This is a genomic window from Mesobacillus maritimus (assembly GCF_044803185.1).
GTDB lineage: Bacteria > Bacillota > Bacilli > Bacillales > Cytobacillaceae > Mesobacillus_B > Mesobacillus_B maritimus_B.
Genome location: NZ_CP085225.1, coordinates 1,038,087 through 1,153,429 on the forward strand (window position 1 = coordinate 1,038,087; position 115,343 = coordinate 1,153,429).

Annotated in this window: 101 protein-coding genes (2 of these 101 cut by a window edge); 92 read left to right on the plus strand and 9 right to left on the minus strand. The window is 40.4% G+C overall.

Features of this window, described 5'->3' with window-relative positions:
* From sucC to LG336_RS05460, 70 genes are all read left to right on the plus strand, one after another.
* Window positions 1-224: the 3' portion of an ADP-forming succinate--CoA ligase subunit beta gene (gene sucC / locus LG336_RS05115; protein WP_404331486.1), read on the plus strand. 937 nt of this gene lie to the left of the window's left edge; only the last 224 of its 1,161 coding nucleotides appear in the window; its start codon lies beyond the left edge, outside the window; it ends in the stop codon at window positions 222-224.
* Window positions 225-247: 23 nt separating this feature from the next.
* The gene (gene sucD / locus LG336_RS05120; protein ID WP_404331487.1) at window positions 248-1,150 is read left to right on the plus strand and encodes a succinate--CoA ligase subunit alpha; all 903 of its coding nucleotides are present in this window, start codon (window positions 248-250) and stop codon (window positions 1,148-1,150) included.
* A 123-nt stretch (window positions 1,151-1,273) separates the two neighbouring features.
* Entirely contained in the window at window positions 1,274-2,131 is an 858-nt protein-coding gene (dprA, locus tag LG336_RS05125; protein WP_404331489.1) for a DNA-processing protein DprA, read from the plus strand.
* Window positions 2,132-2,460: 329 nt separating this feature from the next.
* On the plus strand, window positions 2,461-4,536 hold the full coding sequence (topA, locus tag LG336_RS05130) for a type I DNA topoisomerase (RefSeq protein WP_404331490.1): 2,076 nt from the start codon (window positions 2,461-2,463) through the stop codon (window positions 4,534-4,536).
* Between the two features lie 450 nt (window positions 4,537-4,986).
* The gene (gene trmFO, locus LG336_RS05135; protein ID WP_404331491.1) at window positions 4,987-6,294 is read left to right on the plus strand and encodes an FADH(2)-oxidizing methylenetetrahydrofolate--tRNA-(uracil(54)-C(5))-methyltransferase TrmFO; all 1,308 of its coding nucleotides are present in this window, start codon (window positions 4,987-4,989) and stop codon (window positions 6,292-6,294) included.
* 63 nt (window positions 6,295-6,357) lie between these two features.
* Window positions 6,358-7,260, plus strand: a complete 903-nt coding sequence (xerC, locus tag LG336_RS05140) for a tyrosine recombinase XerC (RefSeq protein WP_404331492.1) — start codon at window positions 6,358-6,360, stop codon at window positions 7,258-7,260.
* A 23-nt stretch (window positions 7,261-7,283) separates the two neighbouring features.
* Entirely contained in the window at window positions 7,284-7,826 is a 543-nt protein-coding gene (gene hslV / locus LG336_RS05145) for an ATP-dependent protease subunit HslV (RefSeq protein ID WP_404331493.1), read from the plus strand.
* Window positions 7,827-7,843: 17 nt separating this feature from the next.
* Window positions 7,844-9,253 carry an HslU--HslV peptidase ATPase subunit gene (gene hslU / locus LG336_RS05150; protein ID WP_404331494.1) on the plus strand — a complete coding sequence of 470 codons (1,410 nt, stop codon included), beginning with the start codon at window positions 7,844-7,846 and terminating at the stop codon, window positions 9,251-9,253.
* Window positions 9,254-9,367: 114 nt separating this feature from the next.
* A complete protein-coding gene (gene codY, locus LG336_RS05155) occupies window positions 9,368-10,147 on the plus strand; it encodes a GTP-sensing pleiotropic transcriptional regulator CodY (RefSeq protein WP_404331495.1) in 780 nt (259 codons plus the stop codon).
* 306 nt (window positions 10,148-10,453) lie between these two features.
* The gene (gene rpsB, locus LG336_RS05160; RefSeq protein ID WP_404331496.1) at window positions 10,454-11,164 is read left to right on the plus strand and encodes a 30S ribosomal protein S2; all 711 of its coding nucleotides are present in this window, start codon (window positions 10,454-10,456) and stop codon (window positions 11,162-11,164) included.
* 160 nt (window positions 11,165-11,324) lie between these two features.
* Window positions 11,325-12,209 (plus strand): translation elongation factor Ts, encoded by an 885-nt coding sequence (gene tsf / locus LG336_RS05165; RefSeq protein WP_404331497.1) that lies wholly within the window; start codon window positions 11,325-11,327, stop codon window positions 12,207-12,209.
* A 500-nt stretch (window positions 12,210-12,709) separates the two neighbouring features.
* On the plus strand, window positions 12,710-13,432 hold the full coding sequence (pyrH, locus tag LG336_RS05170; RefSeq protein WP_404331498.1) for a UMP kinase: 723 nt from the start codon (window positions 12,710-12,712) through the stop codon (window positions 13,430-13,432).
* A 2-nt stretch (window positions 13,433-13,434) separates the two neighbouring features.
* Window positions 13,435-13,992, plus strand: coding sequence for a ribosome recycling factor (gene frr, locus LG336_RS05175; protein WP_404331499.1), 558 nt, complete (start codon window positions 13,435-13,437; stop codon window positions 13,990-13,992).
* 241 nt (window positions 13,993-14,233) lie between these two features.
* The gene (locus tag LG336_RS05180) at window positions 14,234-15,010 is read left to right on the plus strand and encodes an isoprenyl transferase (RefSeq protein ID WP_404331500.1); all 777 of its coding nucleotides are present in this window, start codon (window positions 14,234-14,236) and stop codon (window positions 15,008-15,010) included.
* 16 nt (window positions 15,011-15,026) lie between these two features.
* Window positions 15,027-15,821, plus strand: coding sequence for a phosphatidate cytidylyltransferase (locus LG336_RS05185; RefSeq protein WP_404331501.1), 795 nt, complete (start codon window positions 15,027-15,029; stop codon window positions 15,819-15,821).
* Between the two features lie 102 nt (window positions 15,822-15,923).
* Entirely contained in the window at window positions 15,924-17,066 is a 1,143-nt protein-coding gene (dxr, locus tag LG336_RS05190) for a 1-deoxy-D-xylulose-5-phosphate reductoisomerase (protein WP_404331502.1), read from the plus strand.
* Window positions 17,067-17,083: 17 nt separating this feature from the next.
* Window positions 17,084-18,358, plus strand: coding sequence for an RIP metalloprotease RseP (gene rseP, locus LG336_RS05195; RefSeq protein ID WP_404331503.1), 1,275 nt, complete (start codon window positions 17,084-17,086; stop codon window positions 18,356-18,358).
* A 348-nt stretch (window positions 18,359-18,706) separates the two neighbouring features.
* Window positions 18,707-20,410, plus strand: coding sequence for a proline--tRNA ligase (locus LG336_RS05200; protein WP_404331504.1), 1,704 nt, complete (start codon window positions 18,707-18,709; stop codon window positions 20,408-20,410).
* A gap of 480 nt (window positions 20,411-20,890) precedes the next feature.
* Entirely contained in the window at window positions 20,891-25,219 is a 4,329-nt protein-coding gene (locus LG336_RS05205) for a PolC-type DNA polymerase III (RefSeq protein WP_404331505.1), read from the plus strand.
* Between the two features lie 319 nt (window positions 25,220-25,538).
* On the plus strand, window positions 25,539-26,006 hold the full coding sequence (rimP, locus tag LG336_RS05210; protein ID WP_404331506.1) for a ribosome maturation factor RimP: 468 nt from the start codon (window positions 25,539-25,541) through the stop codon (window positions 26,004-26,006).
* 77 nt (window positions 26,007-26,083) lie between these two features.
* Window positions 26,084-27,196 carry a transcription termination factor NusA gene (gene nusA, locus LG336_RS05215; protein WP_404331507.1) on the plus strand — a complete coding sequence of 371 codons (1,113 nt, stop codon included), beginning with the start codon at window positions 26,084-26,086 and terminating at the stop codon, window positions 27,194-27,196.
* Between the two features lie 18 nt (window positions 27,197-27,214).
* A complete protein-coding gene (gene rnpM / locus LG336_RS05220) occupies window positions 27,215-27,496 on the plus strand; it encodes an RNase P modulator RnpM (protein WP_404331508.1) in 282 nt (93 codons plus the stop codon).
* Window positions 27,496-27,795 carry a YlxQ family RNA-binding protein gene (locus LG336_RS05225; RefSeq protein ID WP_404331509.1) on the plus strand — a complete coding sequence of 100 codons (300 nt, stop codon included), beginning with the start codon at window positions 27,496-27,498 and terminating at the stop codon, window positions 27,793-27,795. Before rnpM ends, LG336_RS05225 begins: the two co-directional genes overlap by 1 nt.
* 19 nt (window positions 27,796-27,814) lie before the next feature.
* Window positions 27,815-30,178 (plus strand): translation initiation factor IF-2, encoded by a 2,364-nt coding sequence (gene infB, locus LG336_RS05230; RefSeq protein ID WP_404331510.1) that lies wholly within the window; start codon window positions 27,815-27,817, stop codon window positions 30,176-30,178.
* Window positions 30,178-30,459, plus strand: coding sequence for a DUF503 domain-containing protein (locus LG336_RS05235; protein WP_404331511.1), 282 nt, complete (start codon window positions 30,178-30,180; stop codon window positions 30,457-30,459). The genes infB and LG336_RS05235 overlap by 1 nt, the downstream gene beginning before the upstream one ends.
* 20 nt (window positions 30,460-30,479) lie before the next feature.
* Window positions 30,480-30,845 carry a 30S ribosome-binding factor RbfA gene (rbfA, locus tag LG336_RS05240; protein WP_404331512.1) on the plus strand — a complete coding sequence of 122 codons (366 nt, stop codon included), beginning with the start codon at window positions 30,480-30,482 and terminating at the stop codon, window positions 30,843-30,845.
* Window positions 30,846-30,939: 94 nt separating this feature from the next.
* Window positions 30,940-31,860, plus strand: a complete 921-nt coding sequence (gene truB / locus LG336_RS05245) for a tRNA pseudouridine(55) synthase TruB (protein WP_404331513.1) — start codon at window positions 30,940-30,942, stop codon at window positions 31,858-31,860.
* Between the two features lie 34 nt (window positions 31,861-31,894).
* Window positions 31,895-32,845 (plus strand): bifunctional riboflavin kinase/FAD synthetase, encoded by a 951-nt coding sequence (gene ribF / locus LG336_RS05250; protein WP_404331514.1) that lies wholly within the window; start codon window positions 31,895-31,897, stop codon window positions 32,843-32,845.
* A 126-nt stretch (window positions 32,846-32,971) separates the two neighbouring features.
* Complete coding sequence (gene rpsO / locus LG336_RS05255) at window positions 32,972-33,241, plus strand: 30S ribosomal protein S15 (protein ID WP_090742057.1); 270 nt, start codon at window positions 32,972-32,974, stop codon at window positions 33,239-33,241.
* 284 nt (window positions 33,242-33,525) lie between these two features.
* Window positions 33,526-35,643 (plus strand): polyribonucleotide nucleotidyltransferase, encoded by a 2,118-nt coding sequence (pnp, locus tag LG336_RS05260; protein ID WP_404331515.1) that lies wholly within the window; start codon window positions 33,526-33,528, stop codon window positions 35,641-35,643.
* A gap of 154 nt (window positions 35,644-35,797) precedes the next feature.
* The gene (locus LG336_RS05265; RefSeq protein WP_404331516.1) at window positions 35,798-36,769 is read left to right on the plus strand and encodes a polysaccharide deacetylase family protein; all 972 of its coding nucleotides are present in this window, start codon (window positions 35,798-35,800) and stop codon (window positions 36,767-36,769) included.
* A 142-nt stretch (window positions 36,770-36,911) separates the two neighbouring features.
* Window positions 36,912-38,150, plus strand: coding sequence for a M16 family metallopeptidase (locus tag LG336_RS05270; protein WP_404331517.1), 1,239 nt, complete (start codon window positions 36,912-36,914; stop codon window positions 38,148-38,150).
* 163 nt (window positions 38,151-38,313) lie between these two features.
* Complete coding sequence (locus LG336_RS05275) at window positions 38,314-38,556, plus strand: YlmC/YmxH family sporulation protein (protein ID WP_404331518.1); 243 nt, start codon at window positions 38,314-38,316, stop codon at window positions 38,554-38,556.
* Between the two features lie 631 nt (window positions 38,557-39,187).
* The gene (gene dpaA, locus LG336_RS05280; RefSeq protein WP_404331519.1) at window positions 39,188-40,090 is read left to right on the plus strand and encodes a dipicolinic acid synthetase subunit A; all 903 of its coding nucleotides are present in this window, start codon (window positions 39,188-39,190) and stop codon (window positions 40,088-40,090) included.
* Complete coding sequence (locus LG336_RS05285) at window positions 40,087-40,689, plus strand: dipicolinate synthase subunit B (protein WP_404331520.1); 603 nt, start codon at window positions 40,087-40,089, stop codon at window positions 40,687-40,689. The genes dpaA and LG336_RS05285 overlap by 4 nt, the downstream gene beginning before the upstream one ends.
* Window positions 40,690-40,902: 213 nt before the next feature.
* Entirely contained in the window at window positions 40,903-41,949 is a 1,047-nt protein-coding gene (gene asd, locus LG336_RS05290) for an aspartate-semialdehyde dehydrogenase (protein WP_404331521.1), read from the plus strand.
* Between the two features lie 59 nt (window positions 41,950-42,008).
* The gene (gene dapG, locus LG336_RS05295) at window positions 42,009-43,241 is read left to right on the plus strand and encodes an aspartate kinase (RefSeq protein WP_404331522.1); all 1,233 of its coding nucleotides are present in this window, start codon (window positions 42,009-42,011) and stop codon (window positions 43,239-43,241) included.
* A 63-nt stretch (window positions 43,242-43,304) separates the two neighbouring features.
* Window positions 43,305-44,174 carry a 4-hydroxy-tetrahydrodipicolinate synthase gene (gene dapA, locus LG336_RS05300; protein WP_404331523.1) on the plus strand — a complete coding sequence of 290 codons (870 nt, stop codon included), beginning with the start codon at window positions 43,305-43,307 and terminating at the stop codon, window positions 44,172-44,174.
* A 217-nt stretch (window positions 44,175-44,391) separates the two neighbouring features.
* Window positions 44,392-46,062: a ribonuclease J gene (locus LG336_RS05305; protein ID WP_404331524.1), complete on the plus strand. Its 1,671-nt coding sequence runs from the start codon at window positions 44,392-44,394 to the stop codon at window positions 46,060-46,062.
* A 202-nt stretch (window positions 46,063-46,264) separates the two neighbouring features.
* Entirely contained in the window at window positions 46,265-46,993 is a 729-nt protein-coding gene (locus LG336_RS05310; RefSeq protein WP_404333102.1) for a ClpP family protease, read from the plus strand.
* On the plus strand, window positions 46,990-47,205 hold the full coding sequence (locus LG336_RS05315; protein ID WP_404331525.1) for a YlzJ-like family protein: 216 nt from the start codon (window positions 46,990-46,992) through the stop codon (window positions 47,203-47,205). The genes LG336_RS05310 and LG336_RS05315 overlap by 4 nt, the downstream gene beginning before the upstream one ends.
* A 344-nt stretch (window positions 47,206-47,549) precedes the next feature.
* Complete coding sequence (locus tag LG336_RS05320) at window positions 47,550-49,934, plus strand: DNA translocase FtsK (RefSeq protein WP_404331526.1); 2,385 nt, start codon at window positions 47,550-47,552, stop codon at window positions 49,932-49,934.
* 505 nt (window positions 49,935-50,439) lie between these two features.
* Window positions 50,440-51,165, plus strand: a complete 726-nt coding sequence (locus tag LG336_RS05325) for a GntR family transcriptional regulator (protein WP_404331527.1) — start codon at window positions 50,440-50,442, stop codon at window positions 51,163-51,165.
* Between the two features lie 82 nt (window positions 51,166-51,247).
* Window positions 51,248-52,357: a BMP family protein gene (locus LG336_RS05330; protein WP_404331528.1), complete on the plus strand. Its 1,110-nt coding sequence runs from the start codon at window positions 51,248-51,250 to the stop codon at window positions 52,355-52,357.
* Window positions 52,358-52,556: 199 nt separating this feature from the next.
* Complete coding sequence (locus tag LG336_RS05335; protein ID WP_404331529.1) at window positions 52,557-54,080, plus strand: ABC transporter ATP-binding protein; 1,524 nt, start codon at window positions 52,557-52,559, stop codon at window positions 54,078-54,080.
* Window positions 54,077-55,156, plus strand: a complete 1,080-nt coding sequence (locus LG336_RS05340) for an ABC transporter permease (RefSeq protein ID WP_404331530.1) — start codon at window positions 54,077-54,079, stop codon at window positions 55,154-55,156. Before LG336_RS05335 ends, LG336_RS05340 begins: the two co-directional genes overlap by 4 nt.
* A gap of 1 nt (window position 55,157) precedes the next feature.
* Window positions 55,158-56,111 carry an ABC transporter permease gene (locus tag LG336_RS05345; protein WP_404331531.1) on the plus strand — a complete coding sequence of 318 codons (954 nt, stop codon included), beginning with the start codon at window positions 55,158-55,160 and terminating at the stop codon, window positions 56,109-56,111.
* Window positions 56,112-56,256: 145 nt separating this feature from the next.
* Window positions 56,257-57,357, plus strand: coding sequence for a GGDEF domain-containing protein (locus LG336_RS05350; RefSeq protein WP_404331532.1), 1,101 nt, complete (start codon window positions 56,257-56,259; stop codon window positions 57,355-57,357).
* A 244-nt stretch (window positions 57,358-57,601) separates the two neighbouring features.
* Complete coding sequence (yfmF, locus tag LG336_RS05355) at window positions 57,602-58,879, plus strand: EF-P 5-aminopentanol modification-associated protein YfmF (RefSeq protein WP_404331533.1); 1,278 nt, start codon at window positions 57,602-57,604, stop codon at window positions 58,877-58,879.
* Window positions 58,879-60,165 (plus strand): EF-P 5-aminopentanol modification-associated protein YfmH, encoded by a 1,287-nt coding sequence (yfmH, locus tag LG336_RS05360; protein WP_404331534.1) that lies wholly within the window; start codon window positions 58,879-58,881, stop codon window positions 60,163-60,165. Before yfmF ends, yfmH begins: the two co-directional genes overlap by 1 nt.
* 53 nt (window positions 60,166-60,218) lie before the next feature.
* Window positions 60,219-60,941, plus strand: coding sequence for an elongation factor P 5-aminopentanone reductase (gene ymfI / locus LG336_RS05365; protein ID WP_404331535.1), 723 nt, complete (start codon window positions 60,219-60,221; stop codon window positions 60,939-60,941).
* A 78-nt stretch (window positions 60,942-61,019) separates the two neighbouring features.
* A complete protein-coding gene (locus LG336_RS05370; protein WP_404331536.1) occupies window positions 61,020-61,271 on the plus strand; it encodes a DUF3243 domain-containing protein in 252 nt (83 codons plus the stop codon).
* 687 nt (window positions 61,272-61,958) lie between these two features.
* Window positions 61,959-62,750, plus strand: coding sequence for a DUF3388 domain-containing protein (locus LG336_RS05375; protein ID WP_404331537.1), 792 nt, complete (start codon window positions 61,959-61,961; stop codon window positions 62,748-62,750).
* 20 nt (window positions 62,751-62,770) lie between these two features.
* The gene (locus tag LG336_RS05380; RefSeq protein WP_404331539.1) at window positions 62,771-63,676 is read left to right on the plus strand and encodes a helix-turn-helix domain-containing protein; all 906 of its coding nucleotides are present in this window, start codon (window positions 62,771-62,773) and stop codon (window positions 63,674-63,676) included.
* A gap of 109 nt (window positions 63,677-63,785) precedes the next feature.
* A complete protein-coding gene (gene pgsA / locus LG336_RS05385; RefSeq protein ID WP_404331540.1) occupies window positions 63,786-64,364 on the plus strand; it encodes a CDP-diacylglycerol--glycerol-3-phosphate 3-phosphatidyltransferase in 579 nt (192 codons plus the stop codon).
* 77 nt (window positions 64,365-64,441) lie between these two features.
* The gene (locus tag LG336_RS05390) at window positions 64,442-65,680 is read left to right on the plus strand and encodes a competence/damage-inducible protein A (RefSeq protein WP_404331541.1); all 1,239 of its coding nucleotides are present in this window, start codon (window positions 64,442-64,444) and stop codon (window positions 65,678-65,680) included.
* Window positions 65,681-66,032: 352 nt separating this feature from the next.
* On the plus strand, window positions 66,033-67,073 hold the full coding sequence (gene recA / locus LG336_RS05395; RefSeq protein WP_404331542.1) for a recombinase RecA: 1,041 nt from the start codon (window positions 66,033-66,035) through the stop codon (window positions 67,071-67,073).
* Window positions 67,074-67,345: 272 nt separating this feature from the next.
* Window positions 67,346-68,911: a ribonuclease Y gene (gene rny / locus LG336_RS05400; RefSeq protein ID WP_404331543.1), complete on the plus strand. Its 1,566-nt coding sequence runs from the start codon at window positions 67,346-67,348 to the stop codon at window positions 68,909-68,911.
* Window positions 68,912-69,028: 117 nt separating this feature from the next.
* Complete coding sequence (locus LG336_RS05405) at window positions 69,029-69,826, plus strand: TIGR00282 family metallophosphoesterase (RefSeq protein WP_404331544.1); 798 nt, start codon at window positions 69,029-69,031, stop codon at window positions 69,824-69,826.
* A gap of 364 nt (window positions 69,827-70,190) precedes the next feature.
* Window positions 70,191-70,451, plus strand: a complete 261-nt coding sequence (spoVS, locus tag LG336_RS05410; RefSeq protein WP_090742139.1) for a stage V sporulation protein SpoVS — start codon at window positions 70,191-70,193, stop codon at window positions 70,449-70,451.
* 499 nt (window positions 70,452-70,950) lie between these two features.
* A complete protein-coding gene (locus tag LG336_RS05415) occupies window positions 70,951-72,687 on the plus strand; it encodes a 2-oxoacid:acceptor oxidoreductase subunit alpha (RefSeq protein ID WP_404331545.1) in 1,737 nt (578 codons plus the stop codon).
* The gene (locus tag LG336_RS05420; protein ID WP_404331546.1) at window positions 72,688-73,554 is read left to right on the plus strand and encodes a 2-oxoacid:ferredoxin oxidoreductase subunit beta; all 867 of its coding nucleotides are present in this window, start codon (window positions 72,688-72,690) and stop codon (window positions 73,552-73,554) included. It abuts the gene before it with no gap.
* Window positions 73,555-74,452: 898 nt separating this feature from the next.
* The gene (gene miaB / locus LG336_RS05425) at window positions 74,453-75,997 is read left to right on the plus strand and encodes a tRNA (N6-isopentenyl adenosine(37)-C2)-methylthiotransferase MiaB (protein WP_404331547.1); all 1,545 of its coding nucleotides are present in this window, start codon (window positions 74,453-74,455) and stop codon (window positions 75,995-75,997) included.
* Between the two features lies 1 nt (window position 75,998).
* Window positions 75,999-76,427 (plus strand): RicAFT regulatory complex protein RicA family protein, encoded by a 429-nt coding sequence (locus LG336_RS05430; protein WP_404331548.1) that lies wholly within the window; start codon window positions 75,999-76,001, stop codon window positions 76,425-76,427.
* Window positions 76,428-76,642: 215 nt separating this feature from the next.
* On the plus strand, window positions 76,643-77,188 hold the full coding sequence (locus LG336_RS05435) for an outer spore coat protein CotE (protein ID WP_404331549.1): 546 nt from the start codon (window positions 76,643-76,645) through the stop codon (window positions 77,186-77,188).
* Window positions 77,189-77,304: 116 nt separating this feature from the next.
* Window positions 77,305-78,306 (plus strand): transposase, encoded by a 1,002-nt coding sequence (locus LG336_RS05440; protein ID WP_404331453.1) that lies wholly within the window; start codon window positions 77,305-77,307, stop codon window positions 78,304-78,306.
* A 154-nt stretch (window positions 78,307-78,460) separates the two neighbouring features.
* Window positions 78,461-78,886 (plus strand): hypothetical protein, encoded by a 426-nt coding sequence (locus tag LG336_RS05445; protein ID WP_404331454.1) that lies wholly within the window; start codon window positions 78,461-78,463, stop codon window positions 78,884-78,886.
* A gap of 148 nt (window positions 78,887-79,034) precedes the next feature.
* Entirely contained in the window at window positions 79,035-79,973 is a 939-nt protein-coding gene (locus tag LG336_RS05450) for an ABC transporter ATP-binding protein (protein WP_404331550.1), read from the plus strand.
* Between the two features lie 11 nt (window positions 79,974-79,984).
* Entirely contained in the window at window positions 79,985-81,199 is a 1,215-nt protein-coding gene (locus LG336_RS05455; protein WP_404331551.1) for an ABC transporter permease, read from the plus strand.
* Window positions 81,192-82,319 carry an ABC transporter permease gene (locus tag LG336_RS05460; RefSeq protein WP_404331552.1) on the plus strand — a complete coding sequence of 376 codons (1,128 nt, stop codon included), beginning with the start codon at window positions 81,192-81,194 and terminating at the stop codon, window positions 82,317-82,319. Before LG336_RS05455 ends, LG336_RS05460 begins: the two co-directional genes overlap by 8 nt.
* Window positions 82,320-82,446: 127 nt before the next feature.
* On the opposite strand, the gene LG336_RS05465 is transcribed toward LG336_RS05460, so the two are convergent.
* Window positions 82,447-83,358 (minus strand): 4Fe-4S binding protein, encoded by a 912-nt coding sequence (locus LG336_RS05465; protein ID WP_404331553.1) that lies wholly within the window; start codon window positions 83,356-83,358, stop codon window positions 82,447-82,449.
* 272 nt (window positions 83,359-83,630) lie between these two features.
* Here LG336_RS05465 and mutS point away from each other — a divergent pair, with 272 nt between their 5' ends.
* From mutS to tatA, 3 genes are all read left to right on the plus strand, one after another.
* Window positions 83,631-86,330, plus strand: a complete 2,700-nt coding sequence (gene mutS, locus LG336_RS05470) for a DNA mismatch repair protein MutS (RefSeq protein WP_404331554.1) — start codon at window positions 83,631-83,633, stop codon at window positions 86,328-86,330.
* A 46-nt stretch (window positions 86,331-86,376) separates the two neighbouring features.
* Window positions 86,377-88,383, plus strand: coding sequence for a DNA mismatch repair endonuclease MutL (mutL, locus tag LG336_RS05475; protein WP_404331555.1), 2,007 nt, complete (start codon window positions 86,377-86,379; stop codon window positions 88,381-88,383).
* A gap of 150 nt (window positions 88,384-88,533) precedes the next feature.
* On the plus strand, window positions 88,534-88,722 hold the full coding sequence (gene tatA, locus LG336_RS05480; RefSeq protein ID WP_404331556.1) for a twin-arginine translocase TatA/TatE family subunit: 189 nt from the start codon (window positions 88,534-88,536) through the stop codon (window positions 88,720-88,722).
* 662 nt (window positions 88,723-89,384) lie between these two features.
* Here tatA and mreBH read toward each other — a convergent pair.
* Complete coding sequence (gene mreBH, locus LG336_RS05485) at window positions 89,385-90,392, minus strand: rod-share determining protein MreBH (protein WP_404333103.1); 1,008 nt, start codon at window positions 90,390-90,392, stop codon at window positions 89,385-89,387.
* A 280-nt stretch (window positions 90,393-90,672) separates the two neighbouring features.
* Here mreBH and miaA point away from each other — a divergent pair, with 280 nt between their 5' ends.
* From miaA to glnA, 8 genes are all read left to right on the plus strand, one after another.
* Entirely contained in the window at window positions 90,673-91,629 is a 957-nt protein-coding gene (miaA, locus tag LG336_RS05490; protein ID WP_404331557.1) for a tRNA (adenosine(37)-N6)-dimethylallyltransferase MiaA, read from the plus strand.
* A 27-nt stretch (window positions 91,630-91,656) separates the two neighbouring features.
* Complete coding sequence (hfq, locus tag LG336_RS05495) at window positions 91,657-91,887, plus strand: RNA chaperone Hfq (RefSeq protein WP_221875510.1); 231 nt, start codon at window positions 91,657-91,659, stop codon at window positions 91,885-91,887.
* A gap of 379 nt (window positions 91,888-92,266) precedes the next feature.
* Window positions 92,267-93,223 (plus strand): stage V sporulation protein K, encoded by a 957-nt coding sequence (gene spoVK / locus LG336_RS05500; RefSeq protein ID WP_404331558.1) that lies wholly within the window; start codon window positions 92,267-92,269, stop codon window positions 93,221-93,223.
* Window positions 93,224-93,395: 172 nt separating this feature from the next.
* Window positions 93,396-94,139, plus strand: coding sequence for a metallophosphoesterase family protein (locus tag LG336_RS05505; protein ID WP_404331559.1), 744 nt, complete (start codon window positions 93,396-93,398; stop codon window positions 94,137-94,139).
* Between the two features lie 291 nt (window positions 94,140-94,430).
* The gene (gene hflX / locus LG336_RS05510; protein WP_404331560.1) at window positions 94,431-95,693 is read left to right on the plus strand and encodes a GTPase HflX; all 1,263 of its coding nucleotides are present in this window, start codon (window positions 94,431-94,433) and stop codon (window positions 95,691-95,693) included.
* Between the two features lie 13 nt (window positions 95,694-95,706).
* Window positions 95,707-96,978, plus strand: a complete 1,272-nt coding sequence (locus tag LG336_RS05515) for an aminotransferase class I/II-fold pyridoxal phosphate-dependent enzyme (RefSeq protein WP_404331561.1) — start codon at window positions 95,707-95,709, stop codon at window positions 96,976-96,978.
* A gap of 185 nt (window positions 96,979-97,163) precedes the next feature.
* A complete protein-coding gene (locus tag LG336_RS05520) occupies window positions 97,164-97,565 on the plus strand; it encodes a MerR family transcriptional regulator (RefSeq protein WP_404331562.1) in 402 nt (133 codons plus the stop codon).
* A 38-nt stretch (window positions 97,566-97,603) separates the two neighbouring features.
* Window positions 97,604-98,938, plus strand: coding sequence for a type I glutamate--ammonia ligase (gene glnA / locus LG336_RS05525; protein WP_404331563.1), 1,335 nt, complete (start codon window positions 97,604-97,606; stop codon window positions 98,936-98,938).
* Window positions 98,939-99,565: 627 nt separating this feature from the next.
* Here glnA and lexA read toward each other — a convergent pair.
* Window positions 99,566-100,189: a transcriptional repressor LexA gene (lexA, locus tag LG336_RS05530; protein WP_404331564.1), complete on the minus strand. Its 624-nt coding sequence runs from the start codon at window positions 100,187-100,189 to the stop codon at window positions 99,566-99,568.
* 156 nt (window positions 100,190-100,345) lie between these two features.
* Here lexA and LG336_RS05535 point away from each other — a divergent pair, with 156 nt between their 5' ends.
* From LG336_RS05535 to LG336_RS05545, 3 genes are all read left to right on the plus strand, one after another.
* Window positions 100,346-100,660: a cell division suppressor protein YneA gene (locus LG336_RS05535; protein WP_404331565.1), complete on the plus strand. Its 315-nt coding sequence runs from the start codon at window positions 100,346-100,348 to the stop codon at window positions 100,658-100,660.
* Window positions 100,661-100,674: 14 nt separating this feature from the next.
* The gene (locus tag LG336_RS05540) at window positions 100,675-101,337 is read left to right on the plus strand and encodes a recombinase family protein (RefSeq protein WP_404331566.1); all 663 of its coding nucleotides are present in this window, start codon (window positions 100,675-100,677) and stop codon (window positions 101,335-101,337) included.
* A gap of 166 nt (window positions 101,338-101,503) precedes the next feature.
* Complete coding sequence (locus LG336_RS05545) at window positions 101,504-101,743, plus strand: DUF896 domain-containing protein (RefSeq protein WP_404331567.1); 240 nt, start codon at window positions 101,504-101,506, stop codon at window positions 101,741-101,743.
* Window positions 101,744-101,956: 213 nt separating this feature from the next.
* On the opposite strand, the gene LG336_RS05550 is transcribed toward LG336_RS05545, so the two are convergent.
* Both LG336_RS05550 and LG336_RS05555 read right to left on the minus strand, forming a co-directional pair.
* A complete protein-coding gene (locus LG336_RS05550; RefSeq protein WP_404331568.1) occupies window positions 101,957-103,003 on the minus strand; it encodes an ABC transporter permease in 1,047 nt (348 codons plus the stop codon).
* Window positions 102,981-103,724: an ABC transporter ATP-binding protein gene (locus tag LG336_RS05555; protein WP_404331569.1), complete on the minus strand. Its 744-nt coding sequence runs from the start codon at window positions 103,722-103,724 to the stop codon at window positions 102,981-102,983. Before LG336_RS05555 ends, LG336_RS05550 begins: the two co-directional genes overlap by 23 nt.
* A 287-nt stretch (window positions 103,725-104,011) precedes the next feature.
* On the opposite strand from LG336_RS05555, the gene tkt reads away from it, so the two are divergent.
* Window positions 104,012-106,018: a transketolase gene (tkt, locus tag LG336_RS05560; protein ID WP_404331570.1), complete on the plus strand. Its 2,007-nt coding sequence runs from the start codon at window positions 104,012-104,014 to the stop codon at window positions 106,016-106,018.
* 101 nt (window positions 106,019-106,119) lie between these two features.
* Here the strand turns inward: tkt and LG336_RS05565 are convergent, their stop codons facing one another.
* Window positions 106,120-107,139 carry a DUF3231 family protein gene (locus tag LG336_RS05565; RefSeq protein ID WP_404331571.1) on the minus strand — a complete coding sequence of 340 codons (1,020 nt, stop codon included), beginning with the start codon at window positions 107,137-107,139 and terminating at the stop codon, window positions 106,120-106,122.
* A 261-nt stretch (window positions 107,140-107,400) separates the two neighbouring features.
* Here LG336_RS05565 and sirA point away from each other — a divergent pair, with 261 nt between their 5' ends.
* From sirA to LG336_RS05590, 5 genes are all read left to right on the plus strand, one after another.
* Complete coding sequence (sirA, locus tag LG336_RS05570) at window positions 107,401-107,844, plus strand: sporulation inhibitor of replication protein SirA (RefSeq protein WP_404331572.1); 444 nt, start codon at window positions 107,401-107,403, stop codon at window positions 107,842-107,844.
* An 87-nt stretch (window positions 107,845-107,931) separates the two neighbouring features.
* Window positions 107,932-108,147, plus strand: a complete 216-nt coding sequence (locus tag LG336_RS05575; protein WP_404331573.1) for a YneF family protein — start codon at window positions 107,932-107,934, stop codon at window positions 108,145-108,147.
* Window positions 108,148-108,393: 246 nt separating this feature from the next.
* Complete coding sequence (locus tag LG336_RS05580; protein WP_404331574.1) at window positions 108,394-108,909, plus strand: hypothetical protein; 516 nt, start codon at window positions 108,394-108,396, stop codon at window positions 108,907-108,909.
* A 315-nt stretch (window positions 108,910-109,224) separates the two neighbouring features.
* Window positions 109,225-110,973, plus strand: a complete 1,749-nt coding sequence (locus tag LG336_RS05585; protein ID WP_404331575.1) for an ABC transporter transmembrane domain-containing protein — start codon at window positions 109,225-109,227, stop codon at window positions 110,971-110,973.
* A gap of 3 nt (window positions 110,974-110,976) precedes the next feature.
* Window positions 110,977-112,773 carry an ABC transporter ATP-binding protein gene (locus LG336_RS05590; protein ID WP_404331576.1) on the plus strand — a complete coding sequence of 599 codons (1,797 nt, stop codon included), beginning with the start codon at window positions 110,977-110,979 and terminating at the stop codon, window positions 112,771-112,773.
* A gap of 54 nt (window positions 112,774-112,827) precedes the next feature.
* Here LG336_RS05590 and LG336_RS05595 read toward each other — a convergent pair whose 3' ends face one another.
* Entirely contained in the window at window positions 112,828-112,998 is a 171-nt protein-coding gene (locus tag LG336_RS05595; RefSeq protein ID WP_404331577.1) for a Spo0E family sporulation regulatory protein-aspartic acid phosphatase, read from the minus strand.
* Between the two features lie 246 nt (window positions 112,999-113,244).
* On the opposite strand from LG336_RS05595, the gene LG336_RS05600 reads away from it, so the two are divergent.
* Both LG336_RS05600 and LG336_RS05605 read left to right on the plus strand, forming a co-directional pair.
* Window positions 113,245-113,952 (plus strand): cytochrome c biogenesis CcdA family protein, encoded by a 708-nt coding sequence (locus LG336_RS05600; protein ID WP_404331578.1) that lies wholly within the window; start codon window positions 113,245-113,247, stop codon window positions 113,950-113,952.
* Window positions 113,953-114,070: 118 nt separating this feature from the next.
* A complete protein-coding gene (locus LG336_RS05605) occupies window positions 114,071-114,559 on the plus strand; it encodes a CcdC family protein (RefSeq protein WP_404331579.1) in 489 nt (162 codons plus the stop codon).
* Between the two features lie 247 nt (window positions 114,560-114,806).
* Here LG336_RS05605 and LG336_RS05610 read toward each other — a convergent pair whose 3' ends face one another.
* Window positions 114,807-115,121, minus strand: coding sequence for a DMT family transporter (locus LG336_RS05610; RefSeq protein WP_404331580.1), 315 nt, complete (start codon window positions 115,119-115,121; stop codon window positions 114,807-114,809).
* Window positions 115,121-115,343, minus strand: the 3' portion of a protein-coding gene (locus LG336_RS05615) for a DMT family transporter (protein WP_404331581.1). Its footprint extends 119 nt past the window's final position; the window shows 223 of its 342 coding nt (coding positions 120-342); the start codon falls outside the window, past its right edge; the stop codon is at window positions 115,121-115,123. The genes LG336_RS05610 and LG336_RS05615 overlap by 1 nt, the downstream gene beginning before the upstream one ends.

Genomic DNA, 115,343 nt, shown 5'->3' on the forward strand with positions numbered 1-115,343 from the left:
GTATTTTTGTCAATATCTTTGGTGGAATCATGAAATGTGACGTCATCGCAGAAGGTGTTGTGGAGGCTGCGAAACAAGTTGGCCTTCAAGTTCCTCTTGTTGTTCGTCTTGAGGGGACAAACGTTGATTTAGGTAAAAAGATTCTAAATGAATCTGGATTGAATCTTGTTGCAGCTGAGTCTATGGCTGACGGCGCACAAAAAATTGTTTCACTAGTTAAGTAGGATAGAAAGGAGAATCGTTTGTCATGAGTGTATTCATTAATAAAGATACAAAAGTCATTGTCCAAGGGATTACCGGTTCAACGGCCCTTTTTCATACAAAACAAATGCTTGAATATGGTACAAAAATCGTTGGTGGTACGACTCCAGGAAAAGGCGGCCAAGAGGTCGAAGGAGTACCTGTTTTCAATACTGTACAGGAGGCTGTCGCTGCAACTGGAGCAACTGCTTCTGTCATTTATGTTCCAGCTCCATTTGCCGCTGATGCTATTATGGAAGCAGTAGATGCAGAGCTTGATCTTGCTATTTGTATCACAGAGCATATTCCTGTTCTTGACATGGTAAAAGTTAAGCGTTATATGGAAGGCAAGAAGACACGCCTAGTGGGTCCGAACTGTCCAGGTGTAATTACTGCAGATGAGTGTAAAATCGGGATCATGCCTGGTTACATTCATACAAAAGGGCACGTGGGTGTTGTTTCCCGCTCAGGAACATTAACCTATGAAGCGGTACACCAATTAACACAAGCTGGACTTGGCCAAACTACTGCGGTTGGGATCGGTGGAGATCCTGTTAACGGTACGAACTTCATTGATGTTCTTAAAGCCTTCAATGAAGACCCGGAAACTTATGCAGTCATCATGATTGGTGAAATTGGCGGAACGGCAGAAGAAGAAGCGGCTGAGTGGGTTAAAGCCAATATGACGAAGCCTGTGGTAGGATTCATTGGTGGAGTAACTGCACCTCCAGGGAAGCGTATGGGCCATGCTGGTGCGATTATTTCTGGTGGAAAAGGAACTGCCGACGAGAAAATTCGTGTGATGAACGAATGTGGCATTAAAGTTGCTGAAACTCCATCTGTAATGGGTGAAACTTTGATTGAAGTTCTTAAAGAAAAAGGTCTATATGAAGAGTGTAAAACACACTAAAAATCATAAACGGAACAGTCCCTCGAAAAAGAGGGACTGTTTGCTATTTTATTGAACTTTTAAAGGGATATTTGAAATGCCCTTTAGCGCGTTAATCTTACAAAGAACAGGAGGCCCTTCCGAATGGATGAATTCAAAAAAAGATTGATTCATTTGCTGCACTGCAAACCCCAAAGCTGGAAAACGGTCTATCGAATTTTAAATGACGACCCATCGTTAACCGCCCTTTATTCTCCCCTTACTGCACCATCCATTAGCTCTAAGCAAAATGAATTTCTTCCCTTGCTTCAACAAATACCAATTGACGACCTTATTGAATATTATGTTCGAAATGATATCCATTTGATTAGTGTATTTGATGCAGATTATCCTCCGCTTTTAAAAAATATATATCAACCACCATGGTTGTTATGGGCTAAGGGAGATAGAACCCTATTGAATTGTTCATTTCCACTAGCAGTCGTTGGTAGTCGGGAGGCAACCGCTTACGGGAAAAGTGCAATCGAATTTCTATTTCCGGAATTAATAAAACATCAAGCTGTCATCATTAGTGGTTTAGCCAGAGGGATAGATGCGCATGCTCATCAAATGGCGATAAGGTTAGGAGGTCGGACTATTGCAGTCATTGCGGGAGGCTTTCATCATATTTATCCAAGGGAAAACCTTGGGCTCGCATCTCACATGATGACGGAGCAACTCGTCTTGTCTGAATACCCGCCAAATACTAGACCAGAAAAATGGCAGTTTCCATTAAGGAACAGGATCATTGGTGGTTTGGCAAAAGGAACCTTGGTGATTGAGGCCAAGAAAAGAAGTGGTTCGTTTATCACCGCTGATTTTGCATTGAGCGAAGGAAGAGATGTTTTTGCGGTACCAGGAAGCATTCTAAACCCTTCCTTCACGGGAACGAATGAGCTTATTCAACTTGGAGCAAAACTAATAAAGGAACCAAAGGATATAATAGAAGAAATTTATATTTAGTCGGAAAATAAGGCTAAAATCAGAAATAAAAGGATAAAATTTCAAGTGGAAATGCATGCTATTTGGAAAATTTACTACAAAATAGTTGAAATTATTTAAAATCTGTTATACATTTTGCATCAGTACTAAAAGAAAAAGGAAATAAAACGAAACCGGTATATGCTGGTGCTGGATATAGAAAAGCGGGAAGTGCATCGTCTAACTCCATTTGAACAATAAACGGGCTAGATAAAAATAATAAAACGCTTACTTTACCCAGGTATTGACAATGGGGAACCGCATATTAAATAATAGTGGTAATTTTATTCCCTCTAAGGAGGACTAACTGAATGTCGGAGTATTTAGTCATCGTTGAGTCTCCCGCGAAAGCGAAGACGATTGAACGGTATCTAGGAAAAAAATATAAAGTAAAAGCTTCAATGGGGCATGTAATCGACTTGCCAAAAAGTCAGACAGCAATTGATGTTGAACATGGATATGAGCCGAAATACATTACGATTCGTGGAAAAGGCCCAATTTTAAAAGAATTAAAGTCAGCTGCGAAAAAAGCAAAGAAAATTTATCTCGCGGCCGACCCCGATCGCGAAGGGGAAGCAATTGCTTGGCATTTGGCTCGTAGTCTTAATGTGGATGTAGATTCGGACTGCAGGGTTGTATTTAATGAAATCACTAAAGATGCCATTAAAGATTCTTTTAAACACCCAAGGCCAATTAATAAGGATCTTGTTGATGCGCAGCAAGCGCGACGGATTTTAGATCGACTTGTTGGCTATAACATCAGTCCATTACTTTGGAAAAAGGTCAAAAAGGGCCTTAGTGCAGGAAGAGTGCAGTCTGTTGCGTTAAGGATGATCATTAATCGGGAGAAAGAAATCCAGGACTTTGAGCCAGAAGAATACTGGACCATTGGTGCGGAATTTTTAAAAGGAAAGAGCAAGTTTGAAGGAACATTCTATGGAGTCGATTCAAAGAAAGCCGAATTAAAATCGGAAGCGGATGTTCAAAAAATTCTTCAACAGCTAAAAGGAAATGAATTCAAAGTTGAAACTGTTACGAAGAAAGAACGGAAACGCAATCCGGCTCCTCCATTTATCACTTCATCCTTACAGCAGGAAGCAGCGCGTAAGTTGAATTTTAGAGCTAGAAAAACTATGATGCTCGCGCAGCAATTATATGAAGGGGTGGACATTGGCAAAGAAGGAACGGTTGGTTTAATCACTTACATGAGAACCGACTCAACGAGAATCTCGGAAGTCGCTCAGGAGGAAGCTAGTGGTTATATAACCAATGAATACGGGAAAGAATTTTTAAAGAGTGGAATTAAAAAGGAAAAGAAGAAAGCGAATGCGCAAGATGCCCATGAAGCCATTCGACCAACAAGTGCATTGAGGGTCCCTGCTGAATTAAAACAATATTTATCTAGGGACCAGTTACGTTTGTACAAATTGATTTGGGAACGCTTCGTTGCCAGTCAAATGGCGCCAGCCGTAATGGATACGATGAGTGTTGATTTGGTTAATTCTGGAGTCATCTTCCGAGCAACTGGTTCGAAGGTAAAGTTTCCGGGTTTCATGAAAGTATATGTAGAAGGCTCAGACGATGAAGTGGATGAAAAAGACAAGCTCCTTCCTAATCTAATGGAAGGGGATGCAGTGATAAAAAAGGACATCGAACCGAAACAACACTTCACCCAACCGCCTCCAAGATATACAGAAGCTAGGCTGGTTAGAACCTTAGAAGAACTCGGAATAGGGCGACCTTCAACGTATGCACCAACCCTTGATACGATTCAGAAACGAGGGTATGTTAGCCTCGATAATAAACGGTTTGTACCAACTGAATTAGGGGAAATTGTTGACCAATTGATTATTGAGTTCTTTCCGGATATTGTTAATGCGGAATTCACTGCGAAGATGGAACAAGACCTAGATAACATTGAAGAGGGCAGTGTGAACTGGGTTAAAATTATCGATGAATTCTACAAGGAATTTGAAAAAGATCTTGAAAAGGCAGAAAAAGAAATGCAGGAAATAGAAATTAAAGATGAGCCTGCAGGGGAAGATTGTGAACAATGCGGAAACGCTATGGTCTTCAAAATGGGACGATATGGTAAATTCATGGCTTGCAGCAATTTCCCTGATTGTCGAAATACGAAGGCAATTGTAAAAGAAATTGGAGTAAAATGTCCAAATTGTAAAGAAGGAAATATCATTGAGCGAAAAAGCAAAAAGCGCCGCATTTTTTATGGGTGTGACCAATATCCTGGATGCGAATTTCTTTCTTGGGACAAACCAATCGCCAGAAGCTGTCCAAAATGTGAAAGTCTCTTAGTTGAGAAAAAACTAAAAAAGGGTGTCCAGGTTTCTTGTACACAATGTGATTATAAAGAAGCACCACAACAATAGAGTGAGCATTTGCTCACTCTTTTTTGTATTGTTGTGTTAGGATAAGAGCTTGTGTAAAAAGTATTTGAAAGGCTCTTTTCTCAAACGTTGTTGCTTTTGGATACAAAATAGGATGGATGAGGCTTTGTTTCTCTAAAAAAAACAGCATTTTAAATATGAGAAAAGAGCTTGCATACTTACTGTAACGTACAAAATAGGTTATCTTACGTTAAAATCGGCTTTAGATAGTAAAAATCGGCTTTAAGATTTTTACAATTTTAACAACAATCTTTAAGAAAACACCATTTGAAACAACTCCTTTGATACAAGCTTTATTTTGTGGTAGAATCATTTTTTGTCAATTTGAAACTTTTTTCTTTTAAAATCGTATCCTTAAGTGCAAAATGGACAATTAAGGGCAAAATAGATAAACGAACGCGTATAGATAAAGTAAGCAAGTGGAGGATCAAAATGACAGATACAGTAGTAAATGTTGTAGGTGCTGGCCTAGCCGGCAGTGAAGCAGCTTGGCAATTAGCCAAACGAGGAATTAACGTACGACTTTATGAAATGAGGCCAGTTAAGCAGACGCCAGCTCACCACACAGATAAATTTGCTGAATTGGTGTGCAGCAACTCCCTTCGAGCCAATACCCTGACGAATGCTGTGGGTGTTCTAAAAGAAGAGATGAGGATGCTTGATTCTGTTATTATCGGCTGTGCTGATGCCAGTTCTGTACCAGCTGGAGGTGCACTTGCCGTGGACCGTCATGACTTTGCAGCTCGAGTGACCGAGCAGGTGAAAAATCACCCGAATGTTACGGTCATCAATGAAGAGGTAGTGGGAATACCAGAGGGACCGACGATTATTGCAACAGGCCCATTAACAAGTGAAGCACTGTCACAGGGATTGAAGGAACTAACTGGGGAAGAGTATCTTTACTTTTATGATGCAGCTGCACCGATACTTGAAAAAGATAGCATTGACATGGAGAAGGTCTACTTAAAATCTCGCTATGACAAAGGGGAAGCGGCTTATTTAAACTGCCCAATGACGGAAGAAGAATTCAATCGTTTTTATGAGGCTTTAATTGCAGCCGAAACGGTACCGTTAAAGGAATTTGAAAAAGAGGTTTTCTTTGAAGGGTGTATGCCGATTGAAGTAATGGCCAATCGCGGGAGAAAGACAATGTTATTTGGTCCAATGAAGCCAGTAGGGCTTGAAGATCCGAAAACGGGAAAGCGCCCATATGCTGTTGTTCAGCTTCGTCAAGATGATGCGGCAGGAACTCTTTATAATATTGTCGGGTTTCAAACTCATTTAAAATGGGGACCTCAAAAAGAAGTGATTCGATTAATTCCAGGACTTGAGAATGCTGAAATTGTTCGTTACGGAGTCATGCACCGAAATACGTTTATTAATTCACCAAAGGTACTCAAGGCAACCTATCAGTTTAAAAATAGAGAGGACCTATTCTTTGCTGGTCAAATGACGGGGGTCGAGGGTTATGTAGAGTCAGCTGCTAGCGGTTTGGTTGCTGGCATTAATGCAGCAAGATTAGTTCAAAATTCCTTACCTGTAAGTTTTCCAGCTGAGACCGCGATAGGAAGTATGGCGCATTATATTACGACAACCAATGCGAAAAATTTCCAACCGATGAATGCAAACTTTGGTTTATTGCCGGACTTACCAGTAAAAATTAAAAATAAGCAGGAAAGAAATGAGGCACACGCAAACAGAGCATTGGAAACAATTCAGAAATTTGTGAAAAATTTGTAAACTATATTGCAATAGACTGCTAAATTATGATACCATTTAGTAGCCTCTGTGGGGTGATTCGTATTGACGGAAAATGTGAACATTTCTTTAAAATTGTTTATTGAATATTTACAAATTGAAAAAAACTGTTCACAATACACTGTTGAACACTATCATCACGATGTGACCGATTTTTTTGACTTTATGAAAGAAGAAGCAATCTTGAGTTTAAAGGATGTTCAATATTCAGATGTGAGGATTTACCTGACAAAACTATACGAGAAACAATTATCAAGAAAAACAGTAGCTCGAAGAATTTCCTGCCTTCGTAGTTTTTATAAGTTTTTGCTTCGAGAGAAACTCGTAGATGAAAATCCGATGGCCCTTGTATCCATCCCGAAAGCGGAAAAACGTTTGCCTGATTTTTTTTATGAACAAGAATTGAATGTATTCTTTGAATCTTGTGAGACCGATACTGCTCTAGGGAAAAGAAATAAAGCCTTGTTGGAACTTCTTTATGGTACAGGGATTCGCGTTAGTGAATGCTGTAAAATTCGTCTTACAGACCTAGATTTTTATCTTTCAACTGTTTTGGTCCATGGCAAAGGCCATAAACAAAGGTATGTCCCATTTGGGAGCTTTGCTCATGATGAACTCGAAAGCTACATACAAACTGCTCGTAGAGATTTGTTAAAAGGCAAAGAGGATCATGGCTTTCTTTTTGTTAATTTCAGAGGTGGACCGCTGACCGATAGGGGAGTTCGTGAAGTCTTAAACAAAATGTTTGAAAAATCTGCTCTGCATGGGAAGATTCATCCACATAAGCTTAGACATACTTTTGCGACACATATGTTAAGCAATGGAGCGGATTTAAGAACGGTACAAGAACTACTTGGTCATGCATTCCTTTCGTCAACCCAGGTTTATACTCATGTTACCAACGAACATTTAAGACGAACCTATATGTCTACACATCCAAGGGCATAAAGTCTCAGGAGGAGGAAAAAGGGATGTCTCAATTTCATGCGACAACGATTTTTGCGGTTCAACATAAGGGGAAATGTGCAATGTCCGGGGACGGTCAGGTCACATTTGGCAACGCAGTTGTGATGAAACACACGGCACGTAAGGTGCGAAAGTTGTTTAATGGAAAAGTAGTAGCTGGTTTTGCTGGTTCTGTGGCGGATGCCTTCACATTATTTGAAATGTTCGAGGCTAAGCTTGAAGAGTATAATGGAAGTTTACAGCGAGCGGCTGTTGAGTTAGCGAAACAATGGCGCGGCGATAAAATGTTGAGGCAACTTGAGGCGATGTTAATCGTCATGAATGAAGATCATATATTGCTAATTTCTGGGACAGGTGAAGTCATTGAACCCGATGATGGAATTCTAGCAATCGGCTCAGGTGGTAATTATGCTTTAGCAGCAGGCAGGTCTTTAAAACAGTATGCAGGTGAACATTTGTCAGCACCGGAAATTGCAAAGGCAGCCCTCGAAATTGCGGCTGATATTTGTGTGTATACCAATACCAACATTATTGTGGAAGAATTGTAGGGAAGGAGTGTGCATGCATGAATAATTCAAACAATTTAACCCCAAGACAAATCGTTGAGCGACTCGATCAATACATTATCGGTCAAAAAGATGCGAAAAAGGCAGTTGCAATCGCACTGAGAAATCGGTACCGGAGAAGTCTACTAGACGAAAGTATCCGAGATGAAATTAGCCCTAAGAACATCTTAATGATGGGACCGACAGGGGTAGGGAAAACCGAGATTGCCAGAAGAATTGCCAAGATGGTAAGGGCGCCGTTTGTAAAGGTTGAAGCAACCAAATTTACGGAAGTTGGCTATGTAGGACGTGATGTGGAGTCAATGGTACGTGACTTAGTTGAGACATCCGTGCGCATTGTTAAAGAAGAAAAAATGTTAAGTGTAAAAGAGCGCGCTGAGGAAAATGCAAACCGCCGACTAGTTGAATTATTGGTTCCCTCAGCAAAGAAAAATACGTCCTATAAAAACCCACTTGAGATGTTGTTTGGTGGTGGAGCCCAGCAGGCGGAACAAGATTCCACAGCCTCCACTGAAGAGATGAATCTTAAGGAAAAACGTAGAGCGGTTCAATTAAAACTAGAAGCAGGGGAATTGGAGAACGAAGTTATTTCTGTTGAGGTAGAAGAGCAGGCACCTTCAATGTTTGACATGCTTCAGGGCTCTGGTATGGAACAAATGGGTGTGAACATGCAGGATGCGTTAAGTAACCTCATGCCCAAAAAACGAAAAAAACGGAAGCTTCCTGTAAAAGAAGCGAGAAAAGTATTAACGAATGAAGAAGCTCAAAAGTTAATTGATATGGATGAAGTGACGCTAGAAGCAACTGTTCGAGCTGAACAATCCGGAATCATTTTTATCGACGAAATCGATAAGATTGCAAGCAAGAGTTCTGGTGGTGGTTCCGCAGATGTTTCGCGTGAGGGAGTTCAAAGGGACATTTTGCCGATTGTTGAGGGCTCAACAATCGTAACCAAATATGGACCGGTAAAAACGGATCATGTTCTGTTTGTTGCTGCAGGTGCCTTTCACATGGCAAAGCCATCTGACCTAATCCCTGAGCTTCAAGGGCGCTTTCCAATCCGTGTTGAACTAACAAAACTAACAGTAGACGATTTTTATCGTATCCTTGTTGAGCCAGATAATGCGCTAATCAAACAATATAAAGCATTATTGGAAACGGAAGGTATACAAATTGAATTTTCTGACGAAGCTATTCGTAAGGTAGCGGAAGTCGCTTATGAAGTGAACCAAAACACGGACAATATCGGGGCAAGACGTCTTCATACAATTTTAGAGAAATTGCTAGAAGACTTAAGCTTTGAAGCACCGGATATCTCAATGGGAGAAATCTTAATCACACCTCAATATGTGGAAGAGAAACTGGGTGCTATATCTAGAAACAAGGATTTGAGCAGGTTTATTTTATAAACCGTTTTACCTGGCGATGGATAGGGTAAATAAAAACAAGCATTAGCCGGTTAAAATGGCTGAATAAATGTAAAACATCATATAGGTTGTTATGCAAAATAGGAGGAAGAACTAATGGACTTACTATCAAAAACGAGAAAAATCAATGCACTACTTCAAAAAGCGGCAGGTAAACCTGTTAACTTTAAGGAAATGTCTGAGACATTGTCCGAGGTCATCGAGGCGAACATTTTTGTTGTCAGCCGTCGTGGAAAGTTACTAGGCTTTGCTGTGAATCAACAAATTGAAAACGACCGGATTAAAAAAATGCTTGAAGATCGTCAGTTCCCTGAGGAATATACAAATGGTTTGTTTAATATTAAAGAAACATCTCCTAATTTAGATGTAGAAAGTCAATATACGATTTTCCCAGTTGAAAACAAAGAGTTCTTTAAAAGCGGATTAACAACAATTGTTCCAATTATTGGTGGCGGTGAGCGCCTTGGTACCTTGCTTCTTGGTCGTGTAACAGCACCTTTTGAAGATGATGACCTTATCCTTGCTGAATACGGTGCTACTGTTGTTGGTATGGAGATCCTTCGTGAAAAGGCAGAAGAAATTGAAGAAGAGGCTCGTAGCAAGGCTGTTGTACAAATGGCGATTAGCTCTCTTTCCTACAGTGAATTAGAAGCAATCGAGCATATCTTTGAAGAACTAAACGGCAAAGAAGGCTTACTTGTTGCTTCTAAAATTGCAGACCGTGTAGGAATTACTCGTTCTGTGATCGTAAACGCTCTTCGTAAACTAGAAAGTGCGGGAGTAATCGAATCTCGTTCTCTAGGAATGAAAGGGACGTATATCAAAGTATTAAATGACAAGTTCTTGTTTGAGCTGGAGAAATTAAAAGCAAACTAATCAAGAATAGTCGAATGTAAAATCCTGTTCATAGCCTGAACGGGGTTTTTGTTTTTGAAGAGATAAGAAAGTGTAAAAGACTTAACCTAGGGGATTGTTTAGCTTCCAGGCCATACGCCGCTGAACAGGCGCTTGCGCTTTTCAAATAAACTTCAAGTTAGACTTGATTGTCATTATCACATATGCTATATTATTAAACGGTGTTAATACACACGGTCATGGATTTATGCGAATGGTGCTGTTCCAAACAGTTTTCGCTAAAGACGATATGGCCGGAGGAAAACAAACCATTAGGAGGAAACAAACATGTCAGTAATTTCTATGAAGCAATTGCTTGAAGCTGGTGTACACTTCGGTCACCAGACTCGCCGTTGGAACCCTAAGATGAAAAAGTATATTTTCACTGAGCGTAACGGCATCTACATCATCGATCTTCAAAAAACAGTTAAAAAGGTTGAGGAAGCTTATAACTGGGTAAAGGAACTTGCTGCTGAAGGCGGAACAGTTCTTTTCGTTGGTACAAAGAAGCAAGCTCAAGATTCTGTTAAAGAAGAAGCAGAACGTTCTGGAATGTACTATGTTAACCAACGTTGGTTAGGTGGTACTTTAACAAACTTCGAAACAATCCAAAAGCGTATTAGACGCCTTAAAGATATTGAGAGAATGGCTGAAGATGGTACATTTGATGTCCTTCCTAAAAAAGAAGTTGTTCAACTTAGAAAAGAACAAGAGCGTTTAGAGAAATTCTTGGGTGGAATTAAAGATATGAAGGGCCTTCCTGATGCTCTTTTCATCATCGACCCTCGTAAAGAGCGCATTGCTGTTGCAGAAGCACGTAAATTGAACATTCCTATCGTAGGTATCGTTGATACAAACTGTGATCCGGATGAAATCGATGTTGTGATTCCTGCAAACGATGATGCAATCCGTGCTGTAAAACTTTTAACAGGAAAAATGGCTGATGCTATCCTTGAAGCAAAACAAGGTGAAGAAACAGCTGAACCTGTAGAAGCGTAAGTTTAAGTTTTGGGGAAAGGTGATATAGGGATACCCTTTATCACCTTTTTTTAAAGTGAAAATGTCTACGAGGCCTTTCGCTTATAAGTTTAAATCTCAATAATAGTGAGAAAATATGGAATAGGTACATATCACAATAACCTTAAGGAGGATAATCGTTATGGCAATTACTGCACAAATGGTTAAAGAATTGCGTGAAAAAACAGGCGCAGGAATGATGGACTGTAAAAAGGCACTTCAAGAAGTAGATGGAGATATGGAAAAAGCAATTGACTTCCTTCGTGAAAAAGGAATTGCAAAGGCAGCTAAAAAGGGAGACCGTATTGCTGCTGAAGGTTTAGCGAGTGTCGTAGTAGAAGGCAATGAAGCTGTAATTCTAGAAGTGAACTCTGAAACAGATTTCGTTGCGAAAAACGAAGGCTTCCAAAACCTAGTAAAAGAGCTTGGTGAGCATATTCTAAAAAATAAGCCTGCAAACCTTGAAGAGGCTCTTACACAAACAATGGAAAATGGTGCATCCGTTGATGCTCATGTAAATGCTGCCATTGCTAAAATCGGTGAAAAGCTTTCCCTACGTCGTTTTGTAGTAGCTACTAAAACAGATGCAGATGCATTTGGTGCATACCTACACATGGGTGGCCGCATTGCGGTTCTAACTGTTCTTGAAGGAACAACTGACGAAACGGCTGCGAAGGATGTTTCAATGCATGTTGCAGCTCTAAACCCTAAATATGTTTCTCGTGATGAGGTTTCCCAAGAAGAGGTTGAGCGTGAGCGCCAAGTTCTTACTCAACAAGCTCTTAACGAAGGAAAGCCTGAGAATATCGTAGCGAAAATGGTAGAAGGACGCCTTGGAAAGTATTTCGAAGATGTTTGCCTTCTTGACCAAACTTTTGTTAAAAATCCTGATCAAAAAGTACGCCAGTTTGTTGAATCTAAAGGTGGTACTGTACGCGAGTTCGTTCGCTTTGAAGTAGGAGAAGGTATCGAAAAGCGTGAAGATAATTTCGCAGAAGAAGTTATGAACCAAGTTAATAAAAAATAATCTTAACCAAGTCTATTTTTTCTGACCAGGGAACACTATGTGTTCCCTGTTTTTGGAGAGAGGAATTGGTTAATCTTCTAATTAAGTGCTTTGGACAGGCGCTTTCACATTTCGGTGTCTAGTTGCAGCGCCTAGCCCCTCGGGTCATAAGCCAATCCGTCAAGAAGGTTAAAAAACAACCTTCTGGCCGGCTCGTCTTATGCCTGTCGGGGCTGGACAGGCGCTTTCACATTTCGGTGTGTCTAGTTGCAGCGCCTAGCCCCTCGGGTCATAAGCTTGTCTAGTGTCGGCTCCTAGGGACTCGAGACATAAGCCACCCCCTGTAAGAAGGTAAAGAACACCTTCTTGCAGGTCGCGTCTTATGCTTGTCGTCCCTGGACAGTCGCCTATACTTTTCGGGCAATCCGTCAAGAAGGTTAAAAAACAACCTTCTGGCCGGCTCGTCTAGACTCACGGGGCTGGACAGGCGCTTTCACATTTCTATTTTACTGGAGGTTTCTATGAGCAACCCAAAATACAAACGTGTTGTTTTAAAGTTGAGTGGGGAAGCACTGGCAGGTGAAAATGGTTTTGGCATTAATCCTTCTGTGATTAAAAACGTTGCCGGACAGGTAAAAGAACTTGCAGAATTAGGTGTAGAGGTCGCTGTTGTTGTAGGTGGAGGAAATATATGGCGTGGCAAAATCGGTGAGGAAATGGGAATGGATCGTGCAACGGCTGACTATATGGGAATGCTTGCTACGGTTATGAATTCACTAGCTCTTCAGGATAGTCTCGAACAAGAAGGAATTGAAACAAGAGTACAGACATCCATTGAAATGCGACAAGTTGCGGAACCATATATTCGTCGACGTGCAATTCGACACCTTGAAAAGACTCGAGTGGTTATTTTCGCTGCTGGTACTGGGAATCCTTACTTCTCAACCGATACCACAGCAGCCTTAAGAGCTGCAGAAATTGAGGCAGAAGTCATTTTAATGGCGAAAAACAATGTGGACGGAGTGTATTCTGCCGACCCACGTATGGATCCAAATGCCGTCAAGTACGATGAGCTATCATACCTTGACGTCATTAAAGAAGGCTTAGCTGTTATGGATTCGACTGCTTCATCTTTATGTATGGACAACAATATTCCTTTAATTGTATTCTCTATAATGGAGGAAGGGAATATTAAGAGAGCTGTAATGGGTGAAAAAATTGGAACTATTGTTAGGGGGAAATAATCATGCCAAAACAAGTCATTGATAAAGCGAAAGAAAAAATGACAAAAGCAATTCAAGCTTACACACGTGAGTTGGCTTCAATCCGTGCCGGGCGAGCAAATGCCTCTCTTTTAGACAGAATTACGGTTGATTATTATGGCGCGCCAACTCCTATAAATCAGCTAGCTGGAATTTCTGTTCCAGAAGCTAGGCTTCTAGTTATTCAACCTTATGATAAATCTATTCTAAGTGAAATTGAAAAAGCGATTATGAAATCGGACCTAGGAATTAACCCAACAAATGATGGTTCAATCATTCGCTTGGCCATTCCACAGTTAACAGAAGAGCGTCGTAAGGAATTGGTTAAGCAGGTTCGTAAGGAATCAGAAGAAGCTAAAATTGCCGTTCGTAATATCCGTCGTGATGCAAATGATGATTTAAAGAAACTTGAAAAGAACGGTGAGATTACTGAAGATGGTCTTCGTGGATATTCAGATGATATCCAAAAGATAACGGACGAATATATCAACAAAGTGGACCAAGTAACTAAGGATAAGGAAAAAGAACTACTGGAAGTTTAATCTCAGTATCAGCTATGGTAAACTAAATAGTTAAAAGACCCTCTTTTACAGGGGGTTTTTTCATAGATATGATTGTGCAGAATCAAAAATAAAACATTCTGTTTTAGAATAAGCTTACATATTCTTTTTATAGAGATATCTTTTTTCATTTTTGGTATGATAGGAACATATGCTAAAAACCAGCTAGAAGACTATTTCTTTTTGGGTGAGAGTATTATCCTATTTTTAGGGGAGCTGTCTTATGTTAAATAAACTAAATCCCTGGAAGTCCCAGAATCAACCTTCCAGTCTCCGTGATCGAAAAATACAAATAAAATCTCAGGAGGTTCCCTCACATATAGCCATCATTATGGACGGCAATGGGCGATGGGCAAAGAAACGTTCTTTACCGAGGGTAGCGGGACATCATGAGGGGATGAAAGTGGTCCGCAAAATCACTCGTCTTGCAAATGAACTTGGTGTGAGAACCTTGACTCTTTATGCCTTTTCGACGGAAAACTGGAAACGGCCAAAAATGGAAGTGGATTTTCTGATGAAGCTTCCGGAAGAATTCCTTGGCTCCTTTTTACCCGAATTGGTTGAAGAAAATGTTCGAGTAACCATGATGGGAAATACTGAGCAATTGCCAGCTCACACGCTAAATGCTGTTAAGAAAGCAATGGATGATACTAAAGAGAATACTGGTCTGGTCTTAAATTTTGCTCTTAATTATGGGAGCCGAGTGGAGATTCTCCAAGCTGTTAAACAGGTCTTAAATGATTGTGAAAATGGTACACTAGATAAGGAAAACCTTAACGAAGAAGTTTTCTCATCCTATTTAATGACTTCTGAGTTAGAAGATCCTGACTTGTTAATTCGAACAAGCGGTGAAATCAGGCTAAGCAACTTTATGCTTTGGCAACTTGCATATACAGAGTTCTTTTTTACAGAGGTTTTATGGCCAGATTTCAGTGAAGAACATTTCGTTGAGGCTGTAGAAGTGTTCCAAGGCCGTCAGCGTCGCTTTGGCGGAGTTTAATAAAGGTGTGAATTAGATGAAGCAACGAATCATAACAGGAGTCATAGCAGCAGCTATATTCCTTCCGATTGTGTTAATTGGAGGGCTACCATTTATTCTAATGGTCTATTTACTTGCGTCAGTTGGGTTGTACGAGGCTTTAAAAATGCAAAACATCAAGCTTGCATCAATACCAGGGATTATTTCGCTTATTTTACTTTGGATTTTCCTGATTCCGAGTGAACATATTGGCATTCTAAGCAATATGAACTATACGAAAATTGAGCTTGCACTATTGGCTGTCTTGTTATTTTTAACATATACAGTTATTACAAAAAATCGTTTTAGTTTTGACGAGGTCGCTTTTTCTGTACTGGCAACCCTTTATGTGGGAATTGGTTTTTACTATTTTATCGAGACAAGGGGAGCGGACAATGGTTTAACGTTTGTTGTCTATTCCCTATTTATCATTTGGGCAACGGATTCAGGTGCCTACTTTATCGGACGCTCACTCGGCAAGAGAAAACTCTGGCCTGAGATTAGCCCGAACAAAACGATTGAGGGTTCTATTGGAGGCATTCTTTGTGCCATCATTGTTGCGGTATTATTTGCGATGTTTACTGAAATCGGTGTACCAATTGTGTTGTTAATTATCGCAACTATCATACTGTCTATCTTTGGTCAGGTTGGCGATTTAGTTGAATCTGCATTGAAGCGTCATTACAATATAAAAGATTCCGGAACAATCCTTCCGGGTCACGGGGGTATATTGGACAGGTTTGACAGCCTCTTATTTGTCTTACCGCTCTTACACTTTATGAATTTGTTATAATGGATGATGGAGCTAGGTGCATACGGGAATAAACAACAATGAATTTGTAAGGGACAAAGGGTTTTGCTTAGTGTCCTGTTTGGTGAATTAGGAGTGGTTGTAGTGAAGAAAATAAGCTTATTGGGGGCGACAGGATCCATTGGGATTCAGACGTTGGACATTATAAGAGGGCATCGAGAAGCCTTTCAATTAGTCGCCATATCTGCGGGACGTAATTTAGATTCTGTCCGTAAAATAATCATAGAATTCAAACCGGAGTTTGTCTCTGTCCAAGAGAAGGTAGATTGTGAGACCTTACAAACTGAGTTTCCCGGCCTTTCAATTGGATATGGTCCTAGTGGGATTGAAGAAGCTGCAGTCTATGACAAGGCTGATATTTTGGTCAACGCCGTCCTTGGTAGTGTAGGTTTGTCGCCGACACTTAAGGCGATACAGGCTGGGAAAACCATTGCCATAGCAAATAAAGAGACGTTGGTAACAGCTGGCCACCTTGTGATGGAGGCAGCCATTCAACATAATGTGCCAATCCTTCCTGTTGATAGTGAACATTCTGCGATATTTCAAGCTCTTCAGGGAGAGCAGGCAAAAAATATTGAACAACTCATTTTGACTGCATCAGGAGGAAGCTTCCGGGATCGGAAACGGGAAGAGTTGAAAAACGTAACCGTTCGTGAGGCCTTGAATCATCCAAATTGGTCTATGGGAGCTAAAATCACCATTGACTCGGCTACCATGATGAATAAAGGTCTTGAAGTTATAGAGGCGCATTGGTTGTTTTCACTTCCTTATGAAAAGATTTCAGTTGTTCTCCATAAAGAGAGCATCATCCATTCAATGGTTGAATTCCATGATACTAGCATCATTGCGCAACTGGGGACCCCAGATATGAGAGTGCCGATTCAATACGCTCTCACATATCCAGATAGGATGCCCCATCCTACAGGGAGCAGACTAAGTCTTGCGCAAATTGGAAAGCTACATTTTCGTGAAATGGATTTTGACCGTTTCCGTTGCCTGAAGTTTGCCTATGATGCTGGAATGGCTGGAGGAACAATGCCTACAGTATTAAATGCTGCAAACGAAGCAGCTGTCGCTGCGTTTTTAGAGGGGAAAATTACCTTTCTGCAAATTGAAGATTTGATTGAACGTGAGCTACACAAGCATACAATCATTACGAACCCAGATTTAGAAACAATACAGGAAATTGATGAACAAACAAGAAAGTCGGTATTATCACTTATTTAAAAAAGGTGGTCATTCAGTTGAGTACAGTTATTGCCTTTATTGTTATTTTCGGGGCTCTTGTTTTCTTTCATGAACTGGGTCACCTAATTTTTGCAAAACGTGCTGGAATTTTATGCCGAGAATTTGCAATTGGATTTGGACCGAAAATTTTTTCTCATAAGCGTAACGAAACAGTTTATACAATCCGTCTCTTACCGATAGGTGGCTTTGTTAGAATGGCCGGTGAAGATCCAGAGATGGTCGAAATTAAACCCGGTCACCGAATCGGTCTATTGTTCGGAGAAGATAAAAAAGTAAATAAAGTCATCCTTAATAACAAGGATAAATATCCGGACGCTCTTGTGGTTGAAGTCGAACAGGCAGATGTAGAACATCAGTTATATATAAAAGGCTATGAAGATGGAAACGAAGAAGAACTAAAAACCTTCTCGATAAGCCGTAGTGCAGTTTTTGTTGAAAATGGAGCAGAAACACAAATAGCCCCACATGACAGACAGTTTGCTTCCAAGACAATTGGGCAAAGAACCTTGGCAATTTTTGCTGGACCGATGATGAACTTTATCCTTGCGATTGTTGTTTTTATGATTATCGCTTTGTTTCAAGGGATGCCGTCCGATCAACCAGTATTAGGGGAACTGGCTGCTGATGGGTCAGCTCTCGAGGCGGGTCTGAAACAAGGGGATGTTGTTCAAAGCATTGAAGGAGCAGAAATTTCAAGTTGGTCGGATGTCGTGGAAATCATCCAGAAAAATCCGGAAAACGAGCTAGAGTTCCTTGTGCATCGTAATGGGGAGACTTTAGAAATTCCCGTTACTCCTGATAAAAGAGAAGTAGAGCTCGAAGGTGGTAAAAACCAAACAATTGGGATTATCGGTGTGTACGCTCCAATTGAAAAGGATACCTTAAAAGCAATTTTATATGGATTTGAAGAAACCTACACTTGGACGAAAGAAATCATTTTTGCCGTTGGGAAACTTGTTACTGGTCAGTTTTCAATTGATGCCCTTGCAGGGCCAGTTGGAATTTACGAATCGACGAGTATCGTAGCTCAATCAGGTGTTTGGTATTTAATGAGATGGGCAGCTGTATTGAGTATTAATCTTGGAATCATGAACTTACTGCCAATACCAGCCTTGGATGGTGGTAGATTGATGTTCTTTGCAGTCGAAGCAGTTAGAGGAAAACCGATTGACCCCCAAAAGGAAGGGATGGTTCATTTCATCGGTTTTGCATTATTAATGCTCTTAATGCTTGTCGTTACATGGAACGATATCCAAAGATTCTTTTTATAAAAGGCTGTTTTCGTATAAATTATTGTTAAAATTGTAAAAATCTTAAAGCCGATTTTTACTACCTAAAGCCGATTTTAACGCAAGGTAATCTATTATTGTACGTTGTAGTGAGTTTGCAAGCTCTTTTCTTATATTTAAAAAGCTATTTGGAGTGAAACAAGCTTCATCCATTCAAAAGCAACAAAAGCTTGAGAAAAGAGCCTTATAAAAAAAGTGGAAAGATAGATTTAATTTACTTAAACTTATGTTTGTAAGTTCATGCGCCCAGTGACTAGATGAGGTCGCATCAATTGGGCGCTTCCGCTGTTCTTTTTTGCCATTTCGATTTAGATGAGGTGTATTTACAAAATGAAACAAAGTATGACTTTAATCCCAACACTAAGAGAAGTACCAGCTGATGCCGAAATAAAGAGTCATCAATTGCTTTTAAGAGCAGGTTATATCCGTCAAAATGCTAGTGGTGTGTACTCTTATTTACCACTTGCTCGGAAAGTGCTTCAAAAAGTAGAACATATTGTTCGTGAGGAAATGGATCAAGCAGGTTCCGTGGAGCTTTTAATGCCCGCTCTGCAACAATCAGAATTATGGCAGGAATCTGGTCGCTGGTATACATATGGTCCAGAACTGATGCGTATGAAAGATCGCCATGATCGTGAGTTTGCTCTAGGTGCAACTCATGAGGAAGTCATTACGAGTCTAATCCGTGATGAAGTAAAATCATATAAGCGTTTGCCTTTATCTTTATATCAAATTCAAACAAAATTCCGTGATGAAAAACGTCCACGCTTTGGACTTTTACGTGGTCGCGAATTCATTATGAAAGATGCTTATTCCTTCCACTCTACTCAGGAAAGCCTAGATCAAACATATCAACGTCTTTTCGAGGCTTATAGCAATATTTTCTCTCGATGTGGCTTAGATTTCCGGGCTGTCATCGCCGATTCTGGTGCAATGGGTGGGAAAGATACTCATGAATTCATGGTTCTTTCTGATGTTGGAGAAGATACAATTGCTTATTCTGATACTTCCAGCTATGCGGCAAATATCGAAATGGCCCCAGTTGTAATGGATTATGAGAAAAAAGCTGAAGCTACTAAAGAAATCGAAAAAGTACTAACAGAGAATAAAAAGACCATTGAAGAAGTTGCAAACTTCCTTAAAGTAGAAGCAAAGGATTGTATTAAATCCATGCTGTTCAAGGTTGACGACCGTTATGTTCTTACGCTTGTACGCGGAGATCATGAAGTGAATGATATCAAATTAAAGAATCTGTTGGGAGCAACGACTGCTGAGCTTGCGGATGCCGATGAGACAAAGTCCGTGCTCGGCTGTGCAGTTGGATCTCTTGGTCCCGTCAAGGCTAAGGATGTTGAAATTGTTGCCGATCACGCTGTCGCAGCGATCGTGAATGGTGTATGTGGTGCAAATGAAGAGGATTATCATTACATCAATGTAAACCCTGAGCGTGACTTTGAAGTGAGTCAATTTGCTGACCTTCGCTTTATTCAAGAAGGGGATCCATCTCCAGATGGTGAAGGGAAGATTTTGTTTGCTAAAGGAATTGAAGTTGGTCACGTCTTTAAATTAGGTACTCGCTACAGTGAAGCAATGGGTGCGACGTATCTTGATGAAAACGGCAGAACTCAACCAATGATTATGGGATGCTATGGAATCGGAGTCTCTCGTACCATGGCTGCCGTGGTTGAACAATTTAACGATGAAAAAGGACTAATTTGGCCAACCGCGCTGGCTCCTTTCGATTTGCACTTAATTGCGGTAAACATGAAAGATGCATCACAGGCGCAATTAGCGGAGGAGATGTATGCAAAACTTAAGGCTGCTCGCTTCGATGTATTATTCGATGATCGTCAAGAGCGTCCAGGTGTGAAGTTCGCTGACTCTGACTTAATCGGAATGCCAATTCGTATTACAGTTGGAAAAAAGGCCTCAGAGGGAATCGTGGAACTCAAGGTTCGTAAAACTGGGGATATGCAAGAAGTACATGTGGACGAGCTACAAACCACGATTGAGAATATTGTGAAGTCACTATAAAAATGATTAATTAGCAGAATCTCCTTTTTAGGGGGTTCTTTTTTTCGGGGATATAAGGGGAGATTTTCCGGCTATTTGCAAGAATGGAGTTCGTTTCGAAAGATATAAGGGAAGATTTTCCGCTTGTTATAAATAAAAATCCCCCATTTTCACGTCTTTCGAGTAAATAAGCGGAATCTCTCCGCTTATTTAGGCTATTTTCATTACTATTAAGCTAATTAAGCGGAATTTTTCCGTCTATTATGAGTGGACTAATCCATTGTAATCAATAAAAATTTACCAATACTAAATTCAAATCCTACTTCTAATCATTTCCTTCATTTTTCTAGTTCCCACAAGCGATCAAACAAGAGTTTTATGTTATAATTACCTTTGCCAAAAAAATATGCGAAAAGATTACTAGTTACCCAAACTACCCATTCATGACGGAATCTCCCTTGATGGTAGTTTTTATTTTATTTAATAGATAGGAGGGAAACAATGACCGATCTTTCCTCTAAAAAGAAAGAAAGTTTTCAGGTGCTCTTGCAGCAGCTGCAATTAACAGAAGATGCGATGGTGCAACACTTTAGAGATGCACTAATTGACCGAGTGGTGGTTGAAAAAAAGCAGAAAAAATGGCATTTCTTTTTTCAGTTTGAGCGTATCATTCCCAGTAGCCTGATGAGTCGTTTTACGACTCAACTCGAAAGAAGCTTTTCTCATATCGCCAATGTTACGAGTACCTTTAATGTGCTCGACCAGTCCGTAACCGAAGAGATGGTACATGACTATTGGAAGCATTGTGTTCAGGAAATTGATGGGATGGCTCCGCCGTTATTAAACCTACTGAATGAACAGGTTCCAAAGGTTCAGGGACACAAAGTGGTTTTAAATGTTCGGAACGAAACGGAAGGAATGGCGATTAAGAGTAAGTACAGTGGCATCCTTGCTACTATATATCAATCCTATGGTTTTCCACCCCTGTCAATTGATACAGTAGTTAATCAAGACCCTTCGGCTAATAACGACTATGAAGAGTTTAGAAAAGCGAAAGAAAAAGAAGACCAAGAACGTGCTTTAATGGCGATGGTAGAAATGCAGAAGAAAGACGCTGAGAAAGACCAAGGCGATGCTGGAGTTCCTAATGGTCCTGTTTCAATCGGTTTGACGATAAAGGATGATGCTGATCTCCGTCGTCTAGAAGAGATCGTGGATGAGGAACGCCGTGTAACCGTTGAGGGTTATGTATTCCATGCTGAAACGAAAGAGCTTCGTAGCGGAAGAACACTTTTAACCTTTAAAATAACCGACTATACAAGTTCCATCATGGTAAAAATGTTCTCCCGTGACAAAGAAGACGCTGCGATTTTCCAAGTTGTTAAAAAAGGCATGTGGTTAAGGGTTAGAGGAAGCGTCCAAAATGATACCTTTGTTCGTGATTTAGTGATGATGGGAAATGATGTCAATGAAATTAGGCCGAAGCTGCGCCAGGACAAGGCACGTGAAGGGGAAAAGCGTGTAGAACTCCATCTTCATACTCCAATGAGTCAAATGGATGCGGTTAGCAGTGTTAGTGATTTAGTTTCTCAGGCGAAAAAATGGGGGCACTCGGCCATAGCGATTACCGACCATGCTGTCGGACAATCCTTCCCTGAAGCATTTGGAGCAGGAAAGAAGAACGACATTAAAATCCTTTATGGTGTGGAAGCCAATCTCGTGGATGATGGTGTCCCTATTGCCTACAACTCTGCACATCGCCTGCTAGCCGACGATACGTATATTGTTTTTGACGTTGAAACAACCGGCCTTTCTGCAGTTTACGACACCATCATCGAGCTTGCAGCAGTAAAAGTTCAAAATGGAGACATTGTTGATCGGTTTGAGTCTTTTGCCAATCCACACCGTAGACTATCAGCAACCATTATCGAACTTACCGGGATAACCGACGATATGGTTGAAAATGCTCCAGAAGTAGACGATGTCTTAAGGAAATTCCACGAATGGATTGGGGATGCCATTCTAGTTGCTCATAATGCCTCATTTGACATGGGCTTTTTAAATACTGGCTGTAAAAAAATCGGCATTGGCAAACTGCCTAATCCAGTAATTGACACCCTTGAATTAGGCAGACTGTTATTCCCAGATATGAAGAATCACCGATTAAATACATTAGCAAAAAAAATGGATGTTGAACTTACACAGCATCACCGTGCGATCTATGATGCGGAAGCAACGGGATATATTTTGATTAAAATGCTCAAGGGAGCAGCGGAAAAGGGCATTGAGTATCATGATCAAATGAATGATTATATGGGTCAAGGGAGTGCCTACAAGCGAGCTCGACCACATCATTGTACTTTGCTAGCGCAAACGGAGGTAGGACTCAAGAATTTATTTAAGCTTATTTCAATCGCACATCTAAACTATTTTTACAGAGTTCCTAGAATCCCAAGATCAGTCTTGCAAAAGTATCGTGAAGGCATTCTAGTCGGCTCAGCATGTGATAAAGGTGAAGTATTTGAAACGATGATGCAAAAATCAATGGAAGAAGCTGAGGAAGCGGCACAGTTTTATGATTATTTGGAAGTCATGCCGAAGCCTGTTTACTCCCATTTGATTGAACTTGAGCTAGTTCGCGATGAAAGATCGCTTGAAAACATCATTACCAATATCGTCAAACTTGGAGAGAAACTTAATCTCCCTGTTGTCGCAACAGGGAACGTTCATTACTTAAACCCTAATGATAAAATATATCGTAAAATTTTAGTGAACTCTCAAGGGGGAGCGAATCCGCTTAATCGTCATCGCCTCCCTGATGTGCATTTCCGAACAACGGATGAAATGCTCGATGAGTTTTCTTTCCTTGGCAAAGAAAAGGCAAAGGAAATAGTCGTCACTAACACAAATAAAATTGCTGACATGATTGATGTCATCAAGCCTATCAAGGATGATCTCTACACCCCGAAAATTGATGGGGCCGATGAAGAGATGCGTAACATGAGTTATGGAATGGCAAGGAGTATTTACGGAGACGAGCTGCCAGAAATCGTTGAGGCTCGTCTTGAAAAAGAATTGAAGAGTATCATCGATAATGGATTTGCCGTTATTTATCTGATTTCTCATAAGCTTGTAAAGAAATCTCTTAATGACGGATACCTCGTAGGTTCGCGGGGATCGGTAGGATCATCGTTTGTTGCAACCATGACCGAGATTACCGAGGTTAACCCATTGCCACCGCATTATGTTTGTCCTAAATGTAAAAAATCAGAGTTCTTCGATGATGGTTCAGTAGGATCTGGTTTTGACCTTCCGGATAAAGATTGTCCAAACTGTGGGATTCGATACACGAAAGATGGCCATGATATTCCGTTTGAAACCTTCCTTGGTTTTAAAGGGGACAAGGTTCCAGATATCGATTTGAACTTTTCCGGAGAATACCAGCCACGTGCCCATGACTATACAAAAGTCTTGTTCGGTGAGGACAATGTATATCGTGCGGGTACAATTGGAACCGTCGCTGAAAAGACGGCCTATGGCTATGTGCGAGGCTATCAAAATGATAATAACTTGCATATGCGCGGAGCGGAAACAGACCGGCTAGTAGCTGGTTGTACGGGCGTAAAAAGAACAACAGGGCAGCATCCAGGTGGAATTATCGTTATTCCAGACTATATGGATGTGTATGATTTTTCACCCATTCAGTATCCTGCGGATTCACTTACGTCTGAGTGGCGGACGACCCATTTCGACTTCCACTCGATTCACGATAACGTCTTGAAGCTTGATATTCTAGGACATGATGACCCGACGGTTATCCGGATGCTTCAAGATTTAAGTGGAATCGATCCAAAAACGATTCCGACAGATGACCCTGAGGTAATGAAAATATTTAGCAACACGCAATCTCTTGGTGTTACCGAAGAGCAAATCATGTGTAAAACAGGCACGTTTGGGATTCCTGAGTTTGGAACGCGATTTGTCCGCCAGATGCTTGAAGATACGAAACCCACAACCTTCTCTGAGCTCGTCCAGATTTCTGGACTTTCACATGGTACGGACGTTTGGCTCGGAAATGCTCAAGAGTTAATTCACAACAATGTGTGTACGTTAAGTGAAGTAATTGGTTGTCGTGACGATATTATGGTTTACCTGATCTATCAGGGCCTTGAACCATCCTTTGCTTTTAAAATTATGGAATCGGTACGTAAAGGAAAAGGCCTATCGGATGAGATGGAAGAAGAAATGCGTAAAAATAAAGTACCGGAATGGTATATCGATTCTTGTAAAAAGATAAAATACATGTTCCCGAAGGCACACGCGGCAGCGTATGTTCTTATGGCTGTTCGGATTGCTTATTTCAAAGTGCATCATCCGCTTTTATATTATGCAGCGTATTTTACGGTTAGAGCGGAGGACTTTGATGTGGATGCGATGGTTCGTGGTTCACAAAGCATCAGAGCGAAGGTTGAAGAAATAAATGCCAAGGGACTTGATGCCTCTACAAAGGAAAAGAACTTGATGACGGTTATGGAGTTAGCATTAGAAATGTGTGAACGAGGCTACTCATTTAGAAAGGTAGACCTTTACCGTTCGAGTGCAACTGATTTTATTATTGATGGTGATTCGCTAATCCCACCATTTAATGCTATTCCTGGCTTGGGTACAAACGCCGCACTCAACATCGTTAAAGCACGAGAAGCAGGAGAGTTCCTTTCTAAAGAGGATCTCCAGCAGCGTGGTAAGGTTTCGAAAACCATTATTGAATTCCTTGATAATCATGGCTGTCTGGAAGCACTACCTGACCAAAATCAGCTATCATTGTTTTAAAATAGGAGGCAGGGTGTCTTAGAGGGTTGCTGAAACTTCCCTCTGAGGCACCCTTTTTATTAGGTTTTTATTTCCATATTCTTGTGTGTAGAAGGGGAGCACCTTAGTGTTAACAGAGTAAAATCAAGGGAGGACAAGCGCTCGCGGCGCCTAATCTGTTTGCATTAAAATTCTGGTTATGTTATATTTTTATTGGAAATACTAAGGATAACTCTGGCAGATAAGAGTGGGGAAACCCGCTCTTTCTTGTTTGTATGCCCTTTTCGGGATGTATTTACAATAGAACGGGAAGAGCCCATTCCAAAAGGAGGGATAAAAGATGAGCAAAGTGACAGAAGTTGTCGAGGATCTTTTGACACCTATATTATCGAATCTAGACCTTGAATTAGTGGATATAGAGTATGTAAAAGAAGGAAAGAACTGGTTTCTACGAATTTACATAGACAAAGACAGTGGCGTCGATATCGAAGAGTGCGGGCTAGTCAGCGAACGTCTAAGTGAGAAGCTTGATGAACTTGATCCGATCCCACATAACTACTTCCTTGAGGTATCATCACCTGGGGCAGAGCGTCCACTGAAGAAAGAAAAAGATTATCAAAAGGCGATTGGGAAAAATGTATTTATTAAAACATATGAGCCTATTGATGATGAAAAAACATTCGAAGGCACTTTGAAAGCCTTTGATGGTGAAAGTGTAACAATTGAAGTGAAAATTAAAACAAGAAAGAAAGAAATCATTGTGCCATTTGATAAAATTGCCAGTGCACGTTTGGCAGTCACATTCTAACTTAAACAAATATTGGCATGAATGAACAGCCTTATGAAAAATATAATTGTAAGAATCTAAAGGGGGATATGAATCTCATGAGCAGTGAATTATTGGATGCTCTGATTGTGCTTGAAAAAGAAAAAGGCATATCCAGGGATGTATTGATTGATGCAATTGAAGCTGCATTAGTCTCGGCATACCGTCGTAATTTTAATCAGGCTCAGAATGTGCGTATTGATTTGAACCTCGAAAACGGCTCAATGCGGGTATTCGCTAGAAAAGAAGTTGTAGAGGAAGTATTTGACCCCCGTCTTGAAATTTCCATTGAAGAAGCACAACAAATCAACCCTAACTACGCAGTGGAAGATGTTGTAGAATTGGAAGTAACACCGAAGGATTTTGGTCGAATTGCTGCTCAAACAGCTAAGCAAGTGGTTACTCAGCGAGTTCGTGAAGCAGAAAGAGGAATCATCTATTCTGAATTCATAGACCGTGAAGAAGATATCATGACAGGGATTGTTCAAAGACTAGATGCAAAGTTCATTTATGTGAGTCTTGGTAAAATTGAAGCAATCTTACCTGTGAACGAGCAAATGCCGAATGAACAATATAAGCCTCACGACCGAATTAAGGTTTTTCTTACAAAAGTAGAAAAAACAACAAAGGGTCCGCAAATTTTCGTTTCAAGAACTCATCCAGGACTTTTAAAAAGATTGTTTGAGATTGAAGTTCCGGAAATTTACGATGGTACGGTTGAAATCAAATCCGTTGCCCGTGAAGCGGGTGACAGGTCCAAAATATCCGTCCATTCTGATAACCCAGAGGTAGATCCTGTTGGGTCTTGTGTCGGTCCTAAAGGAACAAGGGTACAGGCAGTGGTGAATGAGTTAAAGGGCGAGAAGATTGATATTGTAAAATGGTCAGAGGATCCGGTCATTTTCGTAGCCAATGCCTTGAGTCCATCAAAAGTTCTTGATGTAATTGTAAGTGAGGCAGATAAAGCGACAACTGTTGTCGTTCCGGACTATCAGCTTTCGCTGGCAATTGGAAAAAGAGGACAGAATGCGAGACTTGCGGCTAAACTGACGGGGTGGAAAATCGATATCAAGTCAGAAACGGACGCTCGTGAAGCTGGAATCTATCCTCGTGAAGATGGTGCGCTTTTAGAAGGATATGAGGAAGACTATTCTGACGAAGAGTTAGATTAAGGGAAGAGGTGGATGAGCGTGAACAGCCGTAAAAAAATTCCGATGCGAAAATGTGTCGCAACCGGTGAAATGAGACCGAAAAAAGAACTCATCCGGATTGTTCGCTCAAAAGAGGGAGAAGTATCCATTGACCCGACTGGAAAGAAATCAGGCAGGGGGGCGTATCTAACAAAAGATAAGGATACTGTCATGCTTGCAAAGAAAAGAAATATTCTTTCTAAACAGTTGGAAGCGAGCATAGACGAGTCAATTTATGATGAGCTTCTCGACCTTATAGAAAAGGAGAAACGACCAATCTGATGAAGGATCAGTGGATGTCATTGCTTGGCTTAGCCAATCGAGCGCGTAAAATTATTTCTGGGGAAGAGCTAACCGTTAAAGAAATTAGAAACGGTAAGGCAAAGCTAGTACTATTGTCTAAGGATGCATCTTTCAATACTCAAAAAAAGATTACAGATAAATGTAATTCCTATCAAGTGCCATATAAACTGGTAGAGGATCGGTATAAGCTCGGCCAGGCAATCGGGAAAGAAGCCCGTGTGGTTGTTGCCCTACTGGACGATGGGTTTGCAAAGAAACTGTTGACGTTGCTCGATTAATTCTAGCGGGGGTGAAAATATGAGCAAAACACGCGTGTACGAATATGCAAAAAAGCATAATGTATCGAGTAAAGACGTTATTACAAAATTAAAAGAAATGAACATCGAAGTTTCAAACCATATGACGGCAATTGAAACAGATACCGTGAGGAGATTAGACGCCATTTATAATAAAACAATTGATAAGCAACCTCAGTCACAGCAGTCAAATCAACAACAAAATCAAAGACCATCAGGTCAAGGCCAACAACAAAGACCATCAGGTCAAGGTCAACAAAGACCATCAGGTCAAGGTCAACAGAGACCATCAGGTCAAGGTCAACAGAGACCATCAGGCCAAGGCCAACAGAGACCATCAGGCCAAGGTCAACAGAGACCATCAGGTCAAGGCCAACAAAGACCATCGGGTCAAGGCCAACAGAGACCATCAGGTCAAGGCCAACAAAGACCATCAGGTCAAGGTCAAGGTGGTCAAAAGAGACCAGGTCAAGGTGGTCAAGGCCAACAAAGACCGGCTGGTCAAGGTCAAGGAAATAAACGCAACAATTATAATAAATCAAAACAAAACAACAATCGCGGGAAACAAAATCAGACACATACCCCTCAACCGCAAGTTAAAAAGGAAAAAGAACTTCCAGCAAAGATTACTTTTAGCGAATCTTTAACGGTTGGTGAGCTTGCTAAAAAGCTACACCGTGAACCTTCTGAAATTATCAAAAAGTTGTTTATGCTTGGTGTAATGGCAACAATTAATCAGGATCTGGATAAAGATGCGATTGAGTTAATCTGTACCGATTATGGTGTCGAAGTTGAAGAGGAAATCCTTGTGGATACAACGGATCTTGAGGTTTATTTCTCAGAAGACCAAGAAGCGCAGCTTAGCGAACGTCCACCAGTTGTTACGATTATGGGGCACGTTGACCATGGGAAAACAACCCTTTTAGATTCAATCCGTCATACGAAGGTAACTGCAGGAGAAGCGGGTGGAATCACCCAACATATTGGGGCTTACCAAGTTGTAGAGAACGGCAAGAAAATTACGTTCCTTGACACACCAGGCCATGCTGCCTTCACAACAATGCGTGCTCGTGGTGCAAAGGTTACCGATATTACCATTCTTGTTGTAGCAGCAGATGATGGCGTCATGCCGCAGACGGTTGAAGCCATTAACCATGCAAAGGCAGCCAATGTACCAATTATCGTCGCTGTTAATAAAATGGATAAAGAGGGAGCTAACCCCGATCGTGTGATGCAGGAACTGACTGAGCATGGTCTTGTATCAGAAGCTTGGGGAGGCGAAACCATCTTTGTTCCAATATCAGCTCTTAAAGGAGAAGGTATTGACAGCCTACTTGAAATGATTCTCCTAGTAAGTGAAGTTGAAGAATATAAGGCGAATCCAAATCGTACGGCAATTGGAACGGTTATCGAGGCTCAATTAGATAAAGGCCGTGGGTCAGTTGCGACGTTACTTGTCCAAAATGGTACTCTTAAAGTGGGCGATCCAATTGTTGTAGGAAATACTTATGGACGTGTTCGCGCCATGGTGAATGACGTTGGCCGCCGTGTTAAGGAAGTAGGACCGTCTGCTCCTGTTGAAATAACAGGCCTTAACGATGTTCCGCAAGCTGGTGACCGTTTTGTTGTTTTTGAAGATGAAAAGACAGCGCGTCAAGTTGGAGAAGCCCGTGCAACTCATGCTCTACAAGCACAAAGATCTGAAAAGCAAAAGATTAGCTTAGATAATTTGTTCGAGCATATGAAGCAAGGTGAAATGAAGGACTTAAATCTAATTGTAAAGGCTGATGTTCAAGGTTCCGTAGAGGCTGTTGCAGCAGCGTTACAAAAATTGGATGTAGAAGGTATCAATGTCCGTATTATTCATACTGGTGCAGGCGCAATCAATGAATCTGATATTACCTTAGCGGCTGCATCAAACGCAATTGTAATTGGTTTCAATGTTCGTCCTGACACTAATGCAAAACGTGCTGCTGAAGCCGAAGAGGTCGATATTCGCTTACATCGCATTATCTATAAAGTTATTGAGGAAATTGAATCCGCAATGAAAGGGATGCTTGATCCTGTTTATCAAGAGAAAACAATCGGTCAAGCTGAAGTACGTCAGACTTTCAAAGTATCAAAAGTTGGTACAATTGCAGGTTCATATGTTACAGATGGGAAAATTACCCGTGATAGTGGCGTACGCTTAATCCGTGATGGCATTGTTATCTTTGAAGGCGAAGTCGATGCTCTTAAACGTTTCAAGGATGATGCAAAAGAAGTAGCTCAAGGTTACGAGTGCGGAATCACGATTAAAAACTTCAATGATATGAAGGAAGGCGACGTCATCGAAGCATATATCATGGAAGAAGTGGAACGTTAATGATTGTAGGACTCGCTTCCTGTGAATGCATCATTTACGATGCTCACTCCTTAAAGGATAAAAGAGCGGTCTTGCAGCGTATTCTAACAAGACTGAAACAAAAGTATAATGTTTCAGTTTCGGAAGTGGATTTCCAGGATGTCTGGCAGCGGACAAAAATCGCTATTGTGGCGGTTTCTTCCGCTCGGCAGGCAACTGAAAGGGAAATACAAAATGCCCTTCAAATGATTGATTCGTTTCCTGAAATAGAACGAACCATTACAGATATTGAATGGCTTTAATTTGACTGAGGTGATCGAACATGGCCCATAGGGTAAATCGTGTTGGAGAGCAGATGAAGAAAGAACTTGGTGATATTATCGGCCGTAAAATCAAAGATCCCCGCATTGGTTTTGTAACGGTTACGGATGTCGAGGTAACAGGTGATCTTCAGCAAGCAAAAGTATTTATCTCGGTTTTAGGAGACGAAGAGCAGAAAGAAAACACATTAAAGGCGTTAGCCAAAGCGAAGGGATTTATTCGTACCGAAATCGGACAACGAATACGCCTTCGCAAGACGCCAGAGATTAGTTTTGAATTTGACCCGTCCCTAGAGTACGGTAACCGAATTGATACACTTCTTCACCAGGTTCATAATAATAACGATGAAAAAGAACGGGAAAATTAAGATAAAGAAAAATGGATAGACATAAATGTCTATCCATTTTTTCGATAGTTTGCCCTTGGAAGGGCGCTTACGCTTTTCTAGTTAGGAGGAAACAATGGAAGGAATTCTACCGTTATTTAAACCAGCAGGAATGACATCGCATGATTGTGTTTTTCGTTTACGAAAAATTTTAAAGATGAAACGAATTGGACATACAGGAACCCTTGACCCTGATGTAACTGGAGTATTGCCTATTTGCCTTGGCAGGGCGACAAAAGTTGCCGAATATATTACGGATGCAGGGAAGGCTTACGAAGGCGAAGTGACAATTGGCTTTTCAACAACCACTGAAGATGCTTCAGGGGATAGTGTGGAAACAAAAGAAATAGATAGGGTTTTTACTAGGGCAGAAATCCTTGATGTTCTTCAGGGGTTGACAGGAGAAATCGAGCAAACACCCCCAATGTACTCTGCAGTCAAGGTTAATGGGAAGCGGCTTTACGAATATGCTCGTCAAGGAATTGATGTTCAGCGTCCATCTAGAATCGTTCAGATTTACAAGATTGAGTTGCTTGATGACCGGGAAACATTTTCTGGAGATACAGTTTCCTTCCGTTTTAGAGTAAGCTGTGGCAAAGGAACCTATGTGAGAACCCTTGCGGTCATGATAGGAGAGGCTCTTGGCTATCCAGCACATATGTCATACCTTCAACGGATTCAGTCTGCGACAATGACGCTTGACGATTGTTATACCTTTGAGGAAGTTCAAGAACTAGCCGAAAAAGGTGATGTCGAGAAGGTATTAAAGCCACTTGAGGATGGAATTTCTCATTTGCCGAATGTCAAAATAAGTGATACAGTAGCAGAGAAAGTGAAAAATGGTGCATTACTGGATATTCCACCCGAGTTATTAAATGAGGATGGCCCGATAGCTGTTTGTCAGACAAATGGGAAGGTGTTAGCGATTTATCGAAAGCATCCAAGGAAGCCAGGATTACTTAAACCGGATAAAGTGCTTAGAAATAATCAATTATGATACATAGGCTTAGTCAGAAAAGGTGAGTATTAAAGTGGAATTAATTAAATTGAACCACCCTCATTCATATAAAAAAGAAGAGTTTTCGCCACAGGTAATGGCTCTTGGATATTTTGATGGTGTCCATCTTGGTCACCAAGAGGTCATTAAAGAAGCAATGAAGATTGCGTCGGACGAAGGGATGAAAAGTGCGGTCATGACCTTTGATCCACATCCTTCTGTTGTCCTAGGGAGAAGAGTTCAACATGTTGAATACATCACGCCCATCGAAGAAAAAATTCGGATTATTCAAAAGATGGGGGTGGATCGTTTATATATCGTCCATTTTACTCCTCAATTTGCCAATTTATTGCCACAAGAATTCATTGATGACTATATCATTCAATTGAATGTTAGGCATGTAGTGGCAGGTTTTGATTACACGTATGGAAAAATGGGAAAAGGAACGATGGAAACCATCCAATTCCATTCAAGAGGTCTGTTTGTTCACACTGTTGTACCAAAGCTTTCCGTGGAAGGGGAAAAAGTAAGTTCTACCTTAATCCGGAAGCAGCTTCGCGAAGGGAGAATGGATTCCATCCCAACACTTCTTGGTAGGCACTATACGACAAGTGGAATTGTTGTCCATGGAGACAAACGTGGGAGAACAATTGGGTTTCCAACTGCAAATGTCGAGGTTTCAGAAGAATTTATTTTACCAGTCACAGGTGTGTATGCTGTTCAAATCTATGTAGCCGGTAACTGGCATCAAGGTGTCTGTAATGTAGGATATAAACCAACCTTTAATTCTGAGCAGGCTGCTAAACCGACTGTAGAAGTTCATATCTTTGATTTTAATCAAGATGTGTACGGCAAAGTCGCTATCGTTGAGTGGCATAAAAAAATTCGTGATGAGCAAAAGTTTCCGGGAATTGACGCATTGGTTTCTCAAATTAATCAAGATAAGCATAGTGCCCTTCAATACTTTGAAAAACACTACGCATAGACTTGCTTTTTTACCTAAAAAGTTGTATTCTAATTAACGTACCAAAAAGAAAAGAACCTTTGCTTGGCAAGTCGAGTCACCGACGCTTGCTCGGTAACAGGGGATATTAAGTAGGAGGTGAATCGGATGGCAATCACAAAAGAACGTAAAAATGAACTAATCAATGAGTTCAAGACACACGAAAACGATACTGGTTCTCCAGAAGTTCAAATCGCTGTCCTGACTGCAGAAATCAATGCATTGAATGATCATTTACGTACTCACAAGAAGGATCACCACTCACGTCGTGGCCTTTTAAAAATGGTAGGTAAGCGTCGTAATCTTTTAACGTACCTTCGTAATAAAGATGTTACACGTTACCGTGACTTAATCAACAAGCTTGGTTTACGTCGATAATTTGTAAAAAGCGGGATTTTTCCCGCTTTTTTATTGTGTAAATAAAAGGTTTGGGTATAAAATTAATAACATATCCTTGTTCATTTTAGAGATTGTTTTTTCTGTACATAATAATAATGGAGCAAGTCTTCAGGACAGGCTTTAAACCAGACTGAAGAGGAATAATTTTAAGCAAGAAATGTACAGCGATTCAAATCGCTGTCACTATACATTGAATGTACATTGCAGCAGAAAAAGAGTGTAAGGGTGCTGCAAACGGATTCAGTAAGAGAGGGGCTTAATGAATGGATCAGGAAAAACAGATATTTTCAATGGACTGGGCCGGTCGCGAACTGAGTGTTGAAATCGGTCAGTTGGCCAAACAGGCTAATGGTGCAGTCCTAGTACGTTACGGAGACACAGCTGTACTAAGCACAGCTACAGCGTCAAAGGAGCCTAAGAACTTAGACTTCTTCCCGTTAACAGTAAACTATGAGGAACGACTTTACGCGGTTGGGAAAATCCCTGGTGGTTTTATCAAAAGGGAAGGTCGTCCTAGTGAAAAGGCAATTTTAGCAAGTCGTCTAATAGACCGACCAATTCGTCCATTATTTGCCGATGGATTTAGAAATGATGTACAAGTTATTTCGATTGTTATGAGTGTGGACCAAAATTGTCCATCTGAAATGGCGGCCATGCTTGGATCATCTTTAGCACTTAGTGTTTCAGATATTCCATTCGAAGGTCCAATTGCTGGAGTCATTGTTGGTCGTATTGATGGGAAGTTCGTCATCAATCCAACGATTGAAGAAGCTGAAAAGAGCGATATGCATTTAACAGTTGCAGGAACGAAAGATGCGATCAACATGGTAGAAGCTGGAGCAGACGAGGTATCAGAAGAAATCATGCTTGAGGCGATTATGTATGGTCATGATGAAATCAAACGTTTAATCGCATTCCAAGAAGAGATTGCTGCTAAAGTCGGCAAAGAAAAAATGGAAATCAAACTCTTTGAACTTGATAAAGAAATCGAGGCAGAAGTTCGCGGATTATGTGAAAGCGAAATGCTTAAAGCGATTCAAGTACAAGAAAAGCATGCACGCGAAGCGGCAATTAAAGAGGTTAAAAACTCTGTGATTGCAAAATATGAAGAAGACGAGGCTGATGAGGCTAAGTTAAAACAAGTCAAACAAATCCTTGATAAAATTGTTAAGGGTGAAGTTCGTCGTTTAATTACGGAAGAAAAGGTTCGTCCAGACGGACGTGGTGTCGACGAGATTCGTCCATTGTCTTCAGAAGTAGGAATCTTACCTCGTACACACGGATCTGGTTTGTTTACAAGAGGACAAACCCAAGCGTTAAGTATTTGTACCCTAGGAGCCATGGGAGATGTTCAAATTTTGGACGGACTTGGACTTGAGGAAGAAAAACGCTTCATGCACCACTATAACTTCCCATTGTTTAGTGTGGGTGAAACCGGTCCTATTCGTGGACCAGGTCGAAGAGAGATTGGTCATGGTGCCTTAGGTGAGCGCGCTCTCGAAGTGGTCATTCCTTCTGAGAAAGATTTCCCATATACGATTCGCCTTGTTTCAGAGGTTCTTGAATCGAATGGTTCAACTTCTCAGGCTAGTATTTGTGCGAGTACATTGGCGATGATGGATGCGGGTGTTCCACTTAAAGCACCAGTAGCAGGAATTGCAATGGGGCTAGTTAAATCAGGTGAGCATTACACAATTCTAACTGATATTCAGGGAATGGAAGATCATCTAGGTGATATGGACTTTAAAGTGGCTGGAACAGCGAAAGGTGTAACTGCCCTTCAAATGGATATTAAAATAGATGGTTTATCTCGTGAAATTTTAGAAGAGGCACTTCAACAAGCGAAGAAGGGACGCATACAGATTCTTGAAAGCATGTTAGCGACCATTGCTGAGCCACGTGAACAGCTATCCGCTTATGCGCCAAAGATTTTAACAATGAAAATTAATCCTGATAAGATTCGTGATGTTATTGGGCCAAGTGGGAAACAAATCAATAAAATCATTGAAGAAACTGGTGTCAAGATTGATATTGAACAAGATGGAACCGTCTTTATTGCTTCAACCGAACAAGAGATGAACCTAAAAGCGAAACAAATCATTGAGGATATTGTTCGTGAAGTAGTAGTAGGACAAATGTATCTTGGTAAAGTAAAACGCGTTGAAAAGTTCGGTGCCTTCGTTGAAATATTCAACGGAAAAGATGGACTTGTCCATATTTCTGAGCTTGCAGAGGAACGAGTCGGCAAGGTAGAAGACGTTGTTAAAATTGGCGATGAAATTCTAGTCAAGGTAACTGAAATTGATCGCCAAGGCCGTGTGAATCTTAGTCGTAAAGCCGTTCTGAAAGAACAACGTGAAAAAGCAGCACAAAGTGAATAAAAATCGCCAAAAAACCCGGGGGTAACCCTGGTTTTTTTTATTTCTAAGGAAGTGTTATTCTTTCCTTCGTTCTACCTTGTCCTTGCTTAACATACTCTATTTTATAGGGAATCAGGACAGGGCTATCTCTCGGTTCATGAAGGAGGTATGGGAAATGAAGAGGCAATTCTTTGTGGTCGCAATTATATTCGGGGCGTGGCTAGTGGTGAGCAATCCTTTTTCAGATTATTACTTAACATATTTAAAAGCAGAAACCATAACGGTTTCAATGAACGAGGACCCTCTTTATAGGGAAATTGAAGAAAAAGCGAAAAAGTATGAGAAAGAGCCTTCAGATGCAAAAATTGATCCTGTTTGGAGAGCCATTCCTGGTTATAACGGAGTTAAGGTCAATATTGAAAAATCGTTTAAAAAAATGAAAAAAGACGGAGAATTCTCGGAAAAACTTCTGGTGTACGAGGAAGTACATCCTAAAGTAAACTTATCTGAACTGCCACCTACTGCTATTTATAAGGGAAATCCAGAAAAACCAATGGTCAGCTTTATCATTAATGTCGCGTGGGGAAATGAATATTTGTCCGATATGTTGGCGACGTTGAAGAAGCATCATGTGACGGCGACGTTTTTTCTTGAAGGGAGATGGGTGAAAAATCACCCTGAGTTAGCGAAAATGATTGTTGAAGCTGGACACGAAGTAGGGAACCATTCATTTACCCATCCAGATATGAAAAGCCTTTCGACGTCAAGAATACATGATGAAATCAAAAGAACGAATGAAGTTATTGAGGCTACTACGGGAGAAAAGCCTAGGTGGTTTGCACCACCGAGTGGAAGCTATAAGGAAGAGGTTGCTAAAGTAGCTTCCGCTTATGGACTTGGTACAGTTATGTGGAGCCTCGATACAATTGATTGGCAAAAGCCTTCTCCAGATGTCTTAATTCAAAGGGTAATGGGGAAGCTTCATAATGGAGCGCTCATTTTGATGCATCCAACCGACTCAACTGCAAAATCGCTAGACCAATTAATTACGCAAATTAAAGCACAGAATTTAGAAGTTGGAACGGTCACGAAAATGTTAAGTGAAGAACGAATCATGACCAAGGACAGTTCGAGGAAGGAGTCGTAAAATTGTCTGAAATTCAATGTTATAAAAAATAAAAGCTCAAAAAATGAAAAAAAAGCCTTCATTTTGGAAAAAGTAACTAAAATGAAATATACTAAGGTATTGCAGGAATAGTTTTTTAGCTATTTCCAAAGGAGGGGTCTTTTTGATAAAAAAATATACATGCCAAAATGGTGTACGAATTGTACTTGAACAAATTCCCACAGTGCGTTCAGTGGCCATAGGTGTCTGGATTGGGACAGGATCTCGGAATGAAATACCTGAAAACAATGGGATTTCCCATTTCCTTGAGCACATGTTCTTTAAAGGGACAAAAACAAGGTCTGCCAGAGAAATTGCTGAATCCTTCGATAGCATTGGCGGTCAGGTAAATGCTTTTACCTCAAAAGAATACACATGCTACTATGCGAAGGTTCTAGACACCCACTCCGAGTATGCGCTTGAGGTTTTATCCGATATGTTCTTTAATTCCACTTTTGTGGCAGAAGAACTGGATAAAGAAAAGAATGTTGTTTATGAAGAAATCAAGATGTATGAAGATACACCTGATGATATCGTGCATGATCTTTTAAGCAAGGCGATTTACAATGAACATTCTCTTGGTTACCCAATTCTTGGGACGGAGGAAACCTTAAAAACATTCACAGGCGATACGTTAAATCAATATATGTTTGATACATACACTCCTGAGAATGTCGTCATTTCGATTGCTGGGAATGTTCCAGAAACCTTTATCTCAGAGGTTGAAAAGCTGTTTGGTTCTTATGAAGCAGGAAAGAAAGAAATCGAGTATCATAAACCATCTTTCCATGCTAAGCATGTCGCCCGGAAAAAGGAAACTGAGCAGGCGCACCTTTGCATCGGATTTGAAGGCTTACAGATCGGTCACGAGGATGTCTATAGCTTAATTACCCTAAACAATGTCCTTGGCGGAAGCATGAGTAGTCGCCTGTTCCAAGAGGTAAGAGAGCAGCGTGGTCTCGCTTACTCCGTCTTTTCATACCATTCTGCCTTCAGGGATTCTGGGGTGGTGACGATTTATGGAGGAACAGGGGCAAAGCAGTTGGATGTTTTATTTGAAACCGTCCAAGAAACCCTTGCTAAGCTTCGTCAGGAAGGAATCACAGAAAAAGAATTAAAAAATAGTAAGGAACAGCTAAAAGGTAGTCTAATGCTGAGCCTTGAAAGCACAAATAGCCGTATGAGCAGAAACGGGAAAAATGAATTACTCTTAAGTCGCCATCGTTCGCTTGATGAAATCGTTGAGCAAATTGACCAAGTGACAATCGAAAGTGTAAATGGATTGGGTAACAAAATTTTTACGGATGAATACTCCGTTTCACTTATCAGTCCAGATGGCGAGCTACCAAAAGGATTATTATAATCTATAAGTTTAAGGAACAGCCTGTTATTTTTGAACAGGCTGTTTTTATGTTATTAACTAAATTTCAACTGTCATTGAAGCTCTCTTTAATATTAGACTTAAGATTCTAAATAAGGGTCGATGTTGATACATATATAATAAGACAAAGATTGGAGGAGAGGCATTGAGGTTAAGTGAATTAGGTGGCAAAGAAATTGTAGATGTGAAAAAGGCAGAGAGACTTGGGGTACTTGGACAGACGGACTTGGAAATTGACGAACGGACTGGCCAGATAAAGGCATTAGTGATTCCCTCGGTTAAATGGTTCGGGATGAAGCGACAAGGAGGGGAATTAAGAGTACCTTGGCGACAGATAAAAAAGATAGGAACAGACATGGTCATTGTCGACATAGCAGACGAAAGTTAGGCTAGCAGAGGCTAGTCTTTTTTTTTGCTTAAAAACTATAGAGCCAACTAATTGCCCGAACGAGGTTGGAGAAGCGATGAACGGTAAAATAGAGGCAGTCTAATTACCCGAACGAGGTTGAAAAAAGAGTGAACGGTAAAATAGAGGCAGTCTAATTACCCGAACGAGGTTGAAAAAAGAGTGAACGGTAAAATAGAGGCAGTCTAATTGCCCGAACGAGGTTGAAAAAAGAGTGAACGGTAAAATAGAGGCAGTCTAATTGCCCGAACGAGGTTGAAAAAAGAGTGAACGGTAAAATAGAGGCAGTCTAATTACCCGAACGAGGTTGAAAAAAGAGTGAACGGTAAAATAGAGGCAGTCTATTGCCCGAATGAGGTTGAAAAAACGACTGAACGGTAAATTAGGAATCCCATAAAGGAATAAAAATCCCTCTACGAAATTTTATCCAAATGTCTAGATTCAAGCCTATTTTTAAACCACTGAAAGAATTTAAAACCCTATATATCGGGCTTCAGCCGCTTTTTATATATGAAATCCGCGGATAACTCACCATACAGACACCTACGACATATGATGTTGGAGTAAATAGAAAAATTCCTGTTCGACTAATGAAAAGAAGGTGATCATTCTAATGCTGACAGGAATGCAAATCGCTGTAATTGGCGGTGATGCCAGGCAGCTGGAGATTATCCGACAGCTGACAGAGCATGATGCCAAACTGTCACTAATTGGCTTCGAGCAATTGGATCATGCTTTTACAGGAGCAACGAAAGAAAAAATATCTGAAATAGATTTTTCTGTGCAGGATGCGCTGATCTTACCTGTCCGCGGAACAGACGCTAAAGGCCAGGTGGATACTATCTTTTCAAGCGAGAAGATTTCTTTAACAAAAGAGATGCTTGAGAAACTTCCTCAGCATGCAATCATTTTTTCAGGAATCAGCAATTCCTACTTGGATGAGATCACAAAGGAAGCCGATCGACGACTAATTAAACTATTTGAACGTGATGATGTGGCGATCTATAACAGCATCCCAACGGTGGAAGGAACCATTATGATGGTCATCCAACATACGGATTTTACCATCCATGGCTCAAACGTAGCTGTCTTAGGGCTTGGAAGAGTAGGGGTAACAGTTGCGCGAACCTTCCAAGCACTTGGAGCGAAGGTTAAAGTGGGAGCGAGGAAAAGTGAGCATATCGCACGGATTACCGAAATGGGGCTTACTGCTTTTCATCTAAATGATCTAGAAGCTAATGTGAAAGACACAGATATATGTATTAATACAATCCCAACATCGATTGTTACGGCATCGGTTATTTCGAAGATGCCGGCCCATACCCTCATTATCGATTTAGCTTCCAAGCCGGGAGGCACAGATTTTCGCTATGCGGAAAAACGGGGGATAAAAGCGCTACTTGCACCTAGTCTCCCAGGGATAGTTGCCCCCAAGACTGCTGGTCAGATACTGGCAAATGTCTTGATAAAGCTGCTTAGAGATGATATGAAGAAGAGGGAGGAAAATCAATCATGAGTAGTTTAAAAGGAAAAAGAATTGGATTTGGATTAACGGGTTCCCATTGTACGTACGATGCCGTTTTCCCTGAAATTGAAAAACTAGTCAATGAAGGTGCAGAGGTCATTCCAATCGTATCGTGGACCGTTCAATCGACAGATACTAGATTTGGGAAAGGCGAGGACTGGGTTCAAAGGATTGTGGATTTAACAGGGAACGAAGCAATTAATTCAATTGTTAAAGCGGAGCCGCTTGGTCCAAAGTATCCGCTAGATGCGATGGTTATTTCTCCGATGACAGGGGTTTCTTTAAGTAAATTTGCAAACGCTCAAAATGACTCCCCAGTTTTAATGGCTGCAAAAGCGACCTTGAGAAATTCAAAACCAATCATTCTGGGGATTTCGACCAATGATGCGCTTGGACTAAATGGTGTGAACATCATGAGATTGATGTCAACAAAAAATATCTATTTTATACCTTTTGGCCAAGACGATCCGGTTCAAAAACCTAACTCATTGGTCGCAAGAATGGGAGCGACAAGAGATACAATCCTAGCAGCATTGGAAGGACGTCAGGTTCAGCCAGTTTTAGTAGAACGCTTCCGGGATGAAGAGTAGCCTTTCAATATATGCAAAAACTAGGCATCCATTCTGATTCTTCGGTCCTTTACCGAAATAAAATCTGCCATATCCCTTTCCTTCGTGGACGAATATGATAAAATAAATGAAAATATAACATTGGCAGATTGATTCGTTTGAATGCGTCTGCCTCTTCATATTTCATCGACCCGTCATATGTCGGTTAATCTACTTTTGGAAGGGGAACTATGAATGGCACAAGAGAGAGGATACCATGTAGCAATAGTTGGAGCAACAGGAGCTGTTGGCCAACAAATGTTGAAAACATTAGAAACTCGTAATTTTCCAATTTCAAAACTAACTTTACTATCTTCTGCTCGTTCAGCTGGAAAAAAGGCTGTTTTTAATGGGCAGGAAGTTACGATAGAAGAAGCGAAGCCGGAGAGCTTCGAAGGAGTAGAAATTGCTCTTTTCAGCGCTGGAGGCAGTATTTCTAAAGCGTTGGCACCAGAAGCGGTAAAGCGCGGAGCTATTGTTGTTGATAATACTAGTGCATTCCGTATGGATGAAAATGTACCATTAGTGGTTCCAGAAGTGAACTCTGAGGATTTGAAAACTCATAATGGGATAATTGCCAATCCAAACTGTTCAACGATTCAAATGGTCGTGGCATTGGAACCTTTACGTCAAAAATTTGGCCTTAAGAAGGTTATTGTTTCGACTTATCAAGCAGTTTCTGGTGCTGGAGCTGCAGCGGTAGAGGAAATGTATGAGCAAACAAGAGCGATTTTAGATGGCAAAGAACCAGAAGCAAACATTTTACCAGTTGGATCCGACGAAAAACATTACCAAATCGCTTTTAATGCGATTCCGCAAATTGATAAGTTCGAAGAAAACGGATTTACGTTCGAAGAAATGAAAATGATTAATGAAACAAAGAAAATCATGCATATGCCAGCGTTAGAAGTAGCGGCGACATGTGTTCGCCTTCCGGTTGGTACAGGGCATTCCGAGTCGGTTTATTTCGAAATCGATCAAAAGGGTATTGATTCCAATGTAGTAAAAACCTTGCTTGCAGATGCACCAGGAATTGTCTTGCAAGATAATCCATCGGAGCAACTCTATCCAATGCCTGCGTTCTGCGTAGGTAAGAATGATGTTTTTGTCGGACGCATCCGAAAAGATTTAGATAATGAGCAAGGCTTCCATATGTGGGTTGTATCTGATAACCTTCTAAAAGGAGCGGCTTGGAACTCTGTACAGATTGCCGAAAAATTAATTGAACTTAAGTTAGTCTAATAATTAGCAGCGTTAGTTAAAGATTTTATAATATTATAGAGCATCTTCGAGGTGTAACGATGAAAATAATCGTCCAAAAATTTGGTGGTACGTCTGTTCGTGATGATGAAAGTCGGGCGCACGCCATCAACCACATCAAACAGGCCATAGACAATGGGTATAAAGTGGTTGTTGTTGTATCTGCAATGGGGAGAAAAGGGGAACCTTATGCAACGGATACTCTCCTTTCCATCATTGGTGAAAATAAAAATAGTTTAAAACCGCGAGAGTATGATCAGTTGCTCTCCTGTGGTGAAGTGATTTCAAGTGTGGTCTTTACAAGTAAACTTCATGAGCATGGAGTAGAAGCTACATCACTTACAGGCGCTCAGGCTGGATTTTTGACAAATGCAGAGCATACTAGTGCAAAGATTCTGGATATGAAATGCGAGCGTCTTTTAAAGGAATTAGAGGATGTCGATGTGGTTGTAGTTGCTGGTTTTCAGGGAGCAGCTCCTAATGGAGATGTGACGACGATAGGTCGTGGTGGCAGTGACACATCTGCTGCAGCACTCGGAGCAGCTCTAAGCGCCGAAAGAGTCGATATCTTCACAGATGTAGAAGGGATAATGACAGCCGATCCTAGGATTGCTGAGAACGCTAGGCCATTAGCTGTCGTCACTTATACAGAAGTTTGCAATATGGCTTACCAGGGTGCAAAAGTGATTCACCCACGTGCGGTTGAAATTGCCATGCAGGCGAAGGTACCGATTCGAATTCGTTCTACGTATTCGGACGGATTAGGAACACTTGTAACGGATAACAATACGAAACAAAGCAAAGGTGCCGATATAAAAGAGCGTCCAGTTACAGGGATTGCACATGTTTCGAATGTGACGCAGTTAAAGGTTTTTGCGAAGAAAGATCAATACAATCTTCAATCAGAAGTGTTTAAAGCAATGGCGAATGAAAATATCTCTGTTGATTTTATCAATATCTCGCCAAAAGGGGTCGTCTACACCGTATCAGATGAAATGGCAGATCGAGCCCTATCAATATTAGAATCCCTTGGGCATGAGCCACAAGTGGAACGGAATTGCGCAAAGGTTTCCGTAGTTGGTGCTGGAATGGCGGGGGTTCCAGGGGTTACTTCGAAAATTGTTACGGCGCTTTCAGAAAAAGAGATTCGGATTCTACAATCGGCCGACAGTCATACGACAATTTGGGTATTGGTCAAGGAGCAGGACCTTGTTCTTGCTGTGAATGCATTACACGATGCTTTCCAGCTGGAAACGGTTCAACAAGAAGGATGACAGCTAGAAAACCGGAGTAAAACTCTTTTATAGAGTTGCACAAAAGTAAAGGAGTGGATCACAATGGTCCAATTTGGCCGTATTTCGACAGCGATGGTTACACCTTTTGATAGCAAAGGGCATGTCGATTTCGCAAAGACGACTCAGCTGGTCAATCATTTAATCAATAATGGAACAGACTCTTTAGTTGTAGCAGGGACGACTGGTGAGTCACCGACGTTATCGAAAGAGGAAAAGATCGCATTATTTGCCCATGTTGTAAAAGTGGTAGATAAACGAATACCTGTGATTGTGGGAACAGGTAGCAACAATACGTACGCTACGATTGAACTAACAAAAAAGGCAGCACAGTTAGGTGTAGACGGAATTATGATTGTTGCTCCTTACTATAATAAACCGAGTCAGGAAGGACTATATCAACACTTTAAGGCAGTTGCGGAAAGCACAGACCTGCCGATTATGGTCTATAATATTCCTAGTCGTTCGGTTGTCAGCATACTTCCAGAAACGATTATCCGTCTTTCAGAAGTCCCAAATATTGTATGTGTGAAAGAAGCCAGTGGAGACTTAAGTGCAATGACCAAAATTATTGCTAATACTCCAGATGATTTCCACCTTTATAGTGGCGATGACAGCATGGCACTCCCTATTCTCTCTATTGGCGGTGTTGGCGTTGTCTCTGTTTCGTCTCATATTATTGGAAATGAAATGCAAGAGATGGTAAAGACATTTTTGGATGGAAACCATGCTAAAGCAGCAAAATTGCACCAGCATTTGCTTCCAGTCATGCAAGGATTATTTAATGCTCCGAGTCCTGCCCCTGTCAAAACAGCCCTGCAATTAATGGGACTTGATGTTGGATCCGTTCGGCTACCCCTTGTCCCACTCAATGAGCGGGAACGGGCAGAGGTATATGAGTTGTTAAAGAAATAAAAAAAGTCAACCTCGATGGTTGGCTTTTTTTTGTGATTAGGGAATTTATAAAAGTTCCAGGGAGCCACTTTACTGAATGAATTTCTGTCGAATTGAATCGATTTGGCATTAATGCCAATTTGTGGACTGGATTTCTATTGTAAAGGGTTTCCATTATCAAGTATAATAGCTTTAACTGGTCATGGTCGGCCCAATTCAGCAAGGAGGAAGCTTACAATTGAATAATAGAGTAAATGAAAGCATCAAGGTTATACCCATGGGTGGCGTCGGAGAAATTGGCAAGAACATGTATCTCACAGAAGTGGACGGAGATATTTTTATCGTAGATGCCGGATTGATGTTTCCAGAAGATGAAATGCTCGGAATAGACATCGTTATTCCCGATTTAACTTATTTGGTCCAAAATAAAGACAGAGTGCGGGCGATTTTTCTAACACACGGACATGAAGATCATATTGGTGCGTTAACTTATTTGCTTCAAAAAGTACAAGCACCAGTGTACGGCACAAGATTAACCCTTGCTCTCGCAAAGGAAAAATTGAAAGAGCAAGAGTTTAAAGGTAAAGCAGATTTTCGAGTGATTCACTCGAATTCAAAACTTAAATTTGAATCGACTCATGTTACCTTTTTTAAGACAAACCATAGCATCCCAGACTCTGTAGCTGTTTGTATTCATACATCAGAAGGAGCAATCGTTCATACTGGAGATTTTAAATTTGATCAAGCTGCGTCTGAGCTTTATCGACCTGAGGTAGGAAAGATGGCCGCGATTGGAGAAAAAGGGGTATTATGTTTATTATCTGATAGTACTGGAGCAGAAAAGCCAGGCTATTCCCAATCAGAGGTAGTGGTTGCACGCGAATATGCGTATCGAATCGACCAAGCTAAAGGTAGAGTCATTGCTGCATGCTTTGCTACAGACATAAGTCGTATTCAACATATTTTTAACAGCGCCTTAGAAAGCAATCGAAAAATTGTCCTTGTCGGCAAAAGTCTTAAACGAACGCTAGAGAAAGTAATTGAACTTGGTTATCTTAAAGTGGAGGAAGAACAAATTTGTCATATCAATGATATCCACCACTACCAAGACAATGAATTAGTGATTTTGATTACGGGAAATCAAGGCGAGCCTATTGAGGCATTGGAAAAGATGGCAAAAACGGCCCATCCGGTGGTCAATATCCAAAAGGGAGACACTGTGTTAATACCTGTTTCACCTTTTATAAATAGCGAAGTGTTCTTAAATAAGACTATTGATTTACTACATCGTGCTGGTGCGGATGTTGTCTACGGAAAAGGGTTAATAAATGTAGCGAGTCACGGAAATCAGGAAGAGCTTAAGTTTATGATCAATCTCATGAATCCAAAATTTTTCATTCCAGTTCATGGGGAATATAAAATGCTGAAGGCGCATGAAAGGGTAGCAATAGAATCTGGAATCCCTGGGGCCAATATCATTGTCCCTGACCGCGGGGATGTCATCGAGTTTGTAGAAGGTAGGGTTCGCACAGTTGATCGTGTACCGGCGGGAAATGTCCTGATTGACGGGATTGGCGTCGGAGATGTAGGTAATATCGTCTTGAGAGATCGGAAACTCCTTTCACAAGATGGTGTTCTAATTGTTGTTGTGACACTGAACCGTCCAACTCGTAGTATTGTTGCTGGGCCTGAAATTATCTCGAGAGGTTTTGTTTATGTTCGAGAGTCAGAGAAATTAATGACGGAATCAGAAGAAATAGTGAAACAAATTGTTGAGAAAGTGATTTCTCGAGATTCCTTTGACTGGGCTAGCCTAAAGCAAGAAATGAGAGAAGCACTAAGTTATCATTTGTTTAATAAAACAAAACGCCGGCCAATGATTATGCCAATTTTAATGGAAGTTAGATAAGGTATAACGAAGAAGAGGATGTCCATTGTTTGGATATCCTTTTTTATGCTTTTTAAAGAATATATTGATATTTATATTGTGTTGATAGAAGAAGTACTCAACAGTCACTGTTAATCCATTAATTAGAATCCCGCATTAAAAAAACAGTATTGACCATACTAATGGGTATCATGTCTGTAGGGGGTAAAATTGGATGATGGAAATGAATGAAAATACTCCAGAAAAACAAGAAGGACAAAAGGAAGAAAAGTCTAGTTTGATGGAGAAAATTCAACAATTGGGACAGACCAATGTCCCGCAGCTTTCACAGGATAGCAAAATTCACTGTTTGACAATTGTTGGACAGATTGAGGGGCATGTACAGCTTCCGCCCCATAATAAAACGACCAAATATGAACACTTGATTCCACAGCTTGTTGCGATTGAACAAAATCCTAAAATAGAAGGACTAATGGTCATCCTAAATACAGTTGGCGGAGATGTTGAAGCTGGTCTAGCGATATCAGAAATGATTACTTCTTTATCCAAGCCTACCGTTTCAATTGTTCTTGGAGGTGGACACTCAATTGGTGTGCCGATTGCCGTGTCCTGTGATTATTCCTTTATAGCTGAATCGGCAACAATGACAATTCATCCAATTAGGTTAACTGGGCTTGTCATTGGTGTACCACAAACCTTTGAATACTTAGATAAAATGCAAGAGAGAGTAATCAATTTTGTTACAAGGCATTCCAACATCCAAGAGGATGTCTTTAAGGAATTGATGTTTGCAAAAGGTAATTTAACAAGGGATATCGGAACGAATGTTGTTGGTGCTGATGCGGTCGAAAGTGGTCTGATTAATGAAGTAGGTGGACTGGGAGCTGCTATGAAGAAGTTAAATGAATTAATTGACTTGAAAAAGGAACAAAATGAGGGGATGATTCAATGATTCTCTATACGATGATGCCTCAGGATTTAGTTTTCCCTCCAGAAGAACAACAACAAAGTGCAGGTCAAATGATGGTGAACTATAAAGGGGTACCTGTCCTTGCTGAACAGGTAGATGCGATGAATTACCAGATTATCCGAGTTATGAGCACGGACCCTTCGCATTATTTAAATACAGATTGTTCCCCTGGTACGAAAATATCCCTATCATAGAACGAATGTTTGACCAACATCTCGGGACCATATGTTATAATAATCGTATACCTTTGTGATAGCAGCCGAGAGAGGCTGCTTCTTTTCATCTAAGCTCTTTTCTCAAACTTTATTGATAGTGGATATAAAGTGGATGGATTAAGCTTTTGTTCCAAGTAAAAAAAGCGTTTATTATATGAGAAAAGAGCTTGCGAAATTTAATTTAAAGCACCAAATAGCTAATCCTGCGTTAAAATCGGCTTTAGGATTTTAACAACTATATTTATGAAAACAACCTTCATCTAATAAGGATGCATCCTGATTTCATCAGCAGGTAAACGAAGACTAAATTGTAAGGTGATAAGATGGCTAAAAAGAAAAAACGACAAACTCAGAAAAGTAATCAACTTAAATCTACATTAAAATATGAACTTAGCGGACTCATTCTGCTTGCTTTAGCAGTTATTGCGATGGCTCAGTTAGGTGCCGCGGGTAAGGCAGTTGTGCTGTTTTTCCGTTTCTTTATGGGAGAATGGTACATGCTCAGTCTCATAGGCCTTATCATCTTCAGCTTTTATATTATGTGGAAACGGCAACTTCCATTTCTTTTTCAAATTAAGTTGTTTGGTACATATTTAATCATTGGAGCCATTCTACTATTAAGCCATGTAACCCTATTTGAAAATTTGTCAAATGGTGGTCAATTTGAAAACCCTAGTGTGATTATGAATACTTGGGACCTTTATAAGATGGAGATTAGAGGCGAGACAAGTACGCCAGAACTTGGGGGCGGAATGATTGGAGCCGTATTATTTGCGACTTTTTATTTCCTATTTGATGCAGTCGGCTCGCAGTTAATTGCGTTTGTTTCGATTATTATCGGTATCATCTTAATAACAGGAAGAACTTTTGGGGATACAGCAGGTAAATTAATTCAAAGTATCGGTAATTTTATTGGTAGGCAATGGCAGGGCTTTCTAGAGGACTTGAAATCATGGCAACAAGATTTTTCGCGAAAAAAGGCCGAAAGACTTGAAGCAAAAAAAGAAAAGAAGCCAAAGGAAAACGCGAAGCCTTCTGCTAAAAATAAAAATGAAACTGATACATTAGTAGAGGATCAGCCTATCCATACCGAACCACTCATCTCTAGCTTTGCCGAGAGAGCTTACCCTGAGGAAATGATACAAGAGGATTCTGCAGATAAGGCAGAGGTTGATACAATTGAACAACCTAAGAGCAAGAAGGTTGAACAGCAAATTGAAGATAACACCAAAGGGAAAGAAGACGAAACTGCTCCGCCCATCACTTTTACAGAGGTGGAGAACGTTGCCTATGAACTTCCGCCAATAAGTCTATTAACTCGTCCGAATAAGACGGATCAGAGTGGTGAATATGAACTGATCCATTCCAATGCTGCTAAGCTAGAGCGAACGTTCCAAAGTTTTGGGGTAAAAGCAAAGGTAACACAAGTCCACCTTGGTCCTGCAGTAACAAAATATGAGGTCCATCCAGATGTTGGGGTAAAAGTAAGTCGGATTGTTAGCCTTCATGATGATTTAGCATTAGCATTAGCCGCAAAGGATATTCGGATAGAAGCTCCGATACCTGGGAAATCAGCCATTGGCATTGAAGTGCCTAACTCAGAGGTCGCGATGGTCTCTTTGAGAGAGGTGCTTGAGGCAAAAAGGAATAATAAACCTGAAGCCAAGTTACAAATTGCTCTGGGGAGAGACATTACTGGGGAGGCAGTGCTCGCAGAATTGAATAAAATGCCTCACCTTTTAGTGGCCGGAGCAACAGGGAGCGGGAAAAGTGTCTGTATTAACGGAATCATTACTAGCATATTAATGCGTGCTAAGCCACATGAAGTAAAGCTCATGATGATTGACCCTAAGATGGTAGAATTGAATGTTTATAATGGAGTACCCCATTTGCTAGCTCCAGTTGTAACCAATCCGAAACGAGCATCACAAGCCTTGCAAAAAGTAGTAAGTGAAATGGAACGCCGATATGAATTATTTTCCCATACAGGGACAAGGAATATTGAGGGATATAATGAATACGTGAAAAGGGCAAATGAGGAAGAAGGTACCAAACAGCCATTGTTGCCATACATTGTTGTCATTGTAGACGAATTAGCTGACTTGATGATGGTGGCTTCATCCGATGTTGAGGATGCGATCACAAGATTAGCTCAAATGGCTCGGGCAGCAGGCATTCACCTTATCATCGCAACACAACGACCATCTGTGGACGTTATCACTGGTGTCATCAAAGCGAATATACCATCTAGAATTGCGTTTGCGGTCTCCTCAGCAACTGATTCACGGACCATTCTAGATATGGGTGGAGCTGAAAAGCTATTAGGTAGAGGAGACATGCTATTTTTACCGGTAGGTGCATCAAAGCCAGTACGCTTGCAAGGTGCTTTTCTTTCCGACGACGAGGTAGAAGAAGTGGTTGATTTTGTTATTGGCCAACAAAAAGCACAGTATCAAGAAGAAATGATTCCAGAAGACCTACCTGAAACAACATCAGAAGTAGCTGATGATCTATATCAAGATGCGGTCGATTTAATTGTCGAAATGCAAACAGCCTCAGTTTCCATGCTCCAGCGGAGATTCCGTATTGGATATTCCCGGGCAGCTCGACTGATTGACGAAATGGAACTTAGAGGAGTAGTTGGGCCTTACGAAGGCAGTAAGCCTCGTACTGTCCTCATCTCCAAGTCAGAAGAAGCAAGTTCATAAGAACAAAAGCGCAAGCGCCTGTTTAGCGACATATGGACTGGAGCGCACCGACTGAAATAAAGGAAACACGAAGAGCGTAGCGCATTCGTGCTTGACGCAATCGTTGCGGAGGTAAAAATCCAGAAGCCGATTTTTACTCGGTGGGCGAAGTACACTAGTCGCTGGGCGCTGGAGCTGGATGCAGATAACGCAGACAATGATCCACACCCTAAAACTTTTATAATTTCCATAACCATAAAAAAGTGCCTCAAGATACTAAATCTTTGAGGCACTTTTTTTAATCTGAATTAGTTAGAAATAAAACACTCTATCCCTCTAATATACCTATAAATTTGGATCACATGTATAGGAAGAATAACAAATAGTAAATATTATCTACTTTTTTCGACAAAAAATTGAAACTCTATTTATTTATCCAATAAAAAGTGATATAGTAATTTCGATTAGTAGAAATGTAAAACATCAGATGTCTGATGTCTGTAAAAATACGGTTGGAGGAAACCCTATGTCCATCAAGTCAGATAACCGTCACCTATATTTGCAAGTCATTGATCGCCTAAAGCAAGACATTCAAAAAGGTGTTTATAAAGAAAAAGAAAAACTCCCTTCAGAATTTGATCTTGCGAAACAACTAGGTGTTAGCAGGGCAACTCTACGGGAAGCATTGCGCATTCTTGAAGAAGAAAATGTCGTTATCCGTAGGCATGGTGTTGGTACATTTGTCAATTCCAGACCACTGTTCACATCGGGGATCGAGCAGCTAAATAGTGTTACTTATATGATTGAACAGGTAGGGATGAAACCTGGAACCGTATTTTTAGATTCAACTGTAATAGGTCCGACTGAAGAAGATATTCGTCGATTTAAATGTTCTCCGGAAGAGGAAATTCATGTCATTGAAAGGGTAAGAACCGCAGATGGTGAACCCGTTGTCTATTGTATTGATAAATTTCCTTCACAAATATTTCCGGAGTCTTTTTCGTATGAAAAGGAGTCTATTTTTCAGATGCTAGAAGAAGGGTCCGACAGGAAAATTGCTTATGCGGTAGCACAGATTGAACCTATCGGTTTTCATGAGAAAGTTTCACCGATACTTGAATGTGAACCTGAAACGGCCTTGCTTGTTTTAAAACAAATGCATTTTGATGAAATGGATACTCCAATTCTTTACTCGGTCAACTATTTTAAGGCTGATAAGTTTAGCTTCCATGTTTTTAGGAAGAGAATTTAAATTTTTCTCTTAACTGAAAGCGGTAGCTTGTTGTAATTTTCCATTTCTACTAAATCTAACAAATCCTTAGGGGGTACGAACCTTGAAAAAACGCAAATCTGGTTTACTATTGTCCTTGCTATTAGCAACGGGTACCATGTTGGCGGCATGTGGTGGGAACGATGACCAAAGCGCAAATAATGGTGGGAATGAAGCTGAAAAAGCGGATTTAAGAGTAGGTATGGTTACGGATGCAGGTACAATTGATGATAAATCATTTAACCAAGGTACGTGGGAAGGAATTCTTAAGGCTGAAGACGAGCTTGGAGTAACAACTAAATACCTTAAGCCAGCTGGAACAACTGAAGCGGAATATTTAAAGGAAATTGGAAACCTATATGATGCAGATTATAAATTTATCCTTGCACCAGGTTTCAAATTCGAGACGGCTGTTTTCCAAGCACAAGATAAATATGAAGATGCTAAATTTGTAATTATTGACGGATATCCTCATTCTGGTGACTTTGAGCCAGCTGTAAAAGACAACACAGTATCCGTTTTCTTTGCAGAACATGAGTCTGGTTTTCTTGCGGGGGTTGCGACTGCACTCGAGATTAAAGAGGGCGAAGCAGGCTTCATCGGTGGAATGGAGATTCCAGCTGTACAAAAATTCAACTGGGGCTTCCAACAAGGTCTAACATATGCCAATGAAAACCTAGATACAAATGTATCAATTAAAGCTGAAAACGTAATTTACCAAGGTTCTTTCGATAATGCAGCTGCTGGTGGACAGATTGCAGCTCAAATGTATGACCGTGGAGTAAAGGTAATCTTTACTGCGGCTGGTGGAGTAGGAGTTGGCGCAATTAATGAAGCGAAAACTCGTGCTAAAGGCGGAGAAGAAGTATGGATCGTTGGTGTAGACGTTGACCAATATGCTGACGGTATTTATGAAGGCGAAAAATCTATTATCCTAACTTCTGCTATGAAAAAACTTGACCAAGTTGCATTCGATGTAATTAAGCAAGAGTTGGACGGAGAATTCCCTGGTGGCGAGACTTTAACTTTTGATGCGAAAAATGATGGGATTGGTCTACCTGAGGAAAACCCTAACTTAAGCGAAGAAACAGTAAATGCAGTTAGCGATGTGTACGAAAAAATTAAGTCCGAAGAGATCAGTGTTTCTGGTGAACAAGGGGACTTATTGAAGTAACATTTCACATAAGAGACGGGTGTCTTTCCGTCTCTTTTGTCTGCATTGTGCGAAAAGACTCATGTTAGATATGTCTCTTCGAAAGCACAGTGTTTTTAAAGAGATATTTGCTTCTTCAATATCCTCGTCACTTATCGTGATAAGGGACTACCTCTGTATAAAGGGAATACTTGAGTCTATATAAAAGGTGAGTGCTACTATGAGTTATGTTGTTGAGATGTTGAATATCAGGAAAGAATTTCCAGGTATCGTAGCAAATGATAATATTACCCTGTCATTGAAAAAAGGGGAAATACATGCACTATTAGGAGAGAATGGAGCAGGTAAATCTACGCTAATGGGTGTATTATTTGGAATGTATCAACCTGAAAAGGGCATGATCAAGGTTGATGGGAAGGAAGTTCGGATTTCTAATCCAAATGTCGCAAATCGGTTAGGAATCGGTATGGTTCACCAGCATTTCAAACTTGTAGATAATTTTACTGTAACTGAAAACATTATTTTGGGAAGCGAGCCCTTAAAGGGAATCGTTCTTGACATTGATTCTGCAGCGAATAAAATTGCTGAATTATCAAAGCACTATGGTCTAAATGTTGATCCGCACGCGAAAATTGAGGATATTTCGGTGGGAATGCAGCAAAGAGTGGAAATTATGAAAATGCTCTATCGTGAAGCAGAGGTCCTGATTTTCGATGAGCCGACTGCTGTATTGACGCCGGTCGAAATTCAAGAGTTAATGAAAATTATGCGTAACCTGATTAAAGAGGGAAAATCAATTATTATAATTACTCATAAATTGAAGGAAATTAAAGCTGTTGCAGATCGCTGCACAGTTATCCGTCGTGGTAAGTCCGTTGGGACAGTTAATGTGGCCGAGGCTAGCGAAGCAAGCCTTGCAGAAATGATGGTAGGCCGTCATGTTTCTTTTAAAGTGGAGAAGAAAGAAAGTACACCGACAGATGTTGTACTTAAAATAGATGATTTATCTGTAAAAAACAATCGAAAAGTGCTTGGTGTTAAAGGGATATCCCTTGAAGTCAGAAAGGGAGAAATTCTCGGTGTTGCGGGAGTAGATGGGAATGGTCAGACCGAACTTGTAGAAGCGATTACAGGACTTCGTAAAGTGGAATCGGGCAAGGTTTATTTGAATGGTGAGGAAATTACCAATATCCCAATTCGTCACAGAATCCAAAAGGGGATAGGGCACATTCCTGAAGATCGTCAAAAACGTGGTTTAGTTCTAGATTATACTTTGGAATCCAATATGGTATTAGAGGTTTATAATAAACAGCCTTTTTCTAAATATGGGCTATTAAATGTTCCATCCATTCGAAAGTATGCCAAAAATATCCTTCAGAATTTTGATGTTCGTTCAGGTGAAGGAGCTGCTTCTATAGCTAGAACATTGTCTGGAGGAAACCAACAAAAGGCCATCATTGGCCGGGAGCTGGAGCTTGATCCAGATCTCCTGATCGCAGTCCAACCAACACGTGGATTAGATGTAGGCTCGATTGAGTATATTCATAAAAGACTAATTGAGCATCGTGATAAAGGCAAGGCTGTCCTGCTTATTTCTTTAGAGTTGGATGAGGTATTGCAACTATCAGACCGAATTGCCATTGTGAACAACGGAGAACTTGTTGGTGAAGTGAAAGCTTCAGAGACAAATGAGAATGAAGTTGGACTCATGATGGCAGGTGTAGGCAAGGAGAGAAATGTATGAGAAACACCATCGTATCATTAATAGCCATTATACTTGGGTTAATAGCCGGCGGAATCTTGATGCTTGGTATTGGTAGCAATCCAATCGAAGGTTACTCCTATCTATTCCAAGGAGCCCTTAAAAATATTGAACGGATTGGAAATACATTAGCAACTGCAACGCCTTTGATTTTCACAGGACTTTCTGTAGCCTTTGCCTTCCGTACAGGATTGTTTAACATCGGAGCGTCAGGACAAATGCTAATTGGCGGACTTCTCGCCTCTGCAGTTGGTTTAACATATGACTTTTCAAGACCTGTTTTGCTTCTGCTCATGGTTCTAGCAGGTATTTTAGGTGGTGCTCTATGGGCTTTTGTCCCAGGGCTACTCAAGGCCAAGTTTAATGTTCATGAGGTTGTATCGACCATCATGATGAACTGGATTGCCTACTGGACTGTTTATTATGTTGTCCCTGGATATTTTAAAGGAGACTTTTTGGAGACTGAATCTAGAAAACTCCCTGAGGTAGCTACGTTAAGAACCCCATTTTTATCTGAAATGTTTGACGGGTCTTATATTAACCTTGGACTTTTTCTAGCTGTCATTGCGACCATCATTGTTGCCTTCATAATCAATAAAACCACGCTTGGGTTTGAATTGAAAGCGGTTGGCTTTAATAGACATGCTGCAGAATATGCTGGGATGCGAGTGAATCGAAATATTATTCTCTCCATGCTTATTTCTGGTGCGTTGGCAGGGATTGGTGGAGTTGCCATGTACACTGGAAATGCCTCAAGTATCCAGATTGGAATTTTGCCAACTCAAGGGTATGACGGAATCGCTGTCGCTTTGCTTGGTGCAAACACACCTATAGGCGTATTCTTTGCGGCTATTCTTTTCGGAATATTATACTCAGGTACTGGATTTATGAATGCAATGACCGAGATTCCTCCGGAACTAGCGAATACCATTATTGCTATTATCATTTATTTTGCGGCAACGAGTATCTTAATTGAACGTTTCCTACGCAAGTTTTGGAAGTCATCTTCAAAAGATGAGGAAATAGTTGTCCCTGATGTTAAGAAGGGGGAGTCATAAGATGTGGACAATCATTGAGCAAATATTTCCCTATGCAATTGTATTTACCATTCCTCTTCTCATTACGGCATTAGGTGGTCTGTTTAGTGAACGAAGCGGTATCGTTAACATTGGACTTGAAGGCTTAATGATCTTTGGCGCATTTGCAGGGTCGCTGACGATTTATTATCTACAAGGAGTCTGGGCCAATCAAACTTTAGTGTTGTGGACTGGATTGATTATGGCGATGGTAGCAGGTGTATTGTTTTCTTTATTGCACGCATTTGCAAGCATCAACTTAAGTGCCAATCAGATTATCAGTGGGACGGCCATTAACTTAATCGCAACAGCATTAACGGTGTTCTTAGCGAGAAATATCACGGGGAGTGGAAATATTAGAATCACAAGTGGATTCTCACCTACGGATATTCCCGTCTTATCTTCAATTCCAATCATTGGTGACTTACTTTTTACCAAGACATATCCTACAACATGGTTTATTTTAATCGTACTTGTCATCAGTGGATTTGTACTTTATAAAACAAAATTTGGACTTCGCTTAAGGTCTTGCGGGGAATATCCACAAGCTGCAGAAGCTGCGGGTGTTAACGTTAGAAGAGTCCGTTATAGTGGAGTTTTGATATCCGGTGCTTTTTCTGGACTTGGCGGAGCATTAATTATCGTCACATACGCTGGTGAATTTACCGGTTCTGTATCAGGACTTGGATTCTTGGCACTCGCGTCCTTGATTTTTGGACAATGGAGACCACTAGGCATATTAGCAGCGACATTCTTCTTTGGCTTTGCTAGTACAATCGCCAATGTTTCCCAGGTAATACCTGAGCTGGCCATTTTCCCACCTATCTTACTGAAGATTTTTCCATATATTGTAACCTTGATTGCGTTGGTTGTATTCTCTAAATCCTCACAAGCGCCTAAGGCTGCTGGAGAAACCTTTGACTCAGGTAAACGATAATTGGGAAGGAAGTTTTTTAAACTCTCGGACAAATATGTCCGAGAGTTTTGTTTTTCTTCCTTATTTGTTCGTCAGGAAAGCGGTTGCCGATGGTAAAATGAATATACATGGAAAATAACAATAACAATGACAAGAGGTCATGAAAATGAAATTTTCTTTATACATGGACGATTCAGAAACGGAGAAGCTTTTTTCCTATCTTAGATGGATTGTTGCGATTGTTGCCTTCATCATGTTTTACTTTCCTCCTTTATCTGAACGTCTCCAATATGACAGTACAAGTTTTCCATTACTATTTGGATTATCAATCGCCTATATTTCCTTGGCTCAGTTTGCACTGACTCGATTTTCAAAAAAAGAAAAATATTTTACCATTCTTACAAAGGGTGGAATCCTCTTCGACTTTATTGCTTTCTTTTGGCTCCTAGCACTAACAGGAGAAGTCCTTAGTCCGATATTCCCTGTTGCTTTTTTAATTATCATGCATGCGACCATCTATTGGAGAACTAAGGGAGCCGTTTTTTCCTCTATCGGCGTTACGGTGGGGTACTCCGCTTTGTTGCTAATTGGTGAGACATGGACATTCGAGACTATATTTGTTTTTATCATGAATAGCTTTTTTGTATGGATTGTAGGACTTTTTGGTTCGATGATTGTCTTAAGAGAGCGCCTTCACATGAAGCAAAAGGAAATATTCAAGGAACTCATGATTACCGATTATTTAACAGGATTATTTAATCACCGTTCCTTTCAAGAACAAATTCGGTTGTTGGCTTCAGGTTCAAAATCTTTTACGTTAATCCTCGGTGATATCGACCATTTTAAATATGTGAATGACACCTATGGACATATGGCAGGGGATTTGGTTTTAAAGGAAATCGGCCATATCTTTCATGAATTGGCTAATGAATACAAAGGAGTGGCCTTTCGCTATGGTGGTGAGGAATTTGCTTTCTTACTATCTGAATCTTCACCCACGCATATAGAGGCTTTTATGTCCGACCTTTACACTGGACTTAAAGAGAAATCCTTTACTGAGGACAGGTTGAGAATAACGATGAGTTTTGGTGGTGCAACTAGTAGCCAATTTGATTCTATTGATCGGCTCGTAGTCTCTGTAGATCAGCTTTTATACAAAGCAAAAGCTTCTGGAAGGAACCAAGCAATTGTATATGCAGGTAAATCTACGATTTGTTATCAAAATTCAAGCATTTTGAACAAGGAAACCATTACCAGTTTGACTTGAAGCTTCCCATAATAAGAGAAGCTTTTTTTATTCTATTAAAATTAAATCTTCTTTGAAGGCAAGAAGTCCCATTGCTTGTAAAAATAGAAAATAGGAAGGTATAGTAAGAATAGAGAATTGGCAATAGGAAAAGATAAAAATATAACCTACATGTGGAATACATAAGATGTAATAATGATTGTTAAGAATGTTCTAGGAAACAAAGTAGGATGATGTATGCCTGGAAACAAAAAGGAGGACCCTCATGGGAGTGATTTCAGAAACGATAAAGGAAATGCAAGGCTATAAGCTCCACGTCGTACAGACTGAAAAGTTCAAAACCAATACCATTGTGTGGAAAATGAAAGCACCTCTATCCAAAGATACCGTTACACAGCGTGCCCTTCTTCCACATGTATTGCAAAGCAGCACAGCAGGATTCCCGACAACGGCCAAGTTAAGGTCTTACTTGGATGACCTCTATGGTGCGAATATGTTTGTGGATGTCTCAAAAAAAGGTGAATATCAAATTATTTCCCTATCGATTGAAGTGGCGAATGAAAAGTTTCTTAGTGATTCCACACCACTTTTATCAAAGGCGTTAGAATTATTGTCTGAAATGATACGAAATCCACTTGCAGACAATGGTGCTTTTGACAGCGACACAGTGGATAAGGAAAAACGAACGTTAAAGCAACGCATTCAATCCGTCTATGACGATAAGATGAGGTATTCAAGCTTTAGACTCATACAAGAAATGTGTGCTGGTGAACCCTATGCACTCCCGGTTAATGGAGAGTTAGAGGATGTGGATAAAATTACAGCCACTACCCTTTACGAGTATTACCAAAAGGCATTTGCTGAAGATGAATTAGACCTTTATGTCATAGGCGATGTATCTCCAGAACAGGTGGCGACCACCGCCTCTAGCTTGTTTGAATTTGCAGACCGTACTCCAAAAGAAAGCAATTCTCTTAATGGTGCAAATCGGGAAGAGAAGACGATTAAAGAGAAACAGGATGTAAAACAAGGCAAACTAAATATTGGCTACCGCACAAATATAAGGTACGGTGATCGTGAATATTATGCCCTTCAACTTTTTAATGGGATTTATGGAGGCTTTTCTCATTCAAAACTTTTCTTAAATGTAAGGGAGAAAAATAGTCTAGCTTATTATGTTGCTAGCCGACTTGAGAGCCATAAAGGCTTGATGATGGTGATGTCAGGGGTAGAATTTGAAAACTTCGACCTTGCCGTTAAGATTATTAAGGAACAGATGGAAGCCATGAAATCAGGTGATTTTACAGATGAGGAAATAGACCAAACGAAGGCAGTGATTGAAAATCAATTGCTTGAAACCCTCGATACAGCTAGAGGAATGGTTGAACTTCTATATCACACTGTAGTTTCCAAAGTGGAAGTTTCCCTTGATGATTGGTTAAAAGGTATGCAAGAGACGACAAAGGATGAAGTCATCGCCGTTGCTAACAAGGTAAACCTTGATACCATTTACTTTTTAACCGGAATGGAGGCGGCGGAATAATGGAGAAAATTGCATTTGAACAGTTAAAGGAAGAGCTTTATTACGAGAAGCTAGAAAATGGCTTGGATGTTTATATCCTTCCGAAAAAGGGATTTAATAAAACATATGCTACTTTTACGACAAAATATGGGTCGATTGATAACCATTTTAAGTCGTTTGGAAAAGATGAATTTACAAAAGTGCCTGATGGAATAGCCCATTTCTTGGAACATAAGCTTTTTGAGAAGGAAGATGGTGACGTGTTTCAGCAATTCAGTCGCCAAGGTGCGTCTGCGAATGCGTTTACTTCCTTTACAAGAACAGCTTACCTATTTTCTAGTACTTCCCACGTCGAGAAAAATCTTGAGACATTAATGGATTTCGTCCAAGAACCTTATTTTACAGAGAAGACTGTCGAGAAAGAAAAGGGGATTATTGGCCAGGAAATTACGATGTATGATGATAATCCTGATTGGCGCCTGTATTATGGTGTAATTGAGAATATGTTTCAAAAGCATCCGGTTAAAATCGATATTGCCGGAACGAAGGAGTCCATCTCACATATTACCAAGGATATGCTTTATGAGTGCTATAACACGTTCTATCACCCGAGTAATATGTTGCTTTTTGTTGTCGGTGCCGTGGAACCAACACAAATCATGAAGCAAATCAAGGAAAATCAGGCTAAGAGAGACTATAGTGCTCAGCCTGAAATAGAAAGAATCTTTGAATCAGAAATCGAGGAAGTAGCCGAGAAAAAGCAAGTGTTGAAAATGAATGTTCAAACGCCTAAATGTATCGTTGGAATAAAGGCGCCTTCTTCCACGCTACAGGGCCAGGAAATGTTGAAAAAAGAGCTTTCCATCAACATCATGCTCGACATTTTATTTGGCAAAAGCTCAGTGGGATATACTGAGCTGTACAATGAAGGACTCATTGATGACTCCTTTTCCTACGATTTTAGCCAGGAGCAGGGATTTGGTTTTGCGATGGCCGGAGGGGATACAAAGGACCCTGAAAAGCTGGCAAACAGAATTACAGAAATCTTGAATGATGCAAAGGTGGGCACTATTTTTAATGATGATAATTTAATTAGGGCGAGAAAGAAAAAAATTGGAGCATTTTTACGAGCAATAAATTCACCTGAATACATCGCGAACCAATTTACACGATATGCATTTAATGATATGGATTTGTTTGAAGTTGTGCCCGTATTAGAAAGCATCACTGTTGACGACATAAAGAATGCAGCCTCAGACCTTATAGATGAAAAGCGTTTCACCGTATGCCAAGTGGTACCAAAATAATGGTAAGGAAGGGAGCACCGGCTGGTCGGTGCTCCCTTCATTAGGAGAGAAAGATGAAAAAGTTTATCTTAATTACAGGAGCTAGTGGGGCAATTGGTCAGGCAATCGCCTTAAAGCTTGCCAACAGGGGATATTCGTTATATCTACACTACAATCAAAATCAAGAAGCTATTCAAAATTTAATACATAATTTAGAAGCCTTTGATGGTGAGTACATTCCAATTATGGCGGATTTATCCCTGCCGAATGGATATCAGCAGCTTGCATCACAGGTATTCTCTTTGGACGGAATCGTCCATAACGCTGGTCACTCCTTATATGGGCTTCTTCAAGAGTTAGCTGAGGAGGATACAGCTAAGCTCCTCCAAGTTTCTGTCACGACGCCACTGTTATTAACTAAAGCATTAGTCCCTAAGCTAATAGCCAAAAAGGAAGGAGCCATTATCGTGGTTTCGTCCATCTGGGGACAGACAGGCGCGGCATTCGAGGTAGCCTACTCTACCGTTAAAGGTGCACAAATTTCCTTTGCAAAAGCATTAAGCAAAGAACTAGCTCCTTCAGGTATTAGAGTCAATGCAGTTGCACCAGGGGCAGTTGAGACGCCAATGCTTTCGGGCTTTTCTCCTGATGAGCTTTCAGCTGTTAGGGAGGAGATTCCATTATCCAGATTGGGTACACCTGGAGATATCGCCAATGGAGTTGATTTTTTACTTTCTGAAGAATCCAGCTATATTACAGGACATGTTCTAGCGATAAATGGGGGCTGGTATATTTAAAAATCCTTTTAGTTGATGAATATTTTCAAGGCTTCTAAAGCAAAATATCCATGAACACTTTAAAAGGAGGTTCAAAATATGTCTGTATTAGATAACTGGGGACAATGGAAAGATTTCTTAGGTAGCCGTTTGGATCAAGCGCAAAGCGAAGGCATGAACAATAATGTAATCTCCGATGTAGCTTATCAAGTTGGGGATTATCTAGCCAAAAATGTTGACCCGAAAAACGAGCAAGAGCGAGTACTTGCTGATCTTTGGTCTGTTGCAGATGAAAAAGAACAGCATGCAATTGCGAATTTAATGGTTAAGCTTGTTCAAAACAACGGATAACTAACGTTTAATCAAGTAGAGAGGGGCTTAGGCCTCTCTTTTTTATAGGCTCTTTTCTCAACTTTGTTGCTTTTGGACACAAAATAGGATGGGTTAAGCTTGTTTCACTGCAAGTAGCTTTTTGATTATGAAAAGAGTGTGCAAACTTACTATAACGTAGAAAATAGATTATCTTGCGTTAAAATCGGCTTTAGGTAGTAAAAATCGGCTTTAAGATTTTTACAATTTTAACAACAATCCTTACGAAAACAGCCTTTTTTATATTCCGGTTGGAGCGCGTAGGTAAGGTTTCTACCCTTTTTTTATACCATATGTTTTAAACTAGTTTTAACTCTTTATCGTTCACTCCTTTTTCTTTCATCTTCGTTCAAAATCATTTATTATAGAAGAAGTTACTTGTCAAAACTTGTCTCTGAAAAGAAGCGAGGCATTTACGTCTTTTTAAAGTTTTATAAAGGCTGTTTTCGTAAAGATTGTTGTTAAAATCATAAAGCCGATTTTAACGTAAGGTAAGGGATTTTTTACGTTATAGTAAGTTTGCAAGCTCTTTTCTATAATAAAAACCAATTTTGCAGTGAAAAGAAGCTTCATCCATCCTATTTTGTATTGAAAAACAACAAAGTTTTAGAAAAGAGCCTTTATAAAAGACGAAACAGGAAAACCTATATGAACTTTTGGAGGGTTTTGATGGAGAAGAAAGAATGGTATTTAGAATATGAAATCACAATTAACCGTCCTGGTTTGCTAGGAGACATCTCTTCATTACTCGGGATGCTTGCCATAAATATCGTGACCATTAATGGGATTGATCAAGGAAGACGCGGACTTTTAATTTTAGCTAAAAATGATGAACAAATCGTAAGACTCGAGTCAATTTTAAATACAATGGACACTATAAGAGTAATCAAGCTACGGGAACCGAAACTTCGTGACCGGATGGCTGTTCGTCATGGACGATACATAGAAAGGGATGCGGATGATAAAAAAACTTTTCGGTTTGTTCGTAGTGAGCTTGGACTCCTTGTTGATTTTATGGCAGAATTGTTTAAGCAAGAAGGCCATAAACTCATTGGCATTAGAGGGATGCCGAGGGTAGGGAAAACGGAATCGGTGGTTGCGGCGAGCGTGTGTGCAAATAAAAGGTGGTTATTTGTTTCCTCTACTCTCCTTAAGCAAACGATTCGGAATCAGTTAATTGAGGATGAATACAATGCTGACAACCTTTTTATACTAGATGGAATAGTTTCAACTAGAAGAGCAAATGAACGACATTGGCAGCTTGTCAGGGAAATAATGCGCATGCCGGCAGTAAAGGTAGTGGAGCACCCTGATATTTTTGTTCAAAACACAGAATACACAATGAACGACTTTGATTATATTATCGAGCTTCGTAATAATCAGGATGAAGAAATAACCTATGATATGGTCCAACAAAACCATTTGTTTACTGATTCAGATTTCGGAGGATTCGATTTTTAAATGTATTGGAAGGTGTTATCGTGACAGAATTAGGAGAACGCTTAAAGCAAGAAAGAGAAGCAAAAGGTCTAGGGCTTAATGAGCTCCAAGATATAACAAAGATTCAGAAACGCTACCTTTTAGGCATTGAAGAAGGCAATTACGCAATGATGCCAGGGAAATTCTATGTTCGAGCCTTTATCAAGCAATATGCAGAAGCTTTAGGGTTGGATCCGGACGAGATTTTCGAGCAATATAAAGAGGATATACCGACTACATACAACGACGATTTACCAGAGCAACTCTCTCGTGTTCAATCACGGAAAAGTATGTCACCTAGTTCATCAAAGGTTTTAGACTTGCTACCAAAATTATTAATCGGTGTATTCGTTATTGGGGCGATTGTGCTTGTTTGGTATTGGATGGTTCAAAGTGCTGGAGATGACACAAACGACTTAGAGAGTGAAGGAAATAATCCGGTGAATATTGAGGAGCCCAAAGTGGAGGAAGGGAACACCAATGACTCTGCTGGAGACGACGAAGGTGAAAACCCTGACGCAACGATTGATGAAACAGAGGATGAAGTGGAAGAGCCAGTAGAGGAACCAGAGGAGCCTGTTCAAGAGATAGCTGTTGTTGAGAACAACGGAAGTTCTACTGTCTATGACTTGAAAAATGCCGAGGCCTTTGAACTGAAGGTTGTTTCAACAGGATCTACTTGGGTAAGTGTTAAAAACGGTGCTGGAAAATCCTTCTTTGAGAAAACTCTGCAGAAGGAAGATAGTGAGACCGTTGATCTTACAAATGAAACAGAGGCCGTTATTCGCATTGGCTATGTACCAGCCACAGAGATTTACATTAATGGTGAAAAGCTAGAATACTCATTTACCGAGAGTGAGCTCAAGAAACCACAAAACATTACAATTCGTTATACGAAAAGCGAATAATAGTCATCGCAAGGTGGCTATTTTTTCTCTTTGACTAAATATTTAAAAGGGCATTATCTATGGCTTTATGAAAGACAGTTTTATATTTTTGTTTGTGGAGGAAAAACCAATGAATATACCTAATAAAATCACCATATCGCGTATTTTCCTTATACCCATCTTTCTAGTGGTGATGCTTGCTCCCTTCGACTGGGGAGAAGTATCCTTCTTAGGGGCTGTGATGCCGGTTACGCATTTAATCGGGGCATTAATTTTTATCTTTGCATCGGCAACGGATTGGGTGGATGGGTATTATGCCCGTAAATACAACCTTGTAACAAATCTTGGGAAGTTTCTAGACCCACTTGCGGATAAATTATTGATTGCTTCTGCCTTAATTGTATTAGTAGAGCTTCAACTTGCTCCTTCTTGGATTGTCATTATCATCATCTTTAGAGAATTTGCGGTTACAGGTTTACGGGCTATTCTAGCGGAGGGTGGAGAAGTAGTCGCGGCTAATATGCTTGGAAAGATCAAGACATGGGCTCAGATTGTTGCGATATCTGCCTTACTGTTACATAACATCATCTTTGAAGTGATTTCAGTTCCTTTTGATGATATCGCTCTATGGGTAGCGATGATTTTTACCATCTGGTCTGGCTTGGATTATTTTATTAAAAATAAAGCAGTGTTTATGAATTCGAAATAGGTTGTCGTGAATAGGGGTATTTTAGGCAGATATGGTCTAAGTTAATGATTGATTCACAACTAGGATGGAGGAAGTAAATGAATGCTGAAATCATTGCAGTCGGCTCAGAGCTACTGCTCGGACAAATTAACAACACAAACGCTAGATTTCTATCCGCACAGTTAGCTAGTGTTGGTGTGAATGTTTATTTTCATACTGTAGTAGGTGACAACCCTGTCAGACTTGAAAAAGTGTTAGAGGTGGCCAAGGGACGCTCTGATATAATTATACTAACCGGGGGTCTCGGACCAACAAAGGATGACCTCACGAAGGAAACGATTGCTCGACAGTTAGGTGTAGAGCTTGCGATAGATGAAGTGGCAATGAAATCAATCGAAGGCTACTTTAATAAAACAAATCGAACGATGACCGAGAACAATCGGAAACAAGCTCTTGTTCTTAAGGGAGCAGAAGTGTTGCAAAATGACCATGGCATGGCACCGGGAATGCTCTTTACCAAGGAGAATCACCATTATATGCTATTGCCGGGTCCGCCAAGTGAAATGGAACCGATGTTCACGAAATATGGTATTCCAGCGATAACAGCAAAGATGGGAGAACAAGCAAAGATAGTTTCAAGAGTCTTGCGTTTCTTTGGGATAGGAGAAGCGGCACTAGAAACAAAGCTAGAGGATCTCATTGAGAGCCAGAGCAATCCTACCATTGCTCCGCTCGCCTCAGAATCAGAAGTAACCATTCGGCTTACAGCGAGTCACGCTTCTGAAAAGACAGCGGCAAAGCTTATTGATGAGCTAGAAGAAAAAATATTGGCCCGTGTTGGGGAGTATTTTTATGGGTATGATGAAACTTCATTAATAAATGAAGTCTTTAAGCTTTTAAAAACGAAAGGTTTGACCATAGCGGCTGCTGAGAGCCTAACAGGTGGGCTATTCCAAGAACAGCTTACGAGTTTGTCAGGCGCAAGCAGTGTATTTAAAGGGGGCATCGTTTGTTATACAAATGAGGCCAAAGTCGAGATTGTGAAGGTCCGTAAAGAAACGATTTCCCAAGATGGCGCAGTTAGTGCTGCTTGTGCGAAGGAACTAGCAGAGAATGTTTCTAAACTTTTGGGAGCAGATGCGGGGATTAGCTTTACAGGCGTTGCAGGTCCAGATGAGCTTGAAGGCCATCCTGCTGGGACTGTTTTTGTAGCTATTCACGTAAAAGGAAAAGCAACGATTACTGAAAAACTACAGCTAGCTGGCACTAGGGAGATAAACCGAGTGAGGGCGGTCAAGCATGGTTGCCGACTGCTGATTAATAGTTTAAAAGAGTAGGCTGTGAAGTCCTCGTTCTAGTAAAAGGAACGAGGTCTTTTTTTGTGGTTATGGAATATATAAAAGTGCGACCTTTCCTCCCACTTGATTCATCTAAAAAACTTTTTGTCAATGAAACATAGAAAAGACATTTCTACTCGTCATATTAAGTGCTACTCGAGTGAAAATGCTCTCATAATCACTTTTTTAGCGAAACTTACCAGTCAAAAATAACGAATGGATGTTCGATTTTTTGCTCGACAAACAGCTGAAAAAAAGGTATAGTATGAGTAGTAATCGTTAGTAGTTTTTCGAATAAGAAATGGACGTTCCGTCTGAAGACTAGAACGTTTTTGCAAAGGGAGGAAATTGAGTGAGTGATCGTCAAGCTGCCTTAGATATGGCATTAAAACAAATAGAAAAGCAATTTGGTAAAGGCTCAGTTATGAAGTTAGGAGAACAATCGGATCGTAGAGTATCTACTAGTCCGAGTGGTTCGATTACGTTGGATGTAGCTTTAGGAATAGGTGGTTATCCACGCGGACGTGTAATTGAAATTTATGGACCTGAAAGTTCTGGTAAAACAACTGTATCACTTCATGCAATTGCAGAAGTACAAGCAGCAGGTGGTCAGGCTGCATTTATTGATGCAGAGCACGCACTAGACCCTGTTTACGCTCAAAAGTTAGGTGTTAACATTGATGAATTATTGCTTTCTCAGCCAGATACTGGGGAACAAGCACTAGAAATTGCAGAGGCACTTGTACGAAGCGGTGCGGTTGATATCATTGTTATTGACTCTGTTGCTGCTCTAGTTCCAAAAGCTGAAATCGAAGGTGAAATGGGAGACTCTCATATGGGACTTCAAGCAAGAATGATGTCCCAGGCTCTTCGTAAGCTGTCAGGTGCTATCAACAAATCCAATACAATTGCGATTTTCATCAACCAGATTCGTGAAAAGATTGGTGTTATGTTTGGAAATCCAGAGACAACTCCAGGGGGACGTGCGCTTAAATTCTATTCCAGTGTTCGTCTTGAAGTGCGCCGTGCTGAATCCTTAAAGCAAGGCAATGATATTGTAGGTAACAAAACAAAAATTAAAGTAGTTAAAAACAAGGTTGCGCCTCCTTTCCGTGTAGCGGAAGTGGATATTATGTACGGAGAGGGAATCTCTAGAGAGGGAGAAATCCTTGATATCGGTTCTGAACTTGATATCGTTCAAAAGAGTGGCTCTTGGTATTCTTATAATAATGAGCGGGTAGGTCAGGGACGCGAGAATGCGAAACAGTTCTTGAAGGAAAATCCGTCTGTTCGCCTTGAAATTCAACAAAAAATTCGTGATCACTATGGTCTTGATGGAGATAAGCCTCTAGTCGAATCCGATGAAGATCAGGAAGAATTAGAGCTTTCATAATTTCTAATTGAGGAAAAAAGCAAAGCTGATTCGGCTTTGCTTTTTCTTGCATATTGAAGGTTTGTTTAAAATTGGTAGGAAACTACAACACCAAGACTGACAACCCCTTGACAATAAAAATGGGAAAACATACAATTAAACATGTATAATTTTACTTTTCCTAGTAATAAAACGTTTAAAAGCCTTTGTGCTGTATGTTGATGTAATAAAACAATATACATGCCGACACTTTAAAAAACGTAACAAAAAAGTTCATAGCAAGAGGAGGTGAAATGATGGAATTTATATTACCAATCATCTCCATTTTGCTTGGCCTACTCGTCGGTGCAGTTGTTGGCTATTTTTATCGAAAATCCGTTGCAGAGGCAAAAATAGCAGGAGCCAGGAATGCGGCAGAACAGATTCTTGAAGATGCGAAGCGGGATGCGGAAGCATTAAAGAAGGAAGCCCTGCTTGAAGCAAAGGATGACATTCATAAGCTACGCACAGAAGCAGAACGTGAAGTGCGCGAGCGACGAAATGAACTGCAAAAACAAGAAAATCGTTTACTGCAAAAGGAGGAGAATCTTGACCGGAAGGACGAATCGTTAAATAAACGGGAAATTCTTTTGGAGAAGAAAGACGACTCTCTGACCCAAAGACAACAGCATATTGAACAGATGCAAAGCAAAGTGGACGAAATGGTGCGTGTGCAACAAGCCGAGTTAGAACGAATCTCGAGCTTAACGCGTGATGAGGCAAAATCCATCATTTTAGAACGTACTGAGCAGGAGTTAGCTCATGACATTGCAGTCATGATTAAAGAAAGTGAAAACAGAGCGAAGGAAGAGTCCGACAAGAAGGCGAAGGAATTATTATCCCTAGCCATTCAGCGTTGCGCTGCAGACCATGTTGCTGAAACAACGGTTTCCGTTGTGAATCTTCCAAATGATGAAATGAAAGGTCGCATCATTGGACGTGAAGGACGGAATATCCGGACATTAGAGACGCTGACAGGAATCGATTTAATTATCGATGATACGCCAGAAGCAGTCATTCTTTCCGGGTTTGACCCGATTCGCCGAGAAACGGCACGATTAGCACTTGATAAACTTGTTCAGGATGGCAGGATTCACCCTGCAAGAATTGAGGAAATGGTCGAAAAAGCGCGTCGTGAAGTCGATGAACATATTCGTGAAGTCGGAGAACAGACGACGTTTGAAGTGGGTGTACATGGTCTTCACCCAGATTTAATAAAGATACTTGGGCGATTAAAGTATCGTACAAGCTACGGTCAAAATGTTCTCAAACACTCTATGGAGGTTGCACAGCTTTCAGGGTTGCTAGCAGCTGAATTAGGGGAGGACGAAACCTTAGCAAGGCGTGCAGGGCTTCTGCATGATATTGGCAAGGCGATTGACCATGAAGTAGAAGGTAGTCATGTAGAAATTGGTGTTGAACTGGCAACGAAGTATAAGGAACACCGTGTTGTCATTAACAGTATCGCTTCTCACCATGGCGATTCAGAACCAACTTCTGTCATCGCTGTACTAGTTGCTGCTGCTGATGCCTTGTCAGCTGCAAGACCAGGCGCTCGTAGTGAGGCACTAGAAAACTATATCCGCCGTTTGGAACGATTAGAAGAAATCTCAGAATCCTTTGAAGGTGTTGAGAAATCCTTCGCGATTCAGGCTGGTCGTGAGATTCGTATTATGGTTAAACCTGATTTAATTGATGATCTTCAAGCTCATCGCCTAGCTCGAGACATTAGGAAAAACATCGAGGAAGAACTCGATTATCCTGGCCATATAAAGGTTACAGTCATTCGAGAAACAAGGGCGGTTGAATACGCAAAATAAAGCGGTGCATATGCACCGCTTTTTATGTTGAATAGATAAAAAGTATAAAAATAGGGAATATCATGAGTGTGCTACAATTGTACTAGATAAAAAAATTATGTTGGGAATGGAATAACCATGAAAATATTATTTATCGGCGATGTTGTCGGATCACCAGGTCGGGATATGATAAAGGAATATCTCCCGAAACTTAAGGAAAAATATCGTCCGACGATTACCATTATAAATGGTGAAAATGCAGCAAGCGGAAAAGGGATTAACGAAAAAATTTATCGTCAGTTTTTAGAGATGGGGGCACAAGTTGTTACCCTAGGAAATCACGCATGGGACAAAAAGGAAATCTTTGATTTTATTGATAAGGCTAAGTATCTTGTACGACCAGCTAATTTTCCTAGTGAAGTTCCTGGGACAGGAATTGTTTATTTAAAAGTGAATCAAGACGAGGTCGCTGTTATTAATCTTCAGGGAAGAACCTTTTTACCAGCCATTGACTGCCCTTTTAAAAAGGCCGACGAGTTAATTGCTGAAGCAAGGAAGCGTACATCCATCATATTTGTGGACTTCCATGCCGAAGTAACCAGTGAAAAACAGGCGATGGGGTGGTATCTCGATGGACGGGTAACTGCAGTAGTTGGAACCCATACTCACGTTCAAACCGCAGATGAGCGAATTCTACCGGGAGGGACTGCCTATTTAACAGATGCAGGAATGACAGGTCCTTATGATGGGATTCTAGGGGTGGACAGGGATGCAGTTATAAAAAGGTTTTTAACCTCATTACCGGTTCGTTTCGAGGTCAGCACTAGTGGACGAACACAATTATCTGGCGTCGTAATCGATGTAGATAAGAAAACAGGGCGTGCTTCAAAGATTCAACGAATACGAATCAATGATGATCAGCCACATTTTAGCTAAAGGCTGTTTTCGTAAAGATTGTTGTTAAAATTGTAAAAATCTTAAAGTCGATTTTTACTACTTAAAGCCGATTTTAACGCAGAAAAAGCTTTTTTGTGCGTTGAAAATTAAGTTTTCAAGCTCTTTTCTCATAAACTAAAGCTATCTTTCAATGAAACATAGCTGTAAATTTCTTTTTAAGCTCTGAAAGCAACAGAGTTTGAGAAAAGAGCTTAGCTAAAAAAAGAAACAGCTCCTCCTTTTTTTAACAGCTCGGTTATATACTTGGAACTTCCCGAATATAGTAGCAGTGGAACAACTTACCCTAAAGTAGTGAATTATAGGGCATTCAGGTTTTGGGGGATTAAATAAGGAGGAGCTAGGAATGGAAATATTAAAAGTTTCAGCAAAATCTAACCCTAATTCTGTAGCTGGTGCGCTTGCAGGGGTTCTGCGTGAAAGAGGAAATGCAGAAATCCAGGCAATCGGTGCGGGTGCATTGAATCAGGCCGTGAAGGCAGTAGCTATCGCAAGAGGATTTGTAGCGCCTAGCGGAGTTGATCTGATTTGCATCCCAGCATTTACCGATATCCTGATAGATGGAGAGGAACGTACCGCTATAAAACTGATTATCGAACCGAGATAATGAGGGGGCTTAAGGAACATTATTTTTCATTATGGTACAAGGTTTGACACCTACAAAGGCATCTTGTCTGAAACAGAATATAATTGGAAAATCCATCTGTCTGCTTAGGCCGACAGATGGATTTTTTTGTTGATGATTTGGCATAAATATACAAATTATATTATTTTAGGATAAGAGAGAAGAAGCATCAGATTTTTTATGTACGCGGGCAATCATTGTAAAATCAAGGATTTTATGCTTAAAAGTGGTAAGGGCTGTCGTTTTGAATTAATAAAACTAAAAAATAAAAAAATATTCATATTTTGTTCAATATTTAGTCTTAAAGGGTTGCTTTTTTTCCAGCTAAGGTCTAGAATTGAAAGCGTTTAGTACCCCTCCAAGTTGTTAATTTTATAGTAAAAGCTAAAGCGTTATTTCTAGTGAATTACTTGGAAAAGTGCTAAAATTATTAATGGAATAGAATTACATATTTTTTAACGTACCTAAAGGGGTGTAGGAGATGATCAATCAACTTTCATGGAAAGTTGGAGGACAGCAAGGCGAAGGAATTGAAAGTACCGGAGAAATTTTTGCAATTGCCCTAAACCGATTGGGCTATTATTTATATGGTTATCGTCACTTTTCTTCACGTATTAAAGGTGGCCATACGAATAACAAAATTCGTGTTAGTACGACACAAGTTCGTTCTATTTCCGATGATTTGGACATCCTTGTAGCATTTGACCAAGAGACCATTGATGTGAATTATAAAGAGCTTCATAGTAATGGTGTCATAATGGCTGATGCGAAATTTGGACCAACAAAACCGGAAGATACTGAAGCATCATTGTATGCGGTTCCATTCACGGAGATTGCTACTGAACTTGGCACGTCCCTAATGAAGAACATGGTTGCAATTGGAGCAACAAGTGCAGTTCTAGACTTAGATATTCAAGTATTCGAAGAAGTCGTACAAGAAATCTTTGGACGCAAAGGCCAACAAGTGGTCGAAAAGAATATGGAAGCCATTAAAGCTGGCTATGAATATATGAAAGAACAATTAGGCTCAAAGGTCGGTGCCATGGAGCTTGAAAAAGCAGATGGCCAAAAGCGTTTATTCATGATTGGGAACGACGCAATCGCAATGGGTGCGCTTGCTGGGGGATGTCGATTTATGGCTGCTTACCCAATTACACCAGCGTCTGAGATTATGGAATATTTAATTAAGAAACTACCAGCAGTTGGTGGGGCGGTTATTCAAACGGAAGATGAGATCGCAGCAGCAACAATGGCGATTGGCGCAAACTATGGTGGTGTGCGTGCAATAACAGCTTCAGCTGGTCCTGGTCTTTCCTTAAAGATGGAAGCAATTGGTCTTTCAGGAATTACGGAAACACCATTAGTAATTGTTGACACACAGCGTGGAGGCCCATCTACTGGACTTCCAACTAAGCAAGAGCAATCTGACTTGATGGCAATGATTTATGGTACACATGGAGAAATCCCAAAGATTGTTATGGCACCTAGTACCGTACAAGAGGCTTTCTATGACACTGCAGAAGCTTTCAATCTAGCAGAGGAATATCAATGCCCAGTCATCATCTTATCTGACCTGCAGCTTTCTCTTGGAAAGCAAACAGTAGAACCACTAGATTTTAGTAAGGTAGAAATTCGCAGAGGTAAGCTTCAAACTAGTGAACTACCTGAGCTTGACAGCAAAGCTTACTTTAAGCGCTACGAAGTAACAGAAGATGGGGTTTCCCCACGTACGATTCCTGGAATGAAGAATGGTATCCATCATGTTACGGGTGTAGAGCATGAGGAAACAGGTAAACCTTCTGAGTCAGCGGCTAACCGTATCGCACAGATGGATAAGCGTTTCCGTAAGATCGATAATCTTAAATTCAATACGCCAGTCCATAAGAACGCTCCGCATGAGGAAGCAGATTTGTTAATCGTTGGTTTTAACTCAACAAGAGGTGCAATTGAGGAGGCAATGGGACGATTAGAGCAGGATGGTGTGAAAGTAAACCATGCTCAAGTTCGCTTAATCCACCCATTCCCAGTTGACGACATCTTGCCACTTGTGAAATCGGCTAAGAAAATTGCTGTTATTGAAAACAACGCGACAGGTCAGCTAGCGAATATTCTAAAAATGAACGTCGGCCATGCCGAAAAGGTTCATAAAGTGCTGAAATATGATGGAAATCCATTTTTGCCGCACGAAATTCACTCGAAATGCAAGGAGTTGTTCTAAATGGCTACATTTAAAGACTTTCGAAACAATGTAAAACCTAACTGGTGCCCTGGTTGTGGCGATTTCTCAGTTCAGGCAGCCATGCAGCGTGCTGCAGCGAACGTTGGACTAGAGCCTGAGCAATTGGCCGTTGTTTCCGGAATCGGCTGTTCTGGGCGTATTTCAGGATATATTAACTCATACGGTTTCCATGGAATTCACGGAAGATCGCTCCCAATCGCTCAAGGTGTTAAAATGGCAAACCGCGATTTAACGGTCATTGCCTCTGGTGGAGACGGAGATGGATTCGCAATTGGGATGGGGCATACCATTCATGCAATTCGCCGTAACATCGATATTACTTATATCGTAATGGACAACCAAATCTATGGTTTAACAAAGGGACAAACATCCCCACGTTCAGCTGCTGGCTTCAAAACAAAGTCAACACCTGCTGGTTCGATTGAACAAGCGATTTCCCCGATGGAAATGGCACTTACAGCTGGTGCAACCTTTGTCGCACAAAGCTTTTCAACTGACCTAAAAGATTTGACTGCTTTAATCGAAGCAGGGATTAAACATAAAGGTTTCTCTTTGATTAACGTATTTAGCCCATGTGTTACTTATAATAAGGTAAATACGTATGATTGGTTCAAAGAGAATCTTACAAAGCTTAGTGATATTGAGGGATATGATCCTTCAAATCGCGAAGATGCAATGCAAACCTTGATGAAGCATGATGGACTTGTAACTGGTTTAATCTACCAGAATACAGAACGTCAATCATACCAAGAGTTATTAAGTGGATTTTCCGAAAAACCACTTACTGAAGCAGACTTAACACTTGATCAAGAATACTTTGATAAGCTAACTGCAGAGTTTGTTTAATTAAAGGAAACCCCAACCATGTTGTTGGGGTTTTTTCTATGGAAAAGGATCCGGTCACGAAAATGGATTCATGAAGCCTGTTTCGTCTGAAGAGAATGAGATTCGGTCACCATAAAGGGTTCATGGCGCCCGTTTTATGAGAAGAGCACTAGATTTGGTCACCATAAAGGCTTCATGAAGCCTGTTTCGTCTGAAGAGAATGAGATTCGGTCATCATGAAGGATTCATGGCGCCCGTTTTATGAGAGGAGCACTAGATTTGGTCACCATAAAGGATTCATGAAGCCCGTTTCGTCTGAAAAGAATGAGATTTGGTCATCATGAAGAATTCATGGCGCCCGTTTTATGAGAAGAGCACTAGATTTGGTCACCATAAAGGGTTCATGAAGCCCGTTTCGTCTGAAAAGAATGAGATTCAGTCATCATGAAGAATTCATGGCGCCCGTTTTATGAGAAGAGCACTAGATTTGGTCACCATAAAGGGTTCATGGCGCCCGTTTTATGAGAAGAGCACTAGATTTGGTCACCATAAAGGCTTCATGAAGCCCGTTTCGTCTGAAGAGAATGAGATCCGGTCACCATGAAGGATCCATGGCGCATGTTGCGTATGAAGAGCACTAGATTCGGTTACCATGGACGAATCATGAATCTATTTCCTCTGAATAATCTTTGTAGTATTTCTCATAATGCTCCATGGTAATTATTGTTCTTGGTTACAGTTTGTTATTTTACTATAATGTAAGATAGTATAGTTTTTTGAGAAGATAACAGTACTTAGCGCTAGAACAGTGACATATGATATTGTTTGTGAGTCCTATAACCGTTATAATTACTTATTGTATGTTAATATCTTTAAAAACTTTCATTTTTTTATTTTAAGGAAAGAAAGGAGAAACAATATGAATGAAAACCAACGCCTAGAAGGCCAGCAAGTTCAAACGGCTAATCCTTCGGACAAAAAATCCGATAAGGACTACAGCAAGTACTTTGAAACGGTTTTTGTGCCACCTTCCTTAAAGGATGCAAAAAAACGTGGCAAAGAAGAGGTTAAGTACCATGATGATTTCCAAATTTCCGAGGAATTCCGCGGAATGGGAAAAGGTAGAAAGTTCTATATTCGGACATACGGCTGCCAGATGAATGAACATGATACAGAGGTAATGGCTGGGATCTTTATGGCCTTAGGTTATGAACCAACGGATTCGGTTGATGATGCCAACGTCATTCTTTTGAATACATGTGCGATTCGTGAAAATGCTGAAAATAAGGTGTTTGGCGAGCTTGGTCATTTGAAGCATTTGAAAACTGAAAAACCTGATTTGCTTTTAGGAGTATGTGGATGTATGTCACAGGAAGAATCCGTAGTAAATAAAATCCTCAAGACATATAACCAAGTAGATATCATTTTTGGTACTCATAATATCCACCGTTTGCCAAATATCCTACAAGAAGCCTATATGTCGAAGGAAATGGTTGTTGAGGTATGGTCAAAGGAAGGGGATGTCATTGAAAACCTTCCTAAAGTCCGCCGTGGAAAAATAAAAGGCTGGGTCAACATCATGTATGGCTGTGATAAATTCTGTACGTACTGTATTGTTCCGTTTACTCGTGGGAAAGAACGCAGTCGCCGCCCAGATGAAATTATCCAGGAAGTTCGTGAACTAGCAGCTCAAGGGTATCAAGAAATTACTTTGCTTGGACAAAACGTGAATGCTTATGGAAAAGATTTCGATGACCGTAAATATGGCCTTGGTGATTTAATGGACGAGATTCGCCACATTGGGATTCCACGTATTCGCTTTACAACTAGCCATCCACGGGATTTTGATGATCATTTAATTGAAGTTCTAGCTAAAGGCGGCAACTTAATGGATCATATTCATCTTCCGGTTCAATCAGGTTCGACAGATGTCCTGAAAATTATGGCACGTAAATATACCCGTGAGCAATATCTAGAGCTCGTAAGTAAAATTAAAGCAGCCATTCCGAATGTTTCGTTAACAACCGATATTATTGTCGGGTACCCGAATGAAACAGAGGAGCAGTTTGAAGAAACTTTATCCTTATATAGGGAAGTAGGCTTTGAAGCTGCTTATACATTTATCTACTCTCCACGAGAAGGTACACCAGCAGCGAAAATGCAGGATAATGTACCGATGGAGGTTAAAAAAGAGCGTCTTCAACGGTTGAATGCCCTTGTTAATGAACTTTCTGCGAAAGCAATGGAAAAGTACAAAGGTCAAACATTAGAAGTTCTTGTTGAAGGGGAAAGCAAGAACAACCCTGATGTCCTGGCTGGCTATACAAATAAAAGTAAGCTAGTAAACTTCGTCGGACCAAAAACAGCAATTGGTAAAATTGTGAAAGTGAAGATTACAGATGCAAAGACTTGGTCTTTAAATGGGGAAATGGTCGAAGAACTACAATCAGCTGAGGTGAAATAGGATGGCAAAATACAATAAAGACGATATTATCGCTCAAGCACAACAGCTTGCAAAAATGGTTGCAGAAACAGAAGAAGTGGATTTCTTTAAGCGTGCGGAAGCACAAATTCATAGCAATGAAAAGGTCAGCATGCTGATTTCTTCTATTAAGGGCTTGCAAAAGCAAGCCGTAAACTTTCAACACTACGGGAAGCCTGAAGCCCTTAAAAAAACCGAAGATAAAATTGCTAAGCTTGAAGCAGAATTAGACGCAATTCCAGTGGTTCAACAGTTTAAAGAATCACAAATTGAAGTCAACGATTTATTGCAAATTATTGCCTCAACAATCTCGAACACCGTGACAGATGAAATCCTTACCTCAACTGGTGGAGACGTCCTACGCGGCCAAACAGGCGCAGAACTAGCCAAAGGCTCAAGCTGCAGCCATTAAATTCTATAAGGTGTCAGGTCCTTCCAGTTAATGGTTAGCGCCTGACACCTTATTTTTTTCTCCTTTCTGAGCCCTTTAAGAACCTTTCATCGTGTTGGGCATATCATGTTGTATGCCTTTGATAATCCTTGGGATTTAGATAAAAATCACCTCGCACACTAGTCTACTGTCCCGCATAGGATGAATTGAAACTGATTGAGGAGGGTTCGCTCGCAATGGGAGAATACAGAGAGATTATCACGAAAGCCGTCGTAGCGAAGGGACGTAAATTTACACAGTCCAATCATACGATTTGCCCACCACATGATCCAAGTAGTATTCTTGGCTGCTGGGTCATCAACCACAAATATAAGGCGAAAAAGTCCGGAAAAACAGTTGAAGTCAATGGTTCTTATGATATAAACTGTTGGTACTCTTTTGATGATAATACAAGAACAGAAGTTGTTACTGAAAAAGTGACATATTGTGATGTCATCAAATTAAAGTACCGTGACCCGGATTGCATCGATGATCATGAAGTACTCGTTCAAGTCCTTCAACAGCCAAACTGCATCGAAGCAGTCATTTCACCAAATGGTAACAAGATTATTGTCCATGTCGAAAGAGAATTCATGACTGAAGTGATTGGTGAAACAAAGGTATGCGTGGCCATCAATCCTGATGGTTGTGAAGACTGTGATGATGAATGGGGCCTTGAAGTCGAGGACGAAGAGTTTGAAGACTTAAATCCTGATTTCCTATTAGGAACAGAAGAAGAATAGGCACGAACTAGGAAGGTAGTACTTCCTAGTTTTTTTTTTCTTACACGGAATAAACAACACCAACAGTGATAATGAGTTATAATAGATTTATAAATTATATAGGTTGGTGTTTATTTATGCGTACTAAAAACCGGTTAAATCCAATCGAGTCTATCTATTATAGTCCTGAAATTATAAATTGCCCTAACTGCGGCACGAAATTAACTTATTGTCATCCTGTTTGGCGAAAAACCATCTCTACTCTAAAAGGGGAATTTAAAGTTATCAATCTGGGTTATCGCTGTGAAAATAACGCTTGTGAAAACAATACTGTTTACCGTTCTGCAGAAGCAGAACGGCTTAGTATGAAACACATCACCTATGGCATGGATGTCATTGCACACATTGGACACTTGCGCTTCAAAGAACATAAAACCCGTTCGGAAATCGCCACTATCCTGTCTGAGAAGCAGGTGAAAATATCTGAAAGGCAAGTTCAAAAACTGTACGAACGATACGCCTTACTTCTTAGATCAGCAATTCAGGATAATATGAAAGATACTCTGAACGAAGTGGTTGAACAAAACGGTGGTCTTATCTTATCCATTGATGGTGTTCAACCTGAAAAAGGAAATGAAACATTGTATGTCATACGAGAGGTCTTAAGTGGCACCATTTTGGCAGCACACAATTTAAAGAGCAGCGCCTCTCAAGAATTGATTGGAATCATTCAACCAATCCTTGATTGGGGATACCCTATCATAGGTTTTATCAGTGATGGCCAACAGTCGATCCGTTTAGCAATTGAGAAAATAGCACCTGACATTCCTTATCAATATTGTCAGTTCCATTACTTCAAAGATATCGCGAAACCATTGGTAGAAAAGGACCGAAAGTTAAAGACAAACATCAAAAAGAAGTTAAGGGGAATCCGAGAAATCGAAAGAAAAATAGAAGAATCACCTTCAGGATTGGAAGAAGAAATCGCGAGTGATTATGTCGCAGCGATTCGATCCGTCCTTTTGGAAGATGGAAAGCCACCGTTTGAATTGCCAGGTACCCGAGTTTTTGAGCGAACAAAATCAATCAAGGACTCGATTGAAAAATGCCTGGATAAAAAAGGGGACTCCTCTACTTAAAAAGTTGTTCAGAATAGTCAGTAATGTTGATAACTATAAAACGGATTATCAGCTCATAAAACGATGGGACCGACGTTTTAAACGGATTGCCACAATCATGGAACCTTCTGAAAATAAATCAAGTTCTTGGGTTGAATCTAGGTTGAGAAGATATTTGATCCAAATAGAAAAAGAACTAAACCGTGAAGATGATTTAGCCTTTGTGGACAATCTGATGAGATATAGTAAAGGATTTTGGAAAGGTCTCTTTACATTTTATGATTTCCCACTCTTGCCAAGGACAAATAATGATCTTGAACTTTTCTTTAGAAGAACAAAGGTAAGGCATCGTAGGATTACAGGTAGCCGAACTTGGAATCGTTACATTGTTCGTCATGGCGAAAATATCGTATTCGTTGAAAATGTTAAAAATGAGCAGGATGGACTGCAAAAGATTAAGAGTGCCACCTATTCTGCTTATAAAAAGGAATCCAAAAAATGGGATAGTAGAATATATGAGCACACAAAACAGAGACGGTTTAAACAGGACCCAGATGCATATTTAAACATTATTGAAAGCAAATGGAAACGGCACAACTAACCAATTGTGTTAGTTATGCCGCGTAAGTTTTTTTTTGCATAAATTTCGCACCCTAAAATCTAAAGATATTTTAACGATTTCGCAATATTCTCACATAAACTTGTTATAGTTAATATAGATGGAGTTTAGATAGGGGGAGTAGAAAAATATGGAGCTGCTCACGGTTAAGGATTTAACAAAAAAGTTTAAAAATGTGGAAGCGGTGAAAAGTGTCACATTTTCGGTCCGGAAGGGAGAAGCGTATGGACTGCTTGGACCAAATGGAGCTGGAAAAACCACGACTATTCAAATGGTTACAGGGTTATTTCCGCCTTCTACTGGTACAATCACGGTTGGTGGAATCGACATGATTCAAGCCCCTAAAAAAGCACAAGGTTTGATCGGAATTGTTCCCCAGGAAATAGCACTATATCAAAATATGAGTGCTAAAGAGAATTTGAAATTCTGGGGAAGGATGTACGGCTTAAGTGGTCCTGTGCTAAAAGAGAGGGTCGATGAGGCACTCGACTTGATTGGACTAGCCGACCGGGCTAAGGATAAAGTTTCAACTTTTTCAGGCGGAATGAAGCGCCGTGTTAACATTGCCGCAGCCATTTTACACAGACCCGAGCTACTCATTATGGACGAACCTACAGTTGGAATTGACCCCCAGTCAAGAACACATATTTTAGATACGGTAAGGAGACTTAACAATGAAGGCATGACCGTTATCTACACAAGTCATTATATGGAGGAAGTCGAGTACCTTTGTGAACGAATTGGAATTATGGATCATGGTCAATTCATTGCCCAAGGGACGATATCTGAATTACGGGAATCCATAGGAGATCGGTCGCGAATTATCTTGTTATTTTCTCATGAACCTAATCGTCAACAAGTACAGTTGCTTTTACCAGATATACATGATGAGGATATACAATGGAATGAGGGAAAATTGACTGTCTTCCATAAGAAACCGCAAGAAATTTTATCAGAACTTGTTCAACAAGTAACAAAAGCGGGGGCACAGGTAAAAGCAGTTGAGATTGTCGAACCAAACTTAGAAAGTGTCTTCTTGCACCTTACCGGTAGAAGTTTGCGAGACTAGGGGGAGAGAAAATGAGTTTTTGGTGGCTGGCATTTAAAGATACCGTCGAACTAGGAAGAGACAAAAAGGCATTGCTCACCTTAGTGTTTATGCCAATCCTATTAATCGGAATTCTCGGTGCGGCATTCGGCAATATGTTTCAAGAAGAGGAAGCGCAAATTCAGAAGTTTCCACTAGGAATCATCAATATGGATGAGGGAGAGCTTGGGCTGATTCTTGAAAAAGAGGTGTTTGAAAAGGGATTAGAAACGACAGTTAGATTGGAGTCCTATGATAGTGAAAAAGAGCTCCGTCGCTTACTGGGCGAGAAGCAGCTAACGGTTGGTCTAATTCTCCCAGCATCCTTTTCTGAATCTGTGATTTCAGGGAAAGAAACAACGGTGCATATCATCTCCGTTCCGGAGGCTCAGATTCAATCGAGTATCGTAGAGATCGTGATTCAACAATTTTCTTCAACGGTCGGGGTCGAAACTACTGGAATGAAAATGGCAGTAGAAGCGGCGATTAAGGCAGGGAAGCCTGTTAGTGCAGAAATACTGTCAACACCTGAATTCCTTTCAAGCAACCTTCCTTTTACAGTCCTGAAAGAAACAACAGTCGCACCAGATCAAAAACAAGTAGGGTCTTTTCAGTATTACGCTGCTGGAATGGGGGTTATGTTTCTCCTGATGACCGTTGTCATTGGGGTGGGAGCAATGCTTGAAGAAAAAGAACAAGAAGTCTATCGCAGACTGCTTATCTCGAACCTAACACACTCACAATATCTTTTGGGTAAACTACTAGGTTTGTTGTTTCTATCGACCATTCAATTAACCGTCATCATCCTTGGAACAAGCTTGCTCTTCAGTGTTCATTGGGGAGAATCAATAGCGGGTGTGTTACTAGTTGGCTTTGCCTTTGTATTTAGCGCCTGCGGCCTAGGGGTCCTTTGTGGTTCCTTGGTAAAAACAGAACAAGCCTTTAATTCAGCTGGAATCCTGGGAACACAACTATTAGCAGCTGCAGGGGGAAGTATGGTGCCTTTATACGTCTTCCCAGATTGGTTAAATGAGCTGGTGAAAGTTTTTCCAAATGCTTTAGCTTTGCAGACTTTCCTTGATTTAATGTCTGGAGAATCGATACAAGGTGTAGTCTTTGAGGCAGCCATATTGTTACTTTTAGGATTTTTTTTCATTGGATTGGCTTTTCTGAGACTTTCAGCAGAGAGGAGGAAGACCTATGCGTAAGGTGTTAACCATCACCTGGCTTCGCCTGAAAACCATGCTGAAGTCTCCAGGGGGTATTGTGTTAATGTTCGTCATGCCACTTATCTTTAGTGTGATCTTTGGCGGCATTTCAGGTAAAGGGACGACAAGTAAACCCCTGGTGCTTCTTGTTGCGGATAAAAGTGAACCGAGCAGAGAGGCGGTAGCCCTCCTAGAGGAAAACACTCAATATCAATGGCGGGAAGCGAAAGAAATTGAAGCGCGAGAGCAAGTGAAAGCGAAGGAAGCAATTGCTGCCGTTATTCTAGCTGAAGATTACTCTCTCCAGATAGAAAACGAGCAACCAATTTTTGAGGTAATCAATCAACACGAAACTCAGGAATACCTTGCTTTGCAACCAATTATAGAAGGAGTAGCAAGGACCATTGTCAGTTCGCATCAATTAGCATCTGAAGTAAACGGTGTTGAGTTTCCCCTCCTATTAAAAGAACTAGCGAATAGAGAAGCAATTAAAATCGAGCGTGAAATCATTCAAAAGGATGGCAATAAGGGGGAGGATGTCAGTTTATTGGCAGTAGGTTTTACCATCATGTTTATGATGTTTGGAATTTCTGGCGCAGCCTCGACTATCCTCGATGAAAGGAAAGGGGGCACGTGGCAAAGGCTGTTGACAACACCGGCAACGAAAGGACAATTGATAGTCGGTTATTTATTATCCTATTTTTTACTAGGCTGGATTCAAATGCTCGTGCTAATGGTCGCAATGTCTACATTATTCGGAGCCGTTTGGGGGAATTTAGCGTATTTTATTCCGTTTGCCTCCATTGTCATTTTAACCATTGTGGGATTTGGCTTAATGATGGCCGGATTAGTCAAAACAAGCCAGCAGGCAGGGGCACTAAGTGCAGTGCTGATTGTCAGTTCTTGTATGCTTGGGGGAGTCTATTGGCCGCTGGAGATTGTGCCTGAATTTATGCAGGAGATAGCGAAAGCAGTACCACAAAGCTGGATGATGTCTGGTTTACGAGAAATCATCAGTGGTAGTTTGCATATATCCTCTCTAGTAAAAGCAGTTGGTGTGCTACTCGGGTTTAGTCTGTTCTTTTATTCAGTAGGTTTGAAGAAGATAAAGTACCATTAAAAACAAAATGGACTAGTTTGAAAGCCAAGCCGTGATGTCCTCACAGTGCTTGGCTTTTATAAAAATGGACCAACAGGAATGCTAGAGGGTGGTGCCCAATTAAGATGGACGGAACCTAAACCGTATCTTAAAATAGAAAGTTTAAGTTAGCGCGCTTTTTACAAATGGGACAATTCTCTTCTTTCTTCCGGGAGGTGAAGCTGGAGTGGCATCTTTTGCAGGTGTTGTGTTCAACATTCATGATAACTGGTTGAGCTTCCTTGACCTCTTGGTTCATCAGGATCCCCTTATCCATACAAACATCTACGCAAAGCATGCAACCTGAACATTTGTCACTGTGGATCTCTAATTGACTATCTTTTAAGGTAAAGACATTCGAAGGGCATAGTTTAAAGCAAGTCTCACAAAGGGTGCAGCTAGAATTGATCTCAACAGAGTAAAGTGACCAACCTTCAAACATTTCAGTGACCTTGAATTGCTCCTGATTAAAACGCCATTTCGCAGGGGCTGCTGTTGAGAGTGCGAGCTTTTTGCTACTTGACGTGACATTTGTGAAGAAATCACGCCTTGAAACCTTTCTCTCTGGAGTAGTCATCACCAATTCAGAGGCGATACTAATCGGCTCTTTGCCCATTTTTACCAACGGAGAATTAACTTCTTCAATTATCCTCTTAAGCTCAGTCAGCGCTTCCCCTTCCGTTTTTACATAGACAGAGCGTATCCCTCTTTTATATAAATAAAAAAGTTCATTTATTGTTGGCAAGGGACCGTCATCAAAAATAAGCATGCCATTTAATGTTTGACGTCGCGGTGATTCGCCCATTAATGCTTGTACAGGGCATAGAGTAATGCAACGTCCGCAACCATTGCAACGGTTATGGTCTATCGTTAATGTCCCTTTTTCACCTTGAATGGCCTGTTCCGGACAGTTATCGATACAAGCTGTGCAGGAACTGAATGGACTTGTTTTCCGTAAGCAATGGTCTGCCGCCTCTAAGTCGTAACTAAGACTTTCAAGCCAGTTTGTAAAAAGCGACATGTTGTCACCCTCTTAATCTGTTTTTGCTTTCATTGTACCTGTTTTCCTTTCGGATTGTGGTAGGTTCACAGGATGTACATATAGAGTTAGAAAAAGAGTCAAATCTTTATGGAGGTTTTTCAACTTTTACTAGAAGTTTAATAGGGGGGCAGGCTGTTTTTTTTCCAGAACTCACCTCTAAAAATCAAGAGCGGAAGGAAAAGTGAAATTGAAATTATGATATAATAGGTTTTTAGAAATATGTCGAAACAAGATGATTTTGGGGGATTTTTATGGCAGCTTATACGCCGATGATTATGCAATATTTACAGATTAAGGCAGATTATCAGGATGCCTTTTTATTTTTTCGCCTAGGCGATTTTTATGAAATGTTTTTTGACGATGCAATAAAAGCATCACAGGAATTAGAAATCACATTAACGAGTCGAGAGGGCGGCGGGGAAAGCAAAATTCCAATGTGTGGAGTCCCGTACCATTCGGCAAAAGGATATATTGAACAGCTTATTCAAAAAGGATATAAAGTCGCGATATGTGAACAAATGGAGGATGCCAAAGCCACAAAAGGGATGGTCCGACGTGAGGTTGTTCAGCTCATTACGCCTGGTACGCTTATGGAAGGTCGAGGCTTAAACGAGAAGGAAAATAACTTCATTGCAACTGTTTCTTCTTTTAAGGATGGTAGCTTTGGTTTCGCCTGCAGTGATCTGTCAACCGGGGAAAGTAGATTAACGATTCTTTCAGATAGTGTGGAAGAAGTTCTTAACGAACTATCGTTATCAGGAGCGAAGGAAGTAGTTCTTGATTCGTCTACTCCAGAGGAGCTTCAAAGGAAACTAAAAGAGCGGTCTGTACTTGCTTTCTCCTTTGAAGACAATATTGAAATTAATGAGAGCTATCAGCATCTTCTCTCTGGATTAAGTGATTCTAAATCGCAGTTGATTGCAGCAAGGTTATTCAATTATCTGCATCGTACACAAAAGCGGAGTTTAGACCACCTGCAGCCGGTGGTTTCATATGAAGTAGAACAATTTATGAAAATTGACTACTTTTCAAAACGAAATCTTGAGCTAACCGAAACCATCCGCTCAACAGCGAAGAAAGGGTCGCTCCTATGGCTACTTGATGAAACCAAAACAGCAATGGGTGGCAGGATGTTAAAGCAATGGATCAACCGCCCCTTGCTTCAGGTAAAAGCTATTCAGCAGAGACAATCGATTGTGGAATTGTTTATGACGAGCTTTTTCGAGCGGCATGAAATTAGGGAAATGCTCAAGGAAGTCTATGATTTAGAACGATTAGCTGGACGTGTCGCATTTGGAAATGTCAACGCGCGCGACCTTGTGCAATTAAAGAAATCCTTGCTGCAAATTCCTATCCTAAAACAAACGCTTATAGCGATGGGGGACGAGGCTGCTGTTCAATTGGCAGAAAACCTTGACCCGTGTGAAGAAGTGACCAATCTATTAGAACAGGCCTTGGTTGAAAATCCACCAATTTCCATAAAAGAAGGAAATATCATACAGGATGGCTATGATGATAGGCTTGATCAGTATCGTGATGCCAGTCGAAATGGCAAGACTTGGATTGCTAGCTTAGAGCGCCAGGAACGAGAAAAGACGGGCATCAAGTCGTTGAAAATTGGCTATAACAGAGTATTTGGATACTATATTGAAGTAACAAAGGCGAATCTGCATCTGTTAACGGAAGGACAATATGAGCGAAAGCAGACACTATCAAACGCGGAACGATATATTACCCCAGAATTAAAAGAAAAAGAGGATTTAATTTTACAGGCCGAAGAAAAAATCGTTGAACTAGAATACGAGATTTTCGTAATCATAAGGGAAACGGTAAAAGAATTCATTCCAAGACTCCAAGCGCTTGCGAAGGCTGTGAGTGAGCTTGATGTTCTTACAAGTTTTGCGGAATTGAGCGAGCAGCGCCATTATGTGAAACCTCTTTTTACAGGTGAACGAAAAGTGGTCTTGAAAGATGGTCGCCACCCTGTTGTGGAAAAAGTAATGTCTGCGCAAGAGTATGTTCCGAACGATTGCTTCATGGACCAGGACCGTGAATTGCTTTTAATTACCGGTCCAAATATGTCGGGGAAAAGTACCTATATGAGACAGATTGCCTTAACAGCAATCATGGCGCAAATTGGTTGCTTTGTCCCAGCTGCAGAAGCGGTGCTCCCTGTCTTTGATCAAGTGTTTACAAGAATTGGTGCGGCCGATGACTTAATTTCCGGCCAAAGTACGTTCATGGTTGAAATGCTTGAAGCGAATAATGCGATTGCGAATGCTACGGAAAATAGCTTGATTTTATTCGATGAAATTGGTCGTGGAACTTCCACATACGATGGAATGGCACTAGCGCAAGCCATCATTGAATACATTCATGATCGAATTGGTGCGAAAACTTTATTTTCAACACACTACCATGAGCTTACTTCTTTGGATGAAGAATTGGCGAAGCTGAAGAATGTACACGTATCTGCGATTGAACAGAATGGTAAAGTCGTCTTTCTTCATAAAATTAAAGAAGGTGCAGCCGATAAAAGCTATGGAATTCATGTCGCTCAGCTAGCTGATTTACCAGCTGATCTAATAAACCGTGCGGCTGAAATTCTGGAAACACTTGAAAAGAAGGACGAGCTGTCGAGTGAAACAAGCACTTCAGTAACAAATCGAAACATGGTCCAAGAGCGTGAATCCGTGCTCACGGAGCACGTTAACCGAGAGCCGCTAGAAGAAAAGTCTGCTTCTACCAAGCTAACTGAAACGGAGCAGACAGATAATTCAGAAGGACAGCTGTCTTTCTTTGATGAAGGACCTGTACTAGTAAAAACTTCGGCGCCAAATAAAAAAGAAAAACGTGTTCTAGAAAAATTAACGGAACTAGATATCCTTGATATGACGCCACTTCAGGCTATGAACATTCTATATGAACTACAACGGAAGTTGAAGAAATAAACGTGAAATCTTAACTCAGAACCAAGGTAAACGAGGGGGGACCTGGATGGGAAAAATCAAACAGCTGGATGATGCATTATCGAATAAAATTGCTGCTGGTGAGGTTGTTGAACGTCCTGCATCCGTCGTAAAGGAACTGGTGGAAAATTCAATAGATGCTGGCAGCACAATCGTTGAGATTGACTTAGAAGAAGCGGGTATGGCCAAAATTAGAATTACCGATAATGGTGGTGGCATCGAAGAGGAAGATGTTCTCATTGCTTTTCAGCGCCACGCCACCAGTAAAATTAAGAACGAAAACGATTTATTCCGAATTCGTACACTAGGCTTTCGCGGAGAAGCATTGCCGAGTATCGCTTCTGTGTCACGCTTAGAGATGAAAACATCCACTGGTGAAACAGCTGGGACGAGAATTATGATTGAAGGCGGGAAAGTGGAGACGGTCGAAAAAGCGGATAGCCGAAAAGGCACAGATATCACTGTTTCTGACTTATTTTTTAACACTCCAGCGCGTCTTAAATATATGAAAACCATCCATACCGAGCTGGGCAATATTACCGATGTCGTGAACAGGCTAGCACTTTCACATCCTGAGGTGTCAATTCGGCTTGTCCATAATGGTAGAAGACTGCTTTACACAACGGGAAATGGCGACGTTAGACAAGTGTTGGCAGCCATCTATGGAATGAATATGGTAAAAAATATGATTGCCATTTCCGGTGAATCTCTTGATTATAAAATTAATGGTTGGATAACGCTTCCTGAAATCACCCGCGCATCAAGGAATTATATTTCAACGATGATTAATGGTCGTTTTATTAAAAATTATCCATTGTCAAAGGCGATTCAAGAAGGCTATCATACTCTACTTCCAATCGGCCGTTTTCCATTGGTGCTTTTAGATATTCAAATGGATCCATTGCTAGTAGATGTCAACGTGCATCCTTCTAAAATGGAAGTTCGACTTAGTAAGGAACAAGAGTTAAATCAACTTGTTACGGAGACGATTAAGAGCACATTTAAAACGAAGGAATTGATTCCAACTGGGTTCACAGCTCCTGTTCCGAAGGTGGAAAAACCAAAAACAGAACAAACTTTTTTTGAGCTTGATCATTTGCCTGAAAAGGAAGCTCATACTAATAATCCGAGGCCTTTTAATGAAGTTGGGGAGGTAAGGGAGACATTGAGTTCTTCCCAAGAACAGGGAGGTTCTCAGGCAGGACCTGTTGACTCGGTAGATGGTGAACAGGAAGAGTTTGCGCCGACTAATAGTTGGTCAAGATTTTCTGAAGAGCGTCATTTCGAACAGGAGCAGGTGGATTCTAGCGTTGCGATTCAACCCCAAAGTGAGGAAGAGGAACAGGAGAGTCCTGTTGACTCACGGGCGGATGGAAGCCTTTCATTGGGGTTGTCTGACGAACAGTTTGCCGCCACTGCTAAAATTAATACACAGGAAGCAGGAGTGCCATCACGTGTTCCGACGCTCTATCCGATTGGTCAAATGCACGGGACGTATATTTTAGCTCAAAACGAAAAGGGCTTATATATTATCGACCAACACGCGGCACAGGAACGAATTAAATATGAATACTTCCGTGAAAAGGTCGGCCAAGTAGAAAGTGAGCTTCAGGAAATGCTCGTTCCGTTAACCTTTGAATATTCGCCTGATGAATGCATCCGCATCACTGAGTATCTATCCGAATTGGAAAAAGTGGGGGTATTCTTAGAACCATTTGGACCAAACAGCTTTATTGTTCGTGCTCATCCACAGTGGCTCCCACGAGGTGAGGAAAAAGAAACAATCGAGGAAATGATTGAACAGCTCCTACAAATGAAAAAAGTAGACATTAAAAAATTGCGTGAAGAAGCGGCCATTCTGATGAGTTGCAAAGGTTCTATTAAGGCGAACCGTCATCTGCGTAATGATGAAATTCAGGCATTGCTTGATGAACTAAGACGTTCCTCAGATCCGTTTACTTGCCCACATGGACGCCCAATTATTGTTCATTATTCTACCTATGAAATGGAGAAAATGTTTAAGAGGGTTATGTAAAGTGAAATTTTTGTTGCGATAATTGTCATTTGTATAATAGGGAAGTTTGTTTTATGATTTAAGTAAGTGTTACTCCGTCAGGTTTGAGTTTATCAAGAAGCTCATTCCTCTCGCCTCCTTAACACAAATAAACAAGAAGGAGGGATTGCAATGTTTTCAAACATTGGTATTCCTGGCTTGATCATTATACTGGTCTTAGCACTAATCATTTTTGGACCAAAGAAACTTCCAGAACTAGGCCGTGCAGTTGGACAAACCTTAGGAGAATTTAAAAAGTCAACAAAAGGGTTAATGGAAGACGATAAAGAAGTATCTAAAGAAGAAGATAAAAAAATCTAATTATAAATCAAGCGCACTCTCAAATATGAGGTGCGTTTTTTCTTGTGAAAAGATTGAGTTTTCGTGGATAGACTAGGTAATGCGCGAATAGAAGACTGATTTTGGTGAATAGACCAGTGTGATGCGTGAATAGACCAGGGAAAAATGTGAATAGAGTACGATTTTAAGTGAATAGACCGAGCGAATTCGTGAATAGAAACGAATCTCGCGAATAGAAGCCAGATTAACGTGAATAGACCAGAGAAAAACGTGAATAGAGTACGATTTTACGTGAATAGACCGAGCAAATACGTGAATAGAAACGAGTTTCGCGAATAGAAGTCAGATTCACGTGAATAGACCAGAGAAAAACGTGAATAGAGTACGATTTTACGTGAATAGACCGAGCAAATACGTGAATAGAAACGAGTTTCGCGAATAGAAGTCAGATTCACGTGAATAAACCAGAGAAAAACGTGAATAGAGTACGATTTTACGTGAATAGACCGAGCAAATACGTGAATAGAAACGAGTTTCGCGAATAGAAGTCAGATTCACGTGAATAGACCAGAGAAAAACGTGAATAGAGTACGATTTTACGTGAATAGAGTCCTCCTTCACGTGAATAGGACTACGAAAATAAAAAAAACACCTCAATACACTATTGAGGTGCGTCATCCACGTTATTTTGCTACAGGTTGAAGAGTACTTATATACTTCAATGCTTGTCCTGTTCCGATGGCGACCGATTCGAGTGGGTTCGGTGCAAGATGAACGGGGACGAAAATTTCCTTGTTCAACCATTCTTCCATGCCATTTAACAAGCAACCTCCACCGGTCAAGACAAGTCCACGATCAACGATATCACCGCTTAGCTCTGCTGGGCAGTCCTCAAGCGTTTTTCGTACAGTTTCGAGTATCTGAAGCAATGATTCTTTTAAACAGTCTCTTATTTCGTAAGAATTCAAGGTAATCGTACTTGGCAGTCCAGTAACAAGATCCCGGCCACGTACGTCCATTTCTATTTTGTCATGTTCAACAAGTGCGTGACCAATTTCTATTTTTATATTTTCAGCTGTGCGTTCTCCAATTAAAATATTATAGGCTTTACGTACATACTGAATAATATGTTCATCGAACCTGTCTCCGCCTATGCGAAGGGAATGACAGGCAACCACACCACCATAGGAAATAATGGCAACCTCTGATGTACCACCCCCGATGTCTAAAACGACATTGGCTACAGGTTCATCAACAGGTAAACCAGCGCCAATCGCTGCGGCAACAGGTTCCTCAATAATATGGACCTTTTTAGCTCCTGCACTTCGTACTGCCTCGTGGATTGCTCGGCGCTCAGCGCTTGTTGAGCCAGACGGGGTACAAACGATCACATTTGGTTTGCGTAGGGCGAATCCCCCATTTTTCACCGCTTTTCGCATAATTTGGACGAGCATTTCTGAAGTGATGTCAAAATCAGCAATGACCCCATCTTTTAGAGGGCGGACAGCCATAATTTTTTCAGGAGTTTTCCCGATCATCTCCTTTGCTTCTGTCCCGACGGCGACAATCTTTTTTGTATCCTTATCAATTGCCACCACAGAGGGCTCATTCAAAGCAATTCCCTTATTTTTATTATAAACCAATGTATTTGCAGTTCCTAAATCAATTCCTATTTCAGCTTGTATAATCATTGTTTTCACCTGTTTCTCCTTCTAGTAAGTTATGTCCCCATAATCTTCTATAAAAGTTAACATGATTATGGGGGTAATGTGTCGATTGTTATCGAATCGTTACCTAAATGTAAAAACGATGGAAAAATATATAAAATAAATAGAAGAGAATGGCAAAAATATAGGGAAATCAGATTAGGACATCGGTAATCGGGATATAATATTTAGATGTTCAACTGCTTTTCTAAAAACTTTTAGGTTAAAATGATAGAAAGAATAATAAAAGGCAGTGTGAAGTTGTTTGAAACAAAAAGAGAAGCTTTTAGTATTAATTGGGCCAACCGCTGTTGGCAAAACAAAATTGAGCATTGAACTTGCGAGAAATTTTAACGGCGAGGTTATCAGTGGGGATTCAATGCAAATCTATAGAGGGATGGACATTGGTACCGCTAAAATCACAGAGGAAGAGATGGAAGGCATCCCCCATCATTTAATTGACATCAAAGAACCAGATAATCCGTTTTCAGTCGCTGAGTTTCAAGAGCTGGTTCGGGGTAAAATCACTGAAATTACAAGTCGCAAGAAATTGCCAATGATTGTCGGTGGAACAGGGCTATACATTCAATCTGTTTTATATGATTACCAGTTTACAGAAGCAGCATCCGATAATGAGTTTCGCATCAAGCTTGAACAAATGGCAGTAGAAAAAGGCAATGAGGAACTCCATCAGAGATTAAGAGAAGTTGATCCTGAGAGTGCGGAGAGAATTCATCCGAATAATCTAAGGCGAGTGATTCGGGCGCTGGAGATTTATCATTGTACCGGCAAGACGATGACTGAATACCAACAGGAACAACAGCCAGAGCTGTTATATGATACTTGCTTGATTGGACTAACGATGGACCGCGAACTATTGTATAATAGAATAAACAAGCGAGTCGACTTAATGATGGAGCAGGGATTGGTTGAAGAAGTCAAGAATTTGTATGATAGTGGGATAAGAGACTGTCAATCGATACAAGCAATTGGATACAAAGAGCTGTATGATTATTTTGATGGCAGAGTTATGTTGGAAGATGCAGTCGAAAACTTAAAGCAAAATTCACGCCGTTATGCCAAGAGACAGCTAACGTGGTTTCGCAATAAAATGGATGTCGAATGGTTTGAAATGTCGTCAATGGCAAATGCCAATGAAAAAAAATTCGCGGAAATTTCCAACTATATTGAAGGAAAGCTCCAGATTAAAGCGAATACATAATAATAGAGATAAAAAGGAGGATCTGCAATGAAACAAATTAACATTCAAGATCAGTATTTAAACCAGCTGCGCAAAGATGGCATTAACGTCACGGTCTTTTTATTAAATGGTTTCCAGCTTCGCGGACAAATCAAAGGCTTTGACAATTTCACGGTTTTATTTGAAACTGAGGGGAAACAGCAGCTAGTTTATAAGCATGCGATTTCAACATTCGCACCGCAAAAGAACGTCCAAATTGATCTTGACCCACAGCAATAATCGGCTGTAGGTGCAGCTTCCTTCGTATTGGGGAAGTGAACAATAGGATGTTCACTGGGGTAGTGGACCGACCGACGGCTTAATTCAGTTTATGGATGAATATGCCTATTCCTCATACGATTAGGGGAAAGGTGAATAAGGATACAGAAGCTCGCAATATAATTGCGGGCTTTTTGGCGAGCTATCGAAAAATTCCTTTTAATGAATTTCTGTTTGCTTGAATACATATAGATTAAGGAGTATTTCCCGTTAAACCGCAAGATGGTGATCGTTTCTTAAGGGGATGAACTCTTAGGGAAACAGGTTTCTCTAGAAAGGCTTTTATCTAAAATAAGAGCTTCTTCACATAGACTGTCCCTTAGAATAGAGGTGAGAAAGCTTGGACCAACCGTTTCGCATGAATAACAATGGACAAATCAGCATTGTTTTGAATGCTCAAAAACGAAATCCGGCAATAAAAGAATTGCCTAAATCGCCGAATTTAGATGTGAAACCCAAACCGAAGCCTACTGACCATGAAGCACTAAAAGAAATCGAAGATGAACTTGAGACACTGGTTGGTATGGAAGAAATGAAACGAATGATAAAAGAAATTTATGCTTGGATTTATGTTAATAAAAAAAGGGAAGAAAAAGGGTTAAAGGCGGGTCGCCAAGCTTTGCATATGATGTTTAAGGGCAACCCTGGCACTGGAAAAACAACAGTGGCTAGATTAATAGGAAAGCTCTTTCTGAAAATGAATGTCCTTTCTAAAGGGCATTTGATTGAAGCAGAACGAGCTGATTTAGTAGGGGAATACATTGGCCATACCGCTCAGAAAACCCGTGATTTAATCAAAAAGGCTCTTGGAGGAATTTTATTTATTGATGAAGCATACTCCTTAGGACGCGGCGGGGAAAAGGACTTTGGAAAAGAAGCCATCGATACGCTTGTCAAACATATGGAAGATAAACAGCATGAGTTTATTCTAATTTTAGCTGGATATTCTCGAGAAATGGATTATTTTCTTTCGTTAAACCCTGGGCTGCATTCAAGATTTCCACTCGTTGTTGATTTCCCGGATTATACCATTAATCAGCTGATGGAAATCGGACAACGAATGCTAGATGAAAGGGAATATACATTAAGCTATGAAGCAGAAAGGAAGCTTCGTGAACATCTAGCATGGGTTAAATCAAGCCTAGGTCCAACTGGTTTTTCAAATGGGCGATATGTCCGAAATATTATTGAGAAATCAATTCGTGCCCAGGCAATGAGACTCTTGCTTGATAACCAGTTCGAACGGCATGAACTGGTGACCCTGCGGAGCAATGATTTAATTTTGAACGAGGACTAAAAATATTCTCAAGGGCGGAGGCATGAGCTTTCGCCCTTTACCTTTGGGCAAATCTACAAAACATAGGAGAAAATATGTTAAAATTTGTATAATGAAATATCGGATTCTACGTTGAGAATTTTTGGGACTACAAAGTTCAGAAAGATATGAGTCATAAACCTGGGGGTGGGTTATGGAACAACAAAAAATAGCGATTTTAACTGATATTCATGGGAATCATTCGGCGTTAAAAGCTGTGTTGGATGAGATTGACCGAGACAATGAGACGACTCATATTCATTGTTTAGGAGATTTAATTGGAATTGGACATGAAACAAACGAGGTCCTTGATCTATTATTTTCAAGAAAGGATACCTCATTTGTAATTGGAAATCATGACCGAGCCATAATGGACATACTCGCTGGTGAACAGCCGGATAGTATTGGAGCAGAAAGGGAGCACCATCAATGGATTGCAAAACATTTTGACAAATATTTTTTGCCACTTCTAGAACAAATTCCGAAAAAATCTACAGCTGTCTACAATGGTCAAAGATTTTTGTTTACACATTATCATTTAAATGATAATGAGTGTTTGTTGCCAGTCGACTATGAACCAACTGTAAAAAAACTAGATGCGCATTACCAGGAATCACAGGCTGATATGGTTTGTTTTGGCCACCACCATGTAGTTCATCACTTTAAATCACGAGAACGAATTTATTTCAATCCCGGTTCTCTAGGCTGTCAACACAAGCCGTTAGCACCTTATGCAATGATCACTGTAGGGGAAGCGGGGAATATCGATGTGTCATTAAAAGAAGTTCCGTACGATAATAAGGACTTTCTTTTGTCTTATTCAAGGCTCCAAATTCCAGCCAAAGAATTTGTTTTAAAGAATTTTTATGGAAATCAGCACTTATACTATTTGGAATGAGAAGAATGCAAGTAAGTGTAAAGTAAATGTTACAAAGGGGGACAAAAGGGTCATGCTTTTTTACTAGCTAGCATGACCCTTTTGATTGATGGAAATTAATTCAGTCCTACTTTTCGAATCCTAAGTTTGTCTGTATTTTGTTACTAAAATTAGCCATTATGATTTTATCAACATGAGCTTGGTTTTTATACAAGGAATCCTTTTCATAAATCTCTTGTGGAAAAATTTTGGTTCACCTTTCTTTTTTGGTATGATGAGTTCAGAATATATAAGGAGAAAGGTGGAATTCGCTTGGAACAGAAAAATGTTTCTGAAAAAGCGATCCTCGTCGGATGTCAAACACCCGCGTCGGATGATTTGCGTTTTCAATATTCAATGGATGAGCTGGCTTCGTTAACGGAAACAGCACAAGGCGAGGTAAAGATTTCGGTCGTGCAAAAACGGGAACGAATCCATCCATCTACATACATTGGCAAAGGGAAAGTAGAGGAATTAAAAGCTTTGGTGGAGGAACTCGAAGCAGATTTAATTATTTTTAATGATGAACTTTCACCGAGTCAAATTCGGAATTTGTCAAAAGATCTTGAGGTTCGCATCATTGATCGAACACAATTAATCTTAGATATCTTTGCCCGCCGAGCACGGTCAAAGGAAGGGAAGCTACAGGTAGAGCTCGCTCAGCTTCAATATTTGCTTCCGCGCTTAATGGGGCAGGGGATTGCGTTATCAAGACTTGGTGCTGGTATTGGAACAAGGGGTCCTGGGGAAACGAAGCTTGAGTCAGACCGTCGTCATATCCGTCGTCGAATTGATGATATTAAGGGTCAATTAAATGTTATTGTTCAGCATCGTGATCGTTATCGGGAACGCCGTAAGAAAAACAAAACCTTTCAGATTGCCCTTGTGGGGTATACGAATGCTGGGAAATCAACCCTATTCAATCGCTTAACCGAGGCAGATTCGTATGAAGAAAATCAATTGTTCGCGACGCTTGACCCGATGACGAGAAAAGTCATCTTACCAAGTGGTTTTTCGGTCCTCATGACGGATACGGTTGGATTCATTCAAGACTTGCCAACCACGCTGGTTGCCGCTTTCCGTTCTACTTTAGAAGAAGTGCAGGAAGCCGATTTACTTTTACATGTCGTTGACATGGCGAATCAAGATTATTTTTCACACGAAAAAACGGTCAATAAGATATTAGAAGACCTCAAGGCGGATCAAATTCCGCAAATAACGATTTATAATAAAAGGGATATCGCTCATCCGGATTTCGTTCCAACTGCGAAAACGAAAACAGCTTTCATTAGTGCACTTGATGAGGGAGACCTTGCTAAAATTCAGCATAGTATTGAAGCAACTGTTATCGAGCTTATGGAGCCCTTCCATGTGCTAGTTCCCTCCGGTGAGGGGAAACTACTTTCTCAGCTTAAAAATGAGACCATTTTAAGGGAGCTTGCTTTTGATGAAGAAAAGCAAGGATATGTATGTAAAGGGTTTGCCTTGAAGGACCACCAAGTGGCAGGGCAGCTTAATAAATATTCAGTTAGATAGGAGAAACCACAGCATGTTTACACAATTGAACTCCGGGGCAAAGCTTGAACCGCTTGTTCAGGAAATCGAGCAACAAATTGCAGTAGTACATAAGAAAATGGATGAAATGATTGATACCAATCAATTTCGTGTCTTGCAGAGCTTCCAAAAATATAGGGTCAGTGATTCGCATTTTATTCCGTCCACTGGGTATGGGTACGATGATATTGGGCGTGACACCTTGGAGAAAATTTATGCCGATGTATTTGGCGGGGAAGCTGGTTTAGTAAGGCCGCAAATCATTTCAGGTACCCATGCAATCTCGATTGCACTTTTTGGAATACTCCGACCAGGCGATGAGCTTTTATATATGACAGGGAAGCCTTACGATACGCTCGAAGAAATCGTTGGAATTCGCGGAAGTGGCAATGGTTCATTAAAAGAGTTCGGAATCTCTTATAATTCCGTCGCTTTAACGGCAGAGGGCCAGATTGATTGGCAAAACGTTGAAAAGGCCATTAAGCCAAATACAAAAATGATTGGCATTCAGCGTTCAAAAGGATATGCAACCCGCCCTTCATTCACGACGGCTGAAATTGGTGAGATGGTTCGCTTTGTTAAAGAGATAAAACCAGATGTTGTTGTTTTCGTAGACAATTGTTACGGGGAATTTGTAGAAGCGCAAGAGCCTTGCCATGTCGGGGCCGACCTAATGGCAGGCTCTCTGATTAAAAATCCAGGTGGTGGGTTGGCCAAAACGGGTGGTTATCTAGTAGGTAAAACCGAATTAGTGGAGGCCTGTTCCTACAGAATGACTTCACCGGGAATTGGTGCGGAAGCTGGTGCCTCACTTTATGCTCTCCAGGAAATGTACCAGGGTTTTTTCATGGCGCCACATATTGTCGGTCAAGCTTTAAAAGGAGCCGTTTTTACAGCAGCCATCCTTGAACGCTGTGGGATGAACTCACAGCCAAAATGGAATGCTGAGAGAACGGATCTGATTCAGGCGGTGCAATTTGATGACCGCGACAAAATGGTCGCCTTCTGTCAAGCAATCCAGTTTGCTTCTCCAATTAATTCTCATGTAACGCCATACCCAAGCTATATGCCAGGCTATGAAGATGATGTCATTATGGCGGCAGGTACGTTTATCCAAGGGGCCAGCATCGAACTAACCGCTGACGGTCCAACCCGTCCACCGTATGTTGCCTATGTTCAAGGTGGTTTAACGTATTCACATGTAAAGATGGCCATCTGTCTTGCTCTTGATCGGTTAGTTGGAAAAGGGATGGTGGTAATCGAATAAATGGAGAAGGTTTGACGTTTTAGGAATAAGCTTGCACCCTTGGGGAAACATAGGTTCAACTTGCTTGAATATCAATTTCTAAAGATTGCAATAAAAAATCATGTCAGATTATCTAACATAGCATTGACATGTTAACTTACGTTACATATAATAAAACTATCAAAAGGAGAAAGGAGAGAAATCAAATGGGCGGAAGCCAGATTCGCCGGAATATGCCACTGTTTTCTATCGGGATTGTCATGCAGTTGACTGATTTAACAGCACGCCAAATCCGATATTATGAAGAACATGGCTTGATTTCTCCAGCAAGAACAGAAGGCAATAAACGTCTTTTTTCCTTAAACGATATTGACAAACTGCTTGAAGTCAAGGATTTAATTGACCAAGGTGTCAATCTTGCTGGCATAAAACAAATCTTCAATGTAAAACAGCAACAAGAAGAAGTACCTACTGATGAAGACAACCAAGAAGCTGAAAAAGTACGCAAGGACCTATCGGATGCTGAGTTGCGCAAGATTCTTCGCAAAGAGCTACTCAGAGCAGGAAGGTTTAATCGGGGCCAAGGCCACCCGCCTAGACTCCAGTAAAATTATGAAAATATGAAAATAGTGGGAGGAAAAAAAGAATGGCTAAGTTTACTAGAGAAGATATTGTACGTTTATCTCAAGAGGAAAATGTTAAGTTCATCCGTTTGCAGTTCACTGATATTTTAGGAACAATCAAAAACGTTGAGATTCCAATCAGCCAGCTTGAAAAAGCATTAGATAACAAGATGATGTTTGATGGATCTTCAATTGAAGGGTTCGTTCGTATCGAAGAATCAGATATGTACCTAATTCCAGATTTAGATACCTGGGTTGTCTTCCCTTGGACTGCTGAAAAAGGAAAAGTTGCTCGTTTGATCTGTGACATTCAGAATCCAGATGGAACTCCATTCCTTGGTGACCCACGTGCAAACTTAAAGCGTGTTTTAAAAGAAATGGAAGAGCTTGGTTTCACTGATTTTAACTTAGGACCTGAGCCAGAATTCTTCTTATTCAAGTTGGATGAAAAAGGGGAACCAACTCTTGAATTAAACGACAATGGTGGTTATTTTGATTTAGCTCCAACAGATCTTGGGGAAAACTGCCGTCGTGACATTGTTCTAGAGCTAGAAGAAATGGGCTTTGAAATCGAAGCTTCTCACCATGAGGTAGCTCCAGGACAGCACGAAATTGACTTTAAATACGCAGATGCAATTACAGCTTGTGACAACATCCAAACATTTAAGCTTGTGGTAAAAACAATTGCACGTAAGCATGGTCTTCACGCAACATTCATGCCGAAGCCATTATTCGGTGTAAACGGTTCTGGAATGCACATGAATCTTTCATTGTTTAAAGACGGCGAAAATGCATTTTATGATCCAAAAGGGGACCTTGAACTAAGTGATACAGCTAGACAGTTTATTGCAGGTACCATTAAGAATGCTACATCTTTCACAGCAGTCACAAACCCAACAGTAAATTCTTATAAGCGTTTAGTTCCTGGTTATGAAGCTCCATGTTATGTTGCATGGTCTGCTCAAAACCGTTCACCATTAATTCGTATTCCTGCATCCCGTGGCTTGAGCACACGTGTGGAAGTGCGTAGTGTCGACCCGGCTGCTAACCCATACCTAGCTATGGCGGTTCTTCTACAAGCTGGACTTGATGGAATTAAAAACAAATTGACTCCTCCAGCTCCAGTAGACAGAAACATCTATGTAATGGATAAAGAAGAGCGTGAAGAAGCAGGAATTTCTGATCTTCCGGCAAATCTTTCAATGGCACTTCAGGAGTTGCAATCTAACGAAGTAATCAGTGCTGCACTAGGTGAGCACATCCTTGAACACTTCGTCGAAGCAAAAGAGATTGAGTGGGATATGTTTAGAACGCAAGTGCACCCATGGGAGCGCGAGCAGTACTTGAGCATGTACTAAAAATTGTTACCAAAAAAACCCCGGCACCTATGGTGTTGGGTTTTTTTTATGTTAGGTTGATGAAGAGGTCATAGCGTTGAAAACTTTATAGCAGAGGTAAATTTAAGCTTGGAGGGCTGGGTGCAAAAATGCTTCATGAAGGGGATCGAAGAGCATGAAAAGGTTTCGAGTGATGAAAAAAGTGCTTCATGGAGGATTCATAGAGCACAAAAAAGCTTGGAGAGATAGAAAAAGTGCTCCATGAAGGATTCATAGAGCACAAAAAAGCTTGGAGAGATAGAAAAAGTGCTCCATGAAGGGTTCAAAGAGCACAAAAATGCTTGGAGGGATGGAAAAAGTGCTTCATGAAGGGTTCATAGAGCACAAAAAAGCATGGAGAGATAGAAAAAGTGCTCCATGAAGGGTTCATAGAGCACAAAAATGCTTGGAGGGATGGAAAAAGTGCTTTATGAAGGGTTCATAGAGCACAAAAAAGCATGGAGAGATGAAAAAAGTGCTTCATGAAGGGGTCGGTAATGTTAAATTAGGTAGACTAAAACAAAATGTTAAACCTATAATGAAAAACATCAAAAAGAGCTTGTCCCAAATAATTAACTGTTGGGGCAAGCTCTTTTTGATAAGGTAAAATCAATGCATATGACGGTAAACGCCGATTACTTTCCCAAGGATAGAAACATTCCTAAGCATAATTGGTTCCATAGTTGGGTTCTCTGGCTGTAAGCGAATGAAGTCTTTTTCTTTAAAGAATCGTTTAACAGTTGCTTCATCTTCTTCGGTCATAGCTACGACGATTTCTCCATTATTTGCAGTTTGTTGCTGTTTAACAATGACATAATCACCATCGAGAATACCAGCATCAATCATACTATCACCCATGACTTCAAGCATGAATACTTGTTCCTCGGAAGGGACAAGAGTATCTGGAAGTGGGAAGTATTCTTCAACATTTTCAATGGCGGTGATAGGTTGACCTGCCGTAACTCTCCCGACAACAGGGACATTTACAACTGTGTATTTTGGAGTTGGTATATCTTGGTCAATCTCAAGGATTTCAATTGCACGAGGCTTAGTAGGATCTCGGCGAATTAATCCTTTGCTTTCAAGACGTGCCAAATGGCCGTGAACAGTTGAGCTTGAAGCCAGGCCAACTGCTTCACCGATTTCACGAACGGACGGTGGATAGCCTTTTTTCTTTACCTCATCCTTAATGAAACTAAGGATGTCTTGCTGCCTTTTCGATAGTTTTGTCATTTTCACGCACCTCGTCTTTTTTATCTGTTCTCATTATAACACGTATGTTCGTATGGTACAAACGTAAGTTCGAATATTTTCGTTGACAAGAAACAAATGTTCGCATTATAATCAAAATAAATAAACGAACATACATTCTTAAATGAGGTGTGAATAATGAAAAAGATATGGCGGAACAACTCTTATACCATTTTATTAATCGCAACGAGTCTCATTCTATCGTTGGTTTTAGCTAGTGGGCTTAAATTAGACGATGAAAAATACATAACAGTAACAGTGGAATCAGGTGCATCACTTTGGGAGATGGCTGAGGATTTTTCAGAAAATCATAATCTATCAAAAAATGAATTTGTTGCATGGGTCGAGAGAAAAAATGGAATTTCAGATGGGAAAATTTACGTAGGGGACGAATTGCTCCTACCAGTTACCCCCGCATCAAGTGATGCAAAACAATATGCCGGAATTGATTAGAATAGGGTGGAAAAATGAAAGCAGTTATTTACTGTAGGGTTAGCACCAAGAAAGATACACAGGAGTCTTCTCTTATCAGACAGGAAGAAGAACTAATTGGTTTAGCTTTAAGTCAGGGGATGGATGTCATCCGTGTTATTAAAGAACAGGCAAGTGGCTATGATCTTGAAAGGGACGGGATATTAGAACTTCTAACAACGATAAAAGAAGAAAAAATAACTGCGGTACTAATTCAAGATGAGACTCGTCTTGGTAGAGGAAATGCTAAGATCGCGCTCCTTCATTGCATTGTAAAAGAAGGAGCTAAACTATACAGCATCTCTCATCATGGAGAACTTCAGCTTTCCGAATCAGACACGATGGTTCTGCAAATTGTAGGAATGGTTGAAGAGTACCAAAGAAAGTTGCATAACATCAAAATCAAACGTGGGATGAACCGAGCAATTAAGCGAGGGTATCAGCCTGAGCGTAATCTTAAAAATCAAGGTGAGCATTCTGGACGAGAACGCAAAGAGGCACCAATTGCAGAAATTGTTAGGTTGCGCCAGAATGGCCTTACGTTTGCAGATATTGCTGCTACGCTAAGAGGCTTTGGATATCAAGTCTCAAAGGCAACGGTTCATCGGCGTTTTCAGGAATTCATGGATTCTAAAGAGAAGGAAGAAGAGTCTCTGTAATGTTTAAAATCCTTATTGGAGTGTGTTTTACTATCAAGTACTATAGTCATCCAATAGCATGTGATTAAACAAAATAGATTTCTTAATAATGCTCCATTCTTGTAAAAAGCAATGATTTCACGTAAAATAGCTCCTATGTTAATTTTTTAAATAAAGGAGCTTTTTAATGCTTTCTAAAGATAAACTTGCAAGAATTAATGAATTAGCGAAAAAAGCAAAGACTTCTCGTTTAACAGAAGATGAGGCGAAAGAGCAAACCGCCCTACGAGCAGAATACCTACAAACCTTTAGATCCTCAATGTTAAATACATTAAAAGGTGTTACCATTGTCGATCCTCTTGGAAATGATGTTACTCCAAAGAAATTGAAGGAAGAACAAGCTCGAGATAAGAAAAAGCTACATTAATAGCAAAATCAAAAAGCTAAGGTCGCTGGACCTTGGCTTTTTTTATGTCTGACCATGAATAAGCCAAGGATCCTTTCATTTCAACATCATCATCTTTTACAAGGTCATAGAATAAACTCAAAACTGAATAAAATAGCCCCCAAAAAATGCAATCATCGCATCCAATGGGGGATCTGATGTCAGCGAGGAAACTCCATTCGCACCACTTCATCACTATAATTTTCGGTACCTTTTTAAGGCTAGTATATTTAGTAGAATAAAGATGGAAGCGAAAAATAGCAAAACATATAGGTTATTGCTTATCTCAATTAACCCTTCTCCTTTGTACATGACCCCTTTTAGAGCATCTGCAGCATAATATATAGGCATGATTTTAGCCAACACTTGTAACCAAGGGGCCAATCCATCAAGCTGAATGATTCCCGAGAAGAAAATCTGCGGGACAATTACAATCGGGATAAACTGAACCATTTGAAATTCAGATGCTGCGAATGCAGAAAGAAGCGTACCTAAAGATAAAGCAACCAACGCTAGGATTAAATTGATTAGGATTACATTCCAAACAGAGCCAATCAGAACGACATCCAAAACATTGACGGAAAATAATACAACGATGATGGTTTGGATAATCGCGAATAATCCAAAACCAATTAAATAAGCAGTGACTATTTCTCCTCTTAAAATAGGAGTCGACATTAATTTTTCTAATGTACCCGATGTGCGTTCTTTTAAGAAACCAATTCCTGAAATAAGAAAAACAAAGAAAAAAACAAAAAATCCAATTAAGATAGGGCTAAGGACATCAAAAAATACCGTGTCTTCATCTCCATATACATAGCTTATATCTAGTTTTTCTGAGGAACTTTCAAAGCCGAGTTCGGATTGAAATTGTGAGGAAACAGCTTGGTTAATTTTTATTTGTAAACCTTTCGCTTTTGTGGGGTCATCATTTTGGAGAAGCAATACGATTTTTTTGTTCTCCATTTTTAGAAATCCGTCTAGGTCATCGGCTACTATTATAGCATTTGGTTCATCACTAGCTTCATAGGAGGTTATTTGGATCTCGTCGATTTTTTCGAGGTTTTCGGCAAGCTTTTGGTCAATATTCATGACACCAATCTCGTAATCGGAAGTCTCCGCATTAAATAATAGATACATGAGGGACAAAATCAGCAATGGAGCAACAAAGAGTAAAGCTAAGGTGCGTTTATCGCGGAACATCTGCTTACATATCCTTTTAATTAACGCCACTATTCTCATTTCCCCTACCTCCTGCCTTCAGAAATACCTCATCGAAGTTTCTTGCTTGATAGGTCGATTTTAATTCAGCTGGGGTTCCCCTGGTAATGATACGACCGTCTCTTACCATTGCAATATAATCGCATTTTTCCGCTTCTTCCATCACATGCGTGGTCACAATGATTGTTTTTTCTTCTTCTGTTTTTAATCGAAGCAGTTCATTCCAGACATGTAGTCTCAACTCTGGGTCAATCCCAACGGTTGGTTCATCTAAAATAAGAATTTTCGGGTTGTGAAGTAAAGCAATTGAAAGCGATAATCTACGTTTCATTCCCCCAGAGTAGGTGAACACTTTTTTATGAATATCTAAATCAAGGTTTACAAGCTTAGTGACATAGGAAATTCGCTTCTGCATTTCTTTTTTCTTTATTTTATATAGTGCGGCAAAAAACACTAAGTTCTCCATGCCGGTCAGCTCTAAATATAAAGCATCCGATTGGGCCATATATCCGATTTCTTGAAGCAATTTTAGATTAGGCACTGTTTTATTTAAAACGTGAATCGTTCCAGTATCTGGAGAATCCATCCCCACAATCATCTTTACAAGAGTGGTTTTCCCAGCGCCTGAGGGTCCAATAAGTCCGTATATTTGGCCACTGTTAATGGTTAAATTGATTTGGTCTAGGATGATCTTCTTGCCAAAACTTTTCTGGACGTTTTCGATTGCGATATTAACAGTCACTAACAACATCCCCCTTTAAAAAGTGAGTTATTACTCATCTTTACTATCATTTAAAACTAACATTTCGTCAACGGGATATGAGTGATTACTCACAAATGTTCTGTGAAACAGTGTATAATCCTTATCACATTAGAATTAACGGGCATACATAGGTGTTCCCCTTTTTGGCATAATAAAAAGGGTTAGGTGAGATTTTTGCATTTTTTTGTAGTCAATTGTTGATTAAAAAAAGGTGTCACTATAATATTAAGGTTGTATGTAGTTTTTAAATAGAAAGGATGTATCTAATGTTCGATAAAATTGATACTTTATCCATCGACTCGATTCGTACTTTATCGATTGATGCGATTGAAAAAGCTAACTCTGGGCATCCAGGAATGCCAATGGGGGCTGCCCCAATGGCGTACACCCTTTGGACGCGCTTTATGAACCATAATCCAAAAAATCCTGATTGGTTGAACCGTGACCGTTTTGTTTTATCTGCGGGTCATGGCTCGATGTTGCTTTATAGCTTGTTACACCTATCCGGGTACGGACTCCCAATGGAGGAACTTAAGCAATTCCGCCAGTGGGGAAGCAAAACTCCAGGTCATCCTGAATATGGCCACACTGTAGGAGTGGAAGCAACGACTGGACCATTAGGACAAGGTGTTGCAATGGCAGTAGGAATGGCGATGGCAGAACGTCATTTAGCAGCGGTTTATAACAAAGACCAATATGAAATTGTGAACCACTTTACATATAGCATCTGTGGAGACGGCGATTTAATGGAGGGTGTTTCAGCGGAAGCAGCTTCTCTAGCGGCTCATCTAAAGCTTGGTCGATTAGTTGTTTTATATGATTCCAATGATATTTCACTAGACGGAGATTTAGATAAATCCTTCTCCGAAAGTATCGAAGGTCGCTTTAAGGCTTACGGCTGGCAATATGTCCGCGTTGAAGATGGAAACAATTTAGAAGAAATCGCAAAAGCGCTTGAAGAAGCGAAGAGTGATCTAGATCGTCCAACGATGATTGAAGTGAAAACAGTTATCGGGTATGGTTCACCGAATCTTTCTGGTAAATCAGATGTACATGGAGCTCCATTAGGTGCAGATGAATTAAAACTGACAAAAGAAGCGTATAAATGGACGTTCGAGGAAGATTTCCACGTGCCGGAAGAAGTTTATCAAAACTTTGAAAAGCAGATTGTTGAAAAAGGACAATCTTCTGAGCAGGAGTGGAATGAGCTTTTTGAAAAGTATAAGTCTGAATACCCTGAGCTTGCAGCTCAGCTAGAGGCGGCGACAAAAGGGGAACTTCCACAAGGTTGGGAAAAATCTCTACCTGTATATGAAGAAGGAAAGAGTCTAGCTAGCCGTGCTTCCTCTGGAGAAGCACTAAATGCTGTTGCCAATTCTGTTCCTTTCTTTATCGGTGGCTCTGCTGACTTAGCAGGTTCAAACAAAACCATGGTCAAAGGTTCAGGAGATTTCTTCCCTGGCTCATTTGAAGGACGCAATATCTGGTTTGGGGTACGTGAATTTGCGATGGGTGCCGCAATGAATGGAATGGCGCTTCACGGTGGGTTAAAAGTATTTGGTGGAACATTCTTTGTCTTCTCCGATTACTTACGTCCTGCGATTCGCTTAGCAGCATTAATGGGACTTCCAGTAACCTATGTGTTTACACATGATAGTATCGCAGTTGGAGAAGATGGACCTACACATGAACCGGTTGAGCAATTAGCAGCACTACGTGCAATGCCAAATCTAGGTGTCATCCGTCCGGCTGATGGGAATGAAACAGCAGCAGCTTGGAGAGTGGCTGTTGAATCCAAGGATAAGCCAACAGCGCTAGTGTTAACGCGCCAGAACTTACCTACAATTAAGGACACTGATAAAAATGCATATGACGGTGTTTCTCGTGGTGCATATGTGATTTCTCCTGCTGGAAATGATAACCCTGATGCATTATTGCTTGCATCTGGATCTGAAGTTGGCCTTGCAGTAAAAGCTCAAGAGGCACTCGCTTCAGAGGGGATTCAGGTTTCTGTTATCAGCATGCCATCATGGGATCGTTTCGAGCAACAATCTAAGGATTACAAGGAATCTGTTATTCCGAGATCTGTTAAGAAACGCCTTGGTATTGAAATGGGTACTTCATTAGGCTGGCACCGTTATGTTGGAGATGAGGGAGAAGTCCTTGCTATCGACCAATTCGGAGCTTCAGCACCTGGTGAAAAAATCATGCAAGAATACGGCTTTACAGTTGAGAATGTCGTATCCCGTGTTAAGGCTCTTATTCAAAACTAGTTATAAGAAAAGGAATGGAGACAAGGTCTTCATTCCTTTTCTTTATGCATAAAGTAAAAATCCCTCAAAAAGAGGGGCATCTTAAAGGTTAGAGATTTATTTTAATCAGGTAAAGGTTTGCCTTTTATTAACCTGTCACGGTCATCGGCTTGTGGGGGCTCTTCCATCCAGCCTTGTTTAATCATTAGGTTAGCGCAGTCTTCAGCGTAAAGGGTGATTTCAGGGACCAAGGAAGCATAGCGAGCCCCAACATCCCTTCTTGGACTAGCGGCCATTGCGGCACCATAGTTACCTACCCCAGCGGCAATCATCCCTGATACATGAAACATAATCAGCTTATCAGAAAATACCTTCGCGGTAGTATCTGTAATAGCTGTATCCCAGCCCATGGGGGCCGGCAGGTCTTCATCTAATAGGTATTTGCTGAAAATCTCCACATGCTTTTGAGCCATCTGTTTACCTCTTAGTAGTAGCTGTTTTACTTCTTCCTTTTCAGCCACTTGTGCTAGGCCAGTAATCAAGGTTTTTCCAATATAATTTGTCTGGATATTAAGAAACAGATGAGTGATTTCAACCGAGGAAAGAGAGCGCTTCTTTCCAAAAAATCCTGTTAAGAATTGCTGTTTTTTCACAAAATCTACCTTGTCCGGAATTGAGATAAAGGGAGGTCGAACATAGGTACCTTGCTCTAACATGATTTTACTTGTCCTATCCTGTAAGTCTACACTTTTTTCTAAGACTCTTTTATGAATATCAACAACATCAGCACGTGTGACGACGCCTAACATAGCGCTACTTGCCGCCATTGCAAGGATGGAAAAATGCCGTAAGTATACTAACATAAATGTATCAGAAAATAGCTTTGGGGCTTTAATGTTTACATCACCTTCGGTAAATCCAATCGGTATTGGGAATCGTTCTTTTTGAAATACTTCTCCTATTAGCTTAAGGTTTTGCTTTGAAGTATCTAAGGTAAATTCAATAACGGGCCGAACTTCCTCATCGGTTACATTTTCAAGAAAATAACGGTTAACACAGGTTGCTAATGTGTCGTTGATGTATTGGGTCCATAACCCAGACATCTCTCCAGCTGTTAAGCGAATCTTTGTTTTCTCTTCCATCTCCAACCATCCGTTTCTATAGGGAAATCCTTGTAATACCGTCACCTTGGTTAGTTTTAGCATTCCCCTTTTTTGTTCTGTCATGTAACAAGGAGGGAATTTTCATCTGTATTTTCATAAAAGGACAGGATATTTTTATAAAATTATAATGAATCTTGTGAATCTGACAAAAATAGTGCCTTTTCGCAACAGCTTTAGACAAAGACTAAAGCATTATTTTTCTATAATGGAATAAAGCTTGTCTAAAGAGGAGGGGATCCGATGAGGTCCTATCAACTTTATTTAATCAAAGATGAAATCGCTAGTGATTATGTTGGCCGAGAAAGGATGTTCTATCAGTTATTTAAGGAATATAGCTCTGCACATGGTGAGCTACAATCCATCATCTCAAGGCAAATTGAGTATCTGACTAAACCATTACCAGTCCTGCGAATCCATCAATTGCTTTATCAGCAGCTATCCAAGCATAAAGGGTTCCAGGTAGAACAAGGAATGTACTTCCTTCGAACGAATAAATTACAAAGTAAAGCTGTTTTAAAGGTTTTAAATGATCGCACTCTTCTGGTAGAATCGGACGGAAGTCTAGAGGCGGAAACCATTTTCTTTGAAGTTCTTCGTAAAATTGAAACCTCTTTCATGGCTGTCGATATCTACAGCAGCCGATATGGTTGGCTTAAGCCAATCAAAGAAAGAAAATTTGTCTAAAATCGAGAAAAATGCTCGCGAATATTGTATAATTACGTTTGGTCGAGTACACTGTATGGTAGACAACATGAAGGAGGAAAAAAGATTATGTGGACTTACGTTCTAGTAGGTATACTAGCTTTAGCTGCTGGTGTAGCACTAGGATTTTTCATTGCTCGTAAGTATATGATGGACTACTTGAAGAAAAATCCGCCAATTAATGAACAAATGCTAAAAGTCATGATGATGCAGATGGGAATGAAACCATCGCAGAAGAAGATCAATCAAATGATGTCAGCAATGAATAAACAGCAGGGCAAATAATAGAAAGAGCACGTTATCCAGTGCTTTTGGTTACATTTGCTAGAAAGAAAATCGCTAATGCCATTCTTCTTTCTAGCATCATAAAAAACCACTTTTTCTTTGAAATAAACCAAAGAAAAGTGGTTTTTCACGTTTAATGGAGGAGTTTTGGGATAATTGAAAATTCTTCTATACCTAAAGTACTGTATTCTCGTACATATTAATACAAGGGTAGAAACAAGATCACAGACAAGAGGAGATTTTTACATGAAAAAGGCAATATTTCTTATTTTATTTGCATTATTAGTATTAACAGCTTGTGGAACAAAAGATGCTGGTGAAGAACAAGCAACTCCGGAAGGAAATCAGGCCACCGATACAGAAATGGCTTCAGAGGAAGAAACGGCCTCTGAAGAACAGACTGTAAGAACTCCAACTGAGGAAGATGAAAGATTTACTGAATTACTACTTGCGAGAGACTATGAAACGGTAATCAAAGAAACGATCGGATTTGACTCAGATTCACAGAAAGACTTTTACAATCTGGCTAATGCGCTTAAAAAGCATGACGAAATTCAAGCAAAATCTTATGTAGATGAAAGCACGAATGAGATGAACTACGCTGATATCATTAGCGATTACAAGGTGATTGTTCGGTATATAAACAAAGCGGAATATATTCCAGAAGAAATGACAGTTGAATTCGATGAATTGAAGAAGGAAGCAGAAGAAAAAGCCGCCCAAAATCAAGAAGAGTTAGATAAGCAAACTCAAGCAGGATAAGGTTGGCAAAGCCAAGCTAAGGCTACTAAAACTAGACAGTGTAGTATGACCTTAAAAATAAAAGTAAAAGAGTAATCGGCAATCAAAAAGTGTTCTTTTCTATAGGTAGTGCTCGATAATAGACTGCTCCCCTTTGTTGGAATTCTAACAATTGGGGGCAGTCTTTTTATTGTTAAAAGGGGACTCTGAACTTTCAAATATATTTTAAAAGGGTCTAGATAATTAAAATTATTGTAGAAACATTAATCTTCCATATTTTGTGAACATTTGATAAAATAGTGAGGCTTGAGAGTATCGTGCTTGGAGGATAAGACTATGAAGGCATTTTTAGATTTAATGTGGTTCTTTAAAGCGGAAAAGAAAGCGTATTTAGTTGGAATTCTTATGCTTCTTTTTGTTGCTTTTTTACAGCTAATTCCGCCTCGGGTAATTGGAATGGTTGTAGACGAGATTCAAATGGGAACGCTTACGAGGCAGGGACTTTTACAATGGATTATGATTCTCATTGTTGCTGGGGTTGGCATGTATGTGCTTCGGTACTTCTGGAGAATTATGATTTTTGGTTCGTCTGTAAAGCTAGCCAAGCTTTTGCGAAATCGACTCTATGAGCACTTTACCAAGATGTCACCAAATTTCTATCAAAAGCGGAGAACAGGAGATTTAATGGCCCATGCCACAAACGACCTCCAAGCGATCCAACAAACGGCTGGGGTAGGGGTTCTTACTTTGGTCGATTCCCTTGCAACGGGCGGATTTGTTGTGATTGCAATGGCCACTACCATTAGTTGGAAATTGACGTTGATTTGCCTATTGCCAATGCCCTTAATGGCCATTCTTACTGGCTGGTATGGAAAAATGCTTCATTTGAGATTTCATAAGGCCCAAGAAGCTTTTTCAACCTTGAATGATAAGTCCCAAGAAAGTATTACCGGGATTAAAGTTATTAAAACCTTTGGCCAGGAAAAAGAAGATATAGAAGATTTTCGTAAACAATCAGAGGATGTCGTAAAGAAAAATATTTCTGTTGCAAAAGTTGATGCCTTATTTGATCCGACTATTTCTTTAATTGTTGGAATTTCTTTCTTTTTATCCATTGCCTTTGGTTCGAGGTTTGTTTTGAATGGGGAAATGACAATCGGTAGCCTAGTATCGTTTACAACTTATTTAGGTTTATTAATTTGGCCGATGCTAGCCTTCGGACATTTGTTCAATGTTGTCGAACGAGGACGTGCTTCACTTGACCGAGTCACGTCGCTTTTAGGGGAGAAGGTTGAAATACGCGATCAAGAAGGGGCTATTGGAATTGTTCCTAAGGGGAACATTGTCTATAAACTTGATGAGTTTTCCTATCCAGGTGAACAAAACCCACAGCTAAAAGGGATTGATTTTACATTACATCAAGGCCAAACGCTAGGGATTGTCGGTAAAACAGGGGCAGGGAAGACCTCGCTTCTTAAGTTATTGATTCGTGAATTTGAAGGCTATGAGGGAAGTGTTTCCATTGGGGGACGAGTGCTAACGGACTATCAACTTGATAAATTGCGGGAGGCAGTTGGCTACGTACCGCAGGATCATTTCTTATTTTCAGCCACAGTTGCTGAGAATATTGCATTTGCTGAACCGAATATACCGCGAGAACAGATTTATGAAGCTGCTCGAATTGCCCGTATTCATGAGGATATTCTTGATTTTACCAATGGCTATGAAACGGTCGTTGGAGAGCGTGGTGTTTCTTTGTCGGGTGGACAGAAACAACGCATTTCTATTGCTCGGGCAATATTAATGAACCCGGAGATTTTAATACTTGATGATTCTCTATCCGCAGTAGATGCGAAGACAGAAGAAGAAATTTTGGCTGCATTAAAAGACAATCGCGAAGGGAAAACAACGTTGATTACCGCCCATCGCCTAAGCGCGATTGAACACGCGGATTTGATTCTCGTCTTAGACGAAGGTGAGATTGTTGAGCGTGGCACTCATGAGCAGTTAATGCAGTATGATGGATGGTACAAGGATATGTATTTGCGTCAACAGCTTGAAGAGATTGTCGAGTTAGGGGGGTAAAGTATGGAGGAGAAACTAACACCGTTAGACTCGAAACAGCAACGAACAGTGTTAAAAAGGTTATTGGCTTATACCAAGCCCCACATCAAAGCGATTTTATTTGCATTTGGGTTTTTATTGTTGACAACAATTGGGGATGTCATTGGACCGATTTTAATTAAAGTATTCATCGATGATTATTTGACGGTTGGACATTTTCCATATGAGCCCTTACTGATGCTCGGAATTGCTTATATGGGAATTCAAGTCATGAATGTGTTTGTTTCGTATTATCAACTTTATAAATTTCAAGAGGTCGCTCTTAAAATTATTCAGCAGCTACGAGTCGATGTGTTTACGAAGGTACAATCCCTTGGATTGCGATATTTTGACAGAACCCCAGCTGGGTCGATTGTATCAAGGGTAACAAACGATACTGAAGCGATTAAGGATATGTTCGTTTTTGTCATTGCCACCTTTATTCAAAGCGGGTTCTTACTAATCGGAATTTTGGTTGCAATGTTTATTCTAAATGTGAAATTGGCGTTATTCTGTTTGATTGTCATGCCGTTCATTATGATGATTATGGTGATTTACAGAAAGCTTAGTTCCAAATTTTACTTAGATATGCGTGAGCGTCTTAGTCAACTCAATGCCAAGCTTAGCGAATCGTTGCAGGGAATGTCGATTATCCAAGTATTTCGTCAGGAGAAACGCCTTCGTAATGAATTTGGGGAGATCAATGATAAACACTATCAGGCGGGCATGCGTAATATAAAAGCAGACGGACTATTATTACGTCCAGCGATTGACCTAGTCTATATCCTCGCACTTATTATTGTTTTAAGCTATTTTGGGATAAGTTCGTTTGAAAATCCGGTTGAAATTGGTGTTCTTTATGCATTTATCAATTATCTAGATCGATTCTTTGAGCCGGTAAACCAGATTATGCAGCGGTTGTCGATGTATCAGCAGGCCATTGTTGCTGCATCTAGGGTATTTAAGCTTTTAGACGACGAGGATATCGCACCAGAACAGCCTGTAGTGAGTGAAAAAAGGATTAAAGATGGGAAAATTGAAGTGCGCAATTTGAGCTTTTCGTATGATGGCAAACGCGATGTTTTGAAAAATATTGAATTTACGGCATTGCCGGGTCAAACAGTTGCCCTTGTTGGCCACACTGGCAGTGGCAAAAGCTCGATTATTAATCTCTTGATGCGCTTTTATGAGTACAATCGTGGCGAAATTGTGATTGATGGTGTGTCCATTAAGGATTACCCCATCAATGAGCTTAGAGACCGGATGGGGCTCGTTCTTCAGGACCCATTCCTTTTCTACGGTAGCGTGAAGGATAATATCCGTCTTCACAACGAGGGTATTACGGATGAGGAGATTGAAGAAGCCGCAAAGTTTGTCCAAGCGGATTCATTTATAAGTAAGTTAGACGATGGGTTTAATCATGAGGTTGTAGAACGGGGAGCAACGTTCTCAAGTGGACAGCGTCAGTTGATTGCTTTTGCTAGAACGATTGCAACCAATCCTAAGATTCTAATCCTAGACGAAGCAACTGCGAATATTGATACAGAGACAGAGGAAGCGATTCAAACGGCACTTGCAAAGATGCGTAAGGGGCGAACGACGATTGCGATTGCCCACCGTCTCTCAACCATACAAGATGCTGATTTAATTCTAGTGCTTCACAAAGGGGAAATTGTAGAGCGGGGAACCCACCAAGAGCTTCTCAACTTAAAGGGGCTTTATCATAAGATGTATTTGCTGCAGAATGGTTCAGTTGAAAGACTAGAGGATGTAGTGAGCTAAAACTTTCATAAAAAAAATAAAACAGCTGCTTGCCTTCTTGGCTTTCAGCTGTTTTTAATAGGTTTTACTTGTCTGAGTGTATTTTCGATTGTAGGTATTTAGTAAATGGTCAAGCTCTTGGCTATAGCGGATCGCTGCAGAGGAGGTTAATCCATTGGTAGACGCAACTTGGATGAGTTCAGAGCGTTTCTTTTCAATGAGTCTAACTAGTTCGTTTTTTGACATTGAGCTTCCTTTCCAATAATAGTAACTATTATCTGTAAATCTATTGAAAAAAATACAAGAAATTTCAAGGCACGAAATTTAGTATAAGCCAAAATGGACTAGAATTCAAAAGGAATCTTTCGACGAATTGCGAGAGATTCCGAGGTTTTCATTATTACTAAATTGTTCACAGTCCAATTCGTATCTTTTATCTGATGGATTTGTTAGAATGATAACGAATTGATGTAAAACAGGAGATGTTTATAAATGACGGATGTTAACGTTCTTCTTGCATTTGGAGCCGGATTCTTAAGCTTCATATCACCGTGCTGTTTACCGCTCTATCCCGCGTTTCTTTCGTACATCACAGGGATGTCAGTTGGTGAGATTAAGAGTGAAAATGCGATGCTGCAAAAGCGGAGCATGCTCCATACACTGTTTTTCCTTGTTGGTTTTTCCATCATTTTTATTGCACTTGGCTTTGCCACTTCTTTTGTCGGGCAAATTTTCAGTCAGTACAACGATTTGATTCGGCAAATTGGAGCGATTTTCATCGTATTATTTGGGTTAATGGTTATTGGGCTTTTCCAACCAAAATGGCTGATGAAAGACCGGAAATTTGAATTTAAAAACCGTCCTGCGGGTTATTTTGGTACCGTGCTAATTGGAATGGCGTTTGCAGCTGGATGGACTCCATGTACGGGTCCTATTCTTGCCTCAGTTATTCTACTTGCTGGTTCTAATCCAGGGTCAGGAATGCTCTACATGATTGCCTATATTTTAGGATTTGCGATTCCATTCTTCATCCTTAGTTTCTTCGTTGGAAAAATGCAATGGATTCGAAAAAATAATGTGAAAATCATGAAAATTGGCGGCTACATCATGATCGTGATGGGGGTTGTCCTCTACTTTGATTGGATGACCAGAATTATTGCTTTCTTATCCCCGTTGTTTGGAGGCTTTACAGGTCTATAGTATCGTATTTTTTACTGATTGGGTTTGAGAGGAGAAGCTTATATGCTTTTCCTTTCTTAAAATTAAAACGAGATTGCTGTATAATAATAGTGTAAACCTACTTAAAAGGATGAAACATATGGACTATGTATTACTCTCAACAATAGGTGCAATTGGGATGGGAACTCTTGCACTGTTCGTGCGGATGAAGGCAGCGAAAAGACCTACATCAGCGAGAAAAATTATTCTGCCACCTGTTTTTATGAGTACAGGAGCATTGATGTTCTTGTTTCCAATGTTTCGGGTCGAGTTCCTACAAGTTATTGAGGCACTGGCCATAGGGATGCTGTTTTCAATTTTGCTGATTAAGACGTCAAAATTTGAAATCAGGAATAACGATATTTATCTGAAACGCTCAAAGGCGTTTATGTATATCTTAGTAGGTCTTTTATTGGTTCGACTGGTGGCCAAGATGATTTTAAGCGCAACCATTGATGTTGGTGAACTCGGTGGCATGTTCTGGATCCTAGCGTTTGGAATGATTGTTCCATGGCGTGTCGCGATGCTTATCGAATATAAAAAGCTTCACCGCGAACTACAAGGTGAGATTAAGCCAACGACTGTCTGATTTTTAATGGTATGTACAAAAGAATAGGTTGATGAAATAACGTGTGAACGGTGTTCATACGTTATTTTTTATTCACAGAGTTCTCTAATGCTGAACAGGTAGAAGAGGGGAGGAATGGTAAAAAAGAGGGACTCTAATTGCCTGAACAAGTAAAAAAGAGGTGCGATGGTCCATTAGAGGAAAAAACAAAGGGAGTGATTCTAGCACTAACCATTTTGCTAGAATCATTCCCCTAGTCACCTTTATATTAAGAAACCAGCTTCAGACCAACCGCAGCACTCAATACCATCGCAATAAACAATATCCGTTTCCAGTCCTTTGATTCCCCGTAAAATAACATTCCAATCAGTGCTCCTCCTGAGGCACCAATTCCTGTCCAAATCGCATAGGCGGTTCCCATCGGCAAGGTCTCCATTGCCATCGATAGGAATACAAAGCTTGCACCAAAGGCAATAATCAGCAGCAGGAGAGAACGCCATTTACGGTCCTGAGTATATTGATTCATCATCGCCACACCCGACATCTCACAGATTCCAGCAATGACTAACGATATCCATGCCATTAGGACTCCACCCCCTCAGGTGATTTTTCATCTGTAACGAGCTTCAAGCCGATAACACCTACGAGTAAAAGAAGAATCAAGAGGACCTTCTCAAGCTTAAAAGGTTCCCCGAAGAAGAGGATGTCTGCTGCGGTGGTTCCGGCTGTTCCTAAGCCAACAAAGACTGCATAAACAGTTCCTACCGGGATTCCGCGGCCAGCAATAATTAACCCGTAAAAGCTC

Bases quoted from the DNA above. Each gene is read 5' to 3' on its own strand.
- lexA (WP_404331564.1), bottom strand. From the start codon at position 100,189: ATGACAAAACTATCGAAAAGGCAGCAAGACATCCTTAGTTTCATTAAG.
- rpsO (WP_090742057.1), top strand. From the start codon at position 32,972: ATGGCAATCACAAAAGAACGTAAAAATGAACTAATCAATGAGTTCAAG.
- pgsA (WP_404331540.1), top strand. From the start codon at position 63,786: ATGAATATACCTAATAAAATCACCATATCGCGTATTTTCCTTATACCC.
- LG336_RS05340 (WP_404331530.1), top strand. From the start codon at position 54,077: ATGAGAAACACCATCGTATCATTAATAGCCATTATACTTGGGTTAATA.
- LG336_RS05565 (WP_404331571.1), bottom strand. From the start codon at position 107,139: ATGGAAGAGAAAACAAAGATTCGCTTAACAGCTGGAGAGATGTCTGGG.
- LG336_RS05320 (WP_404331526.1), top strand. From the start codon at position 47,550: ATGGCTAAAAAGAAAAAACGACAAACTCAGAAAAGTAATCAACTTAAA.
- nusA (WP_404331507.1), top strand. From the start codon at position 26,084: ATGAGCAGTGAATTATTGGATGCTCTGATTGTGCTTGAAAAAGAAAAA.
- LG336_RS05235 (WP_404331511.1), top strand. From the start codon at position 30,178: ATGATTGTAGGACTCGCTTCCTGTGAATGCATCATTTACGATGCTCAC.
- LG336_RS05415 (WP_404331545.1), top strand. From the start codon at position 70,951: ATGATCAATCAACTTTCATGGAAAGTTGGAGGACAGCAAGGCGAAGGA.
- LG336_RS05440 (WP_404331453.1), top strand. From the start codon at position 77,305: ATGCGTACTAAAAACCGGTTAAATCCAATCGAGTCTATCTATTATAGT.
- yfmH (WP_404331534.1), top strand. From the start codon at position 58,879: ATGGAGAAAATTGCATTTGAACAGTTAAAGGAAGAGCTTTATTACGAG.
- LG336_RS05610 (WP_404331580.1), bottom strand. From the start codon at position 115,121: ATGGCATGGATATCGTTAGTCATTGCTGGAATCTGTGAGATGTCGGGT.
- LG336_RS05465 (WP_404331553.1), bottom strand. From the start codon at position 83,358: ATGTCGCTTTTTACAAACTGGCTTGAAAGTCTTAGTTACGACTTAGAG.
- spoVS (WP_090742139.1), top strand. From the start codon at position 70,191: ATGGAAATATTAAAAGTTTCAGCAAAATCTAACCCTAATTCTGTAGCT.
- hslV (WP_404331493.1), top strand. From the start codon at position 7,284: ATGTCTCAATTTCATGCGACAACGATTTTTGCGGTTCAACATAAGGGG.
- LG336_RS05540 (WP_404331566.1), top strand. From the start codon at position 100,675: ATGAAAGCAGTTATTTACTGTAGGGTTAGCACCAAGAAAGATACACAG.
- sirA (WP_404331572.1), top strand. From the start codon at position 107,401: ATGAGGTCCTATCAACTTTATTTAATCAAAGATGAAATCGCTAGTGAT.
- LG336_RS05225 (WP_404331509.1), top strand. From the start codon at position 27,496: ATGAAGGATCAGTGGATGTCATTGCTTGGCTTAGCCAATCGAGCGCGT.
- tatA (WP_404331556.1), top strand. From the start codon at position 88,534: ATGTTTTCAAACATTGGTATTCCTGGCTTGATCATTATACTGGTCTTA.
- LG336_RS05505 (WP_404331559.1), top strand. From the start codon at position 93,396: ATGGAACAACAAAAAATAGCGATTTTAACTGATATTCATGGGAATCAT.
- LG336_RS05345 (WP_404331531.1), top strand. From the start codon at position 55,158: ATGTGGACAATCATTGAGCAAATATTTCCCTATGCAATTGTATTTACC.
- trmFO (WP_404331491.1), top strand. From the start codon at position 4,987: ATGACAGATACAGTAGTAAATGTTGTAGGTGCTGGCCTAGCCGGCAGT.
- LG336_RS05450 (WP_404331550.1), top strand. From the start codon at position 79,035: ATGGAGCTGCTCACGGTTAAGGATTTAACAAAAAAGTTTAAAAATGTG.
- LG336_RS05550 (WP_404331568.1), bottom strand. From the start codon at position 103,003: ATGAGAATAGTGGCGTTAATTAAAAGGATATGTAAGCAGATGTTCCGC.
- LG336_RS05595 (WP_404331577.1), bottom strand. From the start codon at position 112,998: ATGTCAAAAAACGAACTAGTTAGACTCATTGAAAAGAAACGCTCTGAA.
- LG336_RS05545 (WP_404331567.1), top strand. From the start codon at position 101,504: ATGCTTTCTAAAGATAAACTTGCAAGAATTAATGAATTAGCGAAAAAA.
- LG336_RS05390 (WP_404331541.1), top strand. From the start codon at position 64,442: ATGAATGCTGAAATCATTGCAGTCGGCTCAGAGCTACTGCTCGGACAA.
- yfmF (WP_404331533.1), top strand. From the start codon at position 57,602: ATGGGAGTGATTTCAGAAACGATAAAGGAAATGCAAGGCTATAAGCTC.
- LG336_RS05265 (WP_404331516.1), top strand. From the start codon at position 35,798: ATGAAGAGGCAATTCTTTGTGGTCGCAATTATATTCGGGGCGTGGCTA.
- hfq (WP_221875510.1), top strand. From the start codon at position 91,657: ATGAAACAAATTAACATTCAAGATCAGTATTTAAACCAGCTGCGCAAA.
- rny (WP_404331543.1), top strand. From the start codon at position 67,346: ATGATGGAATTTATATTACCAATCATCTCCATTTTGCTTGGCCTACTC.
- LG336_RS05460 (WP_404331552.1), top strand. From the start codon at position 81,192: ATGCGTAAGGTGTTAACCATCACCTGGCTTCGCCTGAAAACCATGCTG.
- LG336_RS05350 (WP_404331532.1), top strand. From the start codon at position 56,257: ATGAAATTTTCTTTATACATGGACGATTCAGAAACGGAGAAGCTTTTT.
- LG336_RS05455 (WP_404331551.1), top strand. From the start codon at position 79,985: ATGAGTTTTTGGTGGCTGGCATTTAAAGATACCGTCGAACTAGGAAGA.
- LG336_RS05600 (WP_404331578.1), top strand. From the start codon at position 113,245: ATGACGGATGTTAACGTTCTTCTTGCATTTGGAGCCGGATTCTTAAGC.
- LG336_RS05580 (WP_404331574.1), top strand. From the start codon at position 108,394: ATGAAAAAGGCAATATTTCTTATTTTATTTGCATTATTAGTATTAACA.
- LG336_RS05520 (WP_404331562.1), top strand. From the start codon at position 97,164: ATGGGCGGAAGCCAGATTCGCCGGAATATGCCACTGTTTTCTATCGGG.
- dapG (WP_404331522.1), top strand. From the start codon at position 42,009: ATGAAAATAATCGTCCAAAAATTTGGTGGTACGTCTGTTCGTGATGAT.
- LG336_RS05575 (WP_404331573.1), top strand. From the start codon at position 107,932: ATGTGGACTTACGTTCTAGTAGGTATACTAGCTTTAGCTGCTGGTGTA.
- LG336_RS05205 (WP_404331505.1), top strand. From the start codon at position 20,891: ATGACCGATCTTTCCTCTAAAAAGAAAGAAAGTTTTCAGGTGCTCTTG.
- pnp (WP_404331515.1), top strand. From the start codon at position 33,526: ATGGATCAGGAAAAACAGATATTTTCAATGGACTGGGCCGGTCGCGAA.
- LG336_RS05375 (WP_404331537.1), top strand. From the start codon at position 61,959: ATGGAGAAGAAAGAATGGTATTTAGAATATGAAATCACAATTAACCGT.
- pyrH (WP_404331498.1), top strand. From the start codon at position 12,710: ATGAGCAACCCAAAATACAAACGTGTTGTTTTAAAGTTGAGTGGGGAA.
- mutL (WP_404331555.1), top strand. From the start codon at position 86,377: ATGGGAAAAATCAAACAGCTGGATGATGCATTATCGAATAAAATTGCT.
- dpaA (WP_404331519.1), top strand. From the start codon at position 39,188: ATGCTGACAGGAATGCAAATCGCTGTAATTGGCGGTGATGCCAGGCAG.
- asd (WP_404331521.1), top strand. From the start codon at position 40,903: ATGGCACAAGAGAGAGGATACCATGTAGCAATAGTTGGAGCAACAGGA.
- frr (WP_404331499.1), top strand. From the start codon at position 13,435: ATGCCAAAACAAGTCATTGATAAAGCGAAAGAAAAAATGACAAAAGCA.
- tsf (WP_404331497.1), top strand. From the start codon at position 11,325: ATGGCAATTACTGCACAAATGGTTAAAGAATTGCGTGAAAAAACAGGC.
- hslU (WP_404331494.1), top strand. From the start codon at position 7,844: ATGAATAATTCAAACAATTTAACCCCAAGACAAATCGTTGAGCGACTC.
- LG336_RS05185 (WP_404331501.1), top strand. From the start codon at position 15,027: ATGAAGCAACGAATCATAACAGGAGTCATAGCAGCAGCTATATTCCTT.
- codY (WP_404331495.1), top strand. From the start codon at position 9,368: ATGGACTTACTATCAAAAACGAGAAAAATCAATGCACTACTTCAAAAA.
- LG336_RS05435 (WP_404331549.1), top strand. From the start codon at position 76,643: ATGGGAGAATACAGAGAGATTATCACGAAAGCCGTCGTAGCGAAGGGA.
- LG336_RS05515 (WP_404331561.1), top strand. From the start codon at position 95,707: ATGTTTACACAATTGAACTCCGGGGCAAAGCTTGAACCGCTTGTTCAG.
- dapA (WP_404331523.1), top strand. From the start codon at position 43,305: ATGGTCCAATTTGGCCGTATTTCGACAGCGATGGTTACACCTTTTGAT.
- truB (WP_404331513.1), top strand. From the start codon at position 30,940: ATGGAAGGAATTCTACCGTTATTTAAACCAGCAGGAATGACATCGCAT.
- LG336_RS05180 (WP_404331500.1), top strand. From the start codon at position 14,234: ATGTTAAATAAACTAAATCCCTGGAAGTCCCAGAATCAACCTTCCAGT.
- LG336_RS05370 (WP_404331536.1), top strand. From the start codon at position 61,020: ATGTCTGTATTAGATAACTGGGGACAATGGAAAGATTTCTTAGGTAGC.
- rbfA (WP_404331512.1), top strand. From the start codon at position 30,480: ATGGCCCATAGGGTAAATCGTGTTGGAGAGCAGATGAAGAAAGAACTT.
- LG336_RS05310 (WP_404333102.1), top strand. From the start codon at position 46,265: ATGAATGAAAATACTCCAGAAAAACAAGAAGGACAAAAGGAAGAAAAG.
- LG336_RS05325 (WP_404331527.1), top strand. From the start codon at position 50,440: ATGTCCATCAAGTCAGATAACCGTCACCTATATTTGCAAGTCATTGAT.
- LG336_RS05315 (WP_404331525.1), top strand. From the start codon at position 46,990: ATGATTCTCTATACGATGATGCCTCAGGATTTAGTTTTCCCTCCAGAA.
- LG336_RS05285 (WP_404331520.1), top strand. From the start codon at position 40,087: ATGAGTAGTTTAAAAGGAAAAAGAATTGGATTTGGATTAACGGGTTCC.
- glnA (WP_404331563.1), top strand. From the start codon at position 97,604: ATGGCTAAGTTTACTAGAGAAGATATTGTACGTTTATCTCAAGAGGAA.
- infB (WP_404331510.1), top strand. From the start codon at position 27,815: ATGAGCAAAACACGCGTGTACGAATATGCAAAAAAGCATAATGTATCG.
- miaB (WP_404331547.1), top strand. From the start codon at position 74,453: ATGAATGAAAACCAACGCCTAGAAGGCCAGCAAGTTCAAACGGCTAAT.
- topA (WP_404331490.1), top strand. From the start codon at position 2,461: ATGTCGGAGTATTTAGTCATCGTTGAGTCTCCCGCGAAAGCGAAGACG.
- LG336_RS05200 (WP_404331504.1), top strand. From the start codon at position 18,707: ATGAAACAAAGTATGACTTTAATCCCAACACTAAGAGAAGTACCAGCT.
- rimP (WP_404331506.1), top strand. From the start codon at position 25,539: ATGAGCAAAGTGACAGAAGTTGTCGAGGATCTTTTGACACCTATATTA.
- tkt (WP_404331570.1), top strand. From the start codon at position 104,012: ATGTTCGATAAAATTGATACTTTATCCATCGACTCGATTCGTACTTTA.
- sucD (WP_404331487.1), top strand. From the start codon at position 248: ATGAGTGTATTCATTAATAAAGATACAAAAGTCATTGTCCAAGGGATT.
- mutS (WP_404331554.1), top strand. From the start codon at position 83,631: ATGGCAGCTTATACGCCGATGATTATGCAATATTTACAGATTAAGGCA.
- LG336_RS05585 (WP_404331575.1), top strand. From the start codon at position 109,225: ATGAAGGCATTTTTAGATTTAATGTGGTTCTTTAAAGCGGAAAAGAAA.
- LG336_RS05405 (WP_404331544.1), top strand. From the start codon at position 69,029: ATGAAAATATTATTTATCGGCGATGTTGTCGGATCACCAGGTCGGGAT.
- LG336_RS05420 (WP_404331546.1), top strand. From the start codon at position 72,688: ATGGCTACATTTAAAGACTTTCGAAACAATGTAAAACCTAACTGGTGC.
- mreBH (WP_404333103.1), bottom strand. From the start codon at position 90,392: ATGATTATACAAGCTGAAATAGGAATTGATTTAGGAACTGCAAATACA.
- LG336_RS05335 (WP_404331529.1), top strand. From the start codon at position 52,557: ATGAGTTATGTTGTTGAGATGTTGAATATCAGGAAAGAATTTCCAGGT.
- LG336_RS05535 (WP_404331565.1), top strand. From the start codon at position 100,346: ATGAAAAAGATATGGCGGAACAACTCTTATACCATTTTATTAATCGCA.
- ymfI (WP_404331535.1), top strand. From the start codon at position 60,219: ATGAAAAAGTTTATCTTAATTACAGGAGCTAGTGGGGCAATTGGTCAG.
- LG336_RS05430 (WP_404331548.1), top strand. From the start codon at position 75,999: ATGGCAAAATACAATAAAGACGATATTATCGCTCAAGCACAACAGCTT.
- rpsB (WP_404331496.1), top strand. From the start codon at position 10,454: ATGTCAGTAATTTCTATGAAGCAATTGCTTGAAGCTGGTGTACACTTC.
- LG336_RS05605 (WP_404331579.1), top strand. From the start codon at position 114,071: ATGGACTATGTATTACTCTCAACAATAGGTGCAATTGGGATGGGAACT.
- dprA (WP_404331489.1), top strand. From the start codon at position 1,274: ATGGATGAATTCAAAAAAAGATTGATTCATTTGCTGCACTGCAAACCC.
- LG336_RS05590 (WP_404331576.1), top strand. From the start codon at position 110,977: ATGGAGGAGAAACTAACACCGTTAGACTCGAAACAGCAACGAACAGTG.